The following is a 113,362-nucleotide window of genomic DNA, read 5'->3' on the forward strand; positions in this document are numbered from 1 at the left end:
ATGCTCAGGCTCGTCGAGTCCGAGGCCTACCCCAACGGCGTCCAGAAGGAGATCCTCGACGTCGTCCGTTAGCGCCTCCAACGGTGCCGTCGCAGGCACGGTCGGCCCGCGCCGGCGCCCTCATGATCGCCGTCTCAGCCCTCAAACGGTCGTAACCCCGGCTCGAACACAGCCACCTCAGGGCCAAAACGGCGATCAAGCACCAGGACGAGGCGGGACGAACCTGGCGCGAGGGCGGCTCAGATCCGGTTCTGGTCGCCTGGACCAGGCGCGGCCCCGGCTTCGGCGGTGGTCGAAGCCGTCAGCAGGGTGGCTCGCGTCCTGGCCGCTTCTGTGGTTGATCTACCGCGCCAGGCCACGATGTCGTCCGGCCGGATCAGCAAGCACTCCTCCGGGGCCAGGAAGTCGGTGGTCAGGTGGTCGGCGCGGTCGCCGGTGAGGATCGCCCAGTCCGGTCCGGCGAGGTCGAGCGTCGAGTGGGTGCGGTGCGGGTCGAGCCAGCGGTGCGGGACCCTGGTGCCGACTCTTCCGGTTGGCGCGTAGTCGGTCACCGGCTCGCGCGAGCCGTCAGGTACGAGTGCGCCCGCGGTGTACTGGAATCCGCCTGCTGCCAGCACGAATGGGTGCGCCAGCGTGGGATCGGGTGTGCCGAGCCTGAAGGTGTCGGTTCGCCGGGCGGACTGGTCGGCCGCGAACCAGCCGGCGGGACGCCGCTCGGCGTCGTAGCTGTCGAGAAGGGCGGGACTGGCTTGGCCGCGCAGGACGGCGGCGAGTTTCCAGGCGAGGTTGTGCACGTCCGCGATGCCGGTATTGGCTCCGCTCGCCGCAAACGGTGGCATGACGTGCGCGGCGTCGCCGGCCAGGTGCACGCGGCCGGCCGAGTACCGGTCCGCGACCAGCATCTCCGCCTGCCAGGGGAGGACGCTCAGGATCTTGAGGTCGGGGGCTGGCACGCCGAGCGCGGTCCGCAGCAGAGCCGGCCAGTCGCGCCGCGGGTCGCCACCGGGACTCATGAACACCCATCGCCGGCGACCGTCGACTGACGCCAGGCCGCCCGGGGCGTCGGGGTGTTCGATCTGACAGAGGTTGAACTCTCGTCCGCGCACGATCGAGGCGAGATCGGCCTGGAAGTAGACGTTGACGTTTGGTGCGCCGATCGTGCCGCGGCCCGACCGGTTGATACCCAGTGCCTCGCGCACGCCACTGCGCGCCCCATCGGCCCCGATCAGGAACTGGGCCTGGACTTCCGTCTCGGTCTGGCCGGTGAGGCGGCCGACCACGCCGGTGGTGGTCTACTCGAAGGCGGCCAGCTCGGTGTCGAACCACACGGTGGCGCCCGCGTCGACGGCCGCCGCGCGCAGCATCGGCTCCAGCGTGTCCTGCGCGATCAGGCAGGGCGACTCGGGGCTCACGTCGGCCGCGGCCTGGCCGGACGGTTGCCACAGCGGCAGCTGTCTCGCCTCGGCCAGGGTCCGCCCGGTGGCCATTTGGTCGTGTCCGGCAAGGTCGCGCGCCTGGTCCTGGACGGCGGCGGCGAGCCCCAGCTCGCGGAAGATCTCCATCGTCCGGACGTGGAACCGGCGCGCTTTGGGCTGCGGCGAGGTCGTCGTCCGCCGCTCCACGACGGTCACCGAGACGCCGTGATGGCGTAGCACCAGCGCCGCCGTGAGCCCGACGAGGCCGCCCCCGACCACCAGCACCTCGGATGTACGTTGTACACACATGATGTACGTTGTACACAGCTTGATAATCTGTGTCCACCATGAGCGATCGACTGGTGTGGTTCGACGAACCCGTACCCCCGCCCACCGCCGAACCGCTCAGCCGCGCACGCATCGTGATCGCCGCGACCGAGCTGGCGGACCGACAGGCCAGTGGTGAGATCACCATGCGCACGCTCGCCAGCCAGCTGGGTGTCCGCAGTCCGATGACCCTCTACCGCTACGTCACCAGCAAGGACGGCCTCGCCGACCTGATGGTTGACCACATCTACGGCCAGTTCAGCGTCACCCGAGACCAGGGCTGGCGACCCGCCCTGCGCGAGCTCGGCATCTCCGGCTGGACCGCGGTCCAGCTCCACCCGTGGTTCGCCCGGCTCGCCTTCAGTCGCCCCCCGCTCGGCCCCAACGCACTCGCCCTGTACGACGCCGCGCTCGCCGAGCTCGACCCGCTCGGCCTACCGGCGGCGACGCGCATGGGCTGCATCAACACCGTGCTCGGCCACGTTCTCGGATCGGGCCTCGCCCTCCTCGAAGAACAGACGATGCGGGCCCGCATCGGCCTGGCCACCGACGAGGACCTCGCCATGGCCGCGGCGCCCTATCTCGAACGCATCACCGCCGCGGGCAACCATCCGTATTTCAGCCGCTGGGCCACCGACCCGGACCGGCACAGCCCACCACCGCAGACCTTCGCGGCGGTTCTCGACTGGCTGCTGGACGGACTCGCCACCCTCACCGGATGAACGCGTCAGCAGGCGGAGACCGGCGGACCAGCCCTCGTCAACCTTGGCCCGGCGTCAGAGATCAGTGCTTACCACTTCTGATCGACAACGGGCCCAACGGCCAGTGGCATGAGTGTGGTCTGGGGCGTTAACCTCACCGGGCTTCATTTCTCATGCAATCCGGCGTATCGGCTGGTTCGGGGCCGTCGGCGCGCGGATGTCGGCAGGGGTGCGGATGATGATGAACCGCTGGCGGCTTCCGGTGTTGATCTCCGGGGTGATCGTCGCGTCGCTGGCCCTGTGCTCCTGCGGTGGCGGCGGCACGCCGGACCGGCCGGCGGCGCGGGCCGCGGCCGGTGCCGCGCCGGCCGTCGCGGGCACGGGCCCGGCGGTCGAGGCCAGGTCCACGACGGTGACGTCCTTCGACGGCACCAAGATCGTGACCCATTTCTTCCCGGCCACCGGGCTGCGGGCCGGCGGGCGCGCACCCACCGTGCTGGACGGCCCCGGCTGGGGACAGCCCGGCGAGACCGACCCGAAGGCCGCCACCGGCAGCATCGCGCCGCTGGTGGCCGCCGGCTACAACGTCGTGACCTGGGACCCACGTGGTTTCGGCGGGTCCGGCGGTACCGCGCACACCGACTACACGCCGTTCGAGGGCCGCGACCTGACCGCGGTGGTCACCTGGCTCGCCCGGCAGCCGGAGGCACAGCTCGACGCGACCGGTGATCCCCGCGTCGGCATGGTCGGCGGAAGCTACGGCGGAGGCATCCAGTTCATCGCCGCGGCGTCGGACCGGCGCATCGACGCCATCGTCCCGGCGATCGCCTGGCATTCCCTGACCGAGAGCCTCTACCCGGACACCGTCAACAAGGCCGGCTGGGACGGCCTGCTCTGCCAGATCGGCCAGAGCGGCAAGAACCGCCTTGACCCGCACGTGCTCGACTCCTGCCAGGCGAGCCGCACCAACACCCCGCTGTCGTCGGACACGCTGGCCTGGTTCGCCGACCACGGCCCCGACCTGCTGCTGGCGAAGATCCACGTGCCGACGCTGATCCTCCAGGGCACCGTCGACACGCTCTTCCCGCTGGCGCAGGGCATCGAGAACTACCAGGCGCTGCACGGCAAGGTGCCGGTGAAGATGGCCTGGTTCTGCGGTGGGCACGGGGAGTGCCTGACCAACCCTGGCCCGGCCGACCACACCGAGCAGCTCACCCTCAGCTGGCTGGACCGGTACCTCAGACAGCGGACCGGCACCGCTACCGGCCCGGGGTTCGAGTACGTCGACGACACCGGTACCTGGTACGGCCTCGCCAGCTACCCGCCCGCGAGCTCCGGGTCCCTCACCGCGACCGGGCAGGGCACCCTCACGCTTGACCCGAGCGTCACGACCGGCTCCGCGACCGCCGCGGGTCCGGCCGCCGCCGGCACGGCCGTGGAGTCGGCGGTCTCACCGCCAGCGGCCGCGGGCGAGATCCTCGGCGCGCCGAAGCTGACCGTCACCTACCAGGGCACGGCGACCCCGGCCGACACCGTCGCGTATGCCCAGCTCGTCGACACCGATCGGCACCTCGTGGTCGGCAACCAGGCGACCCCCGTCAAGCTGCGCCTGGACGGGCAGAAGCACAGCGTGACCGTCTCGATGGCCGCGGTCGCCTGGCACGTGGCACCGGGCAGCCATCTGGTCCTGCAGGTGGTGGCCGGCTCAGCCCTGTTCGCGCCACAGACCTCGCATGGCACCGCCTCGCTGTCGGTCTCGCTGGCCGCCCCGCTGGCAAAGACCGGCACGCCAATCCCGGCGTCCTGACCGGTCTCCGGAGGTGGCCTGCGGCAAGATCGCTGTTTTGGCCCTCGGGTGGCTGTAACCGCAGCAGTTTTGCGACCATACGAGGGCCAAAACGCCGATCAGGCGAACGAGCCGACTTTGTCGGACCCGGCACCTGTGCAACGCGCGCGGCAATGCCGGTCGGACGAGCATCCGGAGGGGTTATGGCGCTCATTGCGTATGACGACGCCGCCGCGACGGCCTTTCGAGCCTCCAGGCACGTGCCAGCCGAAGGCCTGGCCGGGTGGAAGGACGCCGTCGGACGGCACCTGGCGCCTCGGCGTGGGATGCGCGTGCTGGACGTGGGAGCGGGCACCGGCGCCTGGTCCGCGGCATTCACGGACTGGGCCGGCCTGGACATGGTTGCCCTCGAACCGGCGGCGGCGATGCGGGCTCGTACGCTCGCCCCACGGATGGTCGGCGGCGAGGCGGCGGCGCTCCCGTTTGGCACGGGCAGTTTCGAGGGCGCCTGGCTGTCGACGGTCATTCATCACGTCGCGGACCTACCGGCCGCCGCCGCCGAGCTGCGCCGCGTCCTGCGTGCCGGGGCGCCGGTGCTCATCCGGTCGGTCTTCCGGGAACGGCCCGAGGGCGTCACGCTCTTTCGGTACTTCCCCGAGGCCGTAAGGGCGCTCGACCAGTACCCATCCGTCGCCGAGCTGCGGGCCGTCTTCGCGTCGGCCGGCTTCCGTTTCCGGACGCTCGAAGCCGTGCCGCAGGTGACCGCCGGCTCGGTGCGGACTGCCCTCAGCCAGTTGCGCCGCGATGCCCACACCCCACTGAGGCTCATCACGGATGCCGAGTACGACGCAGGTGTGCGCCGGATGCGGGCGGCGGCGGAGCAGGATGGCGGCCAGGTGACCGACACTCTCGACCTGCTCGTCTTCTCCTGATCTCGCGTGCCGACGGAAGGACACTCTTGACCCGCGACGGCAGACTTCCGCGCCTCACGTTCGGTCTCGCGTCGTGACCAAGGACAAACCGCGGCCCGAGTCGGACGACTTCGGCGGGATGAGCCGTGGCGGCGCGGCGTTCCTGGTGGCCGTCGTGGCCCTGGGACACCCGTGGCAGGCACTCCGGGAACTGTTCACGGCTCTCGGTCGACTGGCTCGACGAGTGTTTCGGCTCGCCATGGCCCCTGCCGCGCTGCTGGCCGCCGTTCTCTGGTCACGTAGGACAGACCGGCGCCCGACCTTCGAGGACTACCTCCATGGCCACCGCGAGGAGAACGATCCTCCCGGCTGACGCTCGTGCGGCGACTATCCGTTGAGGAAATGACGCGGGGTCTGGCCGAGCTCCTGTTTGAAGGCGGCGACGTAGGCGGACGGCGTGGCGTAGCCGGCCTCGATGGCGGCCTGGGTGACGGAGGCGCCGGCCGCGAGGGTGTCGAGCGAGCTCAGGATGCGGGCTCTGCGGCGCCAGGCACCGAGGCTCAGGCCGGTCTCGGCGCCGAACGCGCGTTCCAGGGTGCGGCGGCTGGCCCCGACCCGGTGGGCGAGGGACGTCAGCCCGGCCGCGGGGTCGGCGACCAGGGCCGTGGCCAGGTCGGACGCACGGGGATCGGAGGGCCAGGGGAGCCAGACGGAGGCCTCCGGCAGCCCGCGCAGCTGATCGACGAGCACGGTCAGAAGCGCGGCGTGAACCGGGTCGCCGAGGTCGAGGGGACAGCGTCGGACCGCATGCAGCAGCAGCTCTCGGCCGAACCGTTCGGGCACGGCGACCGCCTGAGCCCTGGGCGGGGCGACGCCGAGGGGAGTGGCGAAGTACAGGTTGCGGACCGCGGCGGGTGAGCGGTTGCGCACCGTGGCCTGAGCGCCGTCCGGGATCCACAGGGCCCGGTGCGGCGGGATGAACCAGGAGCCGGCCGGCGTGGAGATCGTCATGGCGCCGGAGGCGGTGTAAAGGAGCTGGTCCCAGCCGGCCTGGATCGGCAGCGCCGCCACGCCGGGGGGATGGGTGACCGCGTAGCCGCGCACGGCCGGTTCGGCCCGGTCATGGCGGGAAATCGACATAACTTGTCGGAGTCTAGGTGTCGCGACACCGTGGCGCGGTGCCAGCATGAGGCCGTGCCGACGAACCTTTCCCACTTCGCGATCAACGCCGACGACGTGCCGGCCAGCCGCGCCTTCTACGAGACGGTGTTCGGCTGGCGGTTCACCGCCTGGGGGCCGCCGGGTTTCTACCAGATTCAGACCGGGCCGGACGACGAGCCCGGGGTCCAGGGAGCACTCCAGCAACGACGGACGCTGCTGCCGGGGCAGGTCACGACGGGCCTTGAATGCACCTTCGCCGTCGAGGACGTCGATGCGGTCGCGCGCGCGGTTCGCGCCGCGGGCGGAACGATCCTGATGGACCGGTTCACCATCAGCGGGGTCGGGCACCTGATCTTCTTTGGCGATCCGGCGGGCAATGCGGTCGGCGCCATGCAGTACGACCCGGAGGCCGAATAACAATGAATGCGGAACATCTGGCGCTCTGTTCCAGTGCGGAGTGGGCGGAAACCGTACGACGCTGGATCATTCCCTGGGTGCTGGACGGGGTCGACCTCGGTGACGACGTGCTGGAGGTCGGTCCTGGACCCGGGCTGACCACCGACGTGCTGCGCACCCTGACCGGGCGGCTGACCGCGGTGGAGGTGGACCGGGACCTCGCGGACGCGCTCGCGGGCAGACTGGCGGGAAGCAACGTCGAGGTCGTGTCCGCCGACGCGACCGCCACCGGGCTTCCCGCCGGCCGGTTCAGCGCGGCGGTGTGCCTCACGATGCTGCACCACGTTCCGACCGCCGAGCGGCAGGACGCCCTGTTCGCCGAGGTCCGGCGCGTCCTTCGTCCCGGTGGGCTGTTCGTCGGCGAGGACAGCCTCGACAGCCCGGACTTCCGGACCCTCCATCATGACGATGTCTGCGTCCCGATCGCGCCGGCGGAGCTAGCCGGGCGGCTGGCGGCGGTTGGGTTCGCCGACGTCGAGGTGGAGGTCAACGAGTTCGCCGTCCGCTTCCGTGCGCGACGATCGGCCGGCGGAGAACCGCGGCAGGACTGAGCTCGTTCCCTTCGGCGGGCCGGGGAACAGCGCCTTCAGGCGTGCGCGGCCGTGATCCCGTTGTCCGACCGGTCCGCGGAGTCCTGGGTGGGCTCGGGGCGCTGCCGGCCGGCGCGCTGCCGGCGGCGGGCCAGGAGCACGTCCGCGAGCGCGTCCGCGCGCTCCATGTCGTCGAGAGTCGCGCGGGTCCGCCCGTCGACCGCCATGATGGCGGCGAGCAGTTCGGCGGACAGCCTCGTCCGGGCCGCCAGCCGGGCCACGCTCGGTGGCAGGGTGGCCGGCGCGGGAGCCTCCGGCGGGCGCGAGTCGGTGTCGATCCGCGCCGGGATCCGCTGGTACGGCACGAGCCGACCTTCGCGAACGACGCGAACGTGAGTGCGGGAGCGGGCCCCGAGGAGATCGAACATACATTCGATCCTGGCGGCTCGCGGATCACCCTGTCAAGTAGCCCCGGCGCAGGTCGCGATGACCGTCGGGCAGCCGGCCCGCCGCGCCGGGGCGATCCGGTTTTCGACGTCACAGCACCGGCACAGCCCTGTCGCAAGGGCTTCGCAACGGGCGTGTGGGCTGGTTGTGGCTCAGCAGGCGAAGTGCAGCGGCAGGCCCGGCCAGGGCCATGGGAAGGTGTAGAGAATGCCACGGCCCGCCGAGCAGAGGAACGCCGTGTCGCCGGCGGGTCCGCCGAAGCAGATGTTCGTCACGAACGGGTCGTACTCCGGGGTCACGAACTCCCGTAGGACCTCGCCCCGCGGGCTGAGGACCGTGATGCCCGACTTCCCGAGGTTCGCGACGCACACGTTGCCGGCGCCGTCGATCGCGAGGCCGTCCCAGTGGTGCTCGCCGCCGGTGGAGTACAGCTCGGTCTTCCCGGCGAGGGCGCCCGGCCCCGTCACGTTCCAGGCGAGAACGCGGCCCGAATAGGTCTCCGAGACATAGAGCCTCGTGCCGTCGGGGGACAGGCCCATGCCATTGGGGTAGGAAAGGTCTTTCTCGGCGACTTCGATCGTGCCGTCAATGGGGTCCGCGTAGTACAAGGCGCCGTGGGTGGTGTCGACGAGATAGCAGGAACCGGTCGCGTCGAAAACGATGTCGTTGAGATTTCCGATACGGTTTCCGTCGACGTGGGTGAACAGAACCTCCACGTCGCCGGTCGCCAGGTCGACCCGTTGGACGTAACCGCCCTCGTTGCCGTCGGCATGGTCGACGGGAAACCGGATCCCGTCCTTGGTCGTAAAGGCCAGGCCGCCGTCGTTGCAGACGTAGATCGCTCCGTCGGGGCCGGCGGCCGCGCCGTTGGGACCGCCGCCGCAGTGCAGCGGCGTGACCGTGCCGTCCGCCGCGACGCGGGTTAACGCGCCGCCCTCGATCTCGACGACGAGGACCGAGCCGTCTGCGAGGGCGATCGGCCCCTCGGGGAAGCGCAGCCCGCTTGCTAAGACCTTCATTCCTGGACCTCCGGATCGGTTCGACGGCAATGCCGGGGTCCGATCCTCGCATCGCCCGGCTCCAGGTGTGGGCCGGTCGAATTGGCGGGATGAGGGTGCGGGGCGAGGCGCTTCGCCCGGCCGCGCCGGACCCCGCCGGCAGCGGCCGGCGGCGTGAGCCGAGCGATCAGCGGCGGCGCAGCCGGGGCAGCGCGAGGCTGACGCCCGCGGCCAGGGCGAGCAGGAGCAGCGCGAGCGCGTAGCCGATCGCGACGTGGCGCAGGTCGAGACCCCGGCTGACCAGCAGCCCCGCGATGACGGCTGGCAGGCCCATGCCGGTGTAGGACACCAGGTACACCGCCGAGAGCAGGCCCGGGCGCTGGTCCGGCGACGCGAGCGGCACCACGGTCCGGATGCCGCCCTGCAGGCCGCTGCCGAAGCCGATGCCCGCGACGGCCGTCGCCACCAGGTAGCCCGCGACCGAGCCGGTGCTGATCGCGGCGGCCGTCGCGACCACCCCGGCGACCAGGGCCGCGACGCCGATCGCCATCATCTGCGCGGCGCCGCGGTCACGCAGCACCAGGATCGACACCGACGCGACACCGGCGAGGATGAACAGGGGAAGTCCGCCGAGCGCCGCCGACTGGCTGTGCGCGAGCTGACGGGTCAGGGCCGGGCCCAGAGAGCCGTAGAAGCCGGGCAACGCCCACACGGCGAACAACACGGGGGAGACGGCCAGGAAGGTCGTCCGCGCCGGCGCCGGGACCGAGATCCGCGGCCGGAACGCGGCGAGCAGGCCGGCAGAGCGGGTCCCGGTCTCGGGCAGGCGCGCCACTCCGTAGGCCTGCGCGGCGAAGACCACGATCAGCGCGAGATACACGAGATGGGTCGGCCAGGGCAGATAGCTCACGAGCAGGCCGGCGAGCAGCGCGCCAAGACCGGTCCCGACGCCTGGCGTGGCCGCGCTGAGGATCGTGCCCCGCGTGCGGTGCGCGTCGATCATGCCCGCCCCGAGCGTGCCGAGCGCGGCGCCGGCGGCGATGCCCTGGATCACCCGTCCGACGAACAGCGGCGTGAAGGAGCCCGCGGTGGCGAACAGCCCGACGGCCACCGCCTGCGCGCCGAGCGAGCCGAGCAGGACGGGCCGGCGGCCGACGTGGTTGGAGACCTCGCCCAGCGTGAGCAGGCCGACGAGCACGGCCCCGGCGTAGATCGCGAAGGCGGTCGTCGTCGTCAGCGCGGTGCCGTGCCAGACGGCGTTGTAGTGCTGGTAGAGCGGCGTCGGCGCCGCCGAGGCGGCGAGGAACGACACGACGATCGAGCCCAGCAGGGCCAGGCGCCGGGTGTCGTTCGCCGCGAGCTGGCCGGCGCGCGGGGTGGTGATCGCGGCCGTCTCGGTCCGGCGTGCGTGGCCGAGGGGGATGGCGGTCATCGAGGTGGTCACAAGCTTCTCCTCGACTGGCGGGAACTGCGGCCTTCACTGAACAGACAAGTCTGTCTACCATGCGAGAGACAGACCTGTCTACCTGATGGCCGTTGAGGTGTAGCGCACCCCACTCGGCGGCGCGGACCGTACAGTAGACAGGACGGTCTACCTGGTGGGGCGCAAGGAGGAATGGCCATGCCAGCGGTTGTGAAGGACGACAGGCGAGGGGCGCGAGAGCGCCTGCTCGAGGCCGCGAGCCGGCTGTTCTACGCCGAAGGCGTGCACACCGTCGGCATCGACCGGATCATCGACGAGGCCGGCGTCGCGAAGGCCTCGCTCTACAAGACGTTCGGCAGCAAGGACGCCCTGATCCAGGCCTATCTCCAGGGCCGCCACGACGGCGTGACCCGTCGCATCAGTGCGGCCGTCGCCCGGGTCGACGATCCTCGGGAGAAGGTTCTCACCGTGTTCGAGGCCCAGGGCACGATGTTCGCCGAACCCGGCTACCGGGGCTGTGCCTTCGTCGCCGCCACCGCCGAGGCTTCGCCCACCGGCACGATCGACGATGCCGCGACGGCCTTCCGGGCCTGGATGCGGGCGCTGTTCGTCGGCCTGGCCACCGCCGCCGGCGCCCCCGATCCCGCGACCCTGGGCCGCAGGCTGCACCTGCTCTACGACGGCGCGAGCCTGTCCGCCCGGATGGACCGTGACCCGACCGTCGCGGCCGACGCCCGCGCGGCCGCCGAGACGCTGCTCGACGCGGCGCTCGCCGGCCTAACAGGTCCACGGGTCGGATCCGTGCTCTCGTAGGGGGAGTCCGGTGCTCGAAGGCCGGGCCTCGCCGGAGGGGGCCGGATGCGACAGAACCTGGTGGACGCGTGGCGCACGGTCGTGCCAGCGCGGGACGACCCGTCCGGTCCGCTGCCAGCGCTGCTGGTGGTCCTGACCTTCGTGACCGGGCTGGTCGACGCGTTCAGCTACCTGGAGTTGCGGCATGTCTTCGTGGCGAACATGACCGGCAACGTCGTCTTCCTCGCGTTCTCGCTCGGCGGATCACGCGAGTTCGTCTGGTGGGCCTCGCTGCTCGCGTTCAGCGCGTTCGTGGCGGGCGCCCTGGCGGGCGGCCGGATCGCGCACCTCCACGGCACGCACCGCGGCCGCCAGCTGCTCCTGGCGGTCAGCGTCCAGACGGTTCTCGTCGTGGTCGCGTTCGTCCTCGATGTCGTCCTGGCTCGCCCGTACTCGGACGGGGCGGCGACAGCGATGATCAGCCTGCTCGCCGTCGGCATGGGTATTCAGAACGCGACGGTTCTGATGTTGGATGTCCCAGGCCTGACGACAACCGTGATGACCCGGACGATCACCGGGATCATGGCGGACTCCGCCAACGGGCACGGGAGGCGCCAGATCGGCCGGCGGGCCCTCTCGGTCGTCTGCCTGTTCATCGGCGCGTTGTCCGGCGCGATGCTGATCGAGCACGGTCACGGCGAATGGGAGCTACTCGTCGCGATCGGCCTGCTGATCGTGGTCGTCGCCGCGGCGGTCCGGGTCCGCACCTCCACCGCCGCGTGGACGCGAAAGCCCCCTGAGGCGGAGGCGACAGGTGGCGGGCCCTCACCCGTCTGATCCGAACTCGGTCCCGACCAGGGCCCTTGCTGAGCGTCCGACGGGCGGGATGCTCTTATAGCGATATGCGGACACCTGGGAGCGGCGCGGCGGCGGGCTCGAAGATCGGCGGCGCCTGGACCGTCGGCCGGTGAGAACCAGCCGCCTGGAGGCCTTCAGCGATGGCGTGCTGGCCATCATCATCACGATCATGGTCCTGGAGCTGAAGGTCCCCGAGGGGCACACCTTCGCGGACCTTCGGCACACCGCGGGCAAGGCCCTGCTCAGCTATGTGCTCAGCTTCGTCTATGTAGGCATTTACTGGAACAATCATCATCATATGTTCCAGCTGGTCCGCCAGGTCAGCGGCGGGGTTCTCTGGGCGAACCTCGGGCTGCTGTTCTGGCTCTCGCTGCTCCCGTTCACCACGGCCTGGATGGACGAGACCGACTATGCCCGCACCCCGGTCGTCATCTACGGGGTGAACCTGCTGGCCGCGGCGCTCGCCTATTTCGTCCTGCAACGTGTGATCATCCACGGTCAGGGCCCCGAATCCCAGCTCAGACAGGCCGTCGGCCGGGACCTCAAGGGCAAGCTGTCGCCGCTGTTCTACTCGGCCGGCATCCTGTCCGCCCTTTTCGTCAGCACCCACGACAGGCTCGGCGTCGTGCTCGCCATCGGCTGCTATGTCCTCGTCGCCCTGAGCTGGATCGTCCCGGACCGCCGCATCGACCGCGCCGTCCGCGACTTCGGCTCCCCGGACTGAGCCGTGGTGCCCCTGGAATTGCTGCCGCACCTGCGGCGGGTGCGGGACCACATCGACCGGCACTACCGGGAACCGCTGGACCTCGACGAGCTGGCCAGGGTCGCGGCGGTGTCGAAGTACCACCTGGTCCGCTGCTTCGAGGCCACCTACGACGAGACCCCGATCCGCTACCTCACCCGCCGCCGGATCGAGCGCGCCCAGGATCTGCTGCGCCACGCCAACCTGACCGTCACCGAGATCTGCATGATGGTCGGCTTCGCCAGCCTCGGCTCGTTCTCCGCGCGCTTCACGCAGCTCGTCGGCGAGAGCCCGACCGCGTACCGGGACCGCTGGGCCACCCGCGGCGCCCCGCACGTGCCCGGCTGTTACCTGTTCATGCGGGGCTCCATGGACCTGCGCGGCACCGCCGGCGGCGGTCCGGCCGCCGACGGTGCCACCGACGGTCCCGCACCATGACCTGCGCGTTCTCGGACCCGCGCGTCTCTCGGACCCGCGCAATCTCGGAGAAGACCGGGCCCGCGCGGCCGGCCTAGGCTGACCTCATGATCACGAACATCTCGCTGGTGACCATCTACTGCCTCGACCAGGAGAAGGCCCGCGACTTCTACGTCAACGCCCTCGGCTTCGAGGTCCGCACCGACGTGACCATGGGGGAGGGCTTCCGTTGGCTGGAGGTCGGCCATCCGAGCCAGCCGGAGCTGACGATCACCCTGATGGTCCCCGGGCCGCCCCTCGACGCGGAGGCCGCCGACTTCTACCGCCGCCAGCTCGGCAAGGGCCAGCTCGGCGGCCTCGGTCTCAAGGTCGACGACTGCCGGAAGACCTTCGAGGAACTGAGCGCCAAGGGCGTCGAGTTCGTCCAGGAGCCATCCGACCGTCCCTACGGGGTCGAGGCCGTCATCCGCGACGTCTCCGGCAACTGGCTGGTCCTGGTCGAGACCAAGGCGTTCAGCCCGTCCGACTTCGGCTGACCAATGCGGCCGGCGCCGTCCGCCCGCCGCGCGCTCGGCCCGCGGACCGAGGCGGCGTAGGCCCGACGGGCACGGGCGGCCGCGCGCCGGGCGGCCGCGACGCGGGCTGCCCGGCGCCGGTCGTGCCGTGGGTGCCCGCCGGGAGTGGCCGTCGTCCCGGCGGCGACGGCCTCCAGGTGCTCGTCGGCCGCGATGGCCGATTCGCCGGACTTGACGGTCATGACGCCGGCCAGGACGAGAAGGCCGCCGAGCAGCTGGATCGGCCGTGGCAGCTCGCCGAGGAGCAGCCAGGCGAACGCGAGCGCCGAGAGCACCTCGAAAAGCGAGACGAACGACGCCAGGCGCGGCCCTAGTAGCCGACTGGCAGCGATACCGGCCCAGTAGGGCAGCGCGCAGGTCACGAGTCCGAGAAGCGTGATCGGCAGCCACCACGGCATCGTCACGTTCTGATAGGCCACGGGCTCCGTCGACACGGCCATGGGCACGACCCCGACCGCCCCGGCCGCCAACAGGCCGAGAGCGCCGACGATCAGGCTGCCGGCGGCCAGGACGATCGGTGGCAGCCCGGTGTCGTCCGCTGCGGACAGGACGAAGTAGATCGCCGCGCCGACCATCGCTCCGGCCGCCCACAGCACCCCGATGAGGCTCACCTGCGCGCCGGCGATCAGGTCGAGAACCCCGACCAGCCCGAGCGCGCACAGGACGGCGCCCAGAATGGTGCGCGGACCCGGCCGCTGGCTGTGCCGGGCCCACAGCCAAAGAACCACGGCCACCGGCGAGGTGTACTCCAGCAGCAGCGCGGAGGAGACCTCCATGTGCATGACCGCGTTGAAGTAGCACAGCTGGCAGCCGGCGATGGCGATGAGCCCATAGGCGACGATCAGTCCGGCATTGCGCCGCAGCAGCCACCAACGCCCCCGCAGCGCGGCGAGAGCCGGTCCCAGCAGCACCAGCGCCGCCAGCGACACCCGTGCCGTGACCGCGGCTCCGGCCGTCCAGCCGGCGTCCAGCAGGCCGTGCGCGAGGGATCCCGAAAGCCCGAACGAGCCCGCGGCCAGCAAGGCCAACGCCGTCCCGACCCCCGACCCCCGGGCCAGGCTGGAGCCCTGGGTCGTGCCACTACCGCTGCCCACGCGCCGCCGCCTTTGTGTCGTGTGTTCGTGTCATGTGTCAAGTACCCCGTGGCTCATGACGGTAGGGGGCGGAAGTGTAATATGTCAACATGCTGTTCGCTCATGACACCGAGGCGTCGCTGCTTGCCGCGGTGTGGCTGGTCAACTCGGCCGAACCACCGGGCACCCTGGAGACGTTCGAACAGCTCGACGACTTCTTCGACGAGTTCCACTACACGGGCCGTCGGGACCACGACGAGGCCGAGCTCGCCGCGGTCCGGGCGCTGCGAGCCGACCTGCGCCGGCTGCTCACCAGCGACCGCGACGCCGCCGCCGTGCTGGTCAACCGGCTGCTCGCCGACGCCCACGCCGTCCCGCTGCTCGTGCGCCACGGCGGCTTCGACTGGCACGTCCACGCCGTCTCGCCCGACGCTCCGTTCGCCGACCGGATCATGGTCGAGACCGCGATGGCGATGGTCGACATGATCCGCTCCGACGAGCTGTCCCGGCTGTCCGTCTGTGCCGCCGACGGCTGCGACGGCCTGGTGATCGACCTCTCCCGCAACCGCTCGCGCCGCTTCTGCTCCACCACGTGCGGCAACCGCGAGGCCGTGGCCGCCTACCGTGCCCGCCGCTCCACCCAGAAGACGTCCGGCTCGTAGCTCCCGCGCGCCCCCACCACCGGGCCGGCGCGGATGAGGTGATCGATGTGGCTCGGTCGTTGTCGACAGGAGGTCGCCGGTGAGCCGGCGGGGTTGGTTGTTGTTCGCCGCGATGGGTGTGATCTGGGGAGTTCCCTATCTCCTGATCAAGGTCGCGGTCCAGGACGTGTCGGGGCCCGTGGTCGTGCTCGCGCGCACGGCCGTCGGGGCCTTGGTGCTCCTGCCGGTGGCGCTGCGTGATCGGGCCGGGCTGGCGCAGGTACGTCGGCACTGGAAGCCGATCGTGGCGTTCGCGTGCATCGAGATCATTGGCCCGTGGATTCTGCTGTCGGATGCCGAGCGGCGGTTGTCCAGCTCGCTGACCGGCCTGCTGATCGCGGCGACGCCCGTCGTCGCCGTGGTGCTGAACCGGGTCGCCGGTGGCGCGGAGCCGGTGACCCGGGTCCGGTGGCTGGGTCTCGCGGTCGGTACCGGCGGCGTGACCGTGCTCGCGGTTCCCGGGATCAGCCACGTGGGCGTCTGGCCGGTGGCCGAGGTGCTGATTTGCGCGGTCTGCTACACGATCGCCCCGATGATCGCGGCGCGGAAGCTCGGTGACGTGCCGCCGCTGCCGATGACGACCGCGTGTGTGTCGCTCGCCGCGCTCGTCTACGTCGGTCCCGCGGTCGCGACCTGGCCGCACGCGATGCCCAGCGGCCGGGTGCTGGGCGCGCTCGTCGGGCTCGGCCTGGTCTGCACCGCCACGGCGTTCGTGCTGTTCTTCGCGCTCATCCGTGAGGTCGGCAGTGCCCGCTCGGTCGTCATCACCTACGTCAACCCGGCCGTCGCGGTGGCCGCCGGCGCGGTGATCCTCGGCGAGCCCCTGACCTGGACCATCGGCGCCGGCTTCGCCCTGGTGCTCGCCGGCTCGGTCCTGGCCACGTCCACCCGCGGGCAGGCGGCCTCCGCCGAGCCGGTCGTCGCGGCGGCGGACCCCGCGGTCGCGCCCGCGGCGGCGGTCGCCGGCGGCTCCGGTGCGCGCGGCTGGGTGATGCCGCGACGCAGGCCGGCCCGGTAGCGCCTCAGCCGGCCGAGTTCGCGGGCCGCCGGGCGAAGCGCGCCCGGAGGTCGACCTTACGGATCTTGCCGCTGGCGTTGCGCGGGAGGTTGTCGACGAGCTGGATGGCGGTCGGCTTCTTGTAGGAGGCGAGGCGGTCCTTGGTCCAGGCCAGGATCTCGTCGAGGGTCGGTGGGTCGGCCGGGTCGGCGGGCTCGATGACCGCCAGCGGGGTCTCGACCCAGCGGGGGTGGGGGACGCCGATGAGCGCGACGTCGCGGACCTTGGGATGGCCGGCGATCGCGCTCTCCACCTCGGCGCAGTAGATGTTCTCGCCACCCGAGATGATCATGTCCTTCTTGCGGTCCACCACGTAGAGGAAGCCCTCGTCGTCCTCGCGGACGAGGTCGCCGGAATGGAACCAGCCGCCGGCGTAGGCCGCCGCGGTCGCCTCGGGGTCGCGCCAGTAGCCCGCCATCAGCCCGGGCCCGCGGTAGACGATCTCCCCGACCTCGCCGCGCGGGACGTCCCGCATCTCCTCGTCGACGATCCGGACCGCGACCGTCGACACCGGTTTCCCGATCGAACCGAGCTTGCGCAGCGCGTCCACGCCGTCGAGAACGCAGGTCACGGGCGACAGCTCGGTCTGGCCGAAGACGGCCACGTTCGCGACCGCGGGGAACGTCGACGCCATGGCCTCCAACGTGGACGCCGGCGCCGGTGACGCGCCCCAGGACATCGAGCGCAGCGCCAGGTCGAGGTCGCGCACCCCCGGCACCGCGCAGACCGCCTGCCACTGCGTCGGTACCAGGAACGCGCTGGTCACCCGTTCGGTGGCGATCAGCCGGATGACCGCCTCGGGGTCGAACGCCCCGGTCGGGGCGATGACCGCCCGGCCCCCCGTCAGCATCGCCGGCGCCAGCGCCCCGACGCCGGCGATGTGGAACAGCGGCGCGGCCACCAGGACGGCCGTGTCCGGGCCGGACAGCCCGTAGGAGCGCAGCGCGGTGATCGCCTGCATGAGCAGGTTGAGGTGCGTCAGCATCGCGCCCTTGGGATGGCCGGTCGTCCCCGACGTGTACATCAGCAGGAACGTGTCCGTCTCCTGGGCCTGGGCGTACGGGAAGCGCCCGCCGGCGACACCCGCCGCCCCCGCCGCGTCCGGCAGCTCGGGCTCCGCCGCGACGGCGGCCTCGAAGTCCTCGGCTCCCGCCCCAGCCCGTGCCGGGTCGCCGCCGACCACCAGGCACACCGCGACGGGCACCTGCTCGCGGGCCGCCGCCGCCACCGGCGCGGTCGCCGCGTCGACGACGAGGGCCGTGGCCGCGCTGTTGTCCAGGATCCAGGCGACCTCGGCCCCGACCAGGCGGAAGTTCACCGGGACCGCGATTGCCCCGGCCCACACGGCCCCGAGCAACGCCGTGACGTGCTCGACGTGGTTGAGCATCAGCGTCGCGACCCGGTCACCCGGCCTGACCCCGCGCCGGACCAGCGCCGAGGCCACCTGCGACGCCCGGTCGGCCAGCTCGCTCCAGGTGACGGTCCGCCCGTCGAACCGCAGGGCGGCCTGGTCGGGCACCTGCTGGGCGTGCCGGACCAGCTGCGTCACCCAGGTATAGGCCCGCGCCGCCGCCAGCGCCGGGTCCGGCGCCCACCGCCCGTCGCCCGAGCCCGCGTCCGCCGCGAAGGACCGACCGGTCGTCGCCACCATCGCCGTGGCCTCCCGTCCGCCGCGCCTGCTGTGGCGCCCATCACACCCAGGCTCCACGATCGCACGCGAGACGCGCCAGCGTCCGCCGTCCCGGCCCTTTCGGACCGGGGCGTCAGAGTCCGAGCCGGGCGCGGACCTCCGGGCGGCGCAGGGGCGGGACCGTGGCGGGTGGCTGGCGCCGGGGCGGCAGCGCCTTCAGCAGCCGGTGGATCGATGCCGTGACCTCGGCCGCCGCCGTGTCGAACGCCTCCGCGGCGCCCGGCGGCGGCTGCCGCAGCCCGCTGACCTTGCGGACGAACTGCAGGGCCGCCGCGGCGATCTCCTCGTCGGTCGCCGGCGGTTCCAGCCCGCGCAGCTCCGTGATGTTCCTGCACATACGCCCACGGTAGGCCCGGCCACCGACAGCCCAGGCCGGGCGCCTCACCGGCCGCGCGGCGACGCCGGGTCGACTGGCGGGAAGACGTCGAGGAACGCGGTGCCGTTGGCTGCCGGGTCGTTGAAGTACTCCCGGCCGGCGAGCAGGGCGAACAGCGGGACGGGCAGCCGGACGGCCGCGCGACGCAGCCTGGCGGGCGAGGAGCGGCCGGTGAGCTGGGAGGTGTGGGCGGCGAGCGAGGCGCGTTTCGTTCGGGCGTGGCGGCGGACGTCGACCCGGTAGGCGATCTCCCGGCGCGGCGTGAACATCGGCGGGTTCGGCGCGTAGGCCGGGTCTGGTTCGCTGCCCGGCGGCCCGACCTGCTGCCGACCCGAGGCGGCGCCTCGGGGCCAGGCCGGTCGCAGGGATGCGCCGAGCCGGGCGAGGCGCATGGCCCGCTCGATGGGCTCGCGGGGGAGGGTCACCTCCAGCACCCGCACGCCGCCGGCCAGCGTGGCCGCGCGGGCACCGACCTGGTGGACGCGGACATGGTCGCGATGCCCGTAGCCGCCCCGGGCGTCGTAGCTGATCAGGACCTCGGCCGCCTCGGCCCGCAGCAGGGCGGCCAGCTTCCCGGCCGCCTCGTCGAGGTCGGCCCGGGCGAAGCGCCGCCGGTCGGCCGGGTCCGGGTAGAGCAGCGGCCCGTGCCCGCTGTCGGCGTAGCCCAGGTACTCGACCCGCGCGACGCCCAGCGCCGCGGCGCTGGCGGCGAGCTCCGCCAGCCGAGCCCCGGCCGCCGGCCCATCGCCCATGTCCCCGTCCGTGGCGACCACGATGATCACTCGGTGGCCGGCCGCGGCCAGCAGGGCCAGCGTTCCTCCGGTCCACAGCGCCTCGTCGTCCGGATGGGCGTGGAACGAGACCACCGTCGCCATGGCGCCGATCCTGCCAGGCGGCCGGGCCCGTCCGGCTGCCGGCTGGGTGGCGTCAGGGCTTGCGGGCGATCGCGGACCACAGCGGCATCGGGGTCGTGTCGGCGCCTGGTTCGGGACGCCACTGGGAGGTCGACACCACCCCGGGCTTCAGGATCTCCAGCCCGTCCAGGAAACCGGTGACCTCCGCGCGGGTGCGCCAGAAGACCTTGATGGGGGAGTTGTCGAGCTGCTCGGCGACACCCTCGTGCTCCGTGCGCAGGTCGAGCGTGATGTGGGTGAGGGCGACGTAGCTGCCGGACGGCACGGCGTCGACCAGCGCGCGGACGATCTGGCCTGGCTTGTCGCCGTCGGAGATTGAGTGCAGGATCGCGACCAGCATGATCGCGACCGGCTGGCTGAGGTCGAGGGTCGTCGCGGCGGCCTCGATGATCTTCTCGGGCTCACGCGCGTCGGCCTGCAGGTAGGCGGTCGCGCCGGCGACGCTGCCGGTCAGCAGCGCCCTGGCGTGGACCAGCACGATCGGGTCGTATGATGTCGGGTAGTGTGCACGGTGTCAGAGATCGACACCGACCGGTGGGGTGGGACAGTGGGCGAGCTAGGCGCGGCTTTGGTCCGGGTGTCCACGGGTAGCCAGGATGAGACGTCGCAGGTCAAGATCCTAACGGATGAGGCTTCGCAGCGTGGCGTCACGATCGTGAAGTGGTTCCGGTTGCACGGGTATTCGGCGAGCCATGGTGCGCAGGAACCGGCGTTGCGCGAGGCGATCGCCGATATCGAGCGTGGCGACTATTCGGTTTTGATGGTGACCGAGTCGTCCCGGCTTGACCGCCGTGAGGATCTCGACGCGCAGGCGGATATTCTGTTGGGTATTCGGTCGGCGGGTGGTGACATCATCTCGATTGCCGAGCCGCAGTTCGGTAAGACGGATTTCGCTGGCCGTATTGTGACTCTGGTTGCGCAGTACGGGAACGCCGAGAAGTCGAAGACGGTACGGCAGACGACGTACCGTGGAATGTCGATGATTATCGCGAACGGTGGGCATCACGGTCAGCTTCCGGCGTTCTGGGAGACTCGCGGGGAGCGCTATGCGCGTCAGGCTTTCTGCGCTAACCCGGACGCGGTGAGGGATGTTTACGAGCGTCTGGCTGCCGGTGAGTCGCTCCAGTCGGTCGGCCGCGTTTATGACCTGTATCCGGCGTCGGTGAAGAACCTGGCCCGGTTTCGGGCGAATCACACGGGCGTGGTGGAATGCCGGTACACGTATGAGGGCAGAACCGAAGTATGGGCGCATCGGGTTACCCCGGTGGTCGAGTCGTCGTTGTGGTGGCGCGTGAACAACCTGCTGGACGCGAACCTGACGAGCGGTCGGGGTAACAAGGGTGGCCGTCCGGTGGCGCAGGCCGCTACGTGGTTGAGCGGTGTCCTGGGGTGCCCGTCGTGCGGCGCGAGTATGTATGTGAACGGTGGTCGGACTCCGGCCGGTAACGCGCGCACTCCGAAGCTTCGTTGCGGCGGGACGGCGAAGCAGCGTCTCACGTGCGGTGTGTTCAAGGGCTGCGAGGCGCAGCCCATCATCGACATGATCGATTCGATGATGGGTCACGACGCGACACCTATTCTCGCGTTTCAGCGGGTGGTAGGTAACGCCCACGAACTGGACAGCATGCGGGCGGATCTCGCCCGGATTCAGGGCCGCCTTTCCGTGACCGAAGACGACGGCGAGCTTGACCGGTTGGTCGCGGACCGGAAGACCCTGAAGGCGGACATCGACGGTTTCGTCGTGGTGCCCGACGTGTACGACTACGCGGAAACGGGGCAGACGGTCGGCGACATGTGGGCGGCCGGTGACATCGAAGCGAAGCGGGGAATGATCCGGGCCATCAGAGAAGCGTGGGGCCTCGCGCTGGCCGAGGAAAACGGCCAGTGGGGAATCGTCATGCCGGGATTCGCCGGGCAAAGTGGCGCGAACGCAATCGTGGACCTCGGTAACGGCCTGTGCTTCCGTCGCGCGCCCGCGCCCGCGACGCGATAAGGGCTGGCCTATTTCCCCGTCTCGCCCGGTGGCGCGTCGGCGATGATGCGTACGGTTCTGCCTGCCTCCAGGTGACGGAGCACGTCCGGAAGCCGGACGTCGCGGGCCATGAGAACGACCAGGGCCACGTCCTGGTCGGCCGCGTTCGCGTCGGGCGCCTCGCGCGGCTCTGAGACGGCCGTAGCGGGCTCGGCCGCCGTGTCGGGCCGGGAGGGTTGGGCGGGGGGTTGTGGGGGGTTCTGGGAGGCATGTGGCGGTCGCGGGTGGGGCGGGCGCGCGGCGGGGGTGATCATCGCGGCCGACCGGTCCTTTCGGGGGTGCTGGGGTGTAGCGGGTAGCGGCCGGACCGGGCCGCGAATGGCCTCTGGGGCGGATTTTCGGCCGTTTGGGGCCGGGGCCGCTACCCGCTACACCGGGCGAAACGTGCTGGTCAGGCGGGGTGTGGGGTGTAGCGGGGGGTGTAGCGCTGCCGCTACACCCCCTGGCTGCCGCTACACGTCTGCGCGTGCCCGGTGGGCCTCGCGTAGGGCGTCCACGCGGGCGCCTTTGCGGACCTGTCCGTCGCGTCCGTCGCGGCGGACGTCGACGCTGGCGACCCCGAGCGCGCGTAGCTGGGCGCTGATCGCGTCGGGGGTCACGTCGCGGTAGTGCTCCGGGTAGGCCGTGGCTAGCCGGTCGGCCAACTCGGTCCAGTGGAGGCCGGGAGCGCCGTCCGCGAACACCGACAGGGCATCGGTGAGCACGTCACGGGGTTCGCGTTGGGCGATCTGTCCGGCCGCCTGCCCGGACAGGGTTCCCAGTTGTTCGCGGAGTTTCCGGCCGATCGTGAGAATGTGCGCGGCATCCTCGGCGTCGGCCAGAAAGGTGCGGACGGTGGGGTTCGCGTCGCTGGCTCCGCGTAGGATGCCCGCGCCTTTGTGTTCGGCCGCCAACACCGAGGAATCGAGTCCCTCGCTGAACGCGCCCGCGCCGAGCACCAAATCCGAGACCTGCCACGAACCGGTGCGCAGTGAGAAGCGGACAAGGTGGTTGTCGCGGTAGTCGGTGAATTTCTTCGCGACGTCACCCGACCCGATACCGGAGGGTCGCTGTGTGGCGCTGCCGATGATGACCCCGGCCGCCGGAGCTACCCGGATCAGGTAGACCAACAGCGTCGCTATCTCCGTGTCGGCCGTCGGGTTACCCGTCGAGAAGAACTCCTGGAACTCGTCGAGTAGGAGCATCCGGACGGGCATGCCGTACTTCGGGTTACGGGCAATCTCGCGGGTCAGCTTTCCCTCCGGTACCACGTCGGGCGGAAGGTCGGACAGTGCGAGGTAGCGGGCTTGCACGTCCGCGCGGATCTCGCGGAGCGTGTCGATCAATATTTCGGTCGGGTCACCTTCGCGGGTGGGCGCGAGGCCGAACACGGTCCGGTCGGCGATGGCCTCAAATTTCCGCCAGTCGGGTTTCCCGCCCCCGTCCGCCACGGTGATGCGTACGTAGGGGTCGAGCGCGGCGAACAGACCGAGGGAGCGGAGCGCGAACGTCTTTCCCTGCCGGGGCTGCGCCCCGACGAGAATCGAGTTCCACATAAGGTCGATACCGACCGGGCGGGCGCGTTCATCCAACCCGAACGGCGCCGGAGTCCAGATGTCGGTCGGGTGGCCGCGTAGGAGGGGGGTGCGTCCGGCGGGAATCGCGAGCGGGTCACGGTCGGCGACCCACAGGGTGTGGCGTCTGTGGGACGTGGGATCGCGGGTGAGGAAGACCTGTGTGACCGCGACGTCGAGCCCGGACGCGATAGCGCCGTGGGCCTTTACCGCGTCGGTGAAACCTCGCCCGTAGGGTAGATCGACCGAGACGCGGGAACCGTCGCCGTCGCGGGCCATGGGCGTACCGAAGGTGATTCGTTGGTCGTCTTTGTCCGCGCCGAGTTTCGCGGCGTAGTAGGCGCGCAACACGATGTCGGCGTTCAGTTTGCGGAAGCGGGGGGTGACGATCGCGGGCGCGATCAGCGGCCGTCCCGACGGGCGTCCGGCCCGTGCCAGCACGCCCACGGCCACGGCGACCGCCAGCGCGGACGCGGGCCAGGGCAGGCGGGCCAGCGCGCCCGCGAGGATGCCCAGTGCGGTCAGTCCGGTGCCGCCGGCGACGAGCACCAGGACGCCACGGGACTGGCGGCCGGTGCGGGCCTCACGGTCGAGCCGTAGCCACGTCGCGGAGTCGCCCGTCTCCACGGCGGCCCGCCGCAGGGGGGCGGACTCCGCGACCGACCACCACCGCACGAGCCGGCCGGCAAGGCGGCCGGTGCCGAGCACAGCGGCCCCGGCGACGAGCAGGAGATACCAGGGTGCCCGCACAGCGTGGTAGGCCGTCACGTGCGCCCACCGAGCCCCGGTGTGCCGCGCGGTCGCGGCGAGATGCCCGTGGGCCAGGCTCGCCGGGATGATCGGCCGCCGCACCCCGCCGGCCGCCATGGCAGGGGCCGGGGGCGGATCGACCGGCACGGGGTCGGCGGCCGGGAGTTCGTCCAAGATTGTTTCGTAGCTGCGTTCCAGCGCGGCAGCGCGCGCCGGGGGAAGGTAGGGGCGGATTTCCGCGATGACAGCGGGAATGTCCGGTACCCAGCCCGCAGGCTCGGCCGGCACCGGAAGGTTATCGGACACGGGAAACTCCCAGAACACACGAGACAGGAAAAACGGGGGGCGGTCGCGCGCCCCGCCGTGCGGCGGGACGGCGGGGCGCGCGGGACCGGCGGGCGACCGTGAAAAGGTCAGGAAGCGAGGACGGCGCGGAGGAATCCGTCGAGTTGCGCGGCGACGGCCTTAATCGTCGGGACGAACCCATAGAACGACCAGTACCAGCCGAGCAGAATGCACACCACCGGTACTAGGCTCCGTGTCCGCGTGCGGGGAGCGATCAGCGCGACAAGCGCGAGAATCCCCAGCAGAATAATGATGGTGATCTGCACGGCTCAGACCTCCGTCTCTGCGTCGGAAAGCTCGACGTCCTCGGCCTCGTCGTCGTCCGGGGGAATTTCGACCCCGGCCGCGGTGGCCCAATTCCGGTATGTAGCGCGCCATTCCACGCGGGTCTTCTTTCGGAACTCCTTGATGAACGAAACGGCGGCGTCGACCAGCGCGGCGGTTTCCCCGTCGTAGTCCGGCTCGGCCATCAACGCGCGGTGCATGACCTCGGTAGCGGTGTAAGTCTCCATGTGCTCGACGCGGGCACGCTCGGCCCGCTCCGCGAGATCGTTCAAGGTCAGCGGCCCGTAACCGGTCACGGGAATGTCGCCATCGGTGCGGAACATGAAACGGTTCCTTCCAGGGGAAGATGCGGGGAAGTAGCGGCTAGCGAACGGCCAGCGCGAGAACCAGCGGGGTAAAGCGGGCCGCCGACGCGAGCAGCCACACGAGCGCGACCCACACGGCCACCGACACGCGGCGCGGTTTCATGCCGTGCCAGACCAGGCCCATCACGACGACCGTTTCCAACAGCCACCACACGGCCGCCGAGAGAACGACGACGAGCGCCGAATGCGGAACCGCGCAGTGGGCGCCCGAGAAAGGGTCCATGCCGATCGCGACTCTCATTGGTCCCGGCCCCGCCGGATCACGACGAGCGCCGCGTAACCCAGACCGGCCACGGCCAGGAACGGACCGGCGACCGTCAACACGTGGCCCGCCACATACGAGAAGAACAACAGGACCAGATAGAGCGCGGCGACGGCGGCCGACCAGCGGAACAGCCGCGACAACATGGACGGCCGATACACGTAACGAGGCATGGCAAACTCCAGGAAAGGAAAGGGAATCTCATCTGTCGTCGGCCCGTGTGGGCCGGGCGACGGATTCACTATCCGGCCCGGACCCCGGCCCCGTCGTCAGTGAAAACAGCGGCAATTTCTGGGGGCGCTGGGGGAAAACTGGGGGAAAACCGGGGCGTGAAATGGGGGCACTGGTGGCCGACCTGGGCGCCCACTGGGGGAAAACCGGGGTGCCCACTGGTGGCGGACTGGTGGACCGGGGCCGGGCGGGCGCCATGGCCCGCCGCGACGATCAACGGCTGGCGATCGGCGGACCCCCGCCATGGCGGCCGCCACCGTGGCCGAACCGCGCCAACCTGAGCCAAACGCGCGCAAACGGCTGTACTGCACGTCGCGGCGCGGTCACGATGCACACAGCACGGGCTATCCCGCCCCGCGCCGAGACCCCGCTCAGGAGAACCCCCCGGCGATGACCACGACCCCCGCCCGGCCCACCCCGCCCGCGATCCCGCCCACCTTCTACGACCTGATCAAACGAGATATCCGCGCGCTCATGCGCGCAGGAGACCCCACCCCCGCCGGTCTCCTGCGCGTCGCGCCGTGCCTCCTGGCGGCGCTCACCAGCCGCGCCAACCGCGCGACCGCGCCCGCCGGTATCGCGATCATCGAGTCGGCCGTCGCCGGGCTCCCCGAGGCCCCCGCCACCGCCATGCGGGTCCTACTCGCCTTCGGCCAACCGATCCGCAGTACCACGCTGACCGACCGGCGGATCCTCGCCGCCGACGCCTACAGCGTCGGGTACGACCGCTTCCGGGAAGCCTGGGAAGACCAGGCAGTAGAAGCGCTCGTGTTCGCGCTCGCGGAACGCGCCGACCCCAACGCCACCATGCCCACACCCCCCAAACGGCTCAAGGCCCGCCTACGGACACCCCCGCCACCCATCACCGCCTACAAGCCCATCAGCATCTACCGCACCCGCACCCGCCGCCCGACCCAACCCAGCTAGACCCAACCCCCGACCCACCACCGCCCCGCAACCCGCGAAGCCAGGAAACAGGGCCTGACCAGCGCTAGCAGAACGCTTGCAAAAGGAAGCACGCCGAAACGGGTCCGCCCCGAACGCGTGAGGCCCTCCACCACACGGCCACCGACGCCATGCAGCGGAGGGCCTCACGTCGTCTCACCGCCGCATCACCGGTTTGACCGGGGCCTTTATCGTTGTTGGTCTAAATGCCGGCCCGCGACGTGATCTCCTTGACATCGGGACGGTTAGGCCAGCGACGGAGCAGTACGGCTTTCGCTCGGTGCAGCTCGCGTCGTGCCCACACGGACGGAAGCGCCTCAACCGTCCGCGTGGTCTCATCGATAATTCGGACAGCGCCCTCTACATCGCCAGCGTTGGCGTATGCGAGGGCCAAACGAGCGCGGTTCGTATTCAGTCGTCTGGTTGATCCGGACGCGATTTCAGGTAGCCGCGCCTCAAGGATCGAGATCGGTTCGTGACCTTGGCCCATCAGAATCTGAGCATGCGCCCGCCGCATCGCGACAAGATCTGATCTGGTGGTCGACTCGATGAATGACACCGGGGTCTGGGGGTTGGTCGATGCCACGGACAGATAGGCAAGAGATTCGTCGGCCGCTCTGTCGCTCGAATCGCGGTCTCCGATCAGCGCGTATCCCAGACTCAGCCACGTTGAAGCGGTCCCTCTAAGGCTGGCGTCCGCGCCTGGATGGTTAATCGCATCCGTCGCGAGCCTGACGACATGGGTTCCATCGTCCGAGTAATTGAGCGCCATTTGTGACCGACGATGGAACGTGAAAGCGACCATTTCGGGCCAGCCTGCGGTATCAGCCCATCCGGCGGTACGGTCGATCCAGAACAGGGCCTGTTTCAGGTCGTACGACTCTTCGTGCAACCAGCTAAGTAGCTCCGCATGTCGAGCCAACAACATCAAGAGCCCCCGACGCAGACGCGCCGTTTCCGCCTTGTGGCGCAGTGCGTCGATATAGGCGACCTGGCCTGTGAGTGAGTCTTTTAGTTCCGGTGAAGTCGTGAATCTAGACGCATCTAGGAAGCCATCAAAGGTCGAAGTCAGCCGACCGAGAATATCGGGAATAACCTGGATATCGGCGAGGACTCCAGATGCTACTCCGAGGGCAAGCCCAGTAAGCAACTCTCGGCGATCAACCGCCACAATCCCATCGGGTAGGTGAACCAAGATGACGTCCCTAACCAACAGGCTGGCGATCGATCTATCGGATCGGTAGATCTCATCCAGCCGTCTAGCAAATGACGGCGTCAGCCTGCGTTGCCCCAGCTCGACGGCGGACAGGAACGATGGCGAGCACGGGACCGACCTCGCGACCGCGCGCAAGGCTAGACCTTGATCAATTCTGACCTGACGGGCGAACGCTGCCACGTCCAAGGGGGCCTCCCAAAGCCGCCCGGCTGTCCTCAGATGTCCACAGTACGGCCACAAGGCTTCCGTTCCCGTCAGGGCCGCTGGCACGGTATGGCTGTCGATCAGCTACGTAGCGAAACCGACCGTGCGGGGAGTGGACATGATCGTTAGGTGCGAGCTTGACGGCGGCAGCGATAGGTCCGCGACCGTTCCGGCGCGGATCGCGGAGCGGATCGGCGACGTAGGCGAGATGGCCCGGGGCCTGTTGGTCGCGATCCCGGGAGCGGCCCGTATTCAGATCTGGTCGGACGGGCGTTCGTTCGGCGACGAGCCGAACGCGGACGTTCGCGCGCCGCTGGCCGATCCGCCACGGCCTAGCAACCTTGTGCTGGACGTGGCTACGGCTGTCATCGTGCTCGCGGATATCGCTCGCACCATCCCGACCGGCCCGCCCCCGTGGTTGAACCGGGGCCAGGGTCGCGCTGCGGCTGCCCCGGGAGTCCCACGGGGGCGGGCCACGCGCGGGCCGCTACCTCCGGTGTAGGGCGTGGAAGAGGACCCTTGTGCGGACCTTCCGCGCTACGCGCCCGTGGTGGATGGGGACAGCCGCCTCCCGCCCATGGCGCGGGAACGGGAGCACTTCCTGATCACTGTGCGCTACGAGCAGGCCCGCCGCACGCTGCCGCCCGCGCCGCGTGAGCGAGACGGTACGCCCGTGCCGCACCGGTCACCGTTCGGGGAGATCAACCAGATGGTGTACCGAGAAGACGCACCGCCAGACGAATAGCGAGCAACTGAACTTGCCCGGTCGTTGTTCGCCCACAACGGCTAGGGCTTTCCCGGTAACGGCTGAGTAGGAATCCCGCCGTAAGCCGGAAGGGCACCCCGGGGGTGATGCCCCGCCCCGACCGGCCGCCCCGGGGTGCCGCATTCTCCTTCCCGGTTCAACCAGAAGATTGAGAGAACGACGTTGTTAGCCGAGCTACTCGCAGTGCTGCCCCATCTGTGGGTACAGGTCAGCTTCCGTCACCGACTCGAAGCGGGGGCCGCACGGGTGGTGAGCACATGACACAGCCCGCAGGGGAACCGGACGACCAAGCTCTGTATAGCGAAATCCCCGACGAGGAAACACCGGGCATGACACCGCAGGCGCCCGTGTTTCCAGACCGCCCGTGGCTCCGCCGCACGTGGGAATGGCAGAAGTGGGAGGCGAGTCAACGCCCGTGATTCGCACGAGGGTATGCGCCGTGCGCCGCGCACCGTGTTGCACGAGTCGCCGTTCACAGGGTCGATATCGTCAACTAGGCAGGTCATGTCGGGTACACAACCCCCGCCCGACGAGCCGCGAGACGCAAAAGGCTTGACGATTGTGTACACCACAAATATTGCCCTTGCCGGTCTCACAGCGGCGGGCAAGACCACCCATGCAAGGCGGCTGGCGGCCGAGCTGGGATACAGGTACGTCTCGGCGACGGACATCCTCCTTGAGATTCTTGGAATTGATGACGCGAGCGAGACCGTTTGGTTGAGACGGCTTTCGGAGATAAATGCTGCGCGGCGCGACGGTTCGATAGACGGGGAGTTGGAAGAACGCCTCCTTTCCATGAACCGGGCGTGTCAGAGAACCGTCTTCGATACGTGGGCGCTCGCCTGGATCGGTGACGGTCCACTCGTCCGTATCTGGATTGAATCCGATCTTGAATCGCGGGTCCGGAAATGCCTGGTCTCTCAGAGAGGCTCACGGACGAGCCCTGAAGACGCCAGGGCACTATTGAATGAGAAGGACCTGTTCAACCGGTGGACGTTCCAGGAGCGACACGGGTACGACCTGTTCTTGGACCGGCAACGATACGACCTGGTCGTGAACAACAGCCACCTAATCCCGCAGTCGACCAACTCTGCGGCCAGGACTGGCGTAGAGACCCTTGCCCCTATTCTCAATGCCGCGACGGCATGCGTGATGGACTCTGACTCGGCAAACGCTGAAGCCCTCCTCCACAGGCATCCGCAGGAACTTAGGCGAATCACCGTTTCGAACGACAGGTAGGGGTGGGCCATGTACAGCCTGCTTCACTTTCACTTTGAATCAGCTCTGCGCGCTCTGAACCTCAGGTCGCCCGAAACTGCGCGACAATTGAGAGAAGTTTACGGATCACGGACTTACCAACTGCTGGCACCGGCCGAGAGGCTTACGTGCCTCTGGCACGCCGTGACGAGCCTGACTGATGGCTCGGACATCTTCACCGAAGAAACATTCCGCTCTGTCGTTGAGCATCTTCTAGCCGACATGGGGAGGTCGCATGTCGAGCATATTGATCTCCGGATAGGGCCGTCTACAGGGCGGTGGCGATGGATGCGAAGCGCCGCAGACGGTATCGACATCTTCCGTGACCGCCTCGCGGAATGCGACGGCCTCTCGATGGCCTTCCTGGCCGGCATAAATATGACCAAGACCGAGGCTCAGTTGGACGAGATATTTGACGTCCTGGGCGCGGGCGGTGACCTGACGGCGAGTATTGCAGGCATCGACATAAATTTCCTGTCGCGCGATCTGTCGAAGTTTGACAGATACCTCAACACGCTTCGGAGTCTTCAGGCCGGCGGCCTGAAGGTCAACATTCACCTGGGGGAGCTATTTGGCAACGAGATCTCGCGCTACGTCTTGCATCGGATCACGCCCGATCGGATAGGTCACGGTGTCTTACTCCTTGACGATCCGGAGCTAGTTGAGATCATCAAAGGCCGGGATATTTGTCTGGACATGTGCCCGACCAGTAACGTGCTTCTGGGTGTTGCTGACTGGAATCGGTCAAGCCCGGCGAGCCGAGCGCTTCAGCTCGGAATACCAGTCTCGATCAATACAGATGACCCCGTCTTGTTCGACACTGATATCGGCCGTGAACTTGCCCTAGCGGGGTTGAATAGCAGGCAGTTGGACCAGGTGATCGCGAACGGTCGGAAGTATCGCCATGGTCGCGGCTAGAACGACGATCCACATCATTTACGGCGTTCCGTGCGCCGGAAAGTCGACCACCGCACTCGCATTTGCTCATCGCCGAGATATCCGAACCGTGATTCATACCGACTACTTAAGGGAGGTCCAGCGGCATTACGTGCCGCGCGAGACTGTTCCGGTTCTTGCCCGGGTAACTCACGACGCCTGGGAACTCTATGGGCCACCGACACCCGCGAACATCCGCGCTGGATTCCTGGACCACGTCGCGGCAGTTTTTCCAGCCATCCAGGTGGTGACCGACAAGCTAGTCTCTGACGGATTCGATTCGGTGGTCGAGGGAGTGCACTTTCACGGCGAGCTGATCGAAATACTCCGGGGACAGAATCGGCAGGCCGATATCCGAGCAACGCTGCTGACCGTCGGGACTGGTGAGGAACTTCTGCGGCGAGCGATCAGTAAAGGACACGCCAGAACGAACGGACTGCCGCTGAAAGAATGGCGGGAAAATATACCCGCCATGCTTGCCATCCAGGAGTTCCTCGTCGCCGACGCTGAGGAAAGGGACATCGACGTCACGACGGCCACCGAGTGGAGAGAGTCATGGGGACTGAGCGACGTGCGGCGTTGGACCTAGACCACGTGGTCGCGGGTGATGGCCGGATATATAGGGTGGTGGGCAATCTCGACAGTGAGACACACTTTCTCGGATACAACGTTTACTCTCCGGACACCACAGGCGACCGTGTCTATCGCGGCGCGCGGTACCGAAAGAACTTCGTAGAGGACGAGCGGCTTCCGGCGGATGTTCTCGACGTCTACATGTTGCTACCGATTGCGAGCGTGGTCGAACATCTCGATCCCATAGCATCGGCCGTAGAGAAGGCCGAGACGTTCCAGCAAACAATTTGGTACGAGCTATACACGGAGCTGGTCGCGGCGCTCGGGAAAGGGTCTGTCGGCATATTCGGGTCGTCGATGCTCGGGCTGCACCTGACCCCGGCGGGAGCGGTGCGGAAAGACGTCGATTTTGTGATTGAGGGTCTTGCAAACCTTGATGTGCTGAGGAAAGAGCTTCCTGGAATCAGAGGCAGGCTCGGATTCACGGTGGTATCACCCGAACGCCAACGCCTCCAGTATGAGCGATACCGCAGAGTCTTCCGAAACGAGAACAACTCAATCGAAGCCGTGATCGCGCGCCGCTGGACAGGCTTGCAACTTTCTCCCGACGTGGTGACCACCATTCGATTCCGAGACCCCTCTCACGTCACACCGGTTGCACTTGTGGCCGCGAGGCCAGATATGGAAGAGGCGATCGTCTCCGGTCGCGTGCTCAACGCGGCCGGCAGCAACTTGTTCCCTCGGAAATTCGATCTGACTACCGATTATGGAATGGTTGAGATCTATATTTTTTGGTGGAAGTTCAGTACGCCAGTAAGAGACGGAGACTCGGTGACCTTACGTGGTAGCATCTTCACAAACGGAGAAAGGCCGGTCGTCCGGCTGAGCAACTACTCTCGCCACTGGTTGCGGATCGAAGAGTGACCCATTCAGAGGAAGATGGCATCAATGATTGAGCGCGTCTCACTGATTACCGGCAACGAGGGCAAGGCGCGGGAGTATGCGGCTCTCCTTGGCATCGAGGTCGTCGGAGTCAAGGAAGATCTTATCGAGATCCAGTCACTCGACGTCGTAAAGGTTGTCGAACGAAAGGCGACGGACGCATACTCTAAGCTGCGGAGTCCCGTGCTGGTCGATGACACCGGCCTCGTTCTTCACGCTTGGAACGGTCTCCCGGGTGCACTCGTCGCGTGGTTTCTCGACGCTGTAGGTACCCAAGGTCTGCTCGCAATGGCGGCAGGCGTGGCGGATCGGAGCGCTACCGTGACCACGGCGCTTGGCTACGCCGACGCAGACGGCGTGCGGGTTTTCACCGGCACGCTTGACGGTCTGTTGACGACCGAGCAGCGCGGAGACGGCGGGTTCGGCTACGATTCGATCTTCGCTCCCGGCGATGGAAGCCTGACCTTCGCCGAGATGACGAGCGATCAGAAGAACGCGATCTCGCATCGGCGACTAGCTGTCGAAGGGCTCCGAAAGGAGTTCGGCCTTTAGCGGAACGGGCTAACAAGCGGACGGTTCAGCGCGCGAGCGTAGCTTTCAGCGCTACTCCGAGGCGGACGAGACTGAGGCCCCCGGCTAAAAGCCGGGGGCCTCAGTAGGACCGGACAGGCTCAGACCACACGCCCGTAGTGCGGGCCGCGAGACCCCGCCGGCAACATGTCCGCGAGTGCGATCACTGTCTCGGGTTCCTCTCGGCGGACAAGGTCAAAGATCCTGGCGCGGGCCGCGCCGTCCCAGGCCGCGCCGATCAGCTCTTGGGCCGCGAGCGTGTAGCGATTGATCCCGGGGTCGAACACGGCGGAAATATCGGGCACCCAGCCGACGACGTCGCCCGGGAGGGTCAGTGCGTCTGCCACGTCGTCCGTATCCGGGGCACGGCGGGGAGACGTGCCGTCCGGGGTGCGCCACGGTGACGAACCGCCGACCCCGAGCGCCGTGTCGCGAAAGACGAGATCCACGGCGGCCCGACCGGGGGTCACAGGCCGATGGTCGATGTAGGTCGCGGAGGGCAGGAGCCCTGCCAGCGTCGCCAGCGCGCGTGCCGGTGCGCCGGGGTGCAGCCTGACTGCTACGTCGCCGTTGGGTAGTGGCACGATCCGCGCGGGCTGCCAGCGTCGGGGCCAACCGCTGTGCTCGGGTGGGGGAAGATGGGACACGGGTTACCGTCCTGTCTGGGTACAGGTCTGTGATCCACGGTCCCGGCGTGGCGGGCATGCCCGCCGGGACCACCTACAAACAGAATTCTACGGCGCCGCGCCGCATATTTCTTCCGACTGGAGACACCGCACCCGGCATGACCGATGAAGATCCGCTACTCGGTTACCGCGAGATGGCCGAGCGAGCCGGCATCCGGCCGAGCACGCTGCGGACCTATCGCAGTCAGGGACGGCTACCCCCGCCAGACGACGACTCGGTACCCGACCGGCCGCGCTGGCGTCTGTCTACCTTCGAGACGTGGATGCGCTCCAGGCCGGGACACGGCGGACGACCGCCCAAGCCCAGGCCAGACGACAGCCCGTAGACATCAAAAAAGAGCCCGCTTGCATTTGCAAGCGGGCTGCAAGCGCAGGTCGAGTCTAGATCGAGGCTCCAGGGAAGATCGACAGCGACCTCCGACTAGCGTGCATACAACCCGACTTGAAAGGGTCGTTGTCCACGTACACGACCCGGCTGTCGGGCGCGACGCGCTGGGCGACCTCGTGGGTGTTGTCCGAGGACGGAAGCCCGGTGCCGATGTCGAGGAACTGCCGGACGCCGGCCTCGCCGGCCAGGAAGGTCACCGCACGGCGCAGGAAAGCCCGGTTCGCCCGGACACTGAGGCGGACGGCGGGGTCGGCGGCCAGCACCCGTTCGGCCAGGGCCCGGTCGGCGGCGAAGTTGTTCTTGCCGCCGAGCCAGTAGTCGTACACCCGGGCGATGTGCGGAATCTCCGTGCTCAGCCCGTCCGGTGCCCGCCGTTCCTCTGCCACTGTCCGCCCACCCCGTCGGTCGGTGCCTGTCTGACCCGGTACACCTGGTCACCCTCGCGTACCGGGTCATATTCGCAGAGCATCGGGCAAGCGGGAACAGACCTACTCCTCTCCGACAGGGGAAAGGTTGTCGTAACGCTGGTGCGCGAACGGGATGACGTCCTCCTGCGGCAGACGGCGCACGATCGCGCCAGTCTGGAGGCTGGAGCGCTCGGCGATCTCGATGCCGACGAGGCGCCGGACCGGGAGGTCCACGACCGGGTCGAACCGGGACTCGCGCAGGATCACCTCGCCGTCGACCTTGAACAGCGCGCGGGTCCTCTCCCGGCGCTGGACGTGCACCAGCCCGGGGTCGTCGTCGAACCCCTTGCCGTCGGGGGCCGGCTGGAACTTCAGGTAGAAGCTGGTCCGGACCCGGTCGGCGGGCAGCGGCAGCTCCTCGACGAGTGTCCCGGCGATCTCCACGTAGGTGACGCCGAGCCGGGTGAACGAGCCGGTCAGCCGGCTGCCGACCGCGAGGCCGCCGGACAGGTCGAGCCGGACGTCGGCGATCTTCTTCGGTTCGCCGAACGTCTCCCGGCCGCCGACGACGGACTGTTCGGTCGACATCGGCATCGTCAGCGCGTAGTCGCCGGCGATCCCGTCGTGGGTCGCGCCCACGGCGAACGTGCCGGCGCCGAACGGCGGCATGTTGCGGATGTCGACCCGCGCGATCGTCACCCGGACATGCTCGGGGACGGAGGCCACGAGCGGCGGGGGCAGGACGGCCGCGACGAGGGCGGGGTCGGTCTCGTAGATCGCGACCAGCGAGGTCGCCCAGGTGTCGACGGAGGTCGCCTCGACCTCACGGTTGCGCAGCTGCTCGGGGGTGCGGGCGCCATATCGGATGCGGGTGGCCACGGCGTCTCCTCCTGGGGGAACGTGATGGTCCTGGGAACGGGCGGGACGGATCAGCTCGCGGGGGCGCCGTAGCCGATCAGGGCCGGGCACTTCTCCGCCTCCGCCGGCAGGGACGCGTGCTTCAGCGGTTCGGCGATCTGGGCGACGGTCGGGCCGACCCGGTCGGCGACCGGGCGCAGCGCGTCGAGGTCGAAGCCGTACGTCGCGGCGGCGTTCGTCGCCAGCATCCGTTCGACGTCGACCGGGTCGACGCCCGCGAACGCGGCCCGCAGCGCCTCCCGCGAGAACGGGTGGCTGCCCTCCCGGTGCGGGTAGTCGCTGCCCCACATGATCTTGTCGAAGCCGACCCGGCTGGCGGCGGGCAGCTCGTGGCCCCGGATGAAGCTCGCGCCGATCGACACCTGGCGGGCGAAGTACTCGCTCGGCCTCAGCGACATCCGCCCGACGAGCTCCTGGCCCCAGACGGCCTCCTGCGAGCCGGACCGGTCGGTCCCCATCCGGTCGAAGAAGTAGTCGAGCCGGGCGAGCTCCTCCGGGATCCAGGCGGTGCCCTGCTCGGCCAGGATCAGCCGCAGCCCCGGGTGCCGCTCGAACACCCCGCCGACCAGCAGGTGGGAGAACGCCCGGTGCGCCCACCAGGTGACCTCCAGCAGGAGGATCACCTTGTCCTCGGCGCGCTCGCCGGCCGGTGGCGCGGCCGAGCCGGCGTGGTGGTTGACCGGCAGGTCCAGCTCGGCGCAGACCGCCCACAGCGGCTCGTAGTACTCGGGGTCGTAGAGCGCCGGCACCCCTGACCCGGGCGGGGCCCCCGGCAGCAGCACCCCGCCGGTCAGGCCGTTCTCCTTGGCCCACCGCACCTCGGCGACCGCCGCGGCCACGTCGTGCAGCATGATCTGGGCGATCCCGGCGCGCCGGCCCGGGGCGGCCGCGCAGAAGTCGGCCATCCACCGGTTGTGCGCCCGCAGGCCGGCCCAGCGCCGGTCCAGGTCGCCGGAGTTCGGCGCCGGCGGCTGCTCCACCAGGGAGCTGTTCGGGTAGAACGGCGGCACGGTGTTCGGGTAGATCACCTCGGCGACGATGCCGTCGGCCTCCAGGTCGGCCAGCCGTCGCGACGAGTCCCAGTTGCGCGGGCCCAGGTCGCCTTCCAGGTCCGAGTACGGGTTGACGTAGTCGCGGGCCCAGGCGTCGAAGTCGTCGAGGTAGCGCTTCTCCAGGTACGGGCGGTAGTCGAGAATGCCGCCGCCGCCGTGGCAGTCGGCGGAGATGACGACGTACCGGTCGTCGGGTGCCGGGCCCCCGTTCCCGCTCATTCGGCGACGCCCATCGGCAGGTCGTCGCCGGTCAGCCAGTGCCGGCCCGCGGCTTTTGCCCGAGCCCAGCTGGCGATGTTGGCCGCGTCGTCGGTCTGGCCGAGGCTCTCCGGGGTGACCGCGAGCCGGTCGGCGATGGGCCTTAGCTCGGCGAGGTCGAACCCGAAGACCTCGGCCGCGGCCGCGCCGAGCATGCGGCGGGTCTCGTCGACCGGCACATCGTGGAAGGTCTTCCTCAGCCATTCGCGCGAGCGCGGCCAGGTGCCCTCGGGGTGCGGGAAGTCGTTTCCCCAGAGCATGTTGTCGACGCCGATCTCGTAGCGCATCCCGATCTCGCGCCGCTTGGTGTTCGACGAGCAGATGAAGATGTTCCGGTCGAAATAGTCGCTCGGGGCCATCGTCAGGTCGCCGAGGGAACCGAGCTTCTCCGCGCCCTTCGACCCGAGGTACAGCCGGTCCCAGAACCACAGCAGGTTCGCCACCCACCAGCAGCCCGCCTCGGCCACGCCGAACCGCAGCCGGGGGAACCGTTCGAACACCCCCGACCAGAGCAGGAACCACATCGGGCGGGCCGGCCACCAGGTCACCTCGGTGACGTAGATGCCCAGATGATCGCCGTAGCTCTCCTTGTCCGCCGGGCCGGAATGGGTGAGCACCGGCATGTCCAGGTCCTGGCACAGCTCCCAGACCGGGTCGTAGCGCCGGTCGTGGTACGGGACCTGGTTCATCCACATCGCCGGGATCATCACCGCCCGCAGTCCCGACTCGTACGCCCGGCGGATCTCGGCCAGCACATCGTCGAGCGGCGCCGTGATCTGCACCAGCGCGACCCCACGGCGGCGTTGTGGCGAGTCGGCGCACAACTCGGCGAGCCAGCGGTTGTGCGCCCGGGCGCCGGCGAGGCCGAGTACCGGGTCGAGGTCACCGGAAAGCCCGAGCCCGGTGCCGAACGGCGCGCAGGTGCGGCTTTCGACGGCGTCCGCGTCCGGGAAGATGATCTCGGCGCAGATGCCGTCGGCGTCCATCTCCTTGTTGCGCCGCTCCGCCTCCCAGCCGCCTTCCAGCCCCTCCGCGTTCTCGGTGAACCATTTCTGCGCGAACTTCTCGTCGGTCACGCCCCTGCGGCGGATTTCCTCGACCGCGGCCGGTCGGCCGGCGAGGAACTCGTCGAACGCCGGGTGGAACTCCTTCTCCAGGTAGTCCCGGTACTGCTCGGTGGGTAATCCCGCGTGGCAGTCGGACGAGATGACGACGTACGCGCCGGTGTCTGGCGCGCTTTCGGGGTTGGGCATGGGGATGTCCCTCCGGCTCGGCCGGCCGCATCGGCGTGACGACGGGCCCTGTCCGCCGCCCGATCAGGGAACCTCTTTGCACCAGGCATGTCAATATTCGCACTATGCAAAAGCGATGGTTAGAGTGCGGACCATGTCGTCCCGTCCGTCACCGCAGACCGACCGGGTCGTCGCGGTCGTGGAGATGCTCGCCGGCGCCGCGGGAGGGCTGAGCCAGTCGGAGATCGCGCGGCGCCTTGGCGCGACGCCCGCGACCTGCTACCCGACGCTCGCCGCCCTGGAACGTGCCGGCTGGCTGCGACGCCACCCGACCCGGCGCACCTACGCGCTGGGCCCCGGCCTGATCGCCGCCGGCCAGGCCGCCGCCGCGGGCACCGACGCGCTCGCCGCCGGGCGGCCGTTGATGGCCGACCTGCACCGCCGGCTCGGCCTGTCGGTCGTCGCGCTCGTCCCGGCCGCCGAGTACGCGACCGTCGCGCACCTCGTCGTCGACCCGCACGGCCCGCGCCCGGTCGCGACGCTGCGGGTCGGCGACCGCATCCCGTTCCACCCGCCGCTGGGCGCCACCTTCATGGCCTGGCAGTCGGACGCCGTCGTCGACGCCTGGCTGGACCGGGCCGCGCACGACGATCCCGCGCGGGGCGAGGCCGAGCGCGCGCAGTACTGGGACGAGATCCTTCCGGCCATCCGGGCTCGCGGCTACTCCGTGGAGCTCGCGGCCTCCCTCGACGAGCGCATCCGCCGCCAGGTCGGTGTCGCGGCCGCCGCGAACCTTCGCGCCCAGCTCCCCGCCCTTCTCCGGGACCTGGCCGCCCACCTCCCGCACCCCACCGACTTCGTCGCCGGCGACCTGGATCCGGATGCCACCTACCGCGTCGACTCCGTGTCGGCCGCGGTGTTCGACGCCCACGGCGAGGTCGCCCTGCTCCTGTCGCTGCGTGGCTTCGCCGACGACCTGACCGGCGCCGAGGCCGACCGCGTCGGCGCCGCCCTGCGTGCCGCCACCGCCGCGCTCACCGCCGACATCGCCGGCCGGGCGCCCGCCGCCGCGCACAGCTGAGAACCGCGCCGCGGCCCCCTGCGACGACAGGTTTTCGTCCAGGCGTGTGTACCGCTTTGGCGTGGAATGATCGGTCTGGTACTGTCGACTCGGACAGGGACTGAGTCGACAGTGTCTTAGAACGCAGTGTCTTAGCACACAGTGTCTCAGAAGACACTGTCAGAGTAGGCATGGGCCGCGTTGATTCCGGCCGGGCAAACGGTGTGCGACACGTCGGGCCGACGGGTGCTGGCGGGCAGGGCGAGGCCCTCTTCACGATGAACGGAGGATCGCCATGGCTGGATCGGACGGGTGTTGGCGTCGTGCCGGCCCGGAACCACGATGGCGGATCAGGTGCACGGTCGGGTTGCCGCGCGGCGCCACGTCGGAGTTCGGGTGCTCTGGCTTGTGGGGCGAATGCGTCGCGTCCACGCCAGTGCCGCCTGATCTTGTCGCCACCCTGCGCGCCGCGATCCACGCTTCGCGTGGCGCGGGCACGGAATCTGATTGTCAGATTACGCTGGCAGTCATGAGGACCATGACGGCGACCGAGGCTTCGCGGCGGTTCTCGGACCTGCTGGATGCGGTCGAGGCCGGCGAGACCATCACGATCACGCGCGGGAACCGTCGGATCGCCGAGATCGGACCGGCGCGTCGGCGAACCGGAGCGGATCTGCGGGCTGCCCTCGTGGGCACTACGCCTCCCGACGAGGCGTTCGAAGAGACCATCGCCGCCGCGGTCGACTCATTCCTCCCTTATGAAGGTGATCCATGGGCCGGCGCCTGATACTGGACACGAACGTGCTGGTCGCCTTCGAACGGGGAACCGTCGATCAGTTCGCCTGGGACGATGACGAAGTAGCGGTAGCAGCGGTTACGGTCGCGGAATATCGGGTCGGCATCGAACTGGCCGACAGCGCGGAACGCGCGGCCCAACGGTCCCGGTCCTTGGCGGCCATCACGGCGGCGCTGGACGTTCTGGCCTACACAAGCGGCACCGCCGCGCATCACGCTCGGCTGATGGCCTGGTCGCGCAAGAGCGGCCGACCACGAGGAAGACATGATCTGATCGTCGCGGCGCATGCCGCTGAGACTGGCAGAACCATCGTCAGTCGGGACGCGAAGGCCAGGTTTGCGGACCTCCCGGGAGTGAACGCCGCCGAGTCGTAGCTTGATTGTCTGGCCTGGAGCGATGCGACCGGAGGCCGCTTGAGGTCAGCGAGGGCTGACCGAGTGGACGGATTGCCGGCCGGGCGCCTGCGTCGGGTCCGCGCCCGTCAGTCTCACGAGGCCCTTGGTGTCGCCCAGGTCGCAGACGGCGTAGAGGGCGAAGGTTCGGTTGCCGGCGGTGCGCTGAGCCCAGCCGAGGACGTCGGCCACGTCGGTGTCGGTGATCTCGAACTCGGTGGCGGTCGGCGCGGCGTTCGAGTGCGCCGGACGGGTCCAGAAGTGGACGCGGTACGACGGCTGGTCGATCTCCCAGCCGACGTCCCGGACGTCGATACGGCGCACTCGCACGATCCGCAGGCTAACGGCGAATGTCGCCCGATCCGCCCAACCGCGCGGTGTCGGGCAGGGCGAGCCCCTCGGGCGGGCGTGCACACAGCAGGGCCCACGCCGCGAGCGTGTTCACGTCCTGGATGGTCCCCGAGGCGAGAAGCTCCGCCCATTCGTCGAATCCGACGTGCCGGGCCACCAGGTCCTGTTCCTCGACCAACAGCTCGCGTGGCCCCGCCGACAGCTCGGAGGCGACCCAGACCTGGCATCCCTGCGTGGAGTACCCATAGGCCGCGAACAGCCGCCCGACGTGGTCGAGGCGCCCCGCGCGCAGCCCGGTCTCCTCGCGCAACTCGGCCGCCGCGAGCTCGCGCGGGTCGACGTCCGGCCGGTCCTCCCAGGAGCCCTGCGGGAACTCCCAAAACCGGCCACCGACCGGATAGCGGTACTGCTCCACGAGCCACAGCCCGTCGACGTCGATGGGCACAACCAGCGCGAAGTCGGGCTTTTCGACGACGCCGTAGCTGCCCGAGCTGCCGTCGGCGCGGACGATCGCATCCTCGCGGACCCGCATCCACCGGTTCTCGTACACGACCCGGCTGCCCCGAATCTCGATCGTCACCGCACCATCCCGACGCTCGCCCTAGTCGGACCCTAGCGCCGGACCCAGTCAGGTTGGCCCCGGTCGGCCCAGATGATCGCCGTTTCGACCCTCGCCGGGGTGCTAACAGAGGTACCTGAACAGGGGACGTAAATGGGCAACAAACGCCGGTCTCCCTTCCCCGCTGGCGATCATTGCGCCAGAGGGGCTGTCGGAGCCGCGTGACCATTGACTAAGGATCAAAACGATGCGGATCCGCCAGTTCCCCCTGCGCAGCCAGTGATCAATGCGGCCCTACGCCCCATCGAAACGCCTTGATCACTCGTTGCGCAGGCAAGGCGGCGTTCGGTACCCCGATTTGTCCAAATTATCTCTGCGCAGTTCTCGATCAGAGTGCGGCAGATTGTCCAGTTAGCCGGATGATCGGCGTCTGCGCAGGGAAGTCGGCGCTGGTGGACCAGGCGAAGCTGGGTCGGTTGTCCAGTTGCTGGCGGGGCCCCGGCCAAAACGGGGTTCAAGCGGCGGGGACGATCCTGGCGGGCGCCGCGTTCGGCGGTGTGCGGACCGGCGGTCGGCGGTTGGTCTCGGCGATTCCGGCCGCGCTTCATGGTCGCTGTTGTCGATCTTCAAGATGCTGTGGCGATGCCAATTCACATACCCAGTTAGAGATCTTCGGCCGCGTATGGCTGGTTCGCATTCCATGATCGCCGGTTGCGTATGGATAAAAGGTGTAAATCGGGCAAGGTCTGCCGGTTTCCATACCAAGTTGGTGATCATGGTGCCCAAGGGGGCTTTCAGCGCCGAGTGATCGCTGGTCAGGTATGGAAACGGTCGTCGGGTGCCGTGACAGCCCGAGCCGGGCGGCGCTTCAGCGGTTGGTAGCCCGAGCGGGTGGCTCCAGCGGGTGACAGCCCGAGCCGGGCGGCGCTCCAGCGCGTGGTAGCCCGAGTTGGGTGGCGAGCCGGAGGGTGGTGGGCTCCGCCCAGCGGCACCCACAGCCGGACGCCGCGCTCCTGTCGGGAAATCTTGGCGAGAAATGCTGCTCGGGTGCGGCTATCCGACGGTCGGCGTTCTTCTCGCCGGGTGCCTTTTTCCGGGAAACCACGGACGGCTCCGACCTCCTTCCCATCGCGTTCTCACACGCGGCGGCGAAAGAACCGCTCGCCTAGGGTGAGCGAGCTAGCGGCGACGCGAGCTGCCTCCCGATCGGGCGGGCAGGCGACCAACGGCAGGGAGAGGCGCGATGAGCATTCCTCGGCGTCAGGCGGTAAAGATCGGGGCGTATATTCTCAAGCAGAAGCTGGCGAGGCGCGACAAGTTCCCGATCACCCTGGAGTTGGAGCCGCTGTTCGCCTGCAACCTCGCCTGCGTGGGCTGCGGCAAGATTCAGCACACGGCGGATGTGCTCAAGCGACGTATGCCCGTCGAGCAGGCGCTCGCGGCGGTCGACGAGTGCGGCGCCCCGGTGGTGTGCCTCGCCGGCGGCGAGCCGCTGATGCACCCGCAGGTGGAGGAGATCGTCGCCGGTCTCGTCCAGCGTAAGAAGTTCGTCTACCTCTGCACGAACGCGCTGCTGCTGCCCAAGAAGATCGACAAGCTGCGCCCGTCGCCGTACCTGTCGCTCGCGGTGCACATCGACGGGCTCGAGGAGCGGCACGACGCGTCGGTCGCGAAGGAGGGGGTCTTCGCGAAGGCGGTCGACGCCATCAGGGACGCGCAGCGGCGTGGTTTCCGGGTGACCACGAACACCACGTTCTTCAACACCGACACGCCGCAGACCGTCATCGAGGTGCTGAACTTCCTGAACAACGACCTGCGGGTCGACGGGATGATGCTCTCCCCGGCCTACGCCTACGAGAAGGCACCGGGCCAGGACAAGTTCCTGGGAATCGAGGAGACCCGGGAGCTCTTCCGCGCGGCATTCGCCGGAGGGCGGCGCAACCGCTGGCGGCTGAACCACTCGCCGCTCTTCCTGGATTTCCTGGAGGGCAAGGCCGACTTCCCGTGCACGGCCTGGGGCATCCCGTCGTACTCGCTGTTCGGCTGGCAGCGGCCCTGCTACCTGATGGGCGACAGCTACGCGGCGTCCTACCGGGAGCTGCTGGAGACCACCGACTGGGAGCAGTACGGCCGCGGCCGTGACCCGCGCTGCGAGAACTGCATGGCCCACTGCGGCTACGAGCCGACCGCCCTCGCGGCGACGCTCGACTCGCTGCGTCAGACGGTCCGCGCGGGGGCCCTCTCGGCGGCGCCGTCCCTGTTCGCCGACGCCCGGTCCAAGGCCCTCCCCGCGCGGCGGACCATCCCGGCGCAGACCGTTCCCACCCAGGCCGCCCGACCCGGGGCCGCCGGACCCATCCCGGCCCAGCCGATACCCGGCGACTCGATGGTGGTCTCGACCGCGGACGCGACCCCGGCGGGTCCGGGCGGGGGCGCCTGACCGGCCCCGCGGCGCCAGGAGGTTGGCGCAGCCGCGGTGCCGGGCACGCTGGAGGGGTGAACTGTGCGTGGCGTGGGCTGGGGCCCGGCGGATGGGGGGCATAGCGCCGGGCCGTGATCCGCCGTCCACACCGGCGCGGGCAGCAGCGCCGCGGGGCACGGCGCGCACTGTGCTGCTCCGGGAGACCGTGCTGCTCCACGAGACGGAGCGCACCCGGATCTCCCGTCTCGTCCTCCCGACGGGACCGGTGATCCGCAAGGAGCCGCTCGGGCCGGACGCACCGGGGCGGCTGCGGCATGAGCGGGAGATCCTCGACCGGCTGGCCGGCCTGCCGGGGATCTCGCAGCTGGCGCGGGACGGCGCCAGCGCGCCGGCGTCGCCGGACGCGATCCTGTTGGTGGACGTCGGCGGCGTGGCCCTGTCCGAACGGACCCTGCCGCTGGACCCGGCCGAGCTGCTCGCGCTGGCCGAGCGGCTGGCCCAGGCCCTGGCGGGGATGCACCGCAGGGGAGTGGTACACCGGGACGTGAACCCCACGAACGTCATCGTGACGGCGGACCCGAGCGCCGCGAGGCGACGTACCGCGGGCGGCGCCGGCACGGGGAGCCTGCCCTATCTGATCGACTTCGCGCTCGCGGCGGTCGTCGAGGCCTCCGAGGTCCGGTCCGCCCCGCCGATGTTCTCGGGGCGCCGCGAGATCGTCGGGACCGTGCCGTATCTGGCGCCGGAGCTGACCGGCCCGACCGGGCGCCCCGTCGACCAGCGGGCCGACCTCTACGCCCTCGGGGCGACGTTGTACGAGCTGGCGACCGGTGCCCCGCCGTTCGGCTCGGGCGACCCCGTGCGCGTCCTGCACGACCATCGCGCGCGGGTGCCCACGCCGCCGTCGACGCGCAACCCGAAGGTGTCGTCAGAGCTGTCCGGCATTCTCCTTCACCTGCTGGAGAAGGAGCCCGACGACCGGTACCAGAGCGCGGACGGGCTGGAGCACGACCTGGCCGAGCTGCGCCGCGGCGGCCGGGTGGCTCGTCCGGGCGGGCATGACGTCCCGGCGCGGCCACTGACGCCGTCCCGCCTGGTCGGTCGCGACGAGGAGATCGGCGACCTGCGCCAGGCGTTCGCCGACGTCATGGCGGGCCGGTGCAGCGGGGTGCTGCTCTCCGGGGTCTCCGGCGTCGGCAAGACCTCGCTGGCCGCCGAGCTGCGCCCGATCGTCGCGGCGCATGGCGGCTGGTTCGTCGCCGGCAAGTTCGACCAGTACCGCCGAGACCAGGAGTACGACGGCGTCCGCAACGCGTTCCGGGGGCTGAGCCGGCTGCTGCTGGCCGAGCCCGAGGCCGCGTTGACGCAGCTGCGGGACCGGTTGCTGGCTCGGCTCGGTGCCACCGCCGGGCTCGCCGCCGCCGTGGTCCCCGAGCTCGGCGCCCTGCTGAGCGTGCGGGCGGAGCCAGGCGACCCGATGACCACCCAGGCGCGGGCGGAGCGCTCCGCTCTGGAGGTCCTGCGCGCCGTGGCGCGCCCGGACCGGCCGCTGGTGTTCTTCATCGACGACCTGCAGTGGGCCGGCCGGACGCCGCTGGGCCTGGTCGACCAGGTGTTCAGTGGCGCGGAGACGATCGAAGGGCTGCTGCTGGTCTGCGCCTACCGAGAGGACGCCCTGGACCCGTCACATCCGCTGACGCCGCTGCTGGCCGCCTGGGGAGCGCAGCGGATCAGACCGCGCCAGCTGCGGCTGGGCGGGCTGGCGCCGACGGGCCAGGCCGCGATGCTGACCGACCTGCTGAACCTGCCGCCCGCCTCGGCCGTCGAGCTGGCCGAGCTCGTCGCGACGGCCACCCGCGGCAATCCCTACGCGACGGTGGAACTGATCAACGCGCTGCGTCACGACGGGGTGCTGGCCGCGGACGACGGCACCTGGCGGTGGGACCGGGCCGCGCTGCGCCGCCGCCGCGCCGAGCTGTTCGACGTCGACGCGCTGCTGACCGCTCACGTGGCGACGCTGCCACCCGCCACCCGCGCGCTGCTGGTCGCGATGGCCTGCCTTGCCGGCCAGGTGGAGCTTGACCTGCTGGCGGTCGCGGTCGGCCTGTCGTCCGATGACGTCCGACGGCGGCTCGCCCCCGCGCTGGCCGCCGGCCTGGTGGTGCCCGCGGCCGAGGACCGGGAGAGCGTGCGCTTCTACCACGACCGGGTGCGGGAATCGGTGCTCGGCGGCGTGTCCGGGCCCGCGCGCCGTGACACGGAGCTGGCGCTGGCCAGGCGGCTGGCCCGCCGGCCCGAGTTCGTCGACGCGGCCGCGCAGCAGTACCTACGGGTGGCCGACGCGGTGCACGCCGCCGACGAGCGCCGGGGGATGGGTGAGCTGTTCCGGCGGGCGGCCGTCGAGGCGGTCGTGCTGGGCGACTACGTGCTGGCCGAACGGTTCCTGACCGCCGCGGTGCCGCTGGCCGACCCAGCCGACTTGGAGGGGCTGATCGGGCTGCGCACCGAGCGGCACGCCGCCCTGTACTGCCAGGGCCGGCTGGACGAGGCCGACGCCGAGTTCAGGACCATCTGCCGGCTCAGCGCGTGTCCGGCCCAGCGCTCGGCAGCCACGGCCGTGCAGGTCATGAGCCTCACCAACCGCAGCCGCGGCCGGGAGGCGATCTCCCTCGGGCTCGGCCAGCTGCGTCGGCTCGGCGTGGCCGTCCCGGATCCGGCCCACCTCGACGAGGAGATCGACCGCGGGTTCGCCGAGATCTACCGCTGGATCGACGAGACGGACGAGCCCGCCGACGTGCACGGGTCCGGCGACGGCGACGCCTGGCAGCGCGCGGTCGGGGTCGTCAACCGGCTGATGCCCACGGCCTTCTTCTACGACCAGCCGATGATGGTCTGGCTGGCCGTGAACGTGCTGCGGATCTGGGCGCGGGACGGGCCGGACCCGAGGCTGCTGCTCCCGGCCGGCCACATCGCCGGCGCGCTCATCACGCGCCGAGGTGACTACGCGACCGCCGGCCGGGTGATGCGGCGGATTCTCGACGTCGCGCGGGCCGGTGCCGAGGAGGCGGAAGGCTGGGAGGCGGAGCTCTGGGACGCGCGTTTCCTCTACGCCGTGAGCGCCGGGCACTGGTTCGACGCGCTGGAGGACAACCTGGCCGAGGCACGGCGGGTGCTGGCGGGCCTGATCCGGGTCGGGCACCTGCAGAACGCCTGCTGGAACTACTTCGGGCTGCTCTACAACCTGCTGGACTGCGCGCCGGCACTGGAGGAGTTCGTGGCGCAGGTCGACGAGGCCCTCGCTCTCGCCGCGCGGACGGGCAACCCCCATGCCGAGGAGACGTTCCAGTCGTGCCGGCAGCTGGCCCGCGTGCTGCGCGGCGAGGTGGCCGAGTCGACGGTCGACGAGCTGACCCGGGAGACCCTGCTGGCGGGCAACCCGCAGGCCGTCGCCCACATGCACATCACCCGGGCGATCGCCGCCGCCATCCTCGACCAGCCGGCCGACCTGGCCCGGCACACCGCGGCGGCGCTCCCGTTCTGCTCCACCACCGGGTCGAACTACTCGATGGCGATCGCCCGGGTGCTGCGTGCGCTGGCGCTGGCGTCGCGGGCCAGGGCGACGGAGGGCGGCGAGCGGGACGCGGCGCTGGCGGAGCTCGCGGACCTGGTGGCGTGGCTGTCCGCCCGGGCCGCCGAAGCGCCGGCCAACTTCCAGCACCTGCTGCGCCTGGTCGAGGCGGAGCGGGCCTGGGCCGCGGGCGACTTCCAGCAGGCCGCGTACACGTTCGACCTGGCCCAGCATGACAGCCACGCGCGGTCCCGACCCTGGCACCAGGCCCTGATCCTCGAACGCTCCGCGCGGTTCTACCTGGCCCATGGCATGTGTGAGGCGGGCCGATCGCTGCTCGCCGCCGCCCGGCGCCGCTACGTGCAGTGGGGCGCGACCGCGAAGGTCAGCCAGCTTGACTGGGTGAACCCGACGCTGTGCCCCGAGCCGGCCGGTGCGCCGCGGGCCGGCGGGTCGGACGAGGAGGTGATGGGCCGCCGCTCCACGCTCGCGACGGGCACCATCGACCTGCTCGGGGCCGTCGCCGCCTCCCAGGCGCTCAGCTCCGAGACCAGCATCGCGGGCCTGCGGGCCCGGGTCGAGGGCATCCTGTCCGAGATGACCGGCGCGACCGGCGTCCACCTGCTGCTGCGCGACGAGGACCGTCGCCGCTGGTCGGTGCCGGACGGCGCCGGCACCGTGGTCCCGCTGGAGACGGCCGGCCGGCGGGGACTGGTCCCGTCCTCGGTGGTCCGGTACGCCGAGCGGACCCACGAGCCGGTCGCCGTCGCCGACGCCACCCAGGACGACCGGTTCCGCCGCGACCCCTACTTCGCCGGCCTGGACCGCTGCTCCCTGTCGGCGGTGCCGATCCTCATCCGCGGCGAGCTACGGGCCATGCTGCTGCTGGAGAACCGGATGATCCGCGGCGCGTTCTCCACCGAGCGCCTGGAGGGGATCATGCTGATCGCCGCGCAGCTGACGGTCTCGTTGGACAACGCGCTCGTCTACGCCTCGCTGGAGCGCAAGGTCACCGAGCGGACCCGCCAGCTCGCCGCCGCCAACCAGCGGCTCGAGCAGCTCTCGGTGACCGACCCGCTGACCGGTCTGGCCAACCGCCGCCGGCTGGAGGACGTCCTCGACTCCGAATGGGGCCGGTCCGCGCAGCGGCACACCCCGCTGGGCCTCGCCATGATCGATGTCGATCACTTCAAGGGCTACAACGACCGCTTCGGCCACACCGCCGGCGACCGGTGCCTGCAGCGGGTCGCCGCCTGCCTGCGGGCGAACGTCCGCGACACCGAGCTGGCCGCCCGCTACGGCGGCGAGGAGTTCGCGATCGTGATGCCGAACTCGGACCGGGACACCGCGACCCGGCTGGCCGGGCGGCTGTGCCACGCGGTCGCCGAGCTCGCCGAGCCGCACCCGTCGGCCCAGAAGGCCATCGTCACCGTGAGCGTCGGAGCCGCGTCCGTCCTACCAGGCCCTGACGGCTCGGTGGCGAAGCTCATCGACCTCGCCGACGCGGCCCTCTACCAGGCCAAGCGGGACGGCCGGGGCCGCGTCAGCGTGGCGGATTCGTGACCGCCGGACGGGGTCAGAGCCCGAGGTGGCGGGCGATGAGCATCTTCTGGACCTCGGAGGTTCCCTCGCCGATCTCCAGGATCTTGGCGTCCCGCCAGTGCCTGGCGACCGGGTACTCGTTCATGAACCCGTAGCCGCCGAAGATCTGCGTCGCCTCGCGGGCGTTCGTGACCGCGGCCTCGGAGGAGAACAGCTTGGCGATCGCCGCCTCCTTCTTGAACGGCAGGCCGGCGAGCATCCGGGCCGCGGCGTCGTAGTAGGCGGTCCTGGCGACGTGCGCCCGCGCCTCCATCTCGGCGATCTTGAACTGGATCGCCTGGTACCTGCCGATCGGGACGCCGAACGCCTCGCGCTCCTTGGCGTACCTCACCGACTCGTCGACGCACGCCTGCGCGAGGCCGACCGACAGCGCCGAGATCGCGATCCGGCCCTCGTCCAGGATGCGCAGGAAGTTCGCGTAGCCACGGCCCTGCTCGCCGAGCAGGTTCGCCGCCGGCACCCGCACGTCGGCGAAGGACAGCGGGTGGGTGTCGGAGGCGTGCCAGCCGACCTTCGAGTACGGCGGCTCGGCGGTGAAGCCGGGCGTCGGCACCGGGACGATGATGGTGGAGATCTCCGGCTTGCCGGCCGCGGACCGGCCGGTGACGGCGGTGACCGTGACGACCCTGGTGATGTCGGTGCCCGAGTTCGTGATGAACGCCTTGGAGCCGTTGATCACCCACTCGTCGCCGTCGAGCTTCGCCGTGGTCCGCGTGCCGCCCGCGTCGGAGCCAGCGCCCGGCTCCGTCAGCCCGAACGCGCCGAGCGCCTTGCCGCTGGCCAGCAGCGGCAGCCACTCCTTGCGCTGCTCCTCGGTGCCGAACCGGTAGATCGGCATCGCGCCGAGCCCGACCCCGGCCTCCAGTGTGATCGCGACCGACGAGTCGGCCCGGGCCAGTTCCTCGATCGCCAGGCACAGCAGGAAGTAGTCGCCGCCCTGGCCGCCCCACTCCTCGGGGAACGGCAGCCCGAACAGCCCGAGGTCGGCCATCTGGTCGATGACCGCGTAGGGGAACGTCTTCGTCTCGTCGTGGTGGGCGGCGACCGGCGCGACGACCTCCCGAGCGAACTCCTCGACGGTCCTGCGCAGCGCCTCCTGCTCATCTGTGAGCCGGGTGTCAGGCATCGGTCCGCTCCTCCGTGCTTTTCCAGGGATGTTCTGGTGTTCTCGCTGGTCAGGTCGGGTCGGCGACCGGCTCGACGACGGCGAGCAGTGCGTCCAGGGCGACCCGGGCGCCGACGGCGACCAGCACGTCCTTCACCAGTCCGGCGACCGGTGCCGTGATCGCGTGCTCCATCTTCATCGCCTCCACGACCGCGAGCCGCTGGCCGGCGGCGACGGAGTCCCCGGCCGCGACGTCGACCGCGATCACCGTGCCGGGCATCGGGCTGCGTGCCTGCCCGTCGCCGGCCGCTGCCGCGACCGCGCCCGGCTCGCGGACCCACTCGCCCAGCGGCCAGGCGGCGCCGCCGGCCCCGACCCACAGCGTGCCGTCCGGACCGTCGGCGAGCCGCCAGCGCGACGTGACGCCGTCGAGGGTGACGAGCAGCTCGGTGCCGGCGGGGCTCTCGACGCGGCGGGCGGCCGCGGCGATCGGCGCCCGCCCGTCGATCCGCACCGCCGCCGCCGCGGGCGTGCCCCGTACCTCCACGCTGGGCCGGGCGCCGGCACCCAGGTCGAGGGTCCAGCGCAGCCAGGTGTCCTCGCCGACCCGCCAGCCGGACGGCACGTCCCACGGGTCGATGACCGGACCGGCCGGCTGCAGCCGCAGCAGCTGGGCCAACCCGTAGACGGCGAGCGCGTCCGCCGGCGGCCCGACCCCGCCGACTTCGGCCGAGGTGTTCTCGGCCGAGCCCCGCGACGCCGTGCCCGGCGCCGCTGAGCCCTCCGACGCCGTGCCCTCCGACGCCGTGCCCTGTGACGCCGTGCCCTGTGACGCCGTGCCCTCCGGCGCCGGGGCGGCCGTCAGCTCGGCGAGATGACGCTCCACCAGGCCGGTGTCCAGCCGGCCCGCGCGCACGTCCCCGTTCGCGAGCAGCGTCCGCAGGAAGCCGATGTTCGTCGTGACGCCGAGCAGCACGGTGTGCCCGAGCGCCGCGTCCAGGCGGCGCAGCGCGCCGGCCCGCTCCGGCGCCCAGGCGATCACCTTCGACAGCATCGGGTCGTAGTCCGAGCCGACGACCGTGCCGGCGGCGACGCCCGAGTCGACCCGGACACCCTCACCCGTCGGCTCGGTCAGGGCCAGGATCTCGCCGCCGGTCGGCAGGAAGCCCCGGCCCGGGTCCTCCGCGTAGACGCGGGCCTCGACCGCGTGCCCGGTGAGCGTCACGTCCTGCTGGCGCACCCGCAGCGGCTCGCCGGCGGCGACCCGCAGCTGCTCGGCGACCAGGTCGAGGCCGGTGACGAGCTCGGTCACCGGGTGCTCGACCTGCAGGCGGGTGTTCATCTCCAGGAAGTAGAAGGTCTCGGGCTCGTCGCCCGCGACGATGAACTCGACGGTCCCGGCACCGACGTAGCCGACCGCGGCCGCCGCGGTGACGGCGGCCTGGCCGATCCGCTCCCGCACGGCACCGCCGTCGGGGAGCGCCGTGAGCAGCGCCGAGGGCGCCTCTTCGATGATCTTCTGGTGGCGTCGCTGCAGCGAGCACTCGCGCTCACCGAGGTGGATGACGTTGCCGTGGGCGTCGGCGAGGACCTGGACCTCGATGTGGCGCGGACTGTCGACGTAGCGCTCGAGGAACAGTGTGTCGTCGCCGAACGCGCCCGCGGCCTCCCGGCGGGCCGAGGCCACCGCGTCGGCCATCTCGGCCGCCGCGCGCACGATCCGCATGCCCTTGCCGCCGCCACCGGCGGACGGCTTGAGCAGTACCGGGAACCCGATCTCCTCGGCCGCCTCCGCCAGCGCCGCCGCGTCCAGGCCGGGCTCGGCCCGGCCGGGCACGACCGGCACCCCGGCCGCCACCATCGCCTTCTTCGCGGTGATCTTGTCGCCCATCACCTCGACGGCGTGGGCCGGCGGCCCGACGAAGACGATCCCCTGCTCGGCGCAGGCCGCGGCGAACGCCGCGTTCTCCGACAGGAAGCCGTAGCCGGGGTGTATCGCCTGCGCCCCCGTCGCCCAGGCGGCGGCGAGCACGGCGGTCGTGTTCAGGTACGACTCGCGGGCGGGCGCCGGCCCGATCCGGACCGCGACATCCGCCTCCCGCACGTGCCGGGCGCCTGCGTCGGCGTCCGAGTAGACCGCGACCGACCGGATCCCCAGCGCCCGCAGGCTCCGGATGACCCGGACGGCGATCTCCCCCCGGTTCGCGACGAGCACGGTGTCGAACATCGAGTGCGTTTCTCCTCCTGCTTACATCCGGAAGACGCCGTAGCCACGATCGTCGATCGGGGCGTTGGCGGCGACGGAAAGGGCGAGCCCGACGACGGTCCGGGTGTCGGCCGGGTCGATGACGCCGTCGTCCCAGAGCCGGGCGGTCGAGTGGTAGGGGCTGCCCTGGGCGTCGTACTGGTCCCGGATCGGCTGGCGGAACGCCTCCTCGGCGTCCACCGGCCAGTCCTGGCCCTTCGCCTCCAACTGGTCACGGCGGATCGTGGCCAGCACGGCCGCGGCCTGGTCGCCGCCCATCACCGAGATCCGGGCGTTCGGCCACATCCACAGGAACCGGGGCGAGTACGCCCGCCCGCACATCGAGTAGTTGCCCGCGCCGAACGAACCGCCGATCACCACGGTGAACTTCGGGACCCGGGCACAGGCGACGGCCATCACCATCTTCGCCCCGTGCTTGGCGATCCCGCCCGCCTCGTACTCCCGGCCGACCATGAACCCGGTGATGTTCTGCAGGAACAGCAGCGGGATCGACCGGGCGTCGCACAGCTCGATGAAGTGCGCGCCCTTGAGCGCGGACTCGGAGAACAGCACCCCGTTGTTGGCGATGATCCCGACCGGATGCCCGTGGATGTGGGCCGTCCCGCAGACCAGCGTCGAGCCGTACTCCGCCTTGAACTCGGCGAACCGGCTCCCGTCGACCAGCCTCGCGATCACCTCGCGGACGTCGTACGGGATCTTCGCGTCGGTCGGCACCGCGGCGTAGAGCGTCTCCGGGTCGACGGCCGGCGGCTCGGTCGGGACGACGTCCCACGGCCGCGGCGCCCGCGGCCCGAGGGCGCCGACGATCTGGCGGACGATCCGCAGCGCGTCCGCGTCGCCCTCGGCCAGATGGTCGGTCACCCCGGACGTACGCGAGTGCAGCAGGCCGCCACCCAGCTCCTCGGCGGAGACGACCTCGCCGGTCGCGGCCTTCACCAGTGGCGGGCCGCCGAGGAAGATCGTGCCCTGGTCGCGGACGATCACCGCCTCGTCGCTCATCGCCGGGACGTACGCGCCGCCGGCCGTGCACGAGCCGAGCACGGCCGCGATCTGTGGGATGTCCTGGCGCGACATCGTCGCCTGGTTGAAGAAGATCCGGCCGAAGTGCTCCCGGTCCGGGAAGACATCGTCCTGCAGCGGCAGGAAGGCCCCGCCCGAGTCGACCAGGTAGACGCAGGGCAGCCGGTTGTGCAGCGCCACCTCCTGCGCGCGCAGGTGCTTCTTGACCGTCATCGGGTAGTACGTGCCGCCCTTGACGGTGGCGTCGTTGGCGACGATCACGCACTCCCGGCCGGCGACCCGCCCGATCCCGGTGATGATCCCGGCCCCCGGCGCGTCCCCGTCGTACATCCCGTCGGCGGCGAGCGGCGACAGCTCCAGGAACGGGCTGCCCCGGTCGAGCAGCCCGTCGACCCGGTCGCGGGGGAGCAGCTTGCCGCGCTCGACGTGCCGGCGCACCGCCGACTCCGGCCCGCTGCGCGCCCCGTCGAGCTTGGCCCGCAACTGCGCGACCAGCTCCGCATGCCGGGCCGCGTTCGCCTTGCCCTCCGCCGAGTCCGCGTCGACGCTGCTCGTGAGCACCGTCCCGGCCGCCGGCCCAAACGGGTGAGACAGGTTAGTGGCCGCTAACATGCCGCCAGGTTAGCGCCCATTAACCACTCGCGCCAGTTCTGCGGGCCGCCAGCGCCTACGTCACACCACCAGCGGCGCGAGCGCCCCCGACGCGCCGACACGGGTCGCTCGGCTCGGTTCGCCGTGCTCTGGAATGAGCGGGACTGGGCAGGTCAACGGTCAGGAGTAGCCAGGATCTTGAAAAGCATGTTGTTGACGTTGGTCAGCGTCTGGACGTCGACCTGGCGCTCACGGATGTCCAGAGAGGCCTTGGCGACGAAGGTCACGAGACCCAGCACCGCCCACTGATCCTCGCCGAGAGGTACGCAGAACCCTTCGGCGGTCGCGTTTTGAGCAATCAGAGTGATGAGCACGGTCGGCTCGTCGGCGATCTCGTTGTAGACGGTGGAACTGATGACCAACACCCGCGGCGAGGTTGGCCCGCCGGTCGTCGCCCAGATCTCACCGCGGCGCGGCGGCATCGCTCGGCGGTGATTGCGACGTTCGGGAGGCCCGCGTCGGCGAGCGCGCGCTGGTTGGCCGCGACGAAGGCGAGCGCGGAGGCCGACACCGAAGGGTTCGCTCGCACCCAGGCCCCGTGGGCCGCGCAGCGTCGCCGCATGTCCTCGGCGTCCAGTACGCCTTCGATCCAGGCGTTCATCGAGGTCTGCGCGGCCTCGGCATGCCGTTTGACGGTCTCGTAGGCCTCGTCCGACAGTCGGAGTGTGATCACGCGGGCCATGGCAGAACGCTGGCACCTATAGACAGCATGACCCGCTTGCAAAGGCCGAGAGGTTGGCGAGGGACGGTCGGCGCCAACGCCAGCGCTGTCCGGGACTTCGGCTGGGGTGCTGTCTGAGTCGACAGTGTCATAGTCGTCGGTCAATGCGTAGCCGGGCCCCGTTGCGTCGTCCAAGCAAACGCTTGGCGAACGACACTTGGTGGAAGGAGTGGCGATGATCGTTCGTGATACCTATGGTCTGACCATGGCCAGAGTGACCATCACCGTGCCGGACGAGCTTCTCGCGCGTGCCACGGCCGCGGGCCTCAACGTCTCCCACGTCACCGCCGTGGCGCTCGTCGAGGAACTCGAACGGCAGGCGAAGCGTGCGGAGCTGGACGCCTACCTGGCCGAGCTCGAGAACGAGCTGGGGCCGGTCCCTCCTGACGAGGCGGCCGAGGCGCGCGACTGGGTCATTCGCCTGACCGCGCACACCAGCTAGCCGGTCGAGGTAATCGCCATCTGACCTTGTCCGAGGTCGCTCGGACCTGGGCTGGGCCGAGCCCCGGTCTCATCTGCCCCGCCTCTGATGCCGGTTCGATACCAAACTGGCGATCACAGGTGACTCGCCTTGACTTCCAACGCGAAGATCGCGGATTGGGTATGGAGAGTGGCATTCTGTGTCCGATTCGCGAACTTCATGCATACGTGGTCTATGATCATGGGGGACTGGCGGCTCAATATCGACCGAAGATCGTCGTCTTGGTATGCGATCTGGCATGGATGTCTTGCAGAGGCCACCCACGAACTGCGCTGCTTCGATGCACGGCGACCGGGGCCGAGTCCAGGGCCGACGTCGAGGCTCGCCGGGTACCGTTGAAGACCCGCGAGTGCGCGTCAAGCCGCCGGCGGGGTTGAGGCGAGGAGATCTTCAGTGCGGGTTGTCAGGGTGGAGCGCCGACCGCTGTAGCCGGGCCGTCCTGCGTGGGTGGCCCGGCGGCGACGTCTGGCGACGCGTCGGGTGACGACGCGCGCAGTCCGGTGGCCACCCTCGAAGCGTCGTCCGTCGATGGCGCCTCACCGCGACGATGGAGTCTCCTCCCGTGCCCGCTCAGGCTTCCCTTTCCCGCGTCGACCTCCTTTCGCGCACGTTCATCCGGACATTGCGCGAGGACCCGGCGGACGCGGAGACCGCCAACCACCGGCTGCTGGTGCGTGGCGGCTATGTCCGCAAGGCCGCCTCCGGGATCTACAGCTACCTGCCGCTCGGGCTTCGGGTGCTGCGCCGGATCGAGGCGGTCGTGCGGCAGGAGATGGCCGCCGCCGGCTGCCAGGAGCTGCTCATGCCGGCGCTGATGCCCCGCGAGCTGTGGGACCGCAGCGGCCGGTGGGCCGACTACGGCGACCTGATGTTCCGCGTCGTCGACCGCAAGGGCACGGAGTTCTGCCTCGGCCCGACGCACGAGGAGCTGATCACCAGCCTGGTCGCGAACGAGCTCGGCGGTCACCGTGACCTGCCGTTGCGCGTCTTCCAGATCCAGACGAAATACCGCGACGAGCTGCGGCCCCGGTCCGGGCTGGTCCGTTCCCGGGATTTCGTCATGAAGGACGCGTACACGTTCCACGCCGACGAGGATTCGCTGCGCGAGACCTACCGGGAGATGTACGCCGCCTACGAACGGGTCTTCACCCGGTGCGGCCTTCGGTTCCGGGCCGTCGAGGCGCAGGCCGGTGAGATGGGCGGTGGCCGCAACCAGGAGTTCATGGCGCCGACGGAGATAGGCGAGGACCTCGTCGCGTTCGCCCCGAATGGAACGTACGCGGCCAATCTGGAGACGGCCTCGGCCGCCGTGCCGGTACCGGTCGAGCCTGGCACCCAGTCGCTCACCCGGGTTCACACACCCGGCGCACAGACCGTCGACGATGTCGCCGCGTTTCTGGGAACGCCGCCCGGCCAGGTCCTCAAATGCCTGCTGTACAAGGTTCCCGCGGCTCAGCGCGGCGAGGTCGTGGCCGTGCTGTGCCCCGGCGACCGGGAGATCAACGAGCTGAAACTCGCCCGGGTGCTCGGGGCGACGCCGGCTTTGCTGGACGTGGCCGACTTCGAGGCGCACCCGAGCCTGGTGCGCGGGTATGTCGGTCCCCACGGCCTCGCGTCCCGGGTCAGCCGGATTGTCGCGGATCATTACGTCGCCGCTGGGCGGGACTGGACCATCGGCGCGAACGAGCCCGGTTATCACCTCACCGGCGCCAACCTGGGCCGGGACTTCGAGGCGGACCTGTTCGCCGACGTGGTCAACGTCCGCGCCGGTGACGCGTCGCCGGATGACTCCGGTCCCCTGACGCTGGAGCGGGCCGTCGAGATCGGTCATATTTTCCAGCTCGGCACGAGGTACTCGGTGCCGCTGGGGGCCACGTTCCTCGACGCGGCTGGTGTCGAGCGCCCGGCGCTGATGGGCTGCTACGGGATCGGGATCAGCCGGCTGATGTCCGTCGTGATCGAGCAGCACCACGACGAGCACGGCATCCGCTGGCCGGCGGAGCTGGCGCCCTATGACGTCCAGGTGATCCCGCTCGGCCGCAGAGTCGACGAGGACCTGGTCCGCTCGGTCGCGGACATGCTTGCCGGGGTCGGCCTTGAGGTGCTGGTCGACGACCGGTCGGGCGCCTCGGCCGGCGTCAAGTTCGCCGACGCCGACCTCATCGGCGCCCCGTTCCAGGTCGTCCTCGGCCGCCGCGCCGCCGAGGGCATCGCCGAGCTGCGCACCCGCGACCGCTCCACCGTCACCGAGGTCGCCCTGACCGAGCTGACCAACGTCATCGACGGAATCCGAACCGCGAGCTGAACCATTGGACCGCGCTGTCGGGTCGACTACTGTCGGAGTCGACAGGTAGATCGGTCGGGACGGTAGGGAGGCGGGCGGTGCCCTCGAATGGTGAAGGCACGACGGGCGTCGAAGTCACTGTGGCTGCGGCCGTCGACAGGGCCAAGGACGCTGTGGCCGACCATCGGCTTCTCGCGGTCGGGGACGAAGCATGGGCCAAGTTCCTCGCAGTTCTGGATCGCCCAGCGGCCAGCAAACCGCGACTTGAACGCCTGTTCGCCGAGGAACCGCTCTTCGAGTGAGGGGTGATTCGGCAGATGGTCCGGGCCGGCTGGTCAGCTGTTGCGGGGGAAGCGGTTTGGGTCGGCGCGGCCGGGGTTCGCCAGGGCGGTGATGGTGCACGATCCGAGCAGGCCGGCGGCGTCGTGGATGGTCGCCCGGCCGAAGGAGATGCCGTCGGCGCCGAACTGGTCCTCGGCGAGGACGCCGAGGAACTCCCCGACGGGCTCCCGGACCAGCGTCAGCGTCCAGTCGGTGTTGATGTGCTGGATGCCGCCGGTGCCCTGATGGGTCATCGGGCTGGTCATGTCGGCCAGCATCGCGGCCCGGACCACCCCGGTCAGCGGCCGGTCCTCGACGATCAGGCTCAGTTCCCGGACCCACATGCCGCCGCGCTGGACGGTCCGGTGCGGGCCGAGCGGGGTGTCCGGTGGCACCACGCCGGGCAGCATCGGCCGGCCGTCGATCCGGGGGTTGATCGGATTCGGGTTCGGGTTCGGGGAAGCAGGGTCGGGCGCCTGCCAGACGCCGCGGTCGGGCTGCCAGATCTCCCCGGGCGGGTTCGACCCCGGCCGCAGGAAGACGGCGGTCGCCCGGCCGAACAGGGACCCGTCGTGCTCAAGCAGCACGTCAGCCACGCGGATCCGCCCGCCCTCGCGGACCGCGCGGGTCGTGATGGACACCGGCGCGAACGGGAGGGTGCGGAACATGTCGCAGGTCAGCCGGGCCAGCCGGTAGCCGGGGCGCGCCTGCTCCCGCTCGACGACGTGCGCCACCAGGCCGCCCAGGATCCGGCCACTGATCGAGTTCGGCGCCCAGACGCCGGCGGCGACGTCGTTCGGCAGGTAGGTGCCGTCGTCGGCGGCCCGGAAATAGGCCGTCCGCGTGGCCGGCGCGGCGGCCGTCGGCAGGGGAGTGGGCTCTGTCGTCGTCATGGCGTGCGCTCCACGCTAGTTGAGGCCAGGCCGGCGGGCGGTGGTCGGCGGTCGCCGTGAGACGCGGCTCATTCACCGGTCCAGACGGGAGCGCGCTTCTCGGTGAACGCGAGGGAGCCCTCGATCGCGTCCTTCGAGCGCATGGCCGCCTCGAAGATCGGCGCCTGCAGCTCGACCCACCGGTCGGTGGGCCAGTCCGCCGAGGCGGTGACGATCGCCTTGGTGTGCTCGACCGCCTTGGGAGCATTGGCCGCGATCTCGGTAGCCAGCGCCTTCGCGGCCTCCAGAGCTCCGCCTGGCGGCGTGAGAGTGTTGACCAGCCCGTACCGGTGCGCGTCCACGGCGGAGAGGAAACCGCCGGTGAGGCAGAGTTGCATCGCGACGTTGTACGGGATGCGCCGCGGCAGCCGGTAGAGGCCGCCACCGCCGGCGATCAGCCCGCGCTTCGGCTCCGGCAGGCCGAACGACGCGTCGTCGGCCGCGGTGATGAGGTCGCAGGCGAGCGCGATCTCGAAGCCACCGGCCAGCGCGTAGCCCTCGACGGCGGCGATCACCGGCTTGCGCGGTGGCTGCCCGGTGATCCCGGCCAGGCCCTTGGGCAGCATCGGGCTCTCACCGCGGACGAACGCGCGCAGGTCCATGCCCGAGCAGAACGTCCCGCCCGCGCCGGTGAGGATCGCGACGGTCAGGTCGGCGCGGGCGTCGAACTCGTCGAGTGCCGCCCCGACTCCCACGCTGAGCGCCCGAGTGATCGCGTTCCTGGCCCGCGGCCGGTTCAGCGTGATCGTCATGATCCCGCCACCGGTCTCGACGAGCACCTCGTCGGACATTCCCCTCCTCGTCGGGGTTGGCGGGCATACCGGGGTTGGCTGGCACGGTGGGGTTGGCGGGTTGAGCAGGCGCACTTCCGTCGTACCGCCGGCCTGCCGCCCGCCGCAACCAGTTGGCCCGCTACGGGCCGATACCGACCGATTCGTGCAGGTCAACGTTGCGGAGGGTAGTACTCCGGTTCTCTAGCCCCGGGAGATTTCGCGAGAGTACGGTGCAGATTAGTTACCAAGGATCAACAATCAACCGGCCGGGGCTCCCCGCACCAACGGGCGCCCGCCGGCGCGGGGCGCGCCGGAGCCAGGGCGCGGCTCGGGGGCGAGCCGAGCCAGGCGGCCGGTCCGCCGTGACCGCCCGGAGGACCGGATGACCTCGCTGACCCAGCCACCGAGTGTGGACCTGCCGCCGGTCGAACGGCTGCGGCCGGGCCTGTGGAGCATCCCGGTACCGCTGCCGTCGCTCGGCCTGCGCCACGTCTTCGTCTACCTGTTCGAGACCGACAGCGGCGGCTACATCGTCGACGCCGGCTGGGACACGGAGGAGGCCTACGACGCGCTGAGCGCCGGCCTCGCGCTCGCCGGCTACCGGGTCGGCGACATCCGCGGCGTCCTGGCGACGCACATGCACCACGACCACTACGGCCTGGCCGACCGGGTGCGGACCGAGTCCGGTGCCTGGGTCGCGCTGCACCCGGCCGACGAGGCAGCGCTGCGGTTCTTCACCGGCGAGCCGGCCGACCTGCTCGCCGGCATGAACCGGCTGCTCACCCGGGGCGGCGTCCCCGCCGCCGACATCGCCGCGATGACCGCGGCCCTGCCGCCCCGGTCCGCCATCGCGAAACCAGCGCTGCCGGACGTGCTGATCGAGGACGGCGAGCGCCCGGACGTCCCGGGCTGGGACCTGCGCGCGATCTGGACGCCCGGCCACTCGCCCGGCCACCTGTGCTTCTGGGAGCCGGCCAACCGGCTGCTGCTCGCCGGCGACCACGTGCTGCCCCGGATCACGCCGAACATCCCGTTCGCCGCGGCCGAGAGCGCCGACCCGCTGGGTGACTTCCTGCGCTCGCTGGACAAGGTCGAGCAGTACCCGGCCGACGAGGTGCTGCCGGCGCACGAGTACCGCATCCCGGACCTGTCCCGGCGGCTCGCTGAGCTGCGTGGCCACCACGAGCAGCGGTTCCGTGAGATCGTGACGGCGATCCGCGGCGGGGCGGTCACGGCCTGGGAGATCTGCCAGCGGATGACCTGGTCACGCCCGTGGCACGAGGTCGAGGGATTCATGAAGCGCGCCGCTCTGGCCGAGGGTATGGCTCACCTGCGCGCACTGCAGAAGCGTGGCGTCCTGCGCGAGCTCGACGGCGAGCCGCCCACCTGGCAGCTGGTCGGCGAATGAGCGAGCGCCGAGCCACCGGCTAGAACTATGTTCTAGCTCGACAAGCCGGGAGGTCTGGTCATGGCGATCGCCATCAGCGAGGAGCACCGCGAGCTGGCCCGCACGACGCGGGCGTTCCTCACGTCGCACGAGGCACGCGCCGCCGGTCGGGCGTTACTCGAAGCGGACGAGGAGCCACTGCCCGCCTTCTGGAAGCCGTTCGCCGACCTGGGGCTGCTCGGCGTCCACCTGCCGGAGGAGCACGGCGGCGGCGGAGCCGGGCTGAACGAGCTGGTCGTCGTCGTAGAGGAGCTCGGCCGGGCCGTCGCGCCCGGGCCGTTCGTGCCCACCGTCGCGGCCTCCGCCGTCGTCGCGGCCGCCGGCTCGCCGGACCAGCGAGCCCGCCTCCTGCCCGGGCTCGCCGCGGGCGACGTCACGGGTGCCGTCGGCCTGCTCGGCGACCTCACCCTCACCGACGGCACGGTCTCGGGCGACGCGGGCGTGGTGCTCGGCGGTGGGCTCGCGTCGCTGTTCGTCCTGGTCGCGGGAGAGGACGTCGTCGTCGTGCCGGCCACCGCCGCCGGCGTGACCGTCACCGTCCCGCAAGCCCTGGACCCGGGGCGTCGCTCCGCTCGCCTGACCCTCGACGGGGTCACCCCGACCGAGGTCCTCCCCGGGGCCGCCGCGACCGCGCTCGCGCTGGCTCGGGTCGTCTACGGCGCGGAGGCCGTCGGCGGCGCGCTGGAGGCGGTCGAGGTCGCCACCGCCTACGCCAAGGTCCGCGAGCAGTTCGGCCGGTCGATCGGCTCGTTCCAGGCGATCAAGCACCACCTGGCGAACATGCTGGTAGCCGCTGAGCTCGCGACCGCCGCGGTCTGGGACGCCGCCCGGGCCGCCACCGACGGCGCGAGCGTCGACGAGCTGTCGCTGGCCGCGGCGAGCGCCGCGGCCCTCGCGCTGCCCGCGTTCGCCGGCAACGCCTCGCTCAACACCCAGGTCCACGGCGGCATCGGCTTCACCTGGGAGCACGACGCCCACCTGCTGCTGCGCCGCGCGACGACCTTGACGGCGGTGCTCGGCCCGCGGGCCGCGGCCGCCGACCTGACCAGGCTGACCGCCGCCGGCGGCGTCCGGGCCGCGTCGCTGGACCTGCCGGACGAGGTCGAGGCCGCCCGCGCCGGGGTCCGCGCGCTGGCCCAGGAACTCGCCGCGCTGCCCGAGCAGGAGCAGCTCGAACGGCTCATCGACACCGGGTATGTCCAGCCGCACTGGCCGAAGCCGTGGGGCATCGAGGCGCCGGCCGGCCTGCAGCTCGTCATCGACGAGGAGTTCGCCGCGGCGGGCGTGCGGCGGCCGAACTACGGCATCACCAGCTGGAACATCCTCACTCTCGTCCAGCACGGGACCCCCGACCAGATCTCCCGGTACGTCCGCAAGGCGCTGACCCGGGAGGAGATCTGGTGCCAGCTGTTCTCCGAGCCGGCCGCCGGCTCCGACGCGGCCGCCGTGCGAACCCGCGCGGAGAAGGCGGACGGCGGCTGGGTCATCAACGGCCAGAAGGTCTGGACCAGCGGCGCCCAGTACTGCCGGCGCGGCCTGGCGACCGTGCGCACCGACTTCGCCGCCGCCAAGCACGCCGGCGTCACCGTCATGATCATTGACATGAACGCCCCCGGCGTCGAGGTCCGCCCGCTGCGCCAGACCACCGGCGACAGCGGCTTCAACGAGGTCTTTCTGACCGATGTGTTCGTGCCGGACGCGGACGTCGTCGGCGAGCCCAACCAGGGCTGGAAGGTCGCTCGCGCCACCCTCGGCAACGAGCGGGTCAGCATCGGCGGCGGCGTCGGTGCCCCCCAGCCCGGCGACCCCATCGAGCTCTACAAGGCCCAGCCGGACGCGTTCCCTGGCGCGGCGGAGTGGGTCGGCCAGTTCCTCGCCACCGGCCTCGCGCTGCGCCAGCTCAACCTTCGCTCCGCGGTGCGGGCCGTGTCGGGCGGCGAGCCCGGGCCGGAGGGCAACATCACCAAGCTGGCCCTGGCGGAGCACATCGGCGACGCGGCCTACCTCGCCCTCGCGTTCGCCGGGCCAGAGGCGGCGTTCCTGGAAGGCCCAGGCACGATGGCCGGGCGCTCGGCGCTGTCCTGGCGCGCGATGACGATCGCCGGCGGCACCTCCGAGATCACCCGCAACCAGATCGCCGAACGCATCCTCGGCCTGCCCCGCGACCCGCTGCTGAAGTAGGCAAGCCCCCGTCGGCGCGCCGCCTGCCGGTCCCGCCCGGCAGGCGCCGCCGGCGGGCCGGCGGGCTCGCGGTGGCCGGCGATTCGCCGGAATCGCTATGGTTGGCGCCGGGTTGAACCGGCGCGGCAGGCGCGCCCGCAGCGAGATGGGGAGATCATCGTGGGGCGGCGTGGGCTGGTGGACGTCGAGGCGCAGGCTGACGCGATGGCGCACATGCGGCGGGCGGCCCGTTCGCTACGGGCCTTCGACGTCGACACCTTCACCCTGGACTCGGCCGGTCCGCGGACCGGCCGGGACCCGGAGCCCGGCAGCGACGGCGACCACGCGGTCGTCGCGGCCGGCGCGCTCATCACCGCCTGCACGACGTTCGTCGACGACCTGTGCGTCGACATCGCCGCGTTGCTGATGACCAGGGTGGACGCCGTGGCCGCCGACGTGGTCGGACGCGAGGACGGGCCGCTGTCCCGCCTGCCCCAGGCCTACGGAGACCACTACACGGTCGACTTCGCCCGGCGGCTGCTCGTCGCGACGGTCAGCGTCACCGGCCGGCTGGCCGAGCCGGACTGGATCCCGATCGCCTGCCTGGCCGAGCAGCTGGCCCTCTACCTCGTGGTGGAGGAGGCGGCGAGCCTGCTCGACCGTTACGGGCTCGACGACGACCCGCGGGCGCGCTACCAGTTCTTCGAGGAGCAGGCGTTCGAGAACGACGCTCACCTGCGCCTGTTCGACGAGGCCCCCGAACTCGCAGGATCCCGGGCCGGCGACCCGATCAGCGCCTGGTTCACCCCGTTCTACGACGGCTTCTACGTCCACCCGTACGTCGAGCCGCGTTTCTAGCGTCGAGCCCGCGGTCCGCGGTCCGCCTTGGCGGCTACGCGCGGCTGCTGGGCACGTTGATCTCGACGGCCGGCCCCGGTTGGCCGGTCATCCACACCTTCACCGGGATCACCCGGTAGTAGACAGTGCTGCCTCGGGGCAGGTTCTCCGTGGTGAAGGTCAGGCCCTTGATCTGCGCGGGCCATCGGACGTAGGTCTGGTCGTCCGTCGAGCCGGTCCGGCGTTCGATCAGGTAGGCGGTCGCTCCGGGGGCCGCCGGCCACGTCACCGTGTAGTGGGTGCCACCGGCCGGCGCGGCCACCGGGACCCCGCCCTTCTCGGGCCAGGTGAGGTTGCCGAAGACCGCCCCGAACTTGCCGCCGATGCCGAGGTCGTGCAGCGCGTTCGCGAAGCCACGGGCGATCACCATCTCGCCGTTCGGGTTCGGGTGGGAGCCGTCCCAGGTGTCCTTGCGGGGATCCCAGCCCAGGTCCGTCGGCGCGGTGATGACCTGCGACGTGGGCGTCGACCAGCCGGGAGCCTGCTGGTCGAGCAGCTTGTTGTAGTCCACCGCCTGCGGGAGAGCGATCGCGTTGAAGTCGGGGTTCCAGCGGGTCAGCACGTGGCCCAGCACGAACGTCAGCTTCGGGTTGGCCTTGCGGGCGTTGTCGACGAACTGCTTGATCTTGACGACCGTCTGTGGCGCGTTGGTCCGGAACTCCAGGTCGTTCCCGCCGAGCAGGACCAGCGCGACGTCCGCAGGGACCTTCTGCAGCACGCTCTCGACCTTGGGGTTCTCCAGGTAGAGCGAGTCGCCCCAGACGGACGAGTGCTGGCTGTCGAACACCGGGTTGAGGTAGGCGTGCGACCCGGCCGTGTCGGAGACGTTGTCGTGCACGTCGTCGCGGGTGCCGACGAAGTCGACCCGGCCCGGCGCCGAGAACGACAGGTGCGCGGCCAGCCGGTAGCGCCAGGTGTAGTCGCCGGCCGTCTCCTGCGTGGTCGAGTCGCCGAAGATCATGACCCGCAGCCGTGGCTGCGCCGACGCCGTGGGCTGCGCGTCCGCCGCCTTCGCCGCGCCGCCGCAGCCGGCCGCCGCGACCGCCACGGCGGCCAGCAGGAGCGCGGTCAGCCACGCGGCCGAGGGCCGGCCGCCGTTACCTCGATCACGCCCGAGCCGTGTCATGTCGGACACAATAGAGGGGCGGAATGCGACATTCACCCCGTGGTGTCGCCTTTGCCGGAGCCCGTCCGTGCCCTGAACGCCGTCCGTGCCCTGAACGTCCGTGCCGTGGCCCGCTGGTCCGGCGCTGGCCTGTGCCGCTGGCCGGGCGCCCTGCGCGCCGACGGCGACCCTACTGGGCCGGAACGGTGAACTCGACCGGCGGGCCGGGCTGACCGGCCATCCAGAACTTGAGCGGGATGATCCGGTAGGCGACGGTGGCCCCGGCCGGGAGGCTGTCCGTGGTCCAGCTCGTGCCCTTCACCGAGCCGGGAAGCCGGGTGAACGAGGCCTCGTTCGCGGACGAGATCCGCCGCTCGACGATGAAGTCGTCCGTCCCGGCGGCGGCCGGCCAGCTCAGCGTGTAACGGGTACCGCCGGCCGGGATGACCGTCGGCGTCCCGCCCTTCTCCGGCCAGGTCAGCCCGCCGTACACCGGTCCGAACGGGCCGCCGATCCCGAGGCCGTGCAGCGCGTTCGCGAAGCCCCGCGCGATCAGCATCTCGCCGTCCGGGTTCGGGTGGGTGCCGTCCCAGGTGTCCTTCTGCGGGTCCCAGCCCTGGTCGGTCAGCGCGATGACGACCTTGGACGTCGGCGTCGACCAGCGCGGCACCTGCGCGTCCAGCAGCCGGTTGTAGTCGGTGGCGATCGGCAGGCCGAGGTCGTCCCGCAGGTAGTCCCACCTGGTCAGCACGTGGCCGAGGACGATGGTGATGTTCGGGTTGGCCTTGCGGGCGTTGTCGATGAACTGCTTCGTCAGCGCGACGGTCTCGGCCGGCTTGGTCCAGTAGGTCAGGTCGTTCTCGCCCAGCCCGACCAGGAGCACGTCGGCCGGCACCTTGCGCAGCAGCCCCTCGACCTTCGGGATCTCCAGCCGGAACGCGTCGCGCCAGTCCGCGTGGTGGTCGGTGTCGAACTTCGGGTCCAGGTAGGCGTGCGAGCCGGCGTCGTCGGTCAGCGGGTCGTAGAGATCGGTGCGGTCGCCGACGAGGTCGACCCGCCCCGGCGCCGTGAGCGTGAGGTGACCGGCCAGCCGGTAGCGCCAGGTGTAGTCGCCGGCCGTCCCCTGGGTGAGCGAGTCGCCGATGATCATGACCCGGGTCCGGGAGCCCGGGGAGGTCTTGCCGCCCGTCGCGCCGGAGCCACCGCAGGCCGCCGCGGTGACCGCCACGGCGAGCCCGACCACGGTCGCCCGTAACGCCGTCGGTCGCCACCGCCTGAGGCTGAAGCCGCGGCCAACCTCACCCATACCGGACACGCTCCGATTCTAGGAAGCGACGTTGCGCCGCCGCGCTCAGCCCACCCCCACATAGTCTGCGTTCAAAGCGGTCCTGCGGGACCGTTGCCGAGCTGGCTGTCGGTCGCGACGTGTCCGCGATCGGAATGTCGGAATTTCGGATGTCGGATTGTCGGAACTTCGGAATGGAGGTGGGCTCATGTCGGTCGCGGTCGGCGATCGGGTTCCGGACGTCGAGGTCCAGCTGATGGGCGAGGAGGGCCCGGTGACCGTGCGCAGCGCCGAGCTGCTCGGTTCCGGGAAGGTGGTGCTGTTCGCCGTCCCCGGGGCGTTCACGCCCGGCTGTTCGAAGATCCACCTGCCGGGCTTCGTCGCCCAGGCGGACGAGCTCGCCTCGAAGGGCGTCGACCGGATCGCCTGCGTCGCGGTGAACGACCCGTGGGTGATGCAGGCGTGGGCCGCCTCGCAGGGCGTCGGCGACAAGATCGTGATGATCGCCGACGGCAGCGCGAGGTTCACCGAGGCGATGGGCCTCACCGGCGACATGACGGCGGCCGGCCTCGGCGTCCGGTCCCAGCGCTACGCCGCCGTGATCGAGAACGGTGTCATTCGCAACCTCGACGTCGAGCCCCAGCGCGGTGTCGACGTCAGCTCGTGCGAGGCCGTCCTCACCCGGCTGTAGCCCGGGCCGTCACCCGCCGGGGGCCATGAGGGTCTTCTCGAAGAAGTGGGTGGCGTAGGGGTTGTCGTTGTACCGGGCGGTGCGGTGATAGCCCGCGCGCCCGTACAGGGCGATCGCCTCGGTGAGCGTCTCGTTGGTGTCGAGGCGAGCCGCCCGGTGCCCCAGCGTCCGGGCCGCGTCCTCGAGCTGGCGCAGCAGGCGGGAGCCGAGACCCACCCCGCGCCACCTGTCGTCGACCCACATGCGTTTCACCTCGCCGACGCCGTCGGCGATCGTCCGCACGCCGCCACAGGCGACCGGCTGGCCGTCGTCGCAGGCCACGAGGAAGATCCCGTGCGGCGCGGCCAGCTCGACGGCGTCCTGCCCGGCCTGGCCGGTCGCGTCGAAGCCGAACCGGCGGCCGATCTCGGCGAAGTACCGGTCGACCGCGCCCCGAGCCACCGGCCCGCGCGGATCGACCGGCTCGAATGTCACCGTCGCTGCCCGGACCAGCAGGTCGGCCTCGCTCAGCGCCGCCGCCAGCCGGGCCCGATGCCGCGCGGAGAGGGGTTCGACCAGCTGGCGGGCCCGCTCCTCGGACCTGTCCTCCAGCCCCCGCCAGCGGCGCCGGCCGGCCTCGGTCAGGCCGACCAGCCGGCGTCTCCGGTCGTCCGGATCCGGCTCGACCGCGACCAGCCCGTCCTCCTCCAGCCGGCGCAGCAGGCGGCTCAGATACCCCGAGTCCAACCCGAGGCGTGCTCGCAGCCCCTGCGTCGTCGTCGGCCCCGCCCCGATCTCGAACAGCAGCCGCGCGGTCCCCAGCGGCAGCCCCATCCCGAGGAACGACTCCTCCAGCGCGCCGATCCGCTGCGTGTAGGCCCGATTGAACCGCCGCACCACGGCCGTAACGTCATCCATATCCTCTGACCTTAGTCAGAGAAATCCAGCGACGACGCGCCCTGGCCGAACGTCGAGCCGCCGGCTCGTGGCCGGCTCGGTGGGTGTCCCGCGGGCTACCGGGACACTCGCCGCTCCCCCCTCCACCACCCCGCGCTTGTCCACAGCTGTCAGGCACGGCTTGCCTGTGTCGATCCGGTGGCGAAGCCTATGAGCCGTGACGGATCTTGAACGCCGGCGGCTGGAGGATCTGGCCCTTGCCGAGTCACTCCGGGTGGCCCGCCGGCAGGACGGAATGATCACCCGGGAGCAGGCGCTGGAGGCCGGGCTCACCGACGGCCGGCTCAGGGGGCTGGTCCGCTCGGGCACCTGGTCGCGACCGGGGCGGACGACCTATCTCGTGCCCGGCGCGGACGCGGTCCGGGGGAAGGCGCGCGCGGCGATCCACCGGCGCCCGGACGCAGTGGTGTGCGGCATCACGGCGGCCCGGCTGGCTGGTCTGGACGCACTCGCGTTGTCTGGGCCCGCGGAGCCCGTCCACCTGTTGGTCAGCCACCGGAACGCGCGGGTCGCCGTTCCGGGGGTCGTGTTCCATGTCGGTGAGATCGAGGCGCGTGACGTCCACAGCCTGGCCGGAATCCCAGTGACGTCACCGGCCCGGACGCTGGCCGACCTCACGCTCGCCCTTGACCGGATGCGGGCGATCTCGGCGCTCGACGCCGGGCTGCGGGCGGGCTGGGTTCCTGACATGGGACCGGTGCTGGCCCAGTTGTTCGGCCGGTCTGGAGCCGTTGCTCGGCGTCCCTGGCTCCGGGAGGTCGACTCGCGGTCCGAATCGCCTCTTGAGACCCACGTTCGGCTGATCGTGACCGATGCGGGCCTTCGTCCGGAGGAACTGCAGTATCGGATCTTCAATGAAGGTGGCGGGTTCGTAGCCCGGGTCGACATGGCCTGGCCGTCGCGAGGGGTGTGCGTCGAGGCCGACGGCGTGGGATATCACTCCGATCCCGCGCCTGCCTACCGCGACCGTGATCGACAGAACGCGCTGGTCAGGCTTCATTGGCGTGTGCAGCGGGTGACCTGGTGGGACGTCGAACGCCGGCCCGGCTGGATCGTCGCCCAGGTCGCCGGCCTGTTGGCCGCGGTGCAGGAATTCTTCTAGGCGGCTCGCCGGTCGCTGCCCCCGACGGCACCGATTTCCATACCAAGATGCTGATCTTCCCCGCCGATGGGTCGACTGGCGCGCCTTGATCGCGAACCACGTATGGATAAAGGCGCAAATCGGCCACGGAACACCGATTTGCATACCAGGCTGGCGATCATGGTTTCTGTCCGAGCCCGGCGCCGGGATTGATCGCCAGTTTGGTATGGAAATCGGCGCGATGAGACGGGTGGCCGCTCTGCGGGAGGGCGGCCGGCGTGGCGAATGGGGTCGGGCTGGCTGCTCGGTCCGGCGTCGGAGGGCAGATGAGCTCGGCGCCTGGCGTCGCGCGGTCGAACCCGTCGTGGCGCTGGGGTCGTGCGGCGGTTTGGTCGGGGCGGGGAGTGTGAGGGAGAAGGCTGGCGGAATCTTACGTTGACGTGAGATGGAGGTAGTAGCGTCGGGGATCGTGACGACGTCGGAGAGCGCAGCGCTGAACGGGACCGGGTCACGACTACGGGGTGCGGCGGCCCCGCCGGGAGACGCGGAGGTCCGCGGCGACAGCTACAAGTGGACCGTGCTGATCAACACGACCATCGGCATCCTGATGGCCACGGTGAACGCGTCGATCCTGCTGATCGCGTTGCCGGACATCTTCCGCGGGATCGGCATCGATCCGCTGGCTCCGGGCAACACCTCGTACTTCCTGTGGATCCTGATGGGCTTCATGCTCGTCACGTCGGTGCTGGTGGTGAGCCTGGGCCGGGTCGGCGACATGTTCGGCCGGGTGCGCTGTTACAACCTGGGCTTCGCGGTGTTCACGGCGGCGTCGATCCTGCTGGCCGTCACCTGGATGCACGGCGACGCGGCGGCACTGTGGATCATCATTGTCCGGGTCGTGCAGGGCGTCGGCGGCGCGATGCTGATGGCCAACTCCTCGGCGATCATCACGGACGCGTTCCCGGCGAACGAGCGGGGCTTCGCCATCGGCGTCAACGGAGTCGCCGCGATCTCGGGGTCGTTCCTCGGGCTGCTGATCGGCGGTCTGCTCGCCCCGATCGAATGGCACCTGGTCTTCATCGTCTCGGTGCCTTTCGGCGTCTTCGGCACCGTGTGGGCGTACGTGAAGCTCAAGGACAACGGCGTGCGGACCCCGGCCAGGATCGACTGGTGGGGCAACCTGACCTTCGCCGCCGGGCTCATCTCTGTGCTGGTCGGCATCGTCTACGGCCTGCAGCCGTATGGCGGGCACACGATGGGCTGGACGAACCCGTGGGTGCTCACGGCGATGATCGGCGGCGTCGCCGTGCTGATCCTGTTCTGCTTCATCGAGACCCGGGTCAGCGACCCGATGTTCGCCCTGGAGCTGTTCAAGAACCGTGGCTTCACCATGGGCGTGATCGCCGGCCTGCTGGGGGCGCTCGCCCGCGGTGGCCTGCAGTTCATGCTGATCATCTGGTTGCAGGGCATCTGGCTGCCGCTGCACGGCTACAGCTTCGAGCGGACGCCGCTGTGGGCAGGCATCTACATGATCCCGATGACGGTCGGCTTCCTGATCTCCGGGCCGATCGCCGGGCGGCTGTCCGACCGCTATGGCGCCCGGCCCTTCGCGACCGTCGGCATGCTCGTGAGCGCGGCCGGCTTCGGGATCTTCGACGTCATCCCGATCGACTTCAACTACATCGGGTTCGCCCTCGCTCTGATGCTCATCGGGATGTCGATGGGCCTGTTCGCGGCCCCGAACACCGCGGCCGTGATGAACGGCCTGCCGCCGAACCGGCGGGGCGCAGGCGCCGGGATGCTCAACACGTTCCAGAACTCCGCGCAGGTGCTCTCGATCGGCGTCTTCTTCACGGTGATCGGCCTGGGCCTGGCGGCCTCGCTGCCGCACACGCTGTTCTCGGGTCTGGCCGCGCAGGGGGTGCCGGCCGCGAAGGCGCACGAGATCGCCGGCATTCCGCCGGTCGGCAGCCTCTTCGCCGCGTTCCTCGGCTACAACCCGATCCAGCAGCTGATCGGCTCGTCGACGCTGTCGACCCTCCCGCCGGACCGGGCCAGCTACCTGACCGGGCAGGAGTTCTTCCCCCACCTGATCTCCGGCCCGTTCGGCGACGGACTGCACCTCGCGTTCGCGTTCGCGGCGCTCGCCTGCGTGATCGGCGCGGTGGTCTCCTGGCTGCGCGGCGGCACCGAGCAGCCCGTGCATCGCTCGCTCGCCGCGGAGACGGCCGCGGGCCTGGCCGGCGCGGGTGACGCCGCCGCGGGGGAGGCCGGGGCCGGTGGCGTGGGCGGCGTCGACCCGGCCGAGGCGACGGACGCGGCCGGCGCGATGGGGCTGCCGGCCGCGAACCGGGCGACATGACGACGTTGCCGCGCCAACCGGCGTCACCGCGCCGGCGTCCGGCCCTGGCCGAAGCCGAGGCCACTCGCCGGGCGGTCGGGCCCGTCGGCCGCCCGGCGCTCGCCGAGGGGCCTACCAGCCGCCCGGCGAGCTGGGCCCGACCGGCCGACATGTGGCCCCCGGCGGCGCACAGCGCGCGCTCGGAGCCCCCCGCTGGGAATACTTAGGTCATGACGGACAGTGGGACGATCGCCGCCGTTCGCGGCGACCAGGCCGGCGGCCCGGCCTTAGCCGGGAGTCCCGGTGCTGACGCGACTGGCGCGGCTGACGGCGCGACCAACCCCGCCGCCGTCGGCGCGGCCGCGGAGCCGGCCCTGCTCGCGATCGGGCCGGCGTCCCGGGAGGTCGGCGTCTCGGTGCGCTCGCTGCGGTACTACGAGGAGATGGGCCTGCTCACCCCATCAGGGCGGACCAGCGGAGGGAACCGGCTCTACGGCCCGGACGACCTGGCCCGGGTCCGCCGCATCCGGGAGCTGCAGCAGCTGCTCGGCTTCAACCTGGACGAGGTACGCGCCATCCTCGGCCACGAGGACCGGCTGGCCCGGGTCCGCCAGGACTGGGCGGTGGCGAGCACCGAGGACCGGGTCAGCCTGCTGGACGAGGCCCGCGAGGTGTACCTGAACCTGCGCGACCAGGTCGAAGGCAAGATCAAGGGCCTGGTCTCGTTCCGCGACGAGCTGGACGCCCGCGTCGCCCGCAACGACCGGCTCCGGGAGACCCTCCCCGGCTGACGGGCGGGCGGACCGGGGCCCTGGTGCGGCCCCGAACCTCAGACCAGCGGAAATTCCGTGGACGTCACGGGCGGGGTGTCGTGGACTTGGGAGGTCCCGCAACCACCCGCCGCCCGGTGCAGGCGACAGAGGCCCGGACCGTACGGTCCGGTCAGCGTCGTCCTTCTCGGTGGCCGCCGCCGGCTCAGGAGGCTCACGTGACCGCCCCGACGGCCGGCGACTTCGACTACGAGACCCATGGCGGCGGCTACGCGCTGCGCCGGCGGACCGACCCGCGCATCGCCGCTTTCGTGCATGCCGCCCTGGGTGAGGCGCGCACGGTCGTCAACGTGGGGGCCGGGGCCGGCTCCTACGAGCCGGTGGGCCGGTGCGTCGTCGCGGTCGAGCCGTCGGCCCGGATGCGGGCCCAGCGCCTCACCGGCCGGGCCCAGGTCGTCGCCGCGGTCGCGGAGGCGCTGCCGTTCGCCGACGGCGCGTTCGCCGCGGCGATGGCGACGAACACGGTTCATCAGTGGGCCGACCTGGAACGGGGCCTGTGTGAGCTGCGCCGGGTCAGCCGCGGCCCGGTCGTCCTGCTCACCTTCGACGGCGACGCCTTCGACCGGAACTGGCTCGTCGAGTACGTCCCCGAGCTGGTCGCCTACGAGCAGCGCCGGATGCCCTCGATCGGGCGCATCGTGGCGGCTCTCGGCGGTACGACGGTGGTCACGCCCGTACCGGTGCCAGCCGACTGCTGCGACGGCTTCATCGAGGCCTTCCTCGGCCGGCCCGAATGCTTCCTCGACCCGACGATCCGGCGAGCCCAGTCCCCGTGGGTCTTCATCGGGCCCGAGATCGTGGCCCGTGGCGTGGCCCAGCTGCGCGCCGACCTGGTGTCCGGCGCCTGGGACCGCCGCCACGCCGCGCTGCGGCTGCAGAACGAGTTCACCGGCGCGCTGCGCCTGATCACCGCCTACCCATAGCGACGTCGGCGAGCGGCCGGGGCGAGGTCAGTCCGTCGGGCGCAGCCGGGCGGCCTCATGAGTGGCGGCGGCGTTGAGGACGAGGCCGCGGGAGCCGGTGAGCTTGGCCGTCAGATGGTCGGCGACGGTGACCGGCTCGTAGCGGGCCGGGTTGTCGGGTGTGGCGCAGCCGGGAAGACAGGCGATCACGGCGTCGACGTCCCCGTCGTGGAAGTAGGCGGCCGAGCGGCGGCGGACCAGCCGCCCGCCGGCATCGCGGGGCGGGACCACGCGGTGCATGGTCGAGACCCAGCGGTCGTTGGTCCAGCGGGCCAGCAGGTCGCCCAGGTTCACCAGCAGCGCGCCCGGGGCGGGCAGCACATCGTGCCACCGGCCGGCCCGGTCGAGGATCTGCAGGCCGGGCACCGGGTCGGCCCACAGGATCGTCACGATCCCGTAGTCGGTATGGGCGCCCATGCCGACCTGGCCCTCCTCGAGGGTGACGTCGCCCGGGACCAGGTAGTTGTTCATCCGCAGCACGTCGAGCGAATGCGACTGAAAGGCGTCGAAATAGCCGGCCGGCAGCCCGAGGGCGAGCGCGAAGACCCCCGTCAGCGTCTCGGCGAGCTGGCGCGCGGCGGCGAACCACCTCTCGACGCCGGCCCGGAAGCCGGCCGCCCCGGCCGGCCAGATGTTGTCCGCGTAGTAGCTCGCCGGCAGGCCGAGGCCGGGGTACTCACCGGCCTCGATGCCGACGTTGAAGGCCTCGAACAGGTCCGCGGGGGAGTAGACGCCGAGACTGTGGCTGAGGCGCTCCGAGCGGGGCGGGCTGTAGCCGCGGTTGACCGCCGTCGACGCCGGCCGGCTGGCGAGCTTCGTCGCCATCGGCAGCGCGAAGAAGGTGTCCAGCGCGGCGGTCAGGCCGGCCTCGGTCCCCGCCGGGATCCCGTGGCCGACGACCTGCATGAACCCGACCGTGCGCGCGGCGTCGTCGACCGCCGCCGCGAGGGCCCTGGCGGCCGCCGGCTCGCCGCGCCGGTACCCGGAAAGATCGATCACCGGGACGTCGAGCGTCCCGTGACTCGTCCTGGCCGAACCCATCGCGCCACCTCCAGCCTCCGCCGCCGCTCGCCCCGACGGTAGCCAGCCGCGGCGTCACCGCCGTTACGGGACGGAAAAGCGCGGGTCAGTCCATGCCACGGCGTCCCGGTGTCCAGAACGGGTGGGTGACGACGTTGCGGCGCGGCCAGCCGCGTTCCTCGACCAGATGCCGGCGCGCACTCTGGATCGCGCGGGCCTCACCGGCCAGGTAGGCGACGCCGGGCTCGGCCGGCAGCGGCAGGTCGGCGAGCGCGGCCGGCAGCCGTGGCGAGTCGGCGGCTGGCGCGCCCTCGCGGTAGACGAAGGTCAGCTCGTCGCGTCGCGGCAGCGGCAGCGCGTCGCCCGGGGTGTCGTGCTCGACCGCTCCGAACACGGGCGCCGTCGCGGGCAGGGCCCGCAGGATCGCGCCGAAGGCGACCGCCGCGGTGTCATCCCCGGCGAACACGTGGTACGGCGCGTCGGGCTGGGCCACGAGGTGCCCCTCCGGGCCCTTGACCAGGACGCCGCGGCCGGCGGCGGCCTCGCGGGCCCACCGGGCGCCGGGGCCGTCGCCGCCGTGGTCGTAGACGGCCAGGTCGAGCCGGCCGTCGGGGGCGTAGTCCCACACCGAGTAGGTGCGCTTGAGGTCCCGCGGGCTGCGCAGCCAGGAGCCGGGCACCGAAGGGTCGGCGAGCACGACGCTCACGTGCTGGCCGGGCGTCCAGTCCAGCCCGGCCAGGGCGTCGCCGGTCAGCGTGATCCGGCGGGTGCGGGCGGCCAGCTGCTCGACGGCCGCCACCTGCGCCCGGTGTAGCACGCGGGCCAGCGGGTTGCGCGACGAGCGGGCGGGCCGCGCCGTCGGGGCGGGGGTTGTCGCGTCCATGACTCCTCCGGAGGTACGGATCCTGCTAGCTAGCTATACGATAGCTATCGATCGAGTCGGTCCGTGCGGGGGTTGCCCGCATCCAGGGCCGCTTCGCACGGAAACCTCAGGAGGCCGGGATGACCCCGTCCGAACCGACCAGGGCCGTCTACGTCCGGATGCCGGACAAGCTCGCGCAGAAGCTCGACAAGGCCGCGGAGCGCTTCGGCGTCAGCAAGCGCGACCTGCTCGCCACGCTGGTCTCCGACCATCTCGACATCGAGGGCGACGAGATCGTCTTCCGTCCGCACGGCCGGGACGGCAACAGCCAGGGCAGGCACGAGGGCGCGCCTCGGCCCCCGCGCCCGGGTGACCTGTGGCGCAAGCGTTCCGGCGCCGACGACCAGGACGCCGACGCGGCCGGGCCGAAGGTGCGGATGAGCAAGGCCGCGGCGCCCGAACCGGAGGCGCCCGCCGCGCCGGTGAGCGAGGTGCTGACGCTCGAGGAGGCCGCGGAGCTGGTGCGCGTCCCCGTCGACGACCTACGCGCGCTGGTCGAGTCCGGCGAGCTTCCCGCTCGTCGCATCGGCGAGTCCTGGCGTCTCACCCGCACCGCGGTCCTCGCCTGGCTGGCCGGCCCCGGCCCGGCCCCGGCCGGCTGACCCGGCCGCCGGTCCGTGCGTCAGCGCAGCAGGATCGCGACGAGTCCGGTGACGCACAGAGCGGTCGTCAGGGCGGCCGTGACCGCCAGGGCGCGGTGGTCCTCGGGGGAGCGCTCACGGCGGATCGCGGCCACGGTCGAGCGGTAGCGCACCTGGGCCCGGCCGACGAGCAGGGCCGTCACGACCAGGGCGATCAGCCCGGGGACGACCAGCGGCGTCCGGCCGTCGAGGGCGGCGTGCAGCAGCAGGGCGCCGTTGGCGGCGAAGCCGAGGCCGGTGCGCTGCCAGGCCAGATAGGTGCGCTCGCTCTGCATCCCGGAGTCGAGGACCTCGGTGGGGTGCTCCAGCCGGTCGGTCATCGGCGGCCTCGGGCCACGTCGACCAGGATGAACACCATGGCGCTGATCATGACGGCGGAGATGCCCAGGCCGACCAGGCGGGGCAGCAGCGACGGGGGCAGCGGCGCGCCCTCGCGGATCGCGCGCTCCCGGCGCTCCCAACGGGTGTAGCTGGTCGCGGCGATCAGGATCGCCAGCACGATCAGCGCGATCCCGAGGATGTGACGGGCCCAGCCGATCGAGAAGCTCGGCACGATCTGCACGACCGCGATCCCACCGGCCAACAGCGCCAGCGCGGTGCGGATCCAGGCCAGAAAGGTGCGTTCGTTCGCCAGGCTGAACCGATAGTCCGGGTCGGTGCCGACGGTGTGCACGGGCGGCTTCCTGCCGCCGGTCTGTCCGGCGAGCCGCCGCAGCCAGTCCACGGCGTCAACCTAGCGGGGTCGCTTCGGGCCCGCCTTGGCGAACTTTCCACGTCGGCCAGGTGGGATTTCGGGCATCGCGCCAGGTTCCAGCCTCCAGGACGGTGCCGCGGAACTGGGGCGGCTACAGCCAGGCGGGGTCGGTGTCGAGGGTGGTGCGGTCGAGGCTCGCGAGCAGGTCGAGCTGGGGCGCGGTCCTCGGCAGCTCGTACCGGTAGAAGAAGCGGGCGGCCGCGCGCTTGCCGTCGTAGAACGGCCCCTGCCTGCCGGCGGCGGCGAGCGCCTGCTCCAGCCAGAGCCAGGCGATCACGGTGTGGCCGACCGCCTCGAGGTAGACGCTCGCGTTGGCCAGCGTGACGTCGGGGTCGCCCGTGCCCCACAGCTTCGCCGTGACCTCCACGATGCGCTCGACGGTCGCGCCGAGCTGGCCGGCGAGCTCGGCGAGCTCGCCGCCCGCGGCCGTCGCCGTGGACACGGTCGCGTTCACCGCCTCGGCCAGCGCGGCCAGTCCCGCGCCGCCCCGCAGCGCCACCTTGCGTCCCAGCAGGTCCAGGCCCTGAATGCCGTGCGTGCCCTCGTGGATCGGGTTCAGCCGGTTGTCGCGGAAGTGCAGCTCGACGTCGTACTCACGGGTGTAGCCGTAGCCGCCGTGGATCTGGATCGCGAGGTTGTTGGCCTCCAGGCACCACTGCGACGGCCAGCTCTTCACGATCGGGGTGAGCGTGTCCAGCAGCAGGTGGGCCCGGTCGCGCTCCTCGGCGGTCGGCGCGGTCCGCTCGTCGTCCAGCAGCTTCCCGGCGTAGAGGACCAGCGCGAGCGCCCCCTCCACGTACGACTTCTGCGCGAGCAGCATCCGCCGCACGTCCGCGTGCTCGATGATGGGGATCTGCGGGGCGCGGGCGTCCTTGCCGGCCGGCGGGCGGCCCTGCGGGCGCTCCTTGGCGTACTTCAGCGACTTCAGGTAGCCGGTGTAGCCGAGCGCCATCGCGCCCGCGCCGACCTTGATCCTGGCCTCGTTCATCATCGTGAACATGTACGAGAGGCCCTGGTGCGGCTGGCCGACCAGGTAGCCGATCGCGCCCGGCTCGCCGCCGGGGGTGTACTTGCCCTCGCCGAAGTTCAGCAGCGTGTTGGTGGTGCCGCGGTAGCCCATCTTGTGGTTCAGGCCGGCGAGGACGACGTCGTTGCGCTCGCCGACGGAGCCGTCCGTGTTCACCAGGAACTTCGGGACGACGAACAGGCTGATGCCCTTGACGCCCGCCGGGCCGCCGGGGATCTTCGCCAGCACCAGATGGACGATGTTCTCGCCCAGCTCGTGCTCGCCGGCCGAGATCCACATCTTGTTGCCGAAGACCCGGTAGCTGCCGTCCGGGCGTGGCTCGGCCCTGGTGATGATGTCCGACAGCGACGACCCGGCCTGCGGCTCCGACAGGCACATCGTGCCGTGGAAGCGGCCGTCGAGCTGCGGGCGGACGTAGGCGTCGACCTGCTCGGGGCTGCCGTGCGCGAGCAGCAGGTTCGAGTTGCCGATCGTCAGGAACGGATAGCTGAACGTCGAGACGTTGGCCGCCATCAGCCACGAGAAGCAGGCGTCCGCGACCACCACGGGCAGCTGCGCGCCGCCGACCTCGGCATCCATCGTGGCGGCGATCAGCCCGGTCTTCGCGAACACGTCGACGGCCGCCCCGATCTCGGGGATCAGGTGCACCCGCTCGCCGTCGAACGTCGGCTCGTTGAGGTCCGAGCGGCGCAGGTGCGGGTAGAAGTGCTCGGTCGCGACCTGCTCGGCGAGGTCGAGGAGCGCGTCGAACGTCTCCCGGTCGTGCTCGGCGAACCGTTCCCGCGCCGTCAGCGCCGTCACGTCGAGCCACTCGTACAGCAGGAAGTCCAGATCCCGCCGCGAGAAGATCACAGACTCGGCACTGCCACCTGGCGGCATGGACAACCCCTCGCGGCACTCGAAGACGGCCCGGACAACCGGTCGGCCGGCCCAGCGCTCGGCCGTGGCCGCCGCCCGGGCTCGATTTTATCCAGTATCCAATGACCTGCCCCGCTGCCGCGACCGCTGGGCTAGGGCCTGACCTCGACCGTTCTGATCGTCCGCCAGGACACGACGACCTGGCCGCCGCCGTCGAGGGGGAGTGCCGTCACCTCGCTCTGGGCGATCCAGCCCTGGATCGTCTGGGTCAGCGCGGCGAGCTGTGCCTTCCAGGGCTCGGCGCTGTCCAGCAGGCCGCTGATGTCGATCCGGTGCTCGATCGTGCCGTCGATGATGAGGGAGACGCCCACGGTTGCCACGGCCTCAGCCTGCCAGGACCGCGCCGAGGCGGCGGCGGGTTTCGGGCTCGCCCAGGGCCTGGGTGACCAGGTGGAACGCGGGGCTGCGGTTCGAGCCGGTCAGCAGGACGCGGAAGACCTGCGCGGCCTCCTTGGTCGAGCCGACGAAGGCGTCCTTGTCGGCCTTGTACTCCTTCGGGCTACCGGCGAACCTGTTCGCGACGGCGGCGGCCCGGATCTGGGCGAACCACTCGTCGCTGTCGTTGACGTGCCGGTAGTCGCGCAGGAAGTCCTCGCACAGCGCGCGGACCACCTCCGCCGGCAGGCCGCCGAGCCGAGGGTCGGCCGGGTCGGTGACCGGCTCGAACAGCGCCGCGAAGAAGTAGCCGTAGACCGACCGGAAATCCGACCACTTGCGCAGGTCCTTGCGGGGGTTCTCGACGCCGGTCCGCTCGATGTCCAGGGCACGCAGCGCGACCCCCGGCTCGGCGCGGACCGCCGCCGCGAGCTCCGTGTCGTGGACGTCGGCCCAGCCGAGCACCTCGTCCACGATCGTCTGGCCGGACAGGGTCGCGATGTGGTCGGCCGCGATGTCCTCCAGCTTGACCAGGTCGACCAGGGCGCCGGAGACGCCGGCCTCCGAGAGGCGCAGCGGCTCGGCGAGCGCCTGGTCCATCGGCAGCGCGGCCAGCCGGCCGTTGATCAGTCCGCGCAGGTAGTAGAGGACGGCGTCCGCCGGGTAGCCGGCGGCGATGTAGAACTCGACCGACGCCTCCGGGTCCTTGCGCTTGGACAGCTTCCGCTTGCCCGACCCGTCCCCCTTGAGCAGCGGCGCGATGTGCGCGTACGGGATCCGCTCGAAGCCGGCCGCGTCGAACAGCTGCAGGTGCAGGGGCACCGACGACAGCCACTCGTCGGCGCGGATCACGTGGGTGACCCGCATCAGGTGGTCGTCGACGGCGTGCGCGAAGTGGTAGGTCGGCAGCCGCAGCGGGCTGTCGGAGGACTTCAGCAGGACGACGTCGTTGCGGTTCGCGTCCGCGGTGATCTCGCCGCGGATCAGGTCGGTGTAGGTGACCCTGGAGCCGCCGGGGGAGCGGAACCGGACGACGTAGGGCCGGCCCGCGGCGAGCGCCTCCCGGACCCGCTCGTCCGGGGCGTCGCGCCACAGCGCCCACCGGGCGTAGTACCCGGTCGGCACCTTCGCGGCCCGCTGCTGCTCGGCCGACGCGGCCAGTTCCTCCTTGGTGGCGAAGCACAGGTACGCCCGGCCGTCCCGCAGGAACTCGCGGGCGTACGAGAGGTAGATCTCGGCCCGCTCGGACTGGGTGTACGGGCCGTAGGCGCCCTTCTCCGGCGTCTCGTCGGCGTGGACCCCGAAGTAGGTGAACGCCGCGTCGAACTGCAGGAGCGCGCCCTCGACGGTCCTGGCCTGGTCGGTGTCCTCGACCCGGATGAGGTAGACGCCACCGGAGTGCCGGGCGAGGTCCTTGTCGAGCATCGCCACGTAGACGCCGCCGAGGTGGGCGGCGCCGGTCGGGCTCGGCGAGAACCGGGTGACCATCGCGCCCGCCGGCAGGTCCCGGGGCGGGTAGCGCTGCTCCCAGTACTCCGGGCCGGGCAGATCGCCGTCCGGCCGGTCCGCGGAAGTCGGTCCGGCGGGGACCCGGGGGAACAGGGCGTCGATCTCGTCCCGCTCAAGCATGACGGGTCGTCCTTCCAGGGGCCGTTTGTCGTCCGGGCGTGTTCGGGATCGTTCTCGTCCGAACCCGCCGGGTCCCCGCCGAGCGACCTATCGGCCCGCGTCGGCGCTGAACGTTCGGATGGGTGGGGCTCGGCGGATCAGTCCTGGCCACCGCGGACCCGTGTCGATGTTAGTACGCGGCGCCGCGGCCCCGGCGCCCCGCGCGTCCGGGCCGCGCCCGGCCGGGTGCTCGGGCGGCGGCCGCGGTCGTGGACCGCCTCGGCTCACCCTGCCCACACGGCACTTTTGGTGGTCCGCCGACCGCCGTGGCCTGGCCGGTCACGAGCGTGCCGATGTCCGTGTCCGACCGATCGGTCCAACTCCGCCGAGGACCCTCGTAAACTGCCCCTTTGTGACCTCGCCGCGCCGGACAATCGGGCCGGACCACCTTCCGGCCCACCCGCTGGTACCCCCACAGCGGCCAGCCCTGCGCGCGCTGCCCACGCACCCCGAGGTCGACCTCCCGCGCACCCAGGAGGGCCCACAGCCGCAGCGGCTGTTGACCACCCTGCTCGGTGACTACTGGTACGGCCGGCGCGAGCACCTGCCCTCCGCCGCCCTCGTCGCGCTGCTGGGCGACTTCGGCGTGACCACCGTCGGCGCCCGCGCCGCGCTGTCCCGGCTGGCCCGGCGCGGCGTCCTCGAGTCCTCCAAGGTCGGCCGCCACACCTACTACGGGCTGACCGCGGCGGCGTCCGAGGTCGTCCTGGAGAACGTGCACCGGCTGCGGTCCTTCGGCGAGCGGCACGAGCCGTGGGACGGCCGGTGGACCGTCGCCGCCTTCTCACTGCCCGAGGACCTGCGCGACGTCCGGCACACCGTGCGCAGCCGGCTGCGCTGGCTCGGGTTCGCCCCGCTCTACGACGGCATGTGGGTCAGCCCCCGCCCGGTCGCGGAGCCCGCCCGCCGGGTGTTCGCCGAACTGGGGGTGCTGGCGTCCACCGTGCTGACCACGACCGTCGACGCCCGCCGCAGCGACCCGCGCCCGCCGATGGCCGCCTGGGACCTCTCCGAGCTCCGTGGGCAGTACGAGGAGTTCGTCGCGACCACCAGCCCGTTGCGGGACCAGGTCCGGGCCGGCGGGGTCGCCGGCGCGCCGGCGCTGGTGGCCAGGACCGCGCTGCTCAACGCCTGGTGGCGCTTCCCGAGCCTCGACCCGGACCTCCCACTCGACCTGCTGCCCGAGCGCTGGCCGCGCCGTGGCGCCCGCGAGCTGTTCGCCGAGACCTACGACGCGTTGGGCCCGCTGGCCGTCGAGCGGTTCCGCGCGGTCGTCGGCGAGTCGGCGCCAGAGCTGGCCGGGCTGGCCGGCTACCAGCGTTCCGAGGGCTCCGCCGGCGGCCCATCCGCCCGACGCTAGGGGCGCGGCACCGGTCATGATCGCCGCTTGAGCCCTGAGGTGGTCGTGAAAACGTCCTTGCCACGACCGCCCCAGGGCCAAATCCGCGATCAAGGCGACGCGAGCGCGCCCAGCCACGTGGACCTCGCCCTGATGGCGACGCAGGTTGCCGGCACCGCCGGGTGACCGCCGCCGTACGGTTGGTGGGTGAGCCTGTTCGACACGGTTGCTCCCTTCCCCGACGCCTCGCCAGGCGGCGTGCCGGGAGCCGGCCCCACCGCGCCTGCCGGGGCCGGCGGCGGCGCACCGGCGGGCCAGGCCGCCGGGTCCCGCCCGGCCGGGCAGCCGGGCGGGCCGCTCCCGCTTCCCGGGCCGACAGGTCCGCTCGCCGACCGGCTGCGCCCGCGCGGGCTCGACGAGCTCGTCGGCCAGCGCCACCTGCTCGGCCCCGGCAGCCCGCTGCGCCGGCTCGTCGAGGGCGGCGGGACGACCTCGGTCGTGCTGTGGGGACCGCCGGGCACCGGGAAGACGACGCTCGCGCACATCGTGTCGCGCGCGACCGGCCGGCGGTTCCGTGAGCTCTCGGCGGTGACAGCGGGCGTCAAGGACGTCCGGGCGGTGATCGACGAGGCGCGCGACGCGCTGTCGAGCAGCCGGTCGAACCAGTCGCGCCGGATGGTCCGCGAGCCCGGCCTGTTCAGCGACGCGGCGCAGGCACCCGGCGGGGAGGTGCCGGTCGACCTGAGGACCGTGCTGTTCATCGACGAGGTGCACCGGTTCACCCGGACCCAGCAGGACGCGCTGCTGCCGGCCGTCGAGCGGGGCTGGATCACACTGGTCGCCGCGACGACGGAGAACCCGTCGTTCTCGGTCGTGGCCCCGCTGCTGTCGCGCTCGCTGCTGTTCACGCTCACGCCGCTGACCGACGACGACATCCGCGCCCTCGTCCGCCGGGCCCTGGTCGACCCGCGCGGCTACGGCGGCCGGGTCCGGATCGCCGACGACGCCCTGGAGCACCTGGTCCGGCTGGCCGGCGGCGACGCGCGCCGCGCGCTCACGGCGCTGGAGGCGAGCGCCGAGGCCGCTCTCGCGGTCGCGCCGACCGCCGTGCCGACCGCGGCACCCACGCTGGCCACGACGCCGACGCCGCCCGCGCAGGCGGCCGGCGAGGGCGGCTCGCCGGGCGAGGCCGAGCTGGGCCCGGCCGTCGCCGGGGCGGCAACCGACACCGCGGCGCCGCCTGCCACCTCGCCGGCCGTGAACCCGGCGCCGACCGATCCGACCACGGACGATCCGGCCACAGCGGACCCGACGGCGGCCGATCTGGTGACGACCGACCCGGCCGTCGACGGCGCGGCTCCCGAGTCGCGGGCGCAGGCGCCGACGGCGGCGGTGGACCTCGCCCTGCTGGAGCAGTCGATCAACCGCGCGGCCGTCCGGTACGACCGGGACGGCGACCAGCACTACGACGTCGTCAGTGCCTTCATCAAGTCGATGCGCGGCGGCGACGCCGACGCCTCGCTGCACTACCTGGCCCGGATGATCGAGGCGGGCGAGGACCCGCGCTTCATCGCCCGCCGGATGATCATTCTGGCCAGCGAGGACATCGGCATGGCCGACCCGGGCGCGCTCGGCGTCGCCGTCTCGGCCGCGCAGGCGCTGGAGCTGATCGGCCTGCCCGAGGCCCGGCTCGCCCTCGCCCAGGCTGTGATTCACCTCGCGCTGGCCCCGAAGTCCAACGCGGTGATCCGGGCGATGGACGCGGCGACCGCGGACGTCCGCGCCGGGAAGGCCGGGCCCGTTCCGCGCCACCTGCGCGACGCGCACTACCAGGGCGCCCGCCGGCTCGGCCACGGCGACGGGTACCGCTACCCGCACGACTATCCCGAGGGTGTGGCCCGCCAGCAGTACCCGCCGGACGAGCTGGTCGGCGTCGACTACTACCGGCCGGGTGACCTCGGCTTCGAGCGCAGGGCCGCCGCCCGGGCGGCCGAACTGCGCGCCGTGCTCCGCTCCCCGACGCCCGCCGACGCCCCGCGTGACCCCCTTGACGCGGCTCGCGGGGAGGGGTCCTGACACGACCTGGTCTGCGGGCCATGCCGTGCTGGGGCCCGTCCGGTCGGTAAGGTCCTCTCACGACCGGTGTTCGCGGTCCGGGCAGAACCGGGCGGTGACCTTCGGGCACGACACCGACCGGTCCGACACCGGCCGGTCGGGTACCGGCCGACCCAGCATTGGAGGCGCGTGACGATGTCCGCTGGCGCGATGGCCGGCCTGATCGCGTCGGGTGCCTTCGCGGTGCTCGTGCTGTTCGGCTGCTACGCCCTCTACAAGCTGGGCAAGATCTTCGACGAGACCGCCGCCCGGGTTCGCCAGACCGGCATCGCCATCGACGAGGGCACCGCGCGGGTCCGCCAGGCCGGCGCGACCGTCGACGAGGTCAACGTCGCGCTCGCGCACGTGAACAAGGAGCTCGACCGGATCGACGCGATCACGGAGAACGTCCAGACGATCACCACCAACGTGTCGTCGATGTCGTCGCTGTTCGCCGCGACCATCGGCGGGCCGATCGTGCGGGTCGCGGCCTTCTCCTACGGCGTCCGCCAGGCGGCCTCCAAGCGGGCCAGGGCCGAGGTCAGCTCCCGGGTCGAGGCCGAGATCAAGGCCGAGAAGACGGCGGCCAAGAGGTCGCGCCGCGCCGCGACGGCGCCGGCGCAGCCGACCGGCACCGACGTCGACGAGCCGGTCCGGGGCCGCTAGATGCCGCGCCGACTGTTCTACGTCACCTTCGGCGCGGTCGCCGGGGTCCTCGCCGTGCGCCAGGCGGCGAAGGCCGCCTCCGCGCTGGCCCCGGGCAGCGTCGCCGGCTCGCTGGTCGCGTCGGTCCAGGAGTTCGTGGCCGACGTCCGCGCGTTCATGGCCGAGCGGGAGGACGAGATCCGCGAGGCGCTCGGCCTGTACGAGGCCGACGAGGACGGGCCGAGCGCCGAGCTCCCCGCCACCGTGTCCGAGGACACCGTCCGCCTGGAGCGGCTGCGCCAGCGCTAGCCCGAAACGCCTTGGAGCCGCGGCCCCCGGCGGCGGTACCGTTGCGGTGGCCGGCCGGGCGCGCTGCGCGCCGAACCTCACGTACTAAGTTGGACGGCGTCACCCCGGCGACCCGTCTGTCCGGTCGGTCGCCGCCAGCGCCCGCCGCACCGTGTCCGCCGCAACCAATGCCCGCTGCAACCTCGACCCTGGACGACGTGAGAAACCGATGGAAACGGCTGAGATCCGCCGGCGCTTTCTGAACCATTTCGAGCAGCGCGGCCACCTGGTGGTGCCGAGCGCGTCGCTGATCGCTGAGGATCCGACGCTGCTGCTGGTCAACGCGGGCATGGTGCCCTTCAAGCCGTACTTCCTCGGTGACCTGACCCCGCCCGCGCCCCGGGCGACCAGCGTGCAGAAGTGCGTCCGGACCGTCGACATCGACAACGTCGGCCAGACCGCGCGGCACGCGTCGTTCTTCCAGATGTGCGGCAACTTCTCCTTCGGCGACTACTTCAAGGCCGAGGTCATCCCCTGGGCCTTCGAGCTGCTGACCGAGGGCTACGGCTTCAAGCCCGACGACCTGTGGGCGACGGTCTACCTCGACGACGACGAGGCCGAGGAGATCTGGAAGGGCCTCCTTCCCGCGGAGCGCATCCAGCGCCGCGGGAAGGAGGACAACTACTGGTCGATGGGCGTGCCTGGCCCGTGCGGCCCGTGTAGCGAGATCTACTTCGACCGCGGCCCGGCGTACGGCCGCGACGGCGGGCCCGAGGCGGACGAGAACCGCTACCTCGAGGTCTGGAACCTCGTCTTCATGCAGTTCGAGCGGGGCGAGGGCGCCGGCTACGAGTTCCCGATCCTCGGCGACCTGCCGGCGAAGAGCATCGACACCGGCATGGGCCTGGAGCGGATGGCGACCCTGCTGCAGGGCGTCGAGAACCTCTACGAGATCGACATCTCCCGCCCGGTGCTCGACCGCGCCGGCGAGCTGACCGGCAAGACCTACGGCGCCCAGCACGGCGACGACGTCCGGCTGCGCGTGATCGCCGACCACACCCGCACCGCCGCGATGCTCATCGCCGACGGCGTCGTGCCCTCGAACGAGGGCCGCGGCTACGTGCTGCGCCGGATGCTGCGCCGCGCGGTCCGCAACGTCCGGCTGCTCGGCGGCCGCGAGCCGGTGATGGAGAACCTGTTCGGCGTCGTCCAGTCGGCGATGGGCCCGATCTACCCGGAGCTGGTCGACCGGGCCGCGGCGATCACGGCCGTCGCGGTCGGCGAGGAGCTGGCCTTCCTGGAGACGCTGCGCACCGGCACCACGATCTTCGATGTCGCGGTCGGCAAGGCGAAGTCCACCGGCGCGGCCCAGCTGGCCGGCGAGGAGGCCTTCCAGCTGCACGACACCTACGGCTTCCCGATCGACCTGACGCTGGAGATGGCGGCCGAGCAGGGCCTGACCGTCGACGAGCCGGGCTTCCGCCGGCTGATGGACCGCCAGCGCGAGCTCGCGAAGGCCGACCGGGCGTCCCGTCGGATCGGCAACGTCGACCTGTCGGTGTTCCGCCCGATCCTGGCGCGGTCCGGCCCGACCAGCTTCACCGGCTACACCGAGCTGACCCGCACCGCGACCGTCGTCGGCCTCGTCTCGGCCGCGACCGGGCTGGGCGTGCCGGCGGCCGGCGAGGGCGAGGACGTCGGCGTCGTCATCGACTCGACGCCGTTCTACGCCGAGTCCGGCGGCCAGGAGGCCGACCTGGGCCGGTTCGTCTTCGACGGCGGCGAAGTCGAGATCATCGACGTGCAGAAGCCGATCCCGGACCTGGTGCTGCACCGCGGCAAGGTGGTGCGCGGCGAGATCCGCCTGGGCGCCGAGGTCGAGGTCACCGTCGACGCGGACCGCCGGCGCGCGGTGTCCCGCTCGCACACCGCCACCCACCTGGTCCACACGGCGTTCCGCCGGGCGCTCGGCGAGTCCGCCACGCAGGCCGGCTCGCTGAACTCGCCGGGCCGGCTGCGGTTCGACTTCCACGCGCTCGGCTCGATCCCGGCGGCGGTGCTCGCCGACGTCGAGGACGAGGTCAACGAGGTGGCGCTGCGAGACCTCGACGTCACCGCGTTCGTGACCTCGCAGGACGAGGCCCGCCGGATCGGCGCGATGGCGCTGTTCGGCGAGAAGTACGGCGAGCGGGTCCGCGTCGTCGACGTCGGTGACTACTCCCGCGAGCTGTGCGGCGGCACCCACGTCGCCCGCTCGGCCCAGCTCGGCGCGGTCAAGCTGCTGTCGGAGTCGTCGATCTCGGCCGGAACGCGGCGCGTCGAGGGCCTCGTCGGGCTGGACGCGTTCCGTTACCTGGCCCGTGAGCACCTGCTGGTCTCGCAGCTGTCCGGGCTGCTCAAGGTCCGCGCCGACGAGCTGCCCGACCGGGTCTCCGACATCGTCACCAGGCTGCGCGACGCCGAGCGGGAGCTGGAGCGGGTCCGTGGTGAGGCGGTCCTGGCCGGCGCCGCGGGCCTGGCGAACAGCGCCGTCGACGTGGGCGGGGTCGCGCTGGTCGCCGCTGAGGCGCCGAACGGGACCTCCCCCGACGACCTGCGCAAGCTCGTGCTCGACGTCCGCGGCCGGCTCATCGACCGCCCGGCGATCGTCGCCGCCGCCAGCGCGGGCGGCGAGCGGGCGTTCCTCGTCGTGGCCACCACCGAGGGCTCGCGCGGTCGTGGGCTGAAGGCCGGCGACCTGGTGAAGGCCGCGAGCGCCGAGCTCGGCGGCAGCGGCGGCGGCAAGCCGGACGTCGCGCAGGGCGGCGGCTCCGACATCACCGGCGTCGGCCGGGCGCTGGCCAAGGTCCGCGACCTGGTCGCCGCGTCGACCGGCTCCTAGCCGGGCCGGGACGACGAGTGGCGGCGGGTGATCCCGGCGGCCCGTCGGCGGGCCGCTCGGGCGACCCGGCCGGGGCGCCCGGGTCCGGGCCGCCGGCCGGCCGGCCGCGCAAGCCGCGCCAGCGAGCCGCCCGCCGGCCGCTGCCGGTGGGGGTCTGGCTCGGGGTCGACGTCGGCACCGTTCGGATCGGTGTCTCCGTGAGTGACCCGGATGGGGTTCTCGCACTACCGATAGGTACGCTTCGTCGCGACGTGTCAGACAACAGCGATCTCGCGCAGCTGGCCGAGCTCGTACACGAACGGCGGGCGGTAGCGGTGGTGGTCGGTCTGCCGATGACCCTCTCGGGTGAAGAGGGTCTGGCAGCCCAGCGGATCCGCCAATACGCACAGTCGCTGTCCGCTCGCGTCGCCCCGATTCCGGTCCGTCTCGTCGACGAGCGGCTGACGACGGCGGCGGCGCATCGCAGAATGGCCGAGCGAGGGCTGAGCTCACGAGCCCGCCGCGGTCTCGTCGACCAGGAGGCAGCCGTGCAGATCCTGCAACACGCGCTGGACGTGCGGCGCGGCGCGCCGCCCGCGCCCGCCGCCGGCGGCCCGACGGAAGATCGGTGAGCGAGCGCTGGGACCTCGACAACGGTGTCGGGGGCGCGGCCGGGTACGGGGGGACTGACCCGTGGGCCGCGCACCGGACGGGCGCACGCCCGGTAGACCCGTTCGCTGTGGAGTCGCCTGAACAGCCGGCCGACATCTCGGTGGGCGGTGGACCGGTTCTGGGCGGATCGCCCGGCGGCCAGCCCGCGGGCGGCCCCACCGGCGGCTACCCGGCGGCCAACGGCGGGTACGGCGGCGACGCCTTCAGCGTCGGCGACCAGGGCTATGGCGCCACGGGGTACCCGGCGGCCACCGCGCCCGCGCCGGCCGCCACCCCGGGGTACAGCGACACCACCGCGGCCTTCTTCGGCTCGGGAACCGGGGTCTGGTCCAGCTACCAGGCACCCGAGGCACCCAGCGGGTACGAGATACCCGGTCCGGCGGTCGCCGCCCCGTATGTCGGCGGTCCCTACCTCGGCGACTCGGCGGCCCAGGGTGCCGACAGCGCCGTCGCCTACACCGAGACGTCCACCGGGTACCACGCCGCGCTCGGCTACTCCGACGGTGGCCAGGGGACCGTGGTGGCAGGGCAGGGCACGCTCGGCGGCGCGCAGCAGGCGGGCTACCAGCAGGCCGGCTACCCGACGGGCTACCTGGAGCCGGTCCAGACCGGTTATCTGGAACCGGTCCAACCAACCGGCTACCTGGAGGCGGTGCCCCAGACGGGGTATCAGGAGGCCGTGCACCAGACCGGCTACCAGGAAGTCGCCCAGCAGACCGGCTACCAGCAGGCCATCGGCTACCCGGACGCCTTCGGGCAGCAGGCGCAGGCCGCTGCCTACGACTACCAGTCCGGCTACCAACAGACCGGGGTCAACCCGTCGACCGGCTCCTTCTCGACCGCCGGCTACCAGCAGGCCGTCCCAGCCGTCGAACAGAGCGGCTACCAGCACGCGGTTCCGGCCGTGGAGCAGAGCGGCTACCAGCAGGCAGTTCCGGCTGTCGAGCACAGCGGCTACCAGCCTGCCGTTCCGGCCGACCAGCAGACCGGCTACCAGGCCGCCTATCCGTCCGGGGCCCATCCCGCGACGGGCGGTCACGTCGTCACCGGTGGCTACGCCACCGAGCAGTACCTCGCCGACCCGTACCCGCGAACCGGTGGTCTCGCCCGGCCGGTCCTGCCCGCGCAGCCGGCGAGCCCGGGCCTGGAACCCGGCTACGCGGCTGTCGTCCCGGCCGGTTACCCCGACGCCGGCTACTCGGCGGCGGTGCAACCGGCCGGCTACGACGCGAGCGGCCAGGCCGCCGCGTTCGGAACCGCAGGCGGCGCCACCCAGGCCGAGGCCTACCCGGCCGACGGCTACCCGCAGGGCACCGGCGGCTATCAGGCCCAGACCGCCCGCTACAGCGACGAGCCCAGGCAGGCCGGCGCCGGCACCGGGCCTCGGCCCCCGGCTGACCTCCCCGCGGCGGGCGCGGTCCCGCCGCCCGCCGCCGAGCCCGGCGAGGGCGGGACCCGCTCGGCCCGGCGCGGCCGGCGCGCCCCCGACCGGCGCACCGAGGCGCTGAACTTCCGGATCGACCCGCCCGAGGACCTTTACGCGCCGGCCGAAGAGGACTACGCCGACGAGCCGCGTGGCCGGTTCGACCAGGTCCCCGCCGCCGCCCCCCGGCGCGCGGGCAGGGCCGGCGCCCGCGGCCAGAACGGTCGGTTCGTCGCCGCGCGCGACCACGCCGACAGCGGGCTGGACGACCTCGAGGACGGCGACGAGGACCGGCTGGACGACAGACCGAACGACAGGGCTCCCCGGTTCGAGCGGCCGCGGCGCGACGACCATGGTGACCGGGCCCGCCGCCGTCGCGCGGCGCCGAAGCTCATCGCGATGCTGCTCGTGCTCGCCGTGCTGCTCGGCGGGGGCATCTACGCGGGCGGCAAGGTGCTCGGCCGGATGACCGGCGGCAAGGCGATCCCGGACTACCCGGGCCCGGGCTCCGGCACCGCCGAGGTGAAGGTCGCCCAGGGCGCGACCGCGACCGACATCGCCGGGACGCTGTTCGCGGCCGACGTCGTCAAGAGCAGGCAGGCCTTCATCACGGCCGCGGCCAACGACCCGAACTCGATGAAGATCCAGCCGGGCACCTACCGGCTGAAGAAGCAGATGACCGCCGTAGGAGCGCTCGCCGCGCTGCTGAACTCGGCCAACTCGATCTACCGGTTCACCCTGCCGCCCGGCCGGACGGCTGACTGGCTGATCACCGAGCTCTCCCAGCGGCTCGGCGTGCCGAAACAGACCTACCAGGACCTCCTCGATCACCCGGCGGGCAAGCTCGACCTGCCGGCCTACGCGAACGGGCACGTCGAGGGCTACCTGCTCCCGTCCACCTACGACCTCGACCCGAAGGCGACGCCCGCGCAGACGCTGAACCTGTTCATCGACGCGTTCAAGGCGCAGGCCGCGAAGATCAATCTTGAGGCGGTCGCGCAGCAGGACGGGATGACGCCGGACCAGATCGTCACCGTCGCCTCCATCATTCAGATGGAGGTGCCGCGCATCGACGACGGCCAGAAGGTGGCCCGGGTGATCTACAACCGGCTCAACGACAAGACGGGCAAGTACCAGAAGCTCGACATGGACTCGACGACCCGGTACGCGGTCCACAAGCCGACCGGGGCGTTGACCCAGAGCGACCTGAACAATCCCAGCCCGTTCAACACCCGCCTGCACACGGGCCTGCCGCCGGCCGCGATCGCGAGCCCCGACCTGTGGGCGCTGACGTCGGCCCTGCACCCGTACACCGGGCCGCAGGGGGCCGACGGGCAGCCGTGGTACTACTTCGTCGCGCTGCCCAAGTCGAATGTCACGATCTTCGCGAGCGAGTCGGAGTGGCCGGCGGCGCACGCCAGGTTCATAGCCGAGGGCGGCGTTGGCTGACCCTGTCCCGGCGGGGCCGCCGGAGGCCGGATCGGGACAGCCCGATCCGGCCGAGGCCCAGCCGGGACGACGGGCGGCGGTGCTCGGATCGCCGATCGGGCATTCGCTGTCCCCGGTGCTGCACCGGGCCGCCTACCAGGCGCTCGGGCTCGACGACTGGTCCTACACGGCCATCGAGACCGACGAGGCCGGGCTGCCGGGCGTCCTGGACGAGGTCCGGTCGCGGGCCGGCTGGGCCGGCCTGTCGCTGACGATGCCGCTGAAGACCGCGGCCGTACCCCTGGTCGACCGCCTCGACGCGAGCGTCGAGGCGGTCGGCGCGCTCAACACGATCGTCGTCGAGCCGGACGGCTCGCTCGCCGGCTACAACACCGACATCGCCGGCATTCGGTACGCCGTCCGCCAGGTCCTCGGCGCGGCCCGTCCCGGCGGGCATGAGGCGCTCCCGGCGGCCCTGGCGCCCGCGCCGCCGGCCGGCGGGTCGGCGCCGCCGCTGGCGGTGCCGCCGGTACGTCCGCTGCTGCTCGGCGCGGGCGGGACGGCGCGGGCCGCCGTCGCGGCGCTCGCCGCGGTCGGGGTGCGCCGGGTCGGCGTGGTCGCCCGTCGCGCGGCGGCGGTCGTCCCGTTGACGGAGATCGGTGCGCGGCTCGGGATCGAGGTCGTCGCGCTGCCCTGGGAGACCATCGCCGGCGGGCTGCCCCGCGGCGTGGATCTCGTCGTCGCGACCACCCCCGCGGGCGTGACCGACCAGCTCGCCGAATGGGCCTGGCCCGCCGGCTGCCCGCTCGTCGAGCTGCTGTACCACCCATGGCCGACGGCGCTGGCGGTCACCGCCTACCGCGCGGGTGCCCGGGTCGGCGGCGGGATGGCCGTCCTCGCGGCCCAGGCGGCCGAACAGGTCACCCTGTTCACCGGCCGGCCGGTCCGGGTCGAGGTCCTGTTGACCGCCGGGACACAGGCCCTCACCCGCCGCGCGGCCGTCGACGCCTTTTCACCGGCCAAGAGCTGAATTCGGCGAGTTCACCCCGGTCGGACGGACCCAGGGCCGGTTCGAAACGACCATGGATGGGCATCGCCCCGATAACGGTCCCCTCACCACAGAAGAGCGCCGGTGAACTCGTACGACGATCTGGATGACAGTGAGCCGGACTACGACGGCTACGACGGGCGCGTTGCCGGCTTTCGCTCGGATGACGGTCGTCGTCGGAGGTCACGCAGAGGCCGGGCGCTGACGAAGCTGCTGGTCCTGCTCGTCGTCCTCGCCGCCCTGCTCGGCGGTGGGATCTACGCCGTCGGCTCGCTGATCCCCCGGATCGGCGGGTCGACAGCCGCGAAGGACTATCCCGGCCCCGGTACGGGCTCGGTCGAGGTCAGGGTGGGCTTCGGCGACAGCGCCACCGACATCGCCACCTCGCTGCACAAGGCCGGGGTGATCGCGAGTACCCGTGCCTTCGTGTCCGTCGCGCGAGCCGACCCGAGGGCGGAGCAGATCCAGCCGGGGGCTTACCAGCTGGCCCGGCAGATGAGCGCGCGGGAGGCCTTCCTGGCGCTGCTCGACCCGGCGAACAACCGCCTGCGGCTGACGATCACTGAGGGGGAGACCGTCCAGCAGGTGCTCAAGGACCTCTCGAAGCGGATGGGCGTGCCGGTCGCGACCTACGAGGCCATCGTGCGCGGCCCGGCCGGGAAGCTCGACCTGCCGAGCTACGCGAACGGCCTGGTCGAGGGCTACCTGTTCCCGGACACCTACCTGCTCGACCCGCGGGCGTCCCCGGCGGAGACCCTGCAGATGTTCATCGGCGAGTTCTCCGACAAGGCGGCCGGCCTCGGCCTGGAAAGCGGTGCGGCCCGGCTCGGTCTCACCCCCGCCCAGGTCGTCATCGTCGCGTCGATCCTGGAGAAGGAGGTCAGGAACCCGCCCGAGTACCCGATGGCGGCCAGGGTCATCTACAACCGGCTGGCCGACCCGAAGGACTTCCCGACGCTCGGGATGGACTCGACGACGCGCTACGCCGAGAACAACTACGAGGGCCCGCTCACCCAGAGCCAGCTCACGTCTGACAACCCGTACAACACCCGCAAGATCAAGGGCCTGCCGCCCGGCCCGATCTCCAACCCCGGCGAGCTGGCCCTGAACTCGGCGCTGAACCCCGCCGCGGGCTCGTGGAACTACTTCGTCTCGATGCCGAACGGCCAGACGAAGTTCGCGACCACCGAGCAGGAGTTCGAACAGCTGCTCGCCGAGTACCACGCCGCCGGCGGGACCGCGGGCGGCTGAGCCGGTACCGTACCCGGACAATCCGTGGCAACAGGCGCTCCGGCGTGCCGCACCGCCGCGGGTGCGCGACGGCGACCGGGGGACAGCGCTCATGGACTACCTCGGCCCGGGTCCGGCGGCGGGTGCGACCGGAGACGGCGGCTGGCTGTTCAGCGTCCTTTACGCCAGCTGGTGGGGCCTGGTCGTCGCCGCGGTTCTCGCGACGGCCGCGGTCGTGGTCGCGGTCAGATTCGGGCCCGAGCTGGTCGGAGCGTTCGAGCCGTACGAGGGTGAGTCCGTACGCAGGGGGATCCCCGGCCGCCTGACGATCGGGCTGGTGACGGCTGTCGCGGTCGTTCTGGTGAGCGAGGCGCTGCGCTGCTCGGACCTCCCGGCGCTGCCCGCCTACCTGTACCTGACCGATGTCGGCGTCGTGCTGGCGTTCGTCGACGCGCGGGTCCACCGGCTCCCGGACGTGATCGTGCTGTCGTCCTACCCGGTTCTCGCTGCCCTGCTCGTTCTCGGTGCTGTCGTCGACAGGTTGACCTGGGGGTTCTGGGGCGACGGTAACTGGGCCATCGGCGCCCAGCTGACCGGAGCCGCCGTCGGAGCGGCCGTGCCACTGCTCTTCTTCGGACTGCTGCATCTGATCCCGCGCAGCGGCCTCGGCCTCGGCGACGTGAAGCTCTCCGGCCTGCTCGGGGCGGCCCTGGGCTGGACCGACGAGATCTACCGCGTCCTGCTGGCCGTCATCCTCGGCATCTTCTCCGCCGGCCTGTGGGCCGCGTTCCTGCTCGTCACCCGTCGGGCCCGCCGCACGGACGCGATCCCGTACGGTCCGCACCTCCTGCTGGGGGCGTTTCTCGCCCTGCTCGCCGGGGCCGTCGGCAGCTGACGACAGCGCCTGCCGGTTCTTGATCGCGGTTTGGGCCCTCGGGTGGTCGTGTTCAAGGCTCGTTCGTGATCGCTTCAGGGCCGAACCGGCGATCTTGGGCACGAAGGTGGTGGGTACCGCGGGCGCGGGTCGGGACCGACGGGGTGCTGGGGGTTCATGATCACCGTGCGTCGGTCGGGGTGGGCGCGGCGCGTGAAAGACTGGGCGGCATGGTGAGGTGGTTGACGGCAGGGGAGTCGCACGGGCCGGCGCTGGTGGCGACCGTGGAAGGCCTGCCGGCGGGGATCCGGGTGACGAGCTCGGACATCGGGGACGACCTGGCGCGCCGCCGGCTCGGCTACGGCCGCGGTGCCCGGATGAAGTTCGAGCGCGACGAGGTCGAGCTGCTCGGCGGGCTGCGCCACGGGGTGAGCCTCGGCGGGCCGGTCAGCATCGTGGTGCGCAACACCGAGTGGCCCAAGTGGCAGAAGGTCATGTCGCCCGACCCGGTCGACCCGGCCGAGCTCGAGGGGCTGGGGCGCAACGCGCCGCTGACCCGGCCGCGGCCCGGCCACGCCGACCTGGCCGGGATGCAGAAGTACGGGTTCGACGACGCCCGGCCGGTGCTGGAGCGGGCGAGCGCGCGGGAGACCGCCGCGCGGGTCGCGCTCGGCCGGGTGGCGAAGGCGTTCCTGGCGCAGGCCTACGGCGTCGAGATCCTGTCGCACGTGCTGTCGATCGGCGCCGTCGCCGTCCCGGCGGGCGCGCCGCTGCCGGCGCCGGGCACGCTCGCGGCGATCGACGCCGATCCCTGCCGGTGCGTCGACGCCGAGACGTCCGCCCGGATGGTCGCCGAGATCGACGCGGCCCAGAAGGACGCCGACACGCTCGGCGGCGTCGTCGAGGTGGTCGTCTACGGCCTGCCGCCGGGCCTCGGCAGCTACGTCATGGGCGACCGGCGGCTCGACGCGCGCCTCGCCGGCGAGCTGATGGGCATCCAGGCGGTCAAGGGCGTCGAGTTCGGCGACGGGTTCGAGACCGCGCGCCGTCGCGGGTCTGCGGCGCACGACGAGATCGAGGTGCTCGCCCCGGAAGGTGGCGTGCAGCGGGTCAGGCGGGCGACCGACCGGGCCGGCGGGGTCGAGGGCGGGATGACCAACGGCGAGGTGCTGCGGGTCCGGGCCGCGATGAAGCCGATCTCGACACTGTCTCGGCCGCTGTCGACCGTCGACGTCGCCACCGGCGAGACCGCCGTCGCGATCGCGCAGCGCTCGGACGTCTGCGCGGTGCCGGCTGCGGCCGTCGTCGCCGAGGCGATGGTCGCGCTGGTGCTGGCCGGCACGGCGCTGGAGAAGTTCGGCGGCGACTCGGTCGAGGAGACCCGGCGCAACTACGAGGCCTACCTCAAGTCACTGACGGTGCTTTCGTGAGCGGCGCCACGACGGTGAGACCGGTGGCGGTTCTGGTCGGCTCGCCAGGCGCGGGGAAGACCACAGTCGGCGCGCTGCTGGCCGCCCGACTCGGCGTGACGCTTCGTGACACCGATGCGGACGTCGAGGCCGCGCTCGGGATGAGCGTGTCCGACGTCTTCATCGAGCAGGGCGAGGACGCCTTCCGGGCCGCGGAGCGCGACGCCGTCGAGGCCGCGCTCGCCGGGCACCCGGGCGTGCTCGCGTTGGGCGGTGGCGCGGTGCTCGCCGAGCGGACGCGGGCGGCGCTCGCCGGGCACACCGTCGTCTACCTCGACGTCGACCTCGCCGACGCGGCCAAGCGGGTCGGCCTGGCCCGGGATCGCCCGCTGCTGGTCGAGGCGCCGCGTACCCGGCTGGCCGTGCTGCTGCGCGAGCGCAAGCCGCTCTACGAGCAGGTGGCGACCATCGTGGTCGAGACCGCCGGCCGCGGCCCCGACGAGATCGTCGACGAGATCCTGGCCAAGCTGCCGACAGGGGGAGCCGAGTGACCGTCACACGGGGCGTGCCCGGGGAGCTGGTCCGGGTGCCGGTGGCGCCCGCGGGGGACCGGCCGTACGAGGTGCTGGTCGGCGACGGCCTGGTCGGGAGGCTGGCCGCCACCGTCGCCGGGCGGACCAGGGCGGCAGTGATCCACCCCGCGGCGCTCGCCACGGCCGCGGCGGCGGTAGCCGCCGACCTGCGCGCCGCCGGCATCGAGACGCACCCGATCCAGGTGCCCGACGGCGAGGCCGCGAAGGAGCTGGCCGTCGCCGGGCGCTGCTGGGACGAGCTGGGCCGGCTCGGGTTCACCCGCGACGACGTGGTGATCGGCTTCGGCGGCGGCACGGTGACCGACCTGGCCGGCTTCGTCGCCGCCTGCTGGCTGCGCGGGGTCGACGTCGTCCAGGTGCCGACCACCGTGCTCGCGATGGTCGACGCGGCCGTCGGCGGCAAGACCGGCATCGACACCGCCGCCGGCAAGAACCTGGTCGGCGCGTTCCACCAGCCGCTGACCGTGCTCTGCGACACGGCGCTGCTGGCCACGCTGCCGCCCGTCGAGGTCCAGGCCGGCCTGGCCGAGGTCGTGAAGGCCGGCTTCATCGCCGACCCGGTGATCCTGGACCTGCTGGACGCGGACCCGACGGGGGCCACCGACCTGCCCGAGCTGATCGAGCGGGCCATCCGGGTGAAGGCCGAGGTCGTCTCCGGCGACCCGCGCGAGGCCGGCCGCCGCGAGATCCTGAACTACGGCCACACCCTGGGGCACGCGATCGAGAAGGTCGAGCACTACCGCTGGCGGCACGGCGCGGCGATCTCCGTCGGCATGGTCTACGCCGCCGAGCTGTCCCGGCTCGCGGCCGGCCTGGACGCGGACGTCGCCGCCCGTCACCGGGAGCTGCTCGTTCGGGTCGGCCTGCCGGTCGGGTACCCGGCGCAGGCCTGGCCCGAGCTGCTCGCCGCGATGCGGGTCGACAAGAAGTCCCGCGGCCGGATGCTGCGTTTCGTCGTCCTGGACGCGCTCGCCGCGCCCCGGCTGCTCGCCGACCCGGACCCGGCCCTCGTCCGCGCCGCGTTCGACGCGGTCGCGACGGCGTCGCAGACCGGGACGACGACGTGACCGCGATCCTGGTCCTGTCGGGGGTCAATCTGGGCCGGCTCGGCAAGCGCGAGCCGGCGGTCTACGGCCGCACGACCTACCCCGAGCTGGTCGCCCAGGTCGAGAAGACCGCCGCCGAGCTCGGCGTCGCCGTCGACTGCCGGCAGACCGACGACGAGGCCACGATGATCGGCTGGCTGCACGAGGCCGCCGACACGGGCGCCGCCGTCGTGCTCAACCCGGGGGCGTGGACGCACTACTCCTACGCGCTGCGGGACGCGGCCGCCGCGCTCACCGGCCCGCTGGTCGAGGTGCACCTGTCCCAGGTCGCGGCCCGGGAGGCGTTCCGGCATGTCAGCGTCATCGGCCCGGTCGCGACCGGCACCATCACCGGCCTGGGCGTCGACGGCTACCTGCTCGCGGTGCGCGCGCTCGCGGCACGCGGCTCGGAGCCGATTCCGGCGAACACGATCCAGTAAGTAAACTCGTCCGCGACCTCGACGACGCGGCTTGCACAGGCCCGCAGTCGGCCTAAATCGACAGAGACCCGTAGTCGGCCTAAATCCGTACAGGCCCGGACCGGGTCCGCATCGGTAGGCCCCCAAGCGGCCTAGATTGGCACAGGAGACACCCCACGTGGCTACCACGAACGACCTGAAGAACGGCCTGACGCTCGACATCGACGGCGTCCTGTGGAACGTGGTCGCGTTCCAGCACGTCAAGCCGGGCAAGGGCGGGGCGTTCGTCCGCACCACCCTGAAGAACGTGCTGACCGGCAAGGTGGTCGACCGGACCTTCAACGCCGGCGTCAAGGTGGAGTTCGCGACCGTCGACAAGCGGGAGATGACCTACCTCTACCGCGACGGCACCGACTTCGTCTTCATGGACAGCGAGTCCTACGACCAGATCCCGGTCGGTCCGGAGGTCGTCGGCACGGTGGCCGACTACATGCTGGAGAACACGGTCGCCACGGTCGCCCTGCACGACGGGGCGGCGCTGTACGTCGAGCTCCCGGCCAGCGTCGAGCTGACGATCTCGCACACCGACCCCGGCCTGCAGGGCGACCGGTCGACCGGTGGCACGAAGCCGGCGGAGCTGGAGACCGGAGCGACGATCCAGGTCCCGCTGTTCGTCACGACCGGCGAAAAGGTGAAGGTCGACACCCGCGACGGGCGTTACCTCGGCCGGGTGACGAGCTGAGCGCCAGGTCCAAGTCCCGCAAGCGCGCGCTCGACATCCTCTACGAGGCCGACCTCAGGTCGACGTCACCGCTGGAGATCCTGGCCGCGCGCTCGGTGCAGAACGACCCGCCGGTCAACGAGTACACCAGTGGCCTGGTCCGTGACGTCACCGAGCACCTGGGCCGGATCGACGGCTTCATCGGCGAGCACGCCGAGGGCTGGACGCTGGAGCGGATGCCGGCCGTGGACCGCAACATCCTGCGGATAGCCGTGCTGGAAATGATGTGGCGGGACGACGTCCCGGACCGGGTGGCCATCGACGAGGCGGTGGAGCTGGCCAAGTCGGTCTCCACCGACCGCTCGCCGGCCTTCGTCAACGGCCTGCTGGCCAGCCTGCTGCACGTCAAGCCGGCCGCCGACTAACGAGAGAAGCGCCCGGTTTTCCCGGTACGCCGCCGATGCGGCGTACCGGGTGGTCCCGGCGCTGATGCCTTGCCCTGCTGTTCTCGTGCTTGCCCTGCTGTGTTGCTCGTTTGCTGAACCGCGTGGCGTGACGTCCGGCGTTAGACGTCGGAGGGGGTGGCCTCCTGGCCGGCCTCCGGGGACAGCACGCCCCAGGAGACGAGCTGCTCGGTCAGCTTGCTCGGGGAGGTGTCGTAGATCACCGCGAGAGACCGCAGGTCCTCGTAGCGGATCGACAGGACACGGCCGTTGTAGTCGCCGCGCTGGCTCTGGATCGTGGCCGCGTACCGGGCGAGCGGGCCGCCCTGCTCCTTGGGGACCTGCGAGAGCCGCTCGAGGTCAAGGACGATGCGGGGAGACTGCTCCAGCGGAGCGACGGTCGAGCCCTCGGGAAGGAGCTCTCCCACCGGCACGCCGTAGAACTCGGCGAGCTCGGACAGGCGCTGAACGGTGACGGCGCGGTCCCCACGTTCGTAGGAGCCCACGACGACGGCCTTCCACCGACCGTGCGACTTCTCCTCCACGCCATGCAGCGAGAGCCCCTGCTGGGTGCGTATTGCCCGCAGCCGAGCACCGAGCGCCTTCGCATAGTCGGACATCGGAGTGCCCACTCCTGTCGTGGTCTGAGTCAGATGGAGCCGAGGGCTCTTGCCGACGGCGGTTACCGATAGTAGTGCCCAGGCGGTTGCGACCTGACATGAGGGGGTCGTGTCGCCTCTTTCTTTGTACCACTTTCTGTAGCCCCGTCGTCGCTCCCGGCGCTACTCCCGTGGGACTTCCGGCTATCGGACCGCCCCGGCCCGCCGTCCTGCAACGGTAACGCCATGTGATGCGGGTTGAACCAGGGCTTGTCGCGTCCGCACGCCCCATCGTCATCCGGATGTGTCGGGTGACCGGACGCACTGGTCTCGTCATCGAGAGTGTGGGCAGCGGCGCGTGAGCGTACCGCCATGACGTCTGCGTGTGCACGCTGCGGCACAGGACGGTGTGACATCTCGCGCCCGCCCGGTAGCCCCGGTCGCGACGGCGGGTAGCGGCAGGGCCTGCTGGTACCGTCTTGCGGACCGCTCCTTTAAGGACCGTCCCGTGAGGCGGGGAAGGAGGGATAGGTGGCTGACGCTGCTCGCCGTAACTACGGCTTCCCGAAAAACCCAGAGGCTGGCTCGCCAGAGAACTCCCCGACCGACCCGCGGGCGCGGATCCCCGGGGATGCCGGCGAGCGGCGCTCTGGCGCCGACGGCACCGCCGCGCCCGGTGGCGCCACGCCCGCTGGCACGGAGCCCGGCTCCGACGCGACAAGCCGCACCGTGCTCGCCGAGGCCGACATCGCCAGGATCGTCAGCCGGATGGCGCACCAGATTCTCGAGAAGACCTCCGGCGGTGCCGACGTCGTGCTGCTCGGCATCCAGACCCGCGGGGTGCCGCTCGCCCAGCGCCTGGCCGGCCGAATCCGCGACGTCGAGGGCGCGACCGTTCCCACCGGTTCGCTGGACCCGACGATGTACCGCGACGACCTGCGGCTGAAGGCGGTCCGCCCGCTGCGGGTGACCGACATCCCCGACGGCGGCATCGACGGCCGCGTCGTCATTCTCGTCGACGACGTCCTGTACTCCGGACGCACCGTGCGGGCCGCGCTCGACGCGCTCGCCGAATACGGCCGCCCGCGCGCGGTACAGCTCGCCGTCCTGGTCGACCGCGGCCACCGGGAACTGCCGATCCGCGCCGACTACGTCGGCAAGAACATGCCGACCTCGCGGCGGGAGACGGTGGCTGTCCGGCTCGCCGAGACCGACGGCACGGACGCGGTGCTGATCCTGGGAGCGAAGCCGTGACGGCGCCACGCGGCCTTCCGGGACAGCCACTGTGGTACGCGCTCCCGCGCGAGAGGGAAATGGCCCGGTGAACCGCCACCTGCTGAGCACCGCCAACCTCAGCCGCGACGACGCGCTGCTCATCCTCGACACGGCCGAGCAGATGGCGCGCCTCGCCGACCGGTCGGTGAAGAAACTGCCGACCCTGCGCGGCCGGACCGTCGTCAACCTTTTCTTCGAGGACTCGACCCGCACCCGCACGTCGTTCGAGGTCGCGGCCAAGCGCCTGTCCGCCGACGTCATCAACTTCTCCGCCAAGGGCTCCAGCGTCTCCAAGGGCGAGAGCCTCAAGGACACCGCGCAGACCCTGGAGGCGATGGGCGCCGACGCGGTGGTCATCCGCCACCCCGCCTCCGGAGCGCCGCACCGGCTGGCCGGCTGGGTCCGCGGCACCGTGCTCAACGCCGGCGACGGCACCCACGAGCACCCGACCCAGGCGCTGCTGGACGCGTTCACGATGCGCCGGCGGCTCGGCCGGGTCGACGGGCTCGCGGTGACGATCGTCGGCGACGTCCTGCACTCGCGGGTGGCCCGGTCGAACGTCTGGCTGCTGCGCACGCTCGGCGCGAAGGTGACGCTGGTCGCCCCGCCGACGCTGCTGCCGCACGCGGTGGCGAGCTGGCCGGTCGAGGTGTCCTATGACCTGGACGCGGTGCTGCCGGCGTCGGACGTCGTGATGATGCTGCGGGTGCAGCGGGAACGGATGTCCGACGCTTTCTTCCCGACCGAGCGGGAGTACAGCCGTCGCTACGGCCTGGACGCCGACCGGGCGGCGAAGCTGCCCGACCACGCGCTCGTCATGCACCCGGGACCGATGGTGCGCGGCATGGAGATCGCCTCCGACGTGGCCGACTCGGTGCGCTCGACGGTCGTCGAGCAGGTGGCGAACGGCGTCAGCGTCCGGATGGCCTGCCTCTACCTGCTGCTGGGCGGCGCGGACGGCCCCGGCGACGAACGGTCCGGCGACCAGCGGCCCCGTGACCAGCGACCCGGTGACCAGGAAGCACCCGAGCACCGGCCACACGAGCAGCGGGAGGTCTCTCGATGACACGCACACCCGAGGCCGCCGACCCGCGGGGCCACGACCTGCGGGGCCACGACCTGCGGGGCCACGGCACCTGGCTGCTGCGTGGCGTCCGGCCGCTCGGCGCCGAGCCCGCGGACCTGCTGCTGGCCGGCGGGCGGATCGCCGAGCGCGGCGCGCCCGGCACCCTCGACGCGGCCGGCGCCGACGTGGTCGACGCGGGTGGGCTCTACGCCCTGCCCGGCTTCGTCGACCTGCACACGCACCTGCGCGAGCCGGGCCGGGAGGACGCCGAGACGGTCGAGTCCGGCACCCGGGCCGCCGCGCTCGGCGGCTACACCACCGTGTTCGCCATGGCGAACACCGACCCGGTGGCCGACACGGCCGGCGTCGTCGAGCAGGTCTGGCGGCTGGGCCGGGACGCCGGGCACTGCGAGGTGCGCCCGGTCGGCGCCGTCACCGAGGGCCTCGCCGGCAGGCGCCTGGCCGAGCTCGGCGCGATGGCCACGTCGGCCGCGGCCGTGCGGGTGTTCTCCGACGACGGCCACTGCGTCGCCGACCCGCTGCTGATGCGCCGGGCCCTGGAGTACGTGAAGGCGTTCGACGGCGTGATCGCGCAGCACGCCGAGGAGCCCAGGCTCACCGAGGGCGCCCAGATGAACGAGGGCGCCTGCTCGGCCCGGCTGGGGATGATCGGCTGGCCCGCCGTGGCCGAGGAGGCGGTGATCGCCCGCGACGTGCTGCTGGCCGGCCATGTCGGCTCCCGCCTGCACATCTGCCACGTCTCGACGGCCGGCTCGGTGGAGATCATCCGGTGGGCGAAGTCGAAGGGCTGGCGGGTCAGCGCCGAGGTGACCCCGCACCACCTGCTGCTCACCGACGAGCTGGCCGCGTCCTACGACCCGGTCTACAAGGTCAACCCGCCGTTGCGCACCGCCGAGGACGTCGCCGCGCTGCGCGCCGGGCTCGCCGACGGCACCATCGACGCCGTCGCGACCGACCACGCCCCGCACGCGCCCCAGGACAAGGACACCGAGTGGTCCGCCGCCCGCCCAGGGATGCTCGGCCTGCAGACCGCGCTGTCCATCGTCATCGACACGATGGTCGAGACCGGGCTGCTCGACTGGGCCGGCGTCGCCGACCGGATGGCGCTCGCGCCGGCCCGCATCGGTGGGCTGCCCGACGTGCCGGTTGACGCGTCCAGTTCGATGGACGTCGGCGCCGCCGCGACGCTGACCCTCGTCGACCCGGCGACGCGCTGGGTTGTCGACCCCGCCGGGTTCGCCAGCCGCAGCCGGAACTCGCCCTACCGGGGGATGACGTTGCCAGCACAGGTGCACGCCACCTTCCGCGCCGGGCGGCCCACGGTGCTCGACGGGAAGGTCGTATGAAGCTGGCCGACGGTCGCGTCCTCGCCGCGGGCGGGGGCTCGGGCCTCCTCGGGGTACGCCTGCTGCTCGTCTTCGGCGTGCTGCTGCTGATCGTCGCGGTGATCGGTTTCCTGCGGCAGGTGTGGCGGCGGCGGGCGACCCGGGACGAGGAGGACCTGCCCGAGCTGCTCTCGCCGCCCGAGGACCCGGGCACCGTCCTCGCCGCTCCCCTGCGCGGGGCGTACCTGGGGACCGCCGACGCGGGCCACTGGCTGGAGTGGTTCTCGGCCAGCGGTCTCGGCGGCAAAGAGGGCAGCTACATCAGCGTGTACGAGTCCGGGGTGCGGGTCGACCGCGCCGGCCGGTCGTTCTGGATTCCGCGGGACGCGGTCCGCGGCGCCCGGTTCGAGCGCGCCCACGTGGGCAAGGTGGCCGCGCCCGGCCGGCTGCTCGTGATCGCCTGGTCGCTGGAGGGCCGGGAGCTGGAGACCGGCTTCCGCGGTGAGGACCGGGCCCGCCAGCCGAAGGTGATGCGCTCGGTGCACGACCTGATCGGCCCGCCGTCGGCGCCGTCCGACGGCGAGATCACCTCGCCGCGCCCGGCCGTGCGCTCGCTGCGCCAGCTGCGGCCGCGTCGTCACCATCCGGCCGGCGTCGCCGCCGGCCCGGGAGCAGGACCCGGCCCCGGCGCGGGGGCCGCGGTCGAGGGCCAGCCGGGCGGCCGCGGCCGCAGCGGGCACCTGGCCCACGCCGGTCGCAGCATCCGGCCGCGCCGGCGGGAACGGCCGCGCTCGCTGGAGCAGGAGATCGCCGACCGGCGCGGCGACGACCCGTACGGCACCGGCCCGCGCGCCGCGGCCCGGCCCGGGGTGGACCCTTACGTGACCAACCCGCGCAACGTGCCGTACGGCACCGGACTCGGCCGGCCGGCCACCGGCGGCACGCCGCAGGGCCCGCCGGCGTCCGGCCGTCCCCGCGTCGCCGGGCCGCCGTCGGCCCCCGGCCGGCAGCCGGGGACCGGGCAGCAGCCGCGCGCCGGCCAGTACCCGCCCGCCGCCGGTCCGCGCGGCGGCGGCGCGCCGCCGTCCGATGGCTACCCGTCGACCGGCCCGCGCGGGGGCAGCCAGTACCCCGCCGACCGGCACCCGGCCGCGCAGCCGACGGCACCGCGGGCCTATCCCGCGCCGGTGGCGCCTCCCGCGCCGCCGGGCGCCTACGGCGCGGGAGGGCCCGGCCAGGGCCATCCCGGCGGCCAGTACCCCGAGCAGCGGCCGGATGCCCGGTATCGCGACTCGGGCCAGTACCCGGCCGCCCGGCACCCGGGCCCGGCTACCGACCGGCGGGTGGACCCGTACGCGAACACCCAGCACCCGCCGACGGGCTGGCGCGACCCGAACGCGGCCAGGCCGGGTGCCTCGGCCCCGGACGACCGATACCCGCCGGCTCCGGGTGACCAGCACCCGTGGGAGCCGGAGGCATATGGGCAGCGGGACCCGTACGCCGACCCCTACGCGGCGGCTGGGCCGGGCGGAACGGCCCCCGGCGAGCCTTACGCGGACCCGTACGGGCAGTACGACGCTGGGCGGCGGCGCCCGCGTCCCGAGGAGTGAACCCGGTGACCGCGGTCGCGGCCGGGAGTGGCGTGGTGAGGACGCGGTTTCGGTGACGGAGCTGGCTGTGACACGGAGCGGGCTGTGACGGAGCAGGGAACGAGGGCACAGGTGGGAGCAGGAGTTCAGGCCAGGCCAGGGCAGCCGGCGGTGCTGGTCCTGGAGGACGGCCGCGCGTTCGCCGGTGAGGCGTTCGGCGCCGTCGGCGAGACGTTCGGTGAGGCGGTGTTCTCGACCGGGATGACCGGGTACCAGGAGACACTGACCGACCCGTCCTACCACCGGCAGGTCGTGGTGATGACCGCGCCGCACATCGGCAACACCGGGGTCAACGACCGCGACTACGAGTCCGAGCGGATTCACGTCGCCGGGTACGTGGTGCGCGAGCCAAGCCGGATCGCGTCGAACTGGCGCTCGCAGCGCGACCTCGGTGGCGAGCTGGCGGAGGCGGGCGTCGTCGGGATCAGCGGCGTCGACACCCGCGCCCTGACCCGCCACCTGCGCGAGCGCGGCGCGATGCGCTGCGGGATCTCCAGCCTCGACGCGAGCGCCGCGGCGCTGCTGGAGAAGGTGCTGGCGAGCCCGGAGATGCTCGGCGCGGACCTCGCGCCCGCGGTGAGCACCCAGGCCCCGTATGTCGTCGCCCCACGCGACGGCGAGCGGCGGTTCCGCGTCGCGGCGCTCGACCTCGGGATCAAGCGCAACACGCCGCTGTCGATGGCCGCCCGTGGCTGCGAGGTGCACGTCCTGCCGGCGACGGCGACCGCCGACGAGCTGCTGGCGATCGAGCCGGACGGCGTGTTCTTCTCCAACGGCCCGGGCGACCCGGCGACCGCCGACTACGCCGTGGCCGCCGCGACCGGGGTGCTGCGGGCCGGGGTGCCGCTGTTCGGGATCTGCTTCGGTAACCAGGTGCTCGGCCGGGCGCTCGGTTTCGGCACCTACAAGCTGACCTACGGCCACCGCGGCATCAACCAGCCGGTCAAGGACCTCGCGACCGGCCAGATCGCCGTGACCAGCCACAACCACGGCTTCGCGGTCGACGCGCCCAGGGACGGGTCATCCGTCGACACCCCGTTCGGCCGGGTGGCCGTCAGCCACCTCGCGCTGAACGACGACGTCGTCGAGGGCATCGCCTGCCTGGACGTCCCGGCGTTCAGCGTCCAGTACCACCCCGAGGCGGCGGCGGGCCCGCACGACGCCAGCAGCCTGTTCGACCGGTTCTGCGAGCTCATGGCCTCGGCCGGGAAGGGTGGTGTCTGATGCCGCGGCGCGATGACCTGCGCAGCGTGCTGGTGATCGGCTCCGGTCCGATCGTCATCGGCCAGGCCTGCGAGTTCGACTACTCCGGCACCCAGGCCTGCCGGGTGCTGCGGGCCGAGGGCCTGCGGGTGGTGCTGGTGAACAGCAACCCCGCGACGATCATGACGGACCCGGAGCTGGCCGACGCGACCTACGTCGAGCCGATCACCCCCGAGATCGTCACGAAGATCATCGAGAAGGAGCGCCCGGACGCGCTGCTGGCCACCATGGGCGGTCAGACGGCGTTGAACACCGCGGTCGCGCTCTACGACGCCGGCGTGCTTGACCGGTTCGGCGTGCGGCTGATCGGCGCGAACATCGACGCGATCCGCCGCGGCGAGGACCGGCAGCTGTTCAAGGAGATCGTCGCGACCGTCGGCGGCGAGACCGCCCGCAGCGCGATCTGCGTGACCGTCGAGGAGTGCCTGGCCGCGGGCGAGGAGTTCTCCTACCCGGTGGTCGTGCGGCCGAGCTACACCCTCGGCGGCGCCGGCAGCGGCTTCGCCCACGACCCCGACGAGCTGGCCCGGATGGCCTCCGACGGCCTGGCGGCCTCGCCGTCGACCCAGGTGCTCGTCGAGGAGTCGGTGCTCGGCTGGAAGGAGTTCGAGCTGGAGCTGATGCGCGACCGCGCCGACAACGTGGTCGTCGTCTGCTCGATCGAGAACGTCGACCCGATGGGCGTGCACACCGGCGACTCGATCACCGTCGCGCCGGCGCTGACGCTCACCGACCGGGAGTACCAGAAGCTGCGCGACCTCGCGATCGCGGTCATGCGCGAGGTCGGCGTCGACGCCGGCGGCTGCAACATCCAGTTCGCCGTCGACCCGCGGACCGGGCGGATCGTCGTCATCGAGATGAACCCGCGGGTGTCCCGGTCCAGCGCGCTCGCGTCGAAGGCGACCGGCTTCCCGATCGCGAAGATCTCCGCGAAGCTGGCGCTGGGCTACACCCTCGACGAGATCCCGAACGACATCACCCGCACCACCCCGGCCGCCTTCGAGCCGACGCTGGACTACATCGTCGTCAAGGTGCCGCGGTTCGCGTTCGAGAAGTTCCCCGGCGCGGACGAGACGCTCACGACGCACATGAAGTCCGTCGGCGAGGCGATGGGCGTCGGGCGCAGCTACGCCGAGGCGCTGCAGAAGGCGCTGCGCTCCCAGGAGCGCCCGGAGCGGGTGTTCTCCTTCACGGCCCCGGACCGCAAGGCGGCCGACCTGCTCGACGAGGCCAGGGTGCCGCGCGACGGCCGGCTGAAGGTCATGCAGCAGGCGCTGCTGGCCGGCGCGACCGCCGACGAGGTGGTCACCGCGACCGGCATGGACCCGTGGTTCGTCGACCAGCTGGTCTTCGTCAACGAGATCGCCGCCGCCACCGCGGCCGCCGGCCCTGAGGACACGCACGCGGTGCGGCGGGCCAAGCGGGCCGGCTTCTCCGACGTCCAGCTCGCGGAGATCTTCGGCACGTCCGAGCTGGACGTCCGGGCCTTCCGGCACGCGCACGGCATCCGCCCGGTGTTCAAGACCGTCGACACCTGCGCCGCCGAGTTCGCCTCGGCCACGCCGTACCACTACTCGGCCTACGACGAGGAGAGCGAGGTCGCCCCGGGGGACAAGCCGCGGGTGATCGTGCTCGGCAGCGGGCCGAACCGGATCGGCCAGGGCATCGAGTTCGACTACGCCTGCTGCCACGCCGTCATGGCGCTGTCGGCCGCCGGCTACGAGACCATCATGGTCAACTGCAACCCGGAGACGGTCTCCACCGACTACGACACCGCCGACCGGCTCTACGTAGAGCCGCTGACGGTCGAGGACGTCCTGGAGGTCGTGCACGCCGAGCAGCAGGCGGGGCCGCTCGCCGGGGTGATCGTCCAGCTCGGCGGCCAGACGCCGCTGGGCATCGCCGCCCGGCTGGAGGCCGCCGGGGTGCCGATCGTCGGCACCTCCCCCGCGGCGATCGACCTGGCCGAGGACCGTGGCCTGTTCGGCGACGTGCTGGCCGCGGCCGGCCTGCCGTCCCCGCCGCACGGCGTCGCGACGTCCTACCCGCAGGCGCACGCCATCGCGGAGCGGATCGGCTACCCGGTGCTGGTCCGGCCGAGCTACGTGCTCGGCGGGCGCGGCATGGAGATCGTCTACGACGACGAGATGCTGCGCGACTACATCGGGCGGGCCACCCAGATCTCGCCCGAGCACCCGGTGCTCGTCGACCGGTTCCTCGACGACGCGGTCGAGATCGACGTGGACGCCCTCTTCGACGGCGAGGATCTCTACCTGGCCGGCGTGATGGAGCACATCGAGGAGGCCGGGGTGCACTCCGGCGACTCGGCCTGCGCGCTGCCGCCGATCACGCTGGGCCGTTCCGAGCTGGACCGGATCCGGGCCTCGACGCTCGCGATCGCCCGGGGTGTCGGGGTGCGCGGGCTGCTGAACGTCCAGTACGCGCTGCAGTCCGACGTGCTGTACGTGCTGGAGGCCAACCCGCGGGCGTCGCGAACCGTCCCGTTCGTCTCCAAGGCGACGGCGGTGCCGCTGGCGAAGGCCGCCGCCCGGGTGATGCTCGGTGCGACCGTCGCGCGGCTGCGCACCGAGGGGCTGCTGCCCGCCTCCGGCGACGGCGCCACGCTGCCGCTGGACTCGCACATCGCCGTCAAGGAGGCCGTGCTGCCGTTCGGCCGGTTCCGGGACGCCGGTGGCCACGGCGTGGACACCGTGCTCGGGCCCGAGATGAAGTCCACCGGCGAGGTGATGGGCATCGACAGCGGCTTCGGGACGGCGTACGCGAAGTCGCAGGCGGCGGCGTACTCGTCGTTGCCGACGTCCGGCCGGGTGTTCGTCTCCGTCGCCAACCGGGACAAGCGGGCGATGATCTTCCCGATCAAGCGGCTGGCCGATCTGGGCTTCACCGTCTACGCCACCGAGGGCACCGCCGCCGTGCTGCGCCGCAACGGGGTGAAGGCCGTGGTACTGGGCAAGCACCGGGCCCCGGCGGACGGCCTGACCGACTGCGTCGACATGATCAGCTCCCGGCAGCTCGATCTGGTGATCAACACCCCCTGGGGCGTCGGGCCGCGGCTGGACGGCTACGAGATCCGGACGGCCTGTGTCTCGGCCGGTGTGCCGTGCATCACGACGATCCAGGCGGCCGCGGCCTGCGTCCAGGGCATCGAGGCGCTCTCGCGTGGGGAGCTCGGTGTCCGACCGTTGCAGTCGTACCACGCGGAGCTGCACGCCACCTGGGCCGCGGCCACGGGCGGTACCGGTCCGCGTGCGGCGGGGGACTGACGGCGGCCCGCATTCGGCCCTGAGGGACACCAGGCCCACAGCTGGCCCCCGCTGGGCACCTGAGACCTGTGGTCGGCCGTAGGAAGGGACAGGGAGCGCGGATGGGCGTCGGGGTGGATGGGGACCTGCGGACCGGGCGGGCGCCGGTGGCGGTCCCCCTGGACACGTCGGACGCGGCGACGGCGCTGCGCTGGGCGCGGGCCGTGGCGCCGCACGTGGCCGTTCTCAAGGTCGGGATGGAGCTCTTCTACCGGGAGGGCCCCGCGGTCGTGGCCGCGCTGCGCGCCGAGGGCCTGCTCGCCGACCCTGGGGAGCCGGGGTCGGCGGACGCGCCAGGGCTGTTTCTTGATCTCAAGCTGCACGACATCCCGGTGACCGTCGCGGGTGCCATCCGGTCGGTCGCCCGGCTGCGGCCCCAGTTCGTCACCGTGCACGCCGCGGGCGGGCCCGCGATGCTGCGCGCCGCCGTCGAGGCCGCGAACGAGGCGGCCGCCGAGGCCGGAACCACGCCCCTCTCCGTCGCCGGGGTGACCGTCCTGACCTCTCTGAGCGAGGCGGATCTCACCACCGTGGGGCTCGCCGGGCCGGCTCTCGACGCCGCGAGAAGGCTCGCCCGACTGGCCGTCGAGGCTGGTGCCACTGCGCTGGTGGCGAGCCCCTGGGAGGCTGAAAAGCTTCGCGAAGAGGTCGGAAACAATGTGACTCTCATCACTCCAGGAGTGCGCCCGGCGGGCGGTGAACGGGCCGACCAGGTGCGTGTCGCAACTCCGGAGGAAGCCCTCGCGGCCGGGGCCGACCTGGTCGTGATGGGCCGCCCGATCACGGGAGCGGCCGACCCGGGAGCCGTCGCCGCCGCCCTCGCGGCGACCCTCGGCCAGCTGCGTTAGGCCGCTGACCTGCGAAAACGCTCCGGCGGGCCCGGCGGGCCCCGCCGCGGTCGCCACGCGGTGCCGTCACAGCGTGGCGGCGCGCTACGAACTGGCCCCGGTCGGTCGCAACCGGTTCGGTCCGGCGCTCCGATGCGCGTTTCGGGGCGGTAAACCCGCTTCAGGGTGAGGTGACCCCCGCTAGACCGGCGCGACAGTCCTCGCTAGGTTGCGCGTCGCGATCACCCCATTTGAGGAGGCGTACCGTGCCCCTGCCGCCCCTGACGCCCGAGCAGCGGGCAGCCGCTCTCGAGAAGGCCGCGCTTGCTCGTAAGCAGCGCGCGGATCTCAAGGAGCGACTCAAGAAGGCGGAGACGACCCTGGCCGCGGTCCTGACCCAGGCCGAAGAGGACGAGGTCGTCGGCAAGATGAAGGTTTCGGCGGTGCTTGAGGCGCTGCCGGGTGTGGGCCGCGTGCGGGCCCAGCGCATCCGGGAGCGGCTCGGTATCAGCCCCACCCGCCGGCTGCGTGGCCTCGGTGCCAAGCAGCGTGCCGCGCTCCTGGAGGAGTTCGGCGCGGCATCCTGACCATCGGCGCCGGCGGCCCGTTCCCGTGTCACAGCGGGGGGCGGGACGGCGGCGGCGGTGACGGGAGTCGAGGTCCTCGGCCAGGTTCACGGCCGAGGACCTCTGGTGGGGTTCTGGCCCGGCGAGAACGCTCGCGTCGCCCGGTCAGGCCCTGACACCGCAAGCAGGCCGGTGCCCGCGGGAGCATCCCAGCAGGATCGGGATACTCCCGGGCCCCGGCCGGGGCAGTCCCTCCTGGCCCGCGTCTCCCGGGCCGCGCCGTAGGCGCGACCCGGGACGCACGGCGCGGCGCCAGGCCCGGGACAACCTGCTTCGCACCGTGACGCGGTCACGGGTGGCCCGGGACGCCGACGGCGGCCCGGGCCGGCGAAGCGCCCCCCGTGCACGCACCTGGACGCCCGCGTCGGCGCCCGGACACCGGGGATCGGGCCGCTGCGGCCGCCGCCGGTGTGAGCTGGCGACCCAGGCCGTCGGTGGACCCCCTAAGGTTGGCCGATGGGACTCACCGTCTTGTCCGGGCCGTCCGGGGTGGGCAAAGGAACCGTCGTCGCCGCCGTGCGCCGGCTTTTCCCCGATGTCTGGGTATCGGTGAGCGCGACGACCCGCTTGCCCCGCCCGGGTGAGACCGAGGGCGTCGAGTACCACTTCGTCGACCGGGACCACTTCGTGCGGATGGCCAAGGACGGCGAGCTGGTCGAGCACGCCGAGTTCGCCGGCAACTGGTACGGCACCCCACGCGCGCCGCTGGAGCGGCGGCTCACCACCGGGCTGCCCGCGCTGCTGGAAATTGAGCTGCAAGGTGCCCGTCAGGTCCGCGCGTCGATGCCGTCCGCCCGCTTCGTCTTTCTCACCCCGCCCAGCTGGGAGGAGCTCGTCCGCCGGCTGACCGGCCGGGGCACCGAGCCGCCCGAGGTCATCGAGCGCCGGCTCGACCGGGCCCGCGTCGAGCTGGCCGCCGAGAAGGAGTTCGACGCGGTCGTCGTCAACGACGACGTCGAGGCCGCCGCGGCGCGGTTGGTATCCTTGATGACTGACTCATGACAGGCGTTGCTGTGCCGCCCGCGGGGGGCAACCCCCCGCACCCTGGATACACCGCATTTCCGGCAGCACGGCATTTCCTGAGGCACCGCACCCCCGAAACACGCATTCCCGCGCGACCGGAACTCCGTTCGGTGTCGCCCGCCCCACACTCGTGACCGGCCGATCGCAAGCCGATCGGCCCGTCCCACCGGAAGGAACACCTTGTCCGGTACGCCGGCCCAGCCCGAGGGCATCACCAACCCGCCGATCGACGAGCTGCTCGAGGCCACCGACTCGAAGTACAGCCTGGTGATCTACGCGGCCAAGCGAGCCCGCCAGATCAACGCCTACTACTCCCAGCTCGGCGAGGGCCTGCTGGAGTACGTCGGCCCGCTGGTGGAGCCGACCAGCGCCCAGGAGAAGCCGCTGTCGATCGCGCTGCGCGAGATCAACGCGGGGCTGCTCACGCACGAGGCGGCTCCCGAGTCGCTGCCGCCCGTCTCCTGACGGTGTCCGGCGCAGCGCCGGGCGGCGGCCGCCCGCGCGTCGTCCTCGGGGTGGCCGGCGGCATCGCCGCCTACAAGGCGCTGGAGGTGCTGCGCCGGCTCACCGAGACCGGGCATGACGTCCGGGTGGTCCCGACGCCGGCCGCGTTGCGGTTCGTGGGCGAGACGACCTTCGCCGCGCTGTCGGGCCACCCCGTCCACACCGATGTCTGGGCCGACGCCGACGAGGTCGCCCACGTGCGGATCGGCCGTGAGGCGGACCTGGTGCTCATCGTGCCGGCGACCGCCGACCTGATGGCCAGGGCCGCGGCCGGGCGCGCCGACGACCTGCTGACCGGCACGCTGCTGACCGCCCGCTGCCCGGTCGTCTACGCCCCCGCGATGCACACCGAGATGTGGGAGCACCCGGCGACGAGGGCCAACGTCGCGACGCTGCGCGAGCGGGGCGCGGTCGTCATCGACCCCGCCGTCGGCCGGCTCACCGGGCCCGACTCCGGCGCCGGCCGGCTGCCCGAGCCCGCCGAGATCGCCGCCGTCGCCCGCGCCGTGCTCGCCCTCGGGCCGCGGGCCGCGAGCCCCGACCTGGGCGGCCGTCACGTCGTCGTGAGCGCCGGCGGCACCCGGGAGCACCTCGACCCGGTGCGCTTCCTCGGGAACTCCTCCAGCGGCCGACAGGGCTACGCGCTGGCTCGCGCCGCCGTCGCCCGCGGCGCCAGGGTGACGCTCGTCGCGGCGAACGTCGCGCTGCCCGACCCGGCCGGCGCGGGCGTCGTGCGGGTCGTCTCGGCGCTCGACCTGCGGGACGCCGTACACGCGGCGGCGGCCGACGCCGACGTGGTCGTCATGACGGCGGCCGTCGCCGACTTCCGCCCGGCCAAGCGGGTCGACCACAAGATCAAGAAAGAGGCCGGCGTCCCGGCTCCGGTGGAGCTGGAGGCGAACCCGGACGTGCTCGCCGAGCTGGTCGCCACCCGGGCCACCCGCCCGTCCGGGCAGCTGCTCGTGGGCTTCGCCGCGGAGACCGGCGGGCCGGACGGCGACGTGCTCACCCTGGGCCGGGCGAAGCTGGCCCGCAAGCCCGCGGACCTGCTGGTCGTCAACGAGGTCGGCGCCGGTCTCGGCTTCGAGGTCGACCACAACGCCGCGGTGGTCCTGGGATCCGACGGCTCGACGACCACGATCGAGCGCACCACCAAGGACCTGCTGGCCCATCGCGTCCTGGACCTCGTGGCCGCCCGGCTGCGGCGAGATATTTCACGAGTGTGAGCGGCGCTGGGCGCGAGAGTGAAAGCCTGGCCACGTCCGCCGGTGGCCCGCGCTTGTCGGTGACGCGCATCGGTAAACTTCGTCGGAATCTGTCGGATCTTTCAGGGAGACCACCAAGTGGCGACGCGCCTGTTCACGTCCGAGTCCGTCACCGAGGGACACCCGGACAAGATCGCT

At 71.6% G+C, this 113,362-nt stretch carries 104 protein-coding genes and 2 pseudogenes (2 of these 106 only partly in view); 66 read left to right on the top strand and 40 right to left on the bottom strand.

Going from position 1 to position 113,362, the window contains the following annotated elements; genetic code table 11:
* On the top strand, nt 1-72 hold the 3' end of the coding sequence (locus FRAEUI1C_RS07840; protein ID WP_013422760.1) for a dihydrofolate reductase family protein. 492 nt of this gene lie to the left of the window's left edge; only the last 72 of its 564 coding nucleotides appear in the window; its start codon lies off the left edge, out of view; the stop codon is at nt 70-72.
* A 167-nt stretch (nt 73-239) separates the two neighbouring features.
* Here FRAEUI1C_RS07840 and FRAEUI1C_RS07845 read toward each other — a convergent pair.
* Nucleotides 240-1,724 (bottom strand): annotated as a pseudogene (locus tag FRAEUI1C_RS07845) (FAD-dependent monooxygenase).
* A 38-nt stretch (nt 1,725-1,762) separates the two neighbouring features.
* Here FRAEUI1C_RS07845 and FRAEUI1C_RS07850 point away from each other — a divergent pair.
* The 4 genes from FRAEUI1C_RS07850 to FRAEUI1C_RS07865 all read left to right on the top strand — a co-directional run bounded on the left by FRAEUI1C_RS07850 (nt 1,763) and on the right by FRAEUI1C_RS07865 (nt 5,513).
* Nucleotides 1,763-2,464 (top strand): TetR/AcrR family transcriptional regulator, encoded by a 702-nt coding sequence (locus FRAEUI1C_RS07850; RefSeq protein ID WP_049806847.1) that lies wholly within the window; start codon nt 1,763-1,765, stop codon nt 2,462-2,464.
* Between the two features lie 196 nt (nt 2,465-2,660).
* Entirely contained in the window at nt 2,661-4,250 is a 1,590-nt protein-coding gene (locus FRAEUI1C_RS07855) for an alpha/beta fold hydrolase (protein ID WP_232425338.1), read from the top strand.
* 182 nt (nt 4,251-4,432) lie between these two features.
* Nucleotides 4,433-5,161 carry a class I SAM-dependent methyltransferase gene (locus FRAEUI1C_RS07860; RefSeq protein ID WP_013422763.1) on the top strand — a complete coding sequence of 243 codons (729 nt, stop codon included), beginning with the start codon at nt 4,433-4,435 and terminating at the stop codon, nt 5,159-5,161.
* Between the two features lie 73 nt (nt 5,162-5,234).
* The gene (locus tag FRAEUI1C_RS07865; RefSeq protein WP_013422764.1) at nt 5,235-5,513 is read left to right on the top strand and encodes a hypothetical protein; all 279 of its coding nucleotides are present in this window, start codon (nt 5,235-5,237) and stop codon (nt 5,511-5,513) included.
* 14 nt (nt 5,514-5,527) lie between these two features.
* Here the strand turns inward: FRAEUI1C_RS07865 and FRAEUI1C_RS07870 are convergent, their stop codons facing one another.
* Nucleotides 5,528-6,280: an AraC family transcriptional regulator gene (locus FRAEUI1C_RS07870; RefSeq protein WP_013422765.1), complete on the bottom strand. Its 753-nt coding sequence runs from the start codon at nt 6,278-6,280 to the stop codon at nt 5,528-5,530.
* A 54-nt stretch (nt 6,281-6,334) separates the two neighbouring features.
* On the opposite strand from FRAEUI1C_RS07870, the gene FRAEUI1C_RS07875 reads away from it, so the two are divergent.
* Both FRAEUI1C_RS07875 and FRAEUI1C_RS07880 read left to right on the top strand, forming a co-directional pair.
* Nucleotides 6,335-6,718 (top strand): VOC family protein, encoded by a 384-nt coding sequence (locus FRAEUI1C_RS07875; protein ID WP_041260343.1) that lies wholly within the window; start codon nt 6,335-6,337, stop codon nt 6,716-6,718.
* 77 nt (nt 6,719-6,795) lie between these two features.
* Nucleotides 6,796-7,308 (top strand): class I SAM-dependent methyltransferase, encoded by a 513-nt coding sequence (locus FRAEUI1C_RS07880; RefSeq protein WP_198318727.1) that lies wholly within the window; start codon nt 6,796-6,798, stop codon nt 7,306-7,308.
* 35 nt (nt 7,309-7,343) lie between these two features.
* On the opposite strand, the gene FRAEUI1C_RS07885 is transcribed toward FRAEUI1C_RS07880, so the two are convergent.
* The 3 genes from FRAEUI1C_RS07885 to FRAEUI1C_RS07895 all read right to left on the bottom strand — a co-directional run bounded on the left by FRAEUI1C_RS07885 (nt 7,344) and on the right by FRAEUI1C_RS07895 (nt 10,176).
* Entirely contained in the window at nt 7,344-7,652 is a 309-nt protein-coding gene (locus FRAEUI1C_RS07885; protein WP_438270018.1) for a hypothetical protein, read from the bottom strand.
* Between the two features lie 234 nt (nt 7,653-7,886).
* On the bottom strand, nt 7,887-8,753 hold the full coding sequence (locus FRAEUI1C_RS07890) for an SMP-30/gluconolactonase/LRE family protein (RefSeq protein WP_013422769.1): 867 nt from the start codon (nt 8,751-8,753) through the stop codon (nt 7,887-7,889).
* 166 nt (nt 8,754-8,919) lie between these two features.
* Nucleotides 8,920-10,176, bottom strand: a complete 1,257-nt coding sequence (locus FRAEUI1C_RS07895; RefSeq protein WP_013422770.1) for an MFS transporter — start codon at nt 10,174-10,176, stop codon at nt 8,920-8,922.
* A gap of 177 nt (nt 10,177-10,353) precedes the next feature.
* On the opposite strand from FRAEUI1C_RS07895, the gene FRAEUI1C_RS07900 reads away from it, so the two are divergent.
* From FRAEUI1C_RS07900 to FRAEUI1C_RS07920, 5 genes are all read left to right on the top strand, one after another.
* A complete protein-coding gene (locus FRAEUI1C_RS07900) occupies nt 10,354-10,968 on the top strand; it encodes a TetR/AcrR family transcriptional regulator (protein WP_013422771.1) in 615 nt (204 codons plus the stop codon).
* Between the two features lie 45 nt (nt 10,969-11,013).
* Entirely contained in the window at nt 11,014-11,784 is a 771-nt protein-coding gene (locus FRAEUI1C_RS07905; protein WP_013422772.1) for a YoaK family protein, read from the top strand.
* A 130-nt stretch (nt 11,785-11,914) separates the two neighbouring features.
* Complete coding sequence (locus FRAEUI1C_RS07910; protein ID WP_013422773.1) at nt 11,915-12,529, top strand: TMEM175 family protein; 615 nt, start codon at nt 11,915-11,917, stop codon at nt 12,527-12,529.
* Between the two features lie 3 nt (nt 12,530-12,532).
* Nucleotides 12,533-12,985 (top strand): helix-turn-helix transcriptional regulator, encoded by a 453-nt coding sequence (locus FRAEUI1C_RS07915; RefSeq protein WP_013422774.1) that lies wholly within the window; start codon nt 12,533-12,535, stop codon nt 12,983-12,985.
* An 86-nt stretch (nt 12,986-13,071) separates the two neighbouring features.
* Entirely contained in the window at nt 13,072-13,500 is a 429-nt protein-coding gene (locus FRAEUI1C_RS07920) for a VOC family protein (RefSeq protein WP_013422775.1), read from the top strand.
* Here FRAEUI1C_RS07920 and FRAEUI1C_RS07925 read toward each other — a convergent pair.
* Nucleotides 13,410-14,633, bottom strand: a complete 1,224-nt coding sequence (locus FRAEUI1C_RS07925; RefSeq protein ID WP_013422776.1) for an EamA family transporter — start codon at nt 14,631-14,633, stop codon at nt 13,410-13,412. The genes FRAEUI1C_RS07920 and FRAEUI1C_RS07925 overlap by 91 nt on opposite strands.
* An 89-nt stretch (nt 14,634-14,722) precedes the next feature.
* On the opposite strand from FRAEUI1C_RS07925, the gene FRAEUI1C_RS07930 reads away from it, so the two are divergent.
* Both FRAEUI1C_RS07930 and FRAEUI1C_RS07935 read left to right on the top strand, forming a co-directional pair.
* Nucleotides 14,723-15,274 carry a CGNR zinc finger domain-containing protein gene (locus FRAEUI1C_RS07930; RefSeq protein WP_013422777.1) on the top strand — a complete coding sequence of 184 codons (552 nt, stop codon included), beginning with the start codon at nt 14,723-14,725 and terminating at the stop codon, nt 15,272-15,274.
* 79 nt (nt 15,275-15,353) lie between these two features.
* Nucleotides 15,354-16,331: a DMT family transporter gene (locus FRAEUI1C_RS07935; RefSeq protein ID WP_013422778.1), complete on the top strand. Its 978-nt coding sequence runs from the start codon at nt 15,354-15,356 to the stop codon at nt 16,329-16,331.
* Between the two features lie 4 nt (nt 16,332-16,335).
* Here FRAEUI1C_RS07935 and FRAEUI1C_RS07940 read toward each other — a convergent pair whose 3' ends face one another.
* The 4 genes from FRAEUI1C_RS07940 to FRAEUI1C_RS07955 form a co-directional block, all read right to left on the bottom strand.
* Nucleotides 16,336-18,021 (bottom strand): AMP-binding protein, encoded by a 1,686-nt coding sequence (locus FRAEUI1C_RS07940; RefSeq protein ID WP_013422779.1) that lies wholly within the window; start codon nt 18,019-18,021, stop codon nt 16,336-16,338.
* A gap of 112 nt (nt 18,022-18,133) precedes the next feature.
* Nucleotides 18,134-18,397: a DUF2277 domain-containing protein gene (locus FRAEUI1C_RS07945; RefSeq protein ID WP_013422780.1), complete on the bottom strand. Its 264-nt coding sequence runs from the start codon at nt 18,395-18,397 to the stop codon at nt 18,134-18,136.
* A gap of 44 nt (nt 18,398-18,441) precedes the next feature.
* A complete protein-coding gene (locus tag FRAEUI1C_RS07950) occupies nt 18,442-19,311 on the bottom strand; it encodes a PIG-L family deacetylase (RefSeq protein ID WP_013422781.1) in 870 nt (289 codons plus the stop codon).
* A 52-nt stretch (nt 19,312-19,363) separates the two neighbouring features.
* On the bottom strand, nt 19,364-19,828 hold the full coding sequence (locus FRAEUI1C_RS07955; protein WP_049806848.1) for an SAM-dependent methyltransferase: 465 nt from the start codon (nt 19,826-19,828) through the stop codon (nt 19,364-19,366).
* Between the two features lie 33 nt (nt 19,829-19,861).
* Between FRAEUI1C_RS07955 and FRAEUI1C_RS07960 the strand changes: the two genes are divergently transcribed.
* Nucleotides 19,862-21,343 carry a recombinase family protein gene (locus FRAEUI1C_RS07960; protein ID WP_013422782.1) on the top strand — a complete coding sequence of 494 codons (1,482 nt, stop codon included), beginning with the start codon at nt 19,862-19,864 and terminating at the stop codon, nt 21,341-21,343.
* A 491-nt stretch (nt 21,344-21,834) separates the two neighbouring features.
* Here FRAEUI1C_RS07960 and FRAEUI1C_RS07965 read toward each other — a convergent pair whose 3' ends face one another.
* The 5 genes from FRAEUI1C_RS07965 to FRAEUI1C_RS38145 form a co-directional block, all read right to left on the bottom strand.
* The gene (locus FRAEUI1C_RS07965; protein WP_497006516.1) at nt 21,835-24,009 is read right to left on the bottom strand and encodes a cell division protein FtsK; all 2,175 of its coding nucleotides are present in this window, start codon (nt 24,007-24,009) and stop codon (nt 21,835-21,837) included.
* An 89-nt stretch (nt 24,010-24,098) separates the two neighbouring features.
* Nucleotides 24,099-24,296, bottom strand: coding sequence for a hypothetical protein (locus tag FRAEUI1C_RS07970; protein ID WP_013422785.1), 198 nt, complete (start codon nt 24,294-24,296; stop codon nt 24,099-24,101).
* 3 nt (nt 24,297-24,299) lie between these two features.
* Nucleotides 24,300-24,638: a hypothetical protein gene (locus tag FRAEUI1C_RS07975; RefSeq protein ID WP_013422786.1), complete on the bottom strand. Its 339-nt coding sequence runs from the start codon at nt 24,636-24,638 to the stop codon at nt 24,300-24,302.
* A gap of 40 nt (nt 24,639-24,678) precedes the next feature.
* The gene (locus FRAEUI1C_RS07980) at nt 24,679-24,921 is read right to left on the bottom strand and encodes a hypothetical protein (RefSeq protein ID WP_013422787.1); all 243 of its coding nucleotides are present in this window, start codon (nt 24,919-24,921) and stop codon (nt 24,679-24,681) included.
* Nucleotides 24,918-25,115: a membrane protein gene (locus FRAEUI1C_RS38145; protein WP_013422788.1), complete on the bottom strand. Its 198-nt coding sequence runs from the start codon at nt 25,113-25,115 to the stop codon at nt 24,918-24,920. The genes FRAEUI1C_RS07980 and FRAEUI1C_RS38145 overlap by 4 nt, the downstream gene beginning before the upstream one ends.
* 448 nt (nt 25,116-25,563) lie before the next feature.
* Here FRAEUI1C_RS38145 and FRAEUI1C_RS07985 point away from each other — a divergent pair, with 448 nt between their 5' ends.
* The gene (locus FRAEUI1C_RS07985; protein ID WP_013422789.1) at nt 25,564-26,100 is read left to right on the top strand and encodes a hypothetical protein; all 537 of its coding nucleotides are present in this window, start codon (nt 25,564-25,566) and stop codon (nt 26,098-26,100) included.
* Nucleotides 26,101-26,320: 220 nt separating this feature from the next.
* On the opposite strand, the gene FRAEUI1C_RS39405 is transcribed toward FRAEUI1C_RS07985, so the two are convergent.
* A complete protein-coding gene (locus tag FRAEUI1C_RS39405; protein WP_013422790.1) occupies nt 26,321-27,514 on the bottom strand; it encodes a helix-turn-helix domain-containing protein in 1,194 nt (397 codons plus the stop codon).
* A gap of 1,351 nt (nt 27,515-28,865) precedes the next feature.
* Between FRAEUI1C_RS39405 and FRAEUI1C_RS08000 the strand changes: the two genes are divergently transcribed.
* The 5 genes from FRAEUI1C_RS08000 (at nt 28,866) to FRAEUI1C_RS08015 (ending at nt 32,564) form a co-directional block, all read left to right on the top strand.
* On the top strand, nt 28,866-29,543 hold the full coding sequence (locus FRAEUI1C_RS08000) for a cytidylate kinase family protein (protein WP_232425485.1): 678 nt from the start codon (nt 28,866-28,868) through the stop codon (nt 29,541-29,543).
* 162 nt (nt 29,544-29,705) lie between these two features.
* Nucleotides 29,706-30,479 (top strand): amidohydrolase family protein, encoded by a 774-nt coding sequence (locus FRAEUI1C_RS36005; protein ID WP_157734863.1) that lies wholly within the window; start codon nt 29,706-29,708, stop codon nt 30,477-30,479.
* Nucleotides 30,466-31,086, top strand: a complete 621-nt coding sequence (locus tag FRAEUI1C_RS08010; RefSeq protein WP_013422794.1) for a P-loop NTPase family protein — start codon at nt 30,466-30,468, stop codon at nt 31,084-31,086. Before FRAEUI1C_RS36005 ends, FRAEUI1C_RS08010 begins: the two co-directional genes overlap by 14 nt.
* The gene (locus FRAEUI1C_RS37455; protein ID WP_013422795.1) at nt 31,053-31,994 is read left to right on the top strand and encodes a hypothetical protein; all 942 of its coding nucleotides are present in this window, start codon (nt 31,053-31,055) and stop codon (nt 31,992-31,994) included. The genes FRAEUI1C_RS08010 and FRAEUI1C_RS37455 overlap by 34 nt, the downstream gene beginning before the upstream one ends.
* Before the next feature lie 24 nt (nt 31,995-32,018).
* Nucleotides 32,019-32,564 carry a non-canonical purine NTP pyrophosphatase gene (locus FRAEUI1C_RS08015; RefSeq protein WP_013422796.1) on the top strand — a complete coding sequence of 182 codons (546 nt, stop codon included), beginning with the start codon at nt 32,019-32,021 and terminating at the stop codon, nt 32,562-32,564.
* 119 nt (nt 32,565-32,683) lie between these two features.
* Here FRAEUI1C_RS08015 and FRAEUI1C_RS08020 read toward each other — a convergent pair whose 3' ends face one another.
* The 5 genes from FRAEUI1C_RS08020 to FRAEUI1C_RS08040 all read right to left on the bottom strand — a co-directional run bounded on the left by FRAEUI1C_RS08020 (nt 32,684) and on the right by FRAEUI1C_RS08040 (nt 37,544).
* The gene (locus tag FRAEUI1C_RS08020) at nt 32,684-33,052 is read right to left on the bottom strand and encodes a hypothetical protein (protein WP_157734865.1); all 369 of its coding nucleotides are present in this window, start codon (nt 33,050-33,052) and stop codon (nt 32,684-32,686) included.
* A gap of 597 nt (nt 33,053-33,649) precedes the next feature.
* Complete coding sequence (locus FRAEUI1C_RS08025) at nt 33,650-34,042, bottom strand: SAM-dependent methyltransferase (RefSeq protein ID WP_013422798.1); 393 nt, start codon at nt 34,040-34,042, stop codon at nt 33,650-33,652.
* Nucleotides 34,043-34,144: 102 nt separating this feature from the next.
* Nucleotides 34,145-34,942, bottom strand: a complete 798-nt coding sequence (locus tag FRAEUI1C_RS08030) for an acetoacetate decarboxylase family protein (protein WP_013422799.1) — start codon at nt 34,940-34,942, stop codon at nt 34,145-34,147.
* A 50-nt stretch (nt 34,943-34,992) separates the two neighbouring features.
* The gene (locus FRAEUI1C_RS08035; protein WP_013422800.1) at nt 34,993-36,252 is read right to left on the bottom strand and encodes an amidohydrolase family protein; all 1,260 of its coding nucleotides are present in this window, start codon (nt 36,250-36,252) and stop codon (nt 34,993-34,995) included.
* Nucleotides 36,249-37,544 (bottom strand): amidohydrolase family protein, encoded by a 1,296-nt coding sequence (locus FRAEUI1C_RS08040; RefSeq protein ID WP_013422801.1) that lies wholly within the window; start codon nt 37,542-37,544, stop codon nt 36,249-36,251. Before FRAEUI1C_RS08040 ends, FRAEUI1C_RS08035 begins: the two co-directional genes overlap by 4 nt.
* A gap of 133 nt (nt 37,545-37,677) precedes the next feature.
* On the opposite strand from FRAEUI1C_RS08040, the gene FRAEUI1C_RS08045 reads away from it, so the two are divergent.
* The 3 genes from FRAEUI1C_RS08045 to FRAEUI1C_RS08055 all read left to right on the top strand — a co-directional run bounded on the left by FRAEUI1C_RS08045 (nt 37,678) and on the right by FRAEUI1C_RS08055 (nt 39,753).
* Nucleotides 37,678-38,604 carry a helix-turn-helix domain-containing protein gene (locus tag FRAEUI1C_RS08045; RefSeq protein WP_013422802.1) on the top strand — a complete coding sequence of 309 codons (927 nt, stop codon included), beginning with the start codon at nt 37,678-37,680 and terminating at the stop codon, nt 38,602-38,604.
* Nucleotides 38,605-39,112: 508 nt separating this feature from the next.
* The gene (locus tag FRAEUI1C_RS08050) at nt 39,113-39,370 is read left to right on the top strand and encodes a type II toxin-antitoxin system Phd/YefM family antitoxin (RefSeq protein WP_013422803.1); all 258 of its coding nucleotides are present in this window, start codon (nt 39,113-39,115) and stop codon (nt 39,368-39,370) included.
* A complete protein-coding gene (locus tag FRAEUI1C_RS08055; RefSeq protein ID WP_013422804.1) occupies nt 39,355-39,753 on the top strand; it encodes a PIN domain-containing protein in 399 nt (132 codons plus the stop codon). Before FRAEUI1C_RS08050 ends, FRAEUI1C_RS08055 begins: the two co-directional genes overlap by 16 nt.
* Nucleotides 39,754-39,798: 45 nt before the next feature.
* Here FRAEUI1C_RS08055 and FRAEUI1C_RS08060 read toward each other — a convergent pair whose 3' ends face one another.
* Together FRAEUI1C_RS08060 and FRAEUI1C_RS08065 are read right to left on the bottom strand one after the other, a co-directional pair.
* Entirely contained in the window at nt 39,799-40,101 is a 303-nt protein-coding gene (locus FRAEUI1C_RS08060; RefSeq protein ID WP_157734866.1) for a hypothetical protein, read from the bottom strand.
* Between the two features lie 10 nt (nt 40,102-40,111).
* A complete protein-coding gene (locus FRAEUI1C_RS08065; RefSeq protein WP_013422806.1) occupies nt 40,112-40,702 on the bottom strand; it encodes an NUDIX domain-containing protein in 591 nt (196 codons plus the stop codon).
* A 1,222-nt stretch (nt 40,703-41,924) separates the two neighbouring features.
* On the opposite strand from FRAEUI1C_RS08065, the pseudogene hpnH reads away from it, so the two are divergent.
* Nucleotides 41,925-42,914: pseudogene (gene hpnH, locus FRAEUI1C_RS08070) on the top strand (adenosyl-hopene transferase HpnH); the annotation flags it as partial.
* A 298-nt stretch (nt 42,915-43,212) separates the two neighbouring features.
* Nucleotides 43,213-48,234 carry a diguanylate cyclase gene (locus FRAEUI1C_RS08075; protein WP_041259039.1) on the top strand — a complete coding sequence of 1,674 codons (5,022 nt, stop codon included), beginning with the start codon at nt 43,213-43,215 and terminating at the stop codon, nt 48,232-48,234.
* Nucleotides 48,235-48,247: 13 nt separating this feature from the next.
* Here the strand turns inward: FRAEUI1C_RS08075 and FRAEUI1C_RS08080 are convergent, their stop codons facing one another.
* The 4 genes from FRAEUI1C_RS08080 to FRAEUI1C_RS08095 all read right to left on the bottom strand — a co-directional run bounded on the left by FRAEUI1C_RS08080 (nt 48,248) and on the right by FRAEUI1C_RS08095 (nt 53,737).
* On the bottom strand, nt 48,248-49,399 hold the full coding sequence (locus tag FRAEUI1C_RS08080; RefSeq protein WP_013422809.1) for an acyl-CoA dehydrogenase family protein: 1,152 nt from the start codon (nt 49,397-49,399) through the stop codon (nt 48,248-48,250).
* 49 nt (nt 49,400-49,448) lie between these two features.
* A complete protein-coding gene (locus tag FRAEUI1C_RS08085; RefSeq protein ID WP_013422810.1) occupies nt 49,449-51,605 on the bottom strand; it encodes an acetyl/propionyl/methylcrotonyl-CoA carboxylase subunit alpha in 2,157 nt (718 codons plus the stop codon).
* Nucleotides 51,606-51,626: 21 nt separating this feature from the next.
* Nucleotides 51,627-53,276, bottom strand: a complete 1,650-nt coding sequence (locus FRAEUI1C_RS08090) for a carboxyl transferase domain-containing protein (protein WP_013422811.1) — start codon at nt 53,274-53,276, stop codon at nt 51,627-51,629.
* Between the two features lie 152 nt (nt 53,277-53,428).
* Nucleotides 53,429-53,737: a MazF family transcriptional regulator gene (locus FRAEUI1C_RS08095; protein ID WP_013422812.1), complete on the bottom strand. Its 309-nt coding sequence runs from the start codon at nt 53,735-53,737 to the stop codon at nt 53,429-53,431.
* Between the two features lie 504 nt (nt 53,738-54,241).
* Here FRAEUI1C_RS08095 and FRAEUI1C_RS08105 point away from each other — a divergent pair.
* The 3 genes from FRAEUI1C_RS08105 to FRAEUI1C_RS08115 all read left to right on the top strand — a co-directional run bounded on the left by FRAEUI1C_RS08105 (nt 54,242) and on the right by FRAEUI1C_RS08115 (nt 57,103).
* On the top strand, nt 54,242-54,478 hold the full coding sequence (locus FRAEUI1C_RS08105; RefSeq protein WP_232425340.1) for a type II toxin-antitoxin system CcdA family antitoxin: 237 nt from the start codon (nt 54,242-54,244) through the stop codon (nt 54,476-54,478).
* A 601-nt stretch (nt 54,479-55,079) separates the two neighbouring features.
* Entirely contained in the window at nt 55,080-56,822 is a 1,743-nt protein-coding gene (locus FRAEUI1C_RS08110; protein WP_013422814.1) for a proline--tRNA ligase, read from the top strand.
* Between the two features lie 77 nt (nt 56,823-56,899).
* A complete protein-coding gene (locus FRAEUI1C_RS08115) occupies nt 56,900-57,103 on the top strand; it encodes a type II toxin-antitoxin system TacA family antitoxin (protein WP_232425341.1) in 204 nt (67 codons plus the stop codon).
* A 33-nt stretch (nt 57,104-57,136) separates the two neighbouring features.
* Here FRAEUI1C_RS08115 and FRAEUI1C_RS08120 read toward each other — a convergent pair whose 3' ends face one another.
* The gene (locus FRAEUI1C_RS08120) at nt 57,137-58,015 is read right to left on the bottom strand and encodes an acyl-CoA thioesterase domain-containing protein (RefSeq protein WP_013422815.1); all 879 of its coding nucleotides are present in this window, start codon (nt 58,013-58,015) and stop codon (nt 57,137-57,139) included.
* Nucleotides 58,016-58,083: 68 nt separating this feature from the next.
* A complete protein-coding gene (locus tag FRAEUI1C_RS08125; RefSeq protein ID WP_013422816.1) occupies nt 58,084-58,845 on the bottom strand; it encodes a crotonase/enoyl-CoA hydratase family protein in 762 nt (253 codons plus the stop codon).
* A gap of 364 nt (nt 58,846-59,209) precedes the next feature.
* Here FRAEUI1C_RS08125 and FRAEUI1C_RS08130 point away from each other — a divergent pair, with 364 nt between their 5' ends.
* The 3 genes from FRAEUI1C_RS08130 to FRAEUI1C_RS08140 all read left to right on the top strand — a co-directional run bounded on the left by FRAEUI1C_RS08130 (nt 59,210) and on the right by FRAEUI1C_RS08140 (nt 63,292).
* A complete protein-coding gene (locus tag FRAEUI1C_RS08130) occupies nt 59,210-60,235 on the top strand; it encodes an MBL fold metallo-hydrolase (protein WP_013422817.1) in 1,026 nt (341 codons plus the stop codon).
* A gap of 60 nt (nt 60,236-60,295) precedes the next feature.
* A complete protein-coding gene (locus FRAEUI1C_RS08135) occupies nt 60,296-62,455 on the top strand; it encodes an acyl-CoA dehydrogenase family protein (RefSeq protein ID WP_013422818.1) in 2,160 nt (719 codons plus the stop codon).
* 159 nt (nt 62,456-62,614) lie between these two features.
* Nucleotides 62,615-63,292 carry a hypothetical protein gene (locus tag FRAEUI1C_RS08140; RefSeq protein WP_013422819.1) on the top strand — a complete coding sequence of 226 codons (678 nt, stop codon included), beginning with the start codon at nt 62,615-62,617 and terminating at the stop codon, nt 63,290-63,292.
* A gap of 34 nt (nt 63,293-63,326) precedes the next feature.
* Here the strand turns inward: FRAEUI1C_RS08140 and FRAEUI1C_RS08145 are convergent, their stop codons facing one another.
* Nucleotides 63,327-64,457, bottom strand: coding sequence for a GDSL-type esterase/lipase family protein (locus FRAEUI1C_RS08145; protein WP_041260362.1), 1,131 nt, complete (start codon nt 64,455-64,457; stop codon nt 63,327-63,329).
* A gap of 169 nt (nt 64,458-64,626) precedes the next feature.
* Complete coding sequence (locus FRAEUI1C_RS08150; RefSeq protein WP_013422821.1) at nt 64,627-65,742, bottom strand: GDSL-type esterase/lipase family protein; 1,116 nt, start codon at nt 65,740-65,742, stop codon at nt 64,627-64,629.
* A 187-nt stretch (nt 65,743-65,929) separates the two neighbouring features.
* On the opposite strand from FRAEUI1C_RS08150, the gene FRAEUI1C_RS08155 reads away from it, so the two are divergent.
* Entirely contained in the window at nt 65,930-66,412 is a 483-nt protein-coding gene (locus FRAEUI1C_RS08155; protein WP_013422822.1) for a peroxiredoxin, read from the top strand.
* A 9-nt stretch (nt 66,413-66,421) separates the two neighbouring features.
* On the opposite strand, the gene FRAEUI1C_RS08160 is transcribed toward FRAEUI1C_RS08155, so the two are convergent.
* On the bottom strand, nt 66,422-67,309 hold the full coding sequence (locus FRAEUI1C_RS08160) for a bifunctional helix-turn-helix transcriptional regulator/GNAT family N-acetyltransferase (RefSeq protein ID WP_013422823.1): 888 nt from the start codon (nt 67,307-67,309) through the stop codon (nt 66,422-66,424).
* 196 nt (nt 67,310-67,505) lie between these two features.
* Between FRAEUI1C_RS08160 and FRAEUI1C_RS08165 the strand changes: the two genes are divergently transcribed.
* The 4 genes from FRAEUI1C_RS08165 to FRAEUI1C_RS08180 all read left to right on the top strand — a co-directional run bounded on the left by FRAEUI1C_RS08165 (nt 67,506) and on the right by FRAEUI1C_RS08180 (nt 72,523).
* Nucleotides 67,506-68,450 (top strand): type IV toxin-antitoxin system AbiEi family antitoxin domain-containing protein, encoded by a 945-nt coding sequence (locus FRAEUI1C_RS08165; RefSeq protein WP_232425342.1) that lies wholly within the window; start codon nt 67,506-67,508, stop codon nt 68,448-68,450.
* A 424-nt stretch (nt 68,451-68,874) separates the two neighbouring features.
* Nucleotides 68,875-70,791 carry an MFS transporter gene (locus tag FRAEUI1C_RS08170; RefSeq protein ID WP_095522655.1) on the top strand — a complete coding sequence of 639 codons (1,917 nt, stop codon included), beginning with the start codon at nt 68,875-68,877 and terminating at the stop codon, nt 70,789-70,791.
* Nucleotides 70,792-71,000: 209 nt separating this feature from the next.
* Entirely contained in the window at nt 71,001-71,561 is a 561-nt protein-coding gene (locus FRAEUI1C_RS08175; RefSeq protein ID WP_013422826.1) for a MerR family transcriptional regulator, read from the top strand.
* A gap of 197 nt (nt 71,562-71,758) precedes the next feature.
* Complete coding sequence (locus tag FRAEUI1C_RS08180; protein ID WP_013422827.1) at nt 71,759-72,523, top strand: methyltransferase domain-containing protein; 765 nt, start codon at nt 71,759-71,761, stop codon at nt 72,521-72,523.
* A 27-nt stretch (nt 72,524-72,550) separates the two neighbouring features.
* Here the strand turns inward: FRAEUI1C_RS08180 and FRAEUI1C_RS08185 are convergent, their stop codons facing one another.
* Together FRAEUI1C_RS08185 and FRAEUI1C_RS08190 are read right to left on the bottom strand one after the other, a co-directional pair.
* On the bottom strand, nt 72,551-73,603 hold the full coding sequence (locus tag FRAEUI1C_RS08185; protein WP_013422828.1) for an isopenicillin N synthase family dioxygenase: 1,053 nt from the start codon (nt 73,601-73,603) through the stop codon (nt 72,551-72,553).
* Nucleotides 73,604-73,688: 85 nt separating this feature from the next.
* A complete protein-coding gene (locus FRAEUI1C_RS08190; RefSeq protein ID WP_013422829.1) occupies nt 73,689-74,465 on the bottom strand; it encodes a siderophore-interacting protein in 777 nt (258 codons plus the stop codon).
* 119 nt (nt 74,466-74,584) lie between these two features.
* On the opposite strand from FRAEUI1C_RS08190, the gene FRAEUI1C_RS08195 reads away from it, so the two are divergent.
* On the top strand, nt 74,585-75,106 hold the full coding sequence (locus FRAEUI1C_RS08195) for a helix-turn-helix domain-containing protein (protein WP_013422830.1): 522 nt from the start codon (nt 74,585-74,587) through the stop codon (nt 75,104-75,106).
* Nucleotides 75,107-75,126: 20 nt separating this feature from the next.
* Here the strand turns inward: FRAEUI1C_RS08195 and FRAEUI1C_RS08200 are convergent, their stop codons facing one another.
* The 5 genes from FRAEUI1C_RS08200 to FRAEUI1C_RS08220 form a co-directional block, all read right to left on the bottom strand.
* Entirely contained in the window at nt 75,127-75,465 is a 339-nt protein-coding gene (locus FRAEUI1C_RS08200) for a DUF202 domain-containing protein (RefSeq protein WP_013422831.1), read from the bottom strand.
* On the bottom strand, nt 75,462-75,869 hold the full coding sequence (locus tag FRAEUI1C_RS08205) for a YidH family protein (protein WP_013422832.1): 408 nt from the start codon (nt 75,867-75,869) through the stop codon (nt 75,462-75,464). Before FRAEUI1C_RS08205 ends, FRAEUI1C_RS08200 begins: the two co-directional genes overlap by 4 nt.
* A gap of 121 nt (nt 75,870-75,990) precedes the next feature.
* The gene (locus FRAEUI1C_RS08210; RefSeq protein ID WP_232425343.1) at nt 75,991-77,778 is read right to left on the bottom strand and encodes an acyl-CoA dehydrogenase; all 1,788 of its coding nucleotides are present in this window, start codon (nt 77,776-77,778) and stop codon (nt 75,991-75,993) included.
* Nucleotides 77,779-77,936: 158 nt separating this feature from the next.
* Nucleotides 77,937-78,164, bottom strand: coding sequence for a hypothetical protein (locus FRAEUI1C_RS08215; protein WP_013422834.1), 228 nt, complete (start codon nt 78,162-78,164; stop codon nt 77,937-77,939).
* 4 nt (nt 78,165-78,168) lie between these two features.
* A complete protein-coding gene (locus tag FRAEUI1C_RS08220; protein WP_013422835.1) occupies nt 78,169-79,848 on the bottom strand; it encodes a glutamate--tRNA ligase in 1,680 nt (559 codons plus the stop codon).
* Nucleotides 79,849-80,239: 391 nt separating this feature from the next.
* Between FRAEUI1C_RS08220 and FRAEUI1C_RS08225 the strand changes: the two genes are divergently transcribed.
* The 16 genes from FRAEUI1C_RS08225 to nusB all read left to right on the top strand — a co-directional run bounded on the left by FRAEUI1C_RS08225 (nt 80,240) and on the right by nusB (nt 98,440).
* Nucleotides 80,240-81,247, top strand: a complete 1,008-nt coding sequence (locus FRAEUI1C_RS08225) for a PaaX family transcriptional regulator (protein ID WP_013422836.1) — start codon at nt 80,240-80,242, stop codon at nt 81,245-81,247.
* 186 nt (nt 81,248-81,433) lie between these two features.
* Nucleotides 81,434-83,302, top strand: a complete 1,869-nt coding sequence (locus FRAEUI1C_RS38150; protein WP_013422837.1) for a replication-associated recombination protein A — start codon at nt 81,434-81,436, stop codon at nt 83,300-83,302.
* A 174-nt stretch (nt 83,303-83,476) separates the two neighbouring features.
* The gene (locus FRAEUI1C_RS08235) at nt 83,477-83,986 is read left to right on the top strand and encodes a DUF948 domain-containing protein (RefSeq protein ID WP_013422838.1); all 510 of its coding nucleotides are present in this window, start codon (nt 83,477-83,479) and stop codon (nt 83,984-83,986) included.
* Nucleotides 83,987-84,274, top strand: coding sequence for a hypothetical protein (locus tag FRAEUI1C_RS08240; RefSeq protein ID WP_013422839.1), 288 nt, complete (start codon nt 83,987-83,989; stop codon nt 84,272-84,274).
* A 208-nt stretch (nt 84,275-84,482) separates the two neighbouring features.
* Nucleotides 84,483-87,134 carry an alanine--tRNA ligase gene (gene alaS / locus FRAEUI1C_RS08245; RefSeq protein ID WP_013422840.1) on the top strand — a complete coding sequence of 884 codons (2,652 nt, stop codon included), beginning with the start codon at nt 84,483-84,485 and terminating at the stop codon, nt 87,132-87,134.
* 17 nt (nt 87,135-87,151) lie between these two features.
* Nucleotides 87,152-87,745, top strand: a complete 594-nt coding sequence (gene ruvX / locus FRAEUI1C_RS08250; RefSeq protein WP_013422841.1) for a Holliday junction resolvase RuvX — start codon at nt 87,152-87,154, stop codon at nt 87,743-87,745.
* Nucleotides 87,742-90,657, top strand: a complete 2,916-nt coding sequence (mltG, locus tag FRAEUI1C_RS36010) for an endolytic transglycosylase MltG (protein ID WP_013422842.1) — start codon at nt 87,742-87,744, stop codon at nt 90,655-90,657. The genes ruvX and mltG (FRAEUI1C_RS36010) overlap by 4 nt, the downstream gene beginning before the upstream one ends.
* A 79-nt stretch (nt 90,658-90,736) precedes the next feature.
* Complete coding sequence (locus tag FRAEUI1C_RS08260; RefSeq protein WP_013422843.1) at nt 90,737-91,666, top strand: shikimate dehydrogenase family protein; 930 nt, start codon at nt 90,737-90,739, stop codon at nt 91,664-91,666.
* Between the two features lie 102 nt (nt 91,667-91,768).
* Nucleotides 91,769-92,935, top strand: coding sequence for an endolytic transglycosylase MltG (mltG, locus tag FRAEUI1C_RS08265; RefSeq protein ID WP_013422844.1), 1,167 nt, complete (start codon nt 91,769-91,771; stop codon nt 92,933-92,935).
* A 91-nt stretch (nt 92,936-93,026) separates the two neighbouring features.
* The gene (locus FRAEUI1C_RS08270; RefSeq protein ID WP_013422845.1) at nt 93,027-93,809 is read left to right on the top strand and encodes a prepilin peptidase; all 783 of its coding nucleotides are present in this window, start codon (nt 93,027-93,029) and stop codon (nt 93,807-93,809) included.
* A 209-nt stretch (nt 93,810-94,018) separates the two neighbouring features.
* Nucleotides 94,019-95,218 (top strand): chorismate synthase, encoded by a 1,200-nt coding sequence (gene aroC, locus FRAEUI1C_RS08275; RefSeq protein ID WP_041259051.1) that lies wholly within the window; start codon nt 94,019-94,021, stop codon nt 95,216-95,218.
* 23 nt (nt 95,219-95,241) lie between these two features.
* Complete coding sequence (locus FRAEUI1C_RS08280) at nt 95,242-95,748, top strand: shikimate kinase (protein ID WP_368411186.1); 507 nt, start codon at nt 95,242-95,244, stop codon at nt 95,746-95,748.
* Nucleotides 95,745-96,857, top strand: a complete 1,113-nt coding sequence (aroB, locus tag FRAEUI1C_RS36015; protein ID WP_013422848.1) for a 3-dehydroquinate synthase — start codon at nt 95,745-95,747, stop codon at nt 96,855-96,857. Before FRAEUI1C_RS08280 ends, aroB begins: the two co-directional genes overlap by 4 nt.
* Nucleotides 96,854-97,315, top strand: coding sequence for a type II 3-dehydroquinate dehydratase (gene aroQ, locus FRAEUI1C_RS08290; protein ID WP_013422849.1), 462 nt, complete (start codon nt 96,854-96,856; stop codon nt 97,313-97,315). The genes aroB and aroQ overlap by 4 nt, the downstream gene beginning before the upstream one ends.
* Before the next feature lie 157 nt (nt 97,316-97,472).
* Complete coding sequence (gene efp, locus FRAEUI1C_RS08295) at nt 97,473-98,036, top strand: elongation factor P (protein WP_013422850.1); 564 nt, start codon at nt 97,473-97,475, stop codon at nt 98,034-98,036.
* Nucleotides 98,033-98,440: a transcription antitermination factor NusB gene (nusB, locus tag FRAEUI1C_RS08300; protein ID WP_013422851.1), complete on the top strand. Its 408-nt coding sequence runs from the start codon at nt 98,033-98,035 to the stop codon at nt 98,438-98,440. Before efp ends, nusB begins: the two co-directional genes overlap by 4 nt.
* 140 nt (nt 98,441-98,580) lie before the next feature.
* Here nusB and bldD read toward each other — a convergent pair whose 3' ends face one another.
* Nucleotides 98,581-99,078, bottom strand: coding sequence for a transcriptional regulator BldD (gene bldD / locus FRAEUI1C_RS08305; protein WP_013422852.1), 498 nt, complete (start codon nt 99,076-99,078; stop codon nt 98,581-98,583).
* A 510-nt stretch (nt 99,079-99,588) separates the two neighbouring features.
* On the opposite strand from bldD, the gene pyrR reads away from it, so the two are divergent.
* From pyrR to metK, 12 genes are all read left to right on the top strand, one after another.
* On the top strand, nt 99,589-100,311 hold the full coding sequence (pyrR, locus tag FRAEUI1C_RS08310; RefSeq protein ID WP_013422853.1) for a bifunctional pyr operon transcriptional regulator/uracil phosphoribosyltransferase PyrR: 723 nt from the start codon (nt 99,589-99,591) through the stop codon (nt 100,309-100,311).
* A gap of 67 nt (nt 100,312-100,378) precedes the next feature.
* Complete coding sequence (locus FRAEUI1C_RS08315) at nt 100,379-101,398, top strand: aspartate carbamoyltransferase catalytic subunit (RefSeq protein WP_013422854.1); 1,020 nt, start codon at nt 100,379-100,381, stop codon at nt 101,396-101,398.
* On the top strand, nt 101,395-102,765 hold the full coding sequence (locus tag FRAEUI1C_RS08320) for a dihydroorotase (RefSeq protein ID WP_013422855.1): 1,371 nt from the start codon (nt 101,395-101,397) through the stop codon (nt 102,763-102,765). Before FRAEUI1C_RS08315 ends, FRAEUI1C_RS08320 begins: the two co-directional genes overlap by 4 nt.
* Nucleotides 102,762-104,354 (top strand): PH-like domain-containing protein, encoded by a 1,593-nt coding sequence (locus tag FRAEUI1C_RS40125; RefSeq protein WP_013422856.1) that lies wholly within the window; start codon nt 102,762-102,764, stop codon nt 104,352-104,354. Before FRAEUI1C_RS08320 ends, FRAEUI1C_RS40125 begins: the two co-directional genes overlap by 4 nt.
* Nucleotides 104,355-104,465: 111 nt before the next feature.
* On the top strand, nt 104,466-105,617 hold the full coding sequence (gene carA / locus FRAEUI1C_RS08330; protein ID WP_049806851.1) for a glutamine-hydrolyzing carbamoyl-phosphate synthase small subunit: 1,152 nt from the start codon (nt 104,466-104,468) through the stop codon (nt 105,615-105,617).
* A complete protein-coding gene (gene carB / locus FRAEUI1C_RS08335) occupies nt 105,617-108,940 on the top strand; it encodes a carbamoyl-phosphate synthase large subunit (protein WP_013422858.1) in 3,324 nt (1,107 codons plus the stop codon). The genes carA and carB overlap by 1 nt, the downstream gene beginning before the upstream one ends.
* 101 nt (nt 108,941-109,041) lie before the next feature.
* Nucleotides 109,042-109,827 (top strand): orotidine-5'-phosphate decarboxylase, encoded by a 786-nt coding sequence (gene pyrF / locus FRAEUI1C_RS08340; RefSeq protein WP_013422859.1) that lies wholly within the window; start codon nt 109,042-109,044, stop codon nt 109,825-109,827.
* Nucleotides 109,828-110,072: 245 nt separating this feature from the next.
* Entirely contained in the window at nt 110,073-110,393 is a 321-nt protein-coding gene (mihF, locus tag FRAEUI1C_RS08345; protein WP_013422860.1) for an integration host factor, actinobacterial type, read from the top strand.
* A gap of 495 nt (nt 110,394-110,888) precedes the next feature.
* Nucleotides 110,889-111,434, top strand: a complete 546-nt coding sequence (gmk, locus tag FRAEUI1C_RS08350; protein ID WP_013422861.1) for a guanylate kinase — start codon at nt 110,889-110,891, stop codon at nt 111,432-111,434.
* Nucleotides 111,435-111,635: 201 nt separating this feature from the next.
* Nucleotides 111,636-111,920, top strand: coding sequence for a DNA-directed RNA polymerase subunit omega (rpoZ, locus tag FRAEUI1C_RS08355; RefSeq protein WP_013422862.1), 285 nt, complete (start codon nt 111,636-111,638; stop codon nt 111,918-111,920).
* Nucleotides 111,921-111,922: 2 nt separating this feature from the next.
* On the top strand, nt 111,923-113,185 hold the full coding sequence (gene coaBC / locus FRAEUI1C_RS08360; protein ID WP_013422863.1) for a bifunctional phosphopantothenoylcysteine decarboxylase/phosphopantothenate--cysteine ligase CoaBC: 1,263 nt from the start codon (nt 111,923-111,925) through the stop codon (nt 113,183-113,185).
* Between the two features lie 117 nt (nt 113,186-113,302).
* Nucleotides 113,303-113,362: the start of a methionine adenosyltransferase gene (metK, locus tag FRAEUI1C_RS08365; protein ID WP_013422864.1), read on the top strand. It continues 1,137 nt past the right edge of the window; only the first 60 of its 1,197 coding nucleotides appear in the window; its start codon is at nt 113,303-113,305; its stop codon lies off the right edge, out of view.

The organism is Pseudofrankia inefficax (genome assembly GCF_000166135.1).
Classification (GTDB): domain Bacteria; phylum Actinomycetota; class Actinomycetes; order Frankiales; family Frankiaceae; genus Pseudofrankia; species Pseudofrankia inefficax.

Excerpts from the sequence above, each read along its gene's own strand:
- FRAEUI1C_RS08185 (WP_013422828.1), bottom strand. The coding sequence starts at position 73,603 with ATGGGTTCGGCCAGGACGAGTCACGGGACGCTCGACGTCCCGGTGATC.
- FRAEUI1C_RS07945 (WP_013422780.1), bottom strand. The coding sequence starts at position 18,397 with ATGTGCAGGAACATCACGGAGCTGCGCGGGCTGGAACCGCCGGCGACC.
- FRAEUI1C_RS08130 (WP_013422817.1), top strand. The coding sequence starts at position 59,210 with ATGACCTCGCTGACCCAGCCACCGAGTGTGGACCTGCCGCCGGTCGAA.
- FRAEUI1C_RS40125 (WP_013422856.1), top strand. The coding sequence starts at position 102,762 with ATGAAGCTGGCCGACGGTCGCGTCCTCGCCGCGGGCGGGGGCTCGGGC.
- FRAEUI1C_RS08320 (WP_013422855.1), top strand. The coding sequence starts at position 101,395 with ATGACACGCACACCCGAGGCCGCCGACCCGCGGGGCCACGACCTGCGG.
- FRAEUI1C_RS08235 (WP_013422838.1), top strand. The coding sequence starts at position 83,477 with ATGTCCGCTGGCGCGATGGCCGGCCTGATCGCGTCGGGTGCCTTCGCG.
- FRAEUI1C_RS07920 (WP_013422775.1), top strand. The coding sequence starts at position 13,072 with ATGATCACGAACATCTCGCTGGTGACCATCTACTGCCTCGACCAGGAG.
- FRAEUI1C_RS07890 (WP_013422769.1), bottom strand. The coding sequence starts at position 8,753 with ATGAAGGTCTTAGCAAGCGGGCTGCGCTTCCCCGAGGGGCCGATCGCC.
- FRAEUI1C_RS08105 (WP_232425340.1), top strand. The coding sequence starts at position 54,242 with ATGGCCAGAGTGACCATCACCGTGCCGGACGAGCTTCTCGCGCGTGCC.
- FRAEUI1C_RS08195 (WP_013422830.1), top strand. The coding sequence starts at position 74,585 with ATGACCCCGTCCGAACCGACCAGGGCCGTCTACGTCCGGATGCCGGAC.
- FRAEUI1C_RS37455 (WP_013422795.1), top strand. The coding sequence starts at position 31,053 with ATGGGGACTGAGCGACGTGCGGCGTTGGACCTAGACCACGTGGTCGCG.
- FRAEUI1C_RS08040 (WP_013422801.1), bottom strand. The coding sequence starts at position 37,544 with ATGCCCAACCCCGAAAGCGCGCCAGACACCGGCGCGTACGTCGTCATC.
- FRAEUI1C_RS08200 (WP_013422831.1), bottom strand. The coding sequence starts at position 75,465 with ATGACCGACCGGCTGGAGCACCCCACCGAGGTCCTCGACTCCGGGATG.
- FRAEUI1C_RS38145 (WP_013422788.1), bottom strand. The coding sequence starts at position 25,115 with ATGCCTCGTTACGTGTATCGGCCGTCCATGTTGTCGCGGCTGTTCCGC.
- FRAEUI1C_RS08085 (WP_013422810.1), bottom strand. The coding sequence starts at position 51,605 with ATGTTCGACACCGTGCTCGTCGCGAACCGGGGGGAGATCGCCGTCCGG.
- FRAEUI1C_RS08145 (WP_041260362.1), bottom strand. The coding sequence starts at position 64,457 with ATGACACGGCTCGGGCGTGATCGAGGTAACGGCGGCCGGCCCTCGGCC.
- FRAEUI1C_RS07900 (WP_013422771.1), top strand. The coding sequence starts at position 10,354 with ATGCCAGCGGTTGTGAAGGACGACAGGCGAGGGGCGCGAGAGCGCCTG.
- FRAEUI1C_RS08120 (WP_013422815.1), bottom strand. The coding sequence starts at position 58,015 with ATGACGACGACAGAGCCCACTCCCCTGCCGACGGCCGCCGCGCCGGCC.
- FRAEUI1C_RS07975 (WP_013422786.1), bottom strand. The coding sequence starts at position 24,638 with ATGTTCCGCACCGATGGCGACATTCCCGTGACCGGTTACGGGCCGCTG.
- FRAEUI1C_RS08080 (WP_013422809.1), bottom strand. The coding sequence starts at position 49,399 with ATGCCTGACACCCGGCTCACAGATGAGCAGGAGGCGCTGCGCAGGACC.
- FRAEUI1C_RS07860 (WP_013422763.1), top strand. The coding sequence starts at position 4,433 with ATGGCGCTCATTGCGTATGACGACGCCGCCGCGACGGCCTTTCGAGCC.
- FRAEUI1C_RS08220 (WP_013422835.1), bottom strand. The coding sequence starts at position 79,848 with ATGCTTGAGCGGGACGAGATCGACGCCCTGTTCCCCCGGGTCCCCGCC.
- FRAEUI1C_RS08035 (WP_013422800.1), bottom strand. The coding sequence starts at position 36,252 with ATGAGCGGGAACGGGGGCCCGGCACCCGACGACCGGTACGTCGTCATC.
- FRAEUI1C_RS07905 (WP_013422772.1), top strand. The coding sequence starts at position 11,014 with ATGCGACAGAACCTGGTGGACGCGTGGCGCACGGTCGTGCCAGCGCGG.
- FRAEUI1C_RS07985 (WP_013422789.1), top strand. The coding sequence starts at position 25,564 with ATGACCACGACCCCCGCCCGGCCCACCCCGCCCGCGATCCCGCCCACC.
- FRAEUI1C_RS08095 (WP_013422812.1), bottom strand. The coding sequence starts at position 53,737 with ATGCCGCCGCGCCGCGGTGAGATCTGGGCGACGACCGGCGGGCCAACC.
- FRAEUI1C_RS08075 (WP_041259039.1), top strand. The coding sequence starts at position 43,213 with ATGGGGGGCATAGCGCCGGGCCGTGATCCGCCGTCCACACCGGCGCGG.
- FRAEUI1C_RS08050 (WP_013422803.1), top strand. The coding sequence starts at position 39,113 with ATGAGGACCATGACGGCGACCGAGGCTTCGCGGCGGTTCTCGGACCTG.
- FRAEUI1C_RS08090 (WP_013422811.1), bottom strand. The coding sequence starts at position 53,276 with ATGTTAGCGGCCACTAACCTGTCTCACCCGTTTGGGCCGGCGGCCGGG.
- FRAEUI1C_RS07940 (WP_013422779.1), bottom strand. The coding sequence starts at position 18,021 with ATGGTGGCGACGACCGGTCGGTCCTTCGCGGCGGACGCGGGCTCGGGC.
- FRAEUI1C_RS07870 (WP_013422765.1), bottom strand. The coding sequence starts at position 6,280 with ATGTCGATTTCCCGCCATGACCGGGCCGAACCGGCCGTGCGCGGCTAC.
- FRAEUI1C_RS08150 (WP_013422821.1), bottom strand. The coding sequence starts at position 65,742 with ATGGGTGAGGTTGGCCGCGGCTTCAGCCTCAGGCGGTGGCGACCGACG.
- FRAEUI1C_RS08125 (WP_013422816.1), bottom strand. The coding sequence starts at position 58,845 with ATGTCCGACGAGGTGCTCGTCGAGACCGGTGGCGGGATCATGACGATC.
- FRAEUI1C_RS07850 (WP_049806847.1), top strand. The coding sequence starts at position 1,763 with ATGAGCGATCGACTGGTGTGGTTCGACGAACCCGTACCCCCGCCCACC.
- FRAEUI1C_RS08135 (WP_013422818.1), top strand. The coding sequence starts at position 60,296 with ATGGCGATCGCCATCAGCGAGGAGCACCGCGAGCTGGCCCGCACGACG.
- FRAEUI1C_RS07950 (WP_013422781.1), bottom strand. The coding sequence starts at position 19,311 with ATGGCGACGGTGGTCTCGTTCCACGCCCATCCGGACGACGAGGCGCTG.
- alaS (WP_013422840.1), top strand. The coding sequence starts at position 84,483 with ATGGAAACGGCTGAGATCCGCCGGCGCTTTCTGAACCATTTCGAGCAG.
- FRAEUI1C_RS08160 (WP_013422823.1), bottom strand. The coding sequence starts at position 67,309 with ATGGATGACGTTACGGCCGTGGTGCGGCGGTTCAATCGGGCCTACACG.
- gmk (WP_013422861.1), top strand. The coding sequence starts at position 110,889 with ATGGGACTCACCGTCTTGTCCGGGCCGTCCGGGGTGGGCAAAGGAACC.
- carB (WP_013422858.1), top strand. The coding sequence starts at position 105,617 with ATGCCGCGGCGCGATGACCTGCGCAGCGTGCTGGTGATCGGCTCCGGT.
- FRAEUI1C_RS08045 (WP_013422802.1), top strand. The coding sequence starts at position 37,678 with ATGTCGTCCCGTCCGTCACCGCAGACCGACCGGGTCGTCGCGGTCGTG.
- FRAEUI1C_RS08055 (WP_013422804.1), top strand. The coding sequence starts at position 39,355 with ATGGGCCGGCGCCTGATACTGGACACGAACGTGCTGGTCGCCTTCGAA.
- bldD (WP_013422852.1), bottom strand. The coding sequence starts at position 99,078 with ATGTCCGACTATGCGAAGGCGCTCGGTGCTCGGCTGCGGGCAATACGC.
- FRAEUI1C_RS08155 (WP_013422822.1), top strand. The coding sequence starts at position 65,930 with ATGTCGGTCGCGGTCGGCGATCGGGTTCCGGACGTCGAGGTCCAGCTG.
- FRAEUI1C_RS08190 (WP_013422829.1), bottom strand. The coding sequence starts at position 74,465 with ATGGACGCGACAACCCCCGCCCCGACGGCGCGGCCCGCCCGCTCGTCG.
- FRAEUI1C_RS08015 (WP_013422796.1), top strand. The coding sequence starts at position 32,019 with ATGATTGAGCGCGTCTCACTGATTACCGGCAACGAGGGCAAGGCGCGG.
- FRAEUI1C_RS07930 (WP_013422777.1), top strand. The coding sequence starts at position 14,723 with ATGCTGTTCGCTCATGACACCGAGGCGTCGCTGCTTGCCGCGGTGTGG.
- FRAEUI1C_RS08240 (WP_013422839.1), top strand. The coding sequence starts at position 83,987 with ATGCCGCGCCGACTGTTCTACGTCACCTTCGGCGCGGTCGCCGGGGTC.
- FRAEUI1C_RS07855 (WP_232425338.1), top strand. The coding sequence starts at position 2,661 with ATGTCGGCAGGGGTGCGGATGATGATGAACCGCTGGCGGCTTCCGGTG.
- pyrF (WP_013422859.1), top strand. The coding sequence starts at position 109,042 with ATGGGCGTCGGGGTGGATGGGGACCTGCGGACCGGGCGGGCGCCGGTG.
- FRAEUI1C_RS07980 (WP_013422787.1), bottom strand. The coding sequence starts at position 24,921 with ATGAGAGTCGCGATCGGCATGGACCCTTTCTCGGGCGCCCACTGCGCG.
- FRAEUI1C_RS08270 (WP_013422845.1), top strand. The coding sequence starts at position 93,027 with ATGGACTACCTCGGCCCGGGTCCGGCGGCGGGTGCGACCGGAGACGGC.
- FRAEUI1C_RS08170 (WP_095522655.1), top strand. The coding sequence starts at position 68,875 with ATGGAGGTAGTAGCGTCGGGGATCGTGACGACGTCGGAGAGCGCAGCG.
- aroC (WP_041259051.1), top strand. The coding sequence starts at position 94,019 with ATGGTGAGGTGGTTGACGGCAGGGGAGTCGCACGGGCCGGCGCTGGTG.
- FRAEUI1C_RS08010 (WP_013422794.1), top strand. The coding sequence starts at position 30,466 with ATGGTCGCGGCTAGAACGACGATCCACATCATTTACGGCGTTCCGTGC.
- FRAEUI1C_RS08175 (WP_013422826.1), top strand. The coding sequence starts at position 71,001 with ATGACGGACAGTGGGACGATCGCCGCCGTTCGCGGCGACCAGGCCGGC.